Annotated in this window: 98 protein-coding genes and 2 tRNA genes (2 of these 100 running past the window's edge); 29 read left to right on the top strand and 71 right to left on the bottom strand. The window is 39.4% G+C overall.

From position 1 onward, the window contains the following. The 3 genes from N8A89_RS11500 to N8A89_RS11490 form a co-directional block, all read right to left on the bottom strand. Positions 1-62: the 5' end (the start) of a hypothetical protein gene (locus N8A89_RS11500; RefSeq protein ID WP_289644344.1), read on the bottom strand. 307 nt of this gene lie to the left of the window's left edge; 62 of the gene's 369 nt are visible here — the first part of the coding sequence; its start codon is at positions 60-62; the stop codon falls past the left edge of the window. Between the two features lie 102 nt (positions 63-164). Then, a complete protein-coding gene (locus N8A89_RS11495; RefSeq protein ID WP_289644343.1) occupies positions 165-1,268 on the bottom strand; it encodes a helix-turn-helix domain-containing protein in 1,104 nt (367 codons plus the stop codon). Positions 1,269-1,325: 57 nt separating this feature from the next. Beyond that, the gene (locus N8A89_RS11490; protein ID WP_281542405.1) at positions 1,326-2,840 is read right to left on the bottom strand and encodes a GH3 auxin-responsive promoter family protein; all 1,515 of its coding nucleotides are present in this window, start codon (positions 2,838-2,840) and stop codon (positions 1,326-1,328) included. Positions 2,841-2,917: 77 nt separating this feature from the next. Between N8A89_RS11490 and N8A89_RS11485 the strand changes: the two genes are divergently transcribed. Continuing rightward, positions 2,918-3,715, top strand: a complete 798-nt coding sequence (locus N8A89_RS11485; protein WP_281542404.1) for a DUF2797 domain-containing protein — start codon at positions 2,918-2,920, stop codon at positions 3,713-3,715. Here the strand turns inward: N8A89_RS11485 and N8A89_RS11480 are convergent. From N8A89_RS11480 to sppA, 3 genes are read right to left on the bottom strand one after another with little or no spacing between them, the layout of a single operon-like run. Beyond that, positions 3,705-6,449, bottom strand: coding sequence for an AsmA-like C-terminal region-containing protein (locus N8A89_RS11480; RefSeq protein ID WP_281542403.1), 2,745 nt, complete (start codon positions 6,447-6,449; stop codon positions 3,705-3,707). The genes N8A89_RS11485 and N8A89_RS11480 overlap by 11 nt on opposite strands. A 44-nt stretch (positions 6,450-6,493) precedes the next feature. Further along, complete coding sequence (locus N8A89_RS11475; protein ID WP_281542402.1) at positions 6,494-7,204, bottom strand: queuosine precursor transporter; 711 nt, start codon at positions 7,202-7,204, stop codon at positions 6,494-6,496. Beyond that, positions 7,204-8,970 (bottom strand): signal peptide peptidase SppA, encoded by a 1,767-nt coding sequence (gene sppA / locus N8A89_RS11470; protein ID WP_289644340.1) that lies wholly within the window; start codon positions 8,968-8,970, stop codon positions 7,204-7,206. Before sppA ends, N8A89_RS11475 begins: the two co-directional genes overlap by 1 nt. 68 nt (positions 8,971-9,038) lie before the next feature. Here sppA and folK point away from each other — a divergent pair, with 68 nt between their 5' ends. After that, on the top strand, positions 9,039-10,187 hold the full coding sequence (gene folK / locus N8A89_RS11465; RefSeq protein ID WP_289644339.1) for a 2-amino-4-hydroxy-6-hydroxymethyldihydropteridine diphosphokinase: 1,149 nt from the start codon (positions 9,039-9,041) through the stop codon (positions 10,185-10,187). 112 nt (positions 10,188-10,299) lie between these two features. Here the strand turns inward: folK and N8A89_RS11460 are convergent, their stop codons facing one another. Next, entirely contained in the window at positions 10,300-10,830 is a 531-nt protein-coding gene (locus tag N8A89_RS11460) for an RNA methyltransferase (RefSeq protein ID WP_281542401.1), read from the bottom strand. Positions 10,831-10,974: 144 nt separating this feature from the next. Here N8A89_RS11460 and mutS point away from each other — a divergent pair, with 144 nt between their 5' ends. The 3 genes from mutS (at position 10,975) to N8A89_RS11445 (ending at position 13,847) form a co-directional block, all read left to right on the top strand. Then, positions 10,975-13,557 (top strand): DNA mismatch repair protein MutS, encoded by a 2,583-nt coding sequence (gene mutS, locus N8A89_RS11455; protein ID WP_289644338.1) that lies wholly within the window; start codon positions 10,975-10,977, stop codon positions 13,555-13,557. Positions 13,558-13,653: 96 nt separating this feature from the next. After that, positions 13,654-13,726 (top strand) — tRNA-Gly (locus N8A89_RS11450). Between the two features lie 37 nt (positions 13,727-13,763). After that, positions 13,764-13,847, top strand: a tRNA-Leu gene (locus N8A89_RS11445). A gap of 122 nt (positions 13,848-13,969) precedes the next feature. Here N8A89_RS11445 and N8A89_RS11440 read toward each other — a convergent pair. The 3 genes from N8A89_RS11440 to N8A89_RS11430 form a co-directional block, all read right to left on the bottom strand. Next, positions 13,970-15,559: a reverse transcriptase domain-containing protein gene (locus N8A89_RS11440; RefSeq protein WP_289644337.1), complete on the bottom strand. Its 1,590-nt coding sequence runs from the start codon at positions 15,557-15,559 to the stop codon at positions 13,970-13,972. Between the two features lie 502 nt (positions 15,560-16,061). Continuing rightward, on the bottom strand, positions 16,062-16,304 hold the full coding sequence (locus N8A89_RS11435; protein WP_281542399.1) for a hypothetical protein: 243 nt from the start codon (positions 16,302-16,304) through the stop codon (positions 16,062-16,064). 2 nt (positions 16,305-16,306) lie between these two features. Continuing rightward, positions 16,307-17,086 (bottom strand): SOS response-associated peptidase, encoded by a 780-nt coding sequence (locus N8A89_RS11430; RefSeq protein WP_281542398.1) that lies wholly within the window; start codon positions 17,084-17,086, stop codon positions 16,307-16,309. Positions 17,087-17,194: 108 nt separating this feature from the next. Here N8A89_RS11430 and N8A89_RS11425 point away from each other — a divergent pair, with 108 nt between their 5' ends. Next, positions 17,195-17,455, top strand: coding sequence for a hypothetical protein (locus tag N8A89_RS11425; protein WP_281542397.1), 261 nt, complete (start codon positions 17,195-17,197; stop codon positions 17,453-17,455). After that, on the top strand, positions 17,431-17,697 hold the full coding sequence (locus N8A89_RS11420) for a hypothetical protein (protein ID WP_281542396.1): 267 nt from the start codon (positions 17,431-17,433) through the stop codon (positions 17,695-17,697). The genes N8A89_RS11425 and N8A89_RS11420 overlap by 25 nt, the downstream gene beginning before the upstream one ends. A 43-nt stretch (positions 17,698-17,740) precedes the next feature. Here the strand turns inward: N8A89_RS11420 and N8A89_RS11415 are convergent, their stop codons facing one another. The 6 genes from N8A89_RS11415 to N8A89_RS11390 form a co-directional block, all read right to left on the bottom strand. Next, positions 17,741-18,520 carry a hypothetical protein gene (locus N8A89_RS11415; RefSeq protein WP_289644336.1) on the bottom strand — a complete coding sequence of 260 codons (780 nt, stop codon included), beginning with the start codon at positions 18,518-18,520 and terminating at the stop codon, positions 17,741-17,743. A gap of 471 nt (positions 18,521-18,991) precedes the next feature. Continuing rightward, complete coding sequence (locus tag N8A89_RS11410; RefSeq protein WP_289644335.1) at positions 18,992-19,699, bottom strand: hypothetical protein; 708 nt, start codon at positions 19,697-19,699, stop codon at positions 18,992-18,994. A gap of 381 nt (positions 19,700-20,080) precedes the next feature. Continuing rightward, the gene (locus tag N8A89_RS11405; protein WP_281542392.1) at positions 20,081-21,526 is read right to left on the bottom strand and encodes a hypothetical protein; all 1,446 of its coding nucleotides are present in this window, start codon (positions 21,524-21,526) and stop codon (positions 20,081-20,083) included. A 6-nt stretch (positions 21,527-21,532) separates the two neighbouring features. Continuing rightward, positions 21,533-21,817, bottom strand: coding sequence for a helix-turn-helix domain-containing protein (locus N8A89_RS11400; protein ID WP_289644334.1), 285 nt, complete (start codon positions 21,815-21,817; stop codon positions 21,533-21,535). 82 nt (positions 21,818-21,899) lie between these two features. Next, positions 21,900-22,544, bottom strand: coding sequence for a hypothetical protein (locus tag N8A89_RS11395; RefSeq protein ID WP_281542390.1), 645 nt, complete (start codon positions 22,542-22,544; stop codon positions 21,900-21,902). A gap of 6 nt (positions 22,545-22,550) precedes the next feature. Next, a complete protein-coding gene (locus tag N8A89_RS11390) occupies positions 22,551-23,801 on the bottom strand; it encodes a tyrosine-type recombinase/integrase (RefSeq protein ID WP_289644333.1) in 1,251 nt (416 codons plus the stop codon). A 750-nt stretch (positions 23,802-24,551) separates the two neighbouring features. Between N8A89_RS11390 and N8A89_RS11385 the strand changes: the two genes are divergently transcribed. After that, positions 24,552-26,120: an MFS transporter gene (locus N8A89_RS11385; RefSeq protein WP_289644332.1), complete on the top strand. Its 1,569-nt coding sequence runs from the start codon at positions 24,552-24,554 to the stop codon at positions 26,118-26,120. A gap of 41 nt (positions 26,121-26,161) precedes the next feature. Here the strand turns inward: N8A89_RS11385 and N8A89_RS11380 are convergent, their stop codons facing one another. Further along, positions 26,162-26,731, bottom strand: coding sequence for a DUF427 domain-containing protein (locus N8A89_RS11380; RefSeq protein ID WP_289644331.1), 570 nt, complete (start codon positions 26,729-26,731; stop codon positions 26,162-26,164). Positions 26,732-27,161: 430 nt separating this feature from the next. Between N8A89_RS11380 and N8A89_RS11375 the strand changes: the two genes are divergently transcribed. The 8 genes from N8A89_RS11375 (at position 27,162) to hpf (ending at position 31,928) form a co-directional block, all read left to right on the top strand. Beyond that, positions 27,162-27,905 (top strand): SDR family oxidoreductase, encoded by a 744-nt coding sequence (locus tag N8A89_RS11375; RefSeq protein WP_281542384.1) that lies wholly within the window; start codon positions 27,162-27,164, stop codon positions 27,903-27,905. A gap of 18 nt (positions 27,906-27,923) precedes the next feature. Continuing rightward, positions 27,924-28,124, top strand: a complete 201-nt coding sequence (locus N8A89_RS11370; protein ID WP_289644329.1) for a hypothetical protein — start codon at positions 27,924-27,926, stop codon at positions 28,122-28,124. Positions 28,125-28,156: 32 nt separating this feature from the next. Next, on the top strand, positions 28,157-28,396 hold the full coding sequence (locus N8A89_RS11365; RefSeq protein WP_281542382.1) for a DUF7218 family protein: 240 nt from the start codon (positions 28,157-28,159) through the stop codon (positions 28,394-28,396). A gap of 38 nt (positions 28,397-28,434) precedes the next feature. After that, positions 28,435-29,457, top strand: coding sequence for an AI-2E family transporter (locus N8A89_RS11360; RefSeq protein ID WP_281542381.1), 1,023 nt, complete (start codon positions 28,435-28,437; stop codon positions 29,455-29,457). A 388-nt stretch (positions 29,458-29,845) separates the two neighbouring features. Then, positions 29,846-30,460, top strand: coding sequence for a nitroreductase family protein (locus tag N8A89_RS11355; RefSeq protein ID WP_281542380.1), 615 nt, complete (start codon positions 29,846-29,848; stop codon positions 30,458-30,460). A gap of 69 nt (positions 30,461-30,529) precedes the next feature. Continuing rightward, complete coding sequence (locus tag N8A89_RS11350) at positions 30,530-31,171, top strand: NADPH-dependent F420 reductase (RefSeq protein ID WP_281542379.1); 642 nt, start codon at positions 30,530-30,532, stop codon at positions 31,169-31,171. Further along, complete coding sequence (locus N8A89_RS11345) at positions 31,172-31,615, top strand: nucleoside deaminase (protein WP_281542378.1); 444 nt, start codon at positions 31,172-31,174, stop codon at positions 31,613-31,615. 13 nt (positions 31,616-31,628) lie between these two features. Further along, complete coding sequence (gene hpf / locus N8A89_RS11340) at positions 31,629-31,928, top strand: ribosome hibernation-promoting factor, HPF/YfiA family (protein ID WP_281542377.1); 300 nt, start codon at positions 31,629-31,631, stop codon at positions 31,926-31,928. Positions 31,929-32,107: 179 nt separating this feature from the next. On the opposite strand, the gene N8A89_RS11335 is transcribed toward hpf, so the two are convergent. The 4 genes from N8A89_RS11335 to N8A89_RS11320 all read right to left on the bottom strand — a co-directional run bounded on the left by N8A89_RS11335 (position 32,108) and on the right by N8A89_RS11320 (position 35,392). Continuing rightward, positions 32,108-32,560: an arsenate reductase family protein gene (locus N8A89_RS11335; protein ID WP_281542376.1), complete on the bottom strand. Its 453-nt coding sequence runs from the start codon at positions 32,558-32,560 to the stop codon at positions 32,108-32,110. Between the two features lie 122 nt (positions 32,561-32,682). Next, a complete protein-coding gene (locus N8A89_RS11330; protein WP_281542375.1) occupies positions 32,683-32,916 on the bottom strand; it encodes a hypothetical protein in 234 nt (77 codons plus the stop codon). Between the two features lie 247 nt (positions 32,917-33,163). After that, the gene (locus N8A89_RS11325) at positions 33,164-33,673 is read right to left on the bottom strand and encodes a peroxiredoxin-like family protein (RefSeq protein ID WP_281542374.1); all 510 of its coding nucleotides are present in this window, start codon (positions 33,671-33,673) and stop codon (positions 33,164-33,166) included. A gap of 324 nt (positions 33,674-33,997) precedes the next feature. After that, a complete protein-coding gene (locus N8A89_RS11320) occupies positions 33,998-35,392 on the bottom strand; it encodes an NAD-dependent succinate-semialdehyde dehydrogenase (RefSeq protein WP_281542373.1) in 1,395 nt (464 codons plus the stop codon). 277 nt (positions 35,393-35,669) lie between these two features. Here N8A89_RS11320 and N8A89_RS11315 point away from each other — a divergent pair, with 277 nt between their 5' ends. Next, positions 35,670-36,545, top strand: a complete 876-nt coding sequence (locus N8A89_RS11315; RefSeq protein ID WP_281543380.1) for a DUF808 domain-containing protein — start codon at positions 35,670-35,672, stop codon at positions 36,543-36,545. Positions 36,546-36,677: 132 nt separating this feature from the next. On the opposite strand, the gene N8A89_RS17810 is transcribed toward N8A89_RS11315, so the two are convergent. Continuing rightward, on the bottom strand, positions 36,678-37,748 hold the full coding sequence (locus tag N8A89_RS17810) for a methylmalonyl-CoA mutase family protein (protein ID WP_430681987.1): 1,071 nt from the start codon (positions 37,746-37,748) through the stop codon (positions 36,678-36,680). Between the two features lie 40 nt (positions 37,749-37,788). After that, positions 37,789-40,095, bottom strand: a complete 2,307-nt coding sequence (locus tag N8A89_RS11310; RefSeq protein ID WP_430681986.1) for a methylmalonyl-CoA mutase family protein — start codon at positions 40,093-40,095, stop codon at positions 37,789-37,791. A gap of 282 nt (positions 40,096-40,377) precedes the next feature. Between N8A89_RS11310 and N8A89_RS11305 the strand changes: the two genes are divergently transcribed. From N8A89_RS11305 to N8A89_RS11295, 3 genes are all read left to right on the top strand, one after another. After that, the gene (locus tag N8A89_RS11305; RefSeq protein WP_281542371.1) at positions 40,378-41,013 is read left to right on the top strand and encodes a SanA/YdcF family protein; all 636 of its coding nucleotides are present in this window, start codon (positions 40,378-40,380) and stop codon (positions 41,011-41,013) included. A gap of 33 nt (positions 41,014-41,046) precedes the next feature. Further along, the gene (locus N8A89_RS11300; RefSeq protein ID WP_289644328.1) at positions 41,047-42,291 is read left to right on the top strand and encodes an NRAMP family divalent metal transporter; all 1,245 of its coding nucleotides are present in this window, start codon (positions 41,047-41,049) and stop codon (positions 42,289-42,291) included. Between the two features lie 101 nt (positions 42,292-42,392). Then, a complete protein-coding gene (locus N8A89_RS11295; protein WP_281542368.1) occupies positions 42,393-42,584 on the top strand; it encodes a hypothetical protein in 192 nt (63 codons plus the stop codon). A gap of 10 nt (positions 42,585-42,594) precedes the next feature. Here the strand turns inward: N8A89_RS11295 and N8A89_RS11290 are convergent, their stop codons facing one another. The 8 genes from N8A89_RS11290 to N8A89_RS11255 all read right to left on the bottom strand — a co-directional run bounded on the left by N8A89_RS11290 (position 42,595) and on the right by N8A89_RS11255 (position 54,918). Then, entirely contained in the window at positions 42,595-43,956 is a 1,362-nt protein-coding gene (locus N8A89_RS11290; protein WP_289644327.1) for an OmpA family protein, read from the bottom strand. Further along, positions 43,890-44,513 carry a tetratricopeptide repeat protein gene (locus N8A89_RS11285; protein WP_289644326.1) on the bottom strand — a complete coding sequence of 208 codons (624 nt, stop codon included), beginning with the start codon at positions 44,511-44,513 and terminating at the stop codon, positions 43,890-43,892. Before N8A89_RS11285 ends, N8A89_RS11290 begins: the two co-directional genes overlap by 67 nt. A gap of 10 nt (positions 44,514-44,523) precedes the next feature. Then, complete coding sequence (locus N8A89_RS11280; protein ID WP_281542366.1) at positions 44,524-45,513, bottom strand: PorP/SprF family type IX secretion system membrane protein; 990 nt, start codon at positions 45,511-45,513, stop codon at positions 44,524-44,526. 6 nt (positions 45,514-45,519) lie between these two features. Further along, positions 45,520-50,301, bottom strand: a complete 4,782-nt coding sequence (locus N8A89_RS11275) for a Calx-beta domain-containing protein (RefSeq protein ID WP_281542365.1) — start codon at positions 50,299-50,301, stop codon at positions 45,520-45,522. A gap of 155 nt (positions 50,302-50,456) precedes the next feature. Continuing rightward, positions 50,457-51,341, bottom strand: coding sequence for an ACP S-malonyltransferase (gene fabD, locus N8A89_RS11270; RefSeq protein WP_281542364.1), 885 nt, complete (start codon positions 51,339-51,341; stop codon positions 50,457-50,459). 110 nt (positions 51,342-51,451) lie between these two features. Further along, positions 51,452-51,964, bottom strand: a complete 513-nt coding sequence (locus N8A89_RS11265) for a gamma carbonic anhydrase family protein (RefSeq protein ID WP_281542363.1) — start codon at positions 51,962-51,964, stop codon at positions 51,452-51,454. A 15-nt stretch (positions 51,965-51,979) separates the two neighbouring features. Beyond that, a complete protein-coding gene (locus tag N8A89_RS11260) occupies positions 51,980-52,711 on the bottom strand; it encodes a LytR/AlgR family response regulator transcription factor (RefSeq protein WP_281542362.1) in 732 nt (243 codons plus the stop codon). Further along, positions 52,708-54,918 (bottom strand): histidine kinase, encoded by a 2,211-nt coding sequence (locus tag N8A89_RS11255; RefSeq protein ID WP_281542361.1) that lies wholly within the window; start codon positions 54,916-54,918, stop codon positions 52,708-52,710. Before N8A89_RS11255 ends, N8A89_RS11260 begins: the two co-directional genes overlap by 4 nt. 205 nt (positions 54,919-55,123) lie before the next feature. Here N8A89_RS11255 and N8A89_RS11250 point away from each other — a divergent pair, with 205 nt between their 5' ends. After that, positions 55,124-56,299 carry a vWA domain-containing protein gene (locus tag N8A89_RS11250; RefSeq protein WP_281542360.1) on the top strand — a complete coding sequence of 392 codons (1,176 nt, stop codon included), beginning with the start codon at positions 55,124-55,126 and terminating at the stop codon, positions 56,297-56,299. Between the two features lie 52 nt (positions 56,300-56,351). Here N8A89_RS11250 and N8A89_RS11245 read toward each other — a convergent pair whose 3' ends face one another. Then, a complete protein-coding gene (locus N8A89_RS11245) occupies positions 56,352-57,374 on the bottom strand; it encodes a PorP/SprF family type IX secretion system membrane protein (RefSeq protein ID WP_281542359.1) in 1,023 nt (340 codons plus the stop codon). Between the two features lie 124 nt (positions 57,375-57,498). Between N8A89_RS11245 and N8A89_RS11240 the strand changes: the two genes are divergently transcribed. From N8A89_RS11240 to N8A89_RS11215, 6 genes are all read left to right on the top strand, one after another. Then, on the top strand, positions 57,499-58,407 hold the full coding sequence (locus tag N8A89_RS11240; protein WP_281542358.1) for a NifU family protein: 909 nt from the start codon (positions 57,499-57,501) through the stop codon (positions 58,405-58,407). Positions 58,408-58,481: 74 nt separating this feature from the next. Further along, positions 58,482-58,682: a dodecin family protein gene (locus N8A89_RS11235; RefSeq protein WP_281542357.1), complete on the top strand. Its 201-nt coding sequence runs from the start codon at positions 58,482-58,484 to the stop codon at positions 58,680-58,682. Positions 58,683-58,759: 77 nt separating this feature from the next. After that, on the top strand, positions 58,760-60,796 hold the full coding sequence (locus tag N8A89_RS11230) for a thioredoxin domain-containing protein (protein ID WP_289644324.1): 2,037 nt from the start codon (positions 58,760-58,762) through the stop codon (positions 60,794-60,796). A 90-nt stretch (positions 60,797-60,886) separates the two neighbouring features. Beyond that, positions 60,887-61,711 carry a mechanosensitive ion channel family protein gene (locus N8A89_RS11225; protein WP_281542354.1) on the top strand — a complete coding sequence of 275 codons (825 nt, stop codon included), beginning with the start codon at positions 60,887-60,889 and terminating at the stop codon, positions 61,709-61,711. A 112-nt stretch (positions 61,712-61,823) separates the two neighbouring features. Next, positions 61,824-62,516 carry a hypothetical protein gene (locus N8A89_RS11220; RefSeq protein WP_281542353.1) on the top strand — a complete coding sequence of 231 codons (693 nt, stop codon included), beginning with the start codon at positions 61,824-61,826 and terminating at the stop codon, positions 62,514-62,516. 93 nt (positions 62,517-62,609) lie between these two features. After that, positions 62,610-63,335, top strand: a complete 726-nt coding sequence (locus N8A89_RS11215) for a hypothetical protein (protein ID WP_281542352.1) — start codon at positions 62,610-62,612, stop codon at positions 63,333-63,335. Positions 63,336-63,471: 136 nt separating this feature from the next. Here the strand turns inward: N8A89_RS11215 and tsaB are convergent, their stop codons facing one another. The 28 genes from tsaB to ruvB all read right to left on the bottom strand — a co-directional run bounded on the left by tsaB (position 63,472) and on the right by ruvB (position 96,896). Beyond that, complete coding sequence (gene tsaB, locus N8A89_RS11210) at positions 63,472-64,017, bottom strand: tRNA (adenosine(37)-N6)-threonylcarbamoyltransferase complex dimerization subunit type 1 TsaB (RefSeq protein ID WP_347343925.1); 546 nt, start codon at positions 64,015-64,017, stop codon at positions 63,472-63,474. 79 nt (positions 64,018-64,096) lie between these two features. Next, positions 64,097-65,446, bottom strand: coding sequence for a TolC family protein (locus N8A89_RS11205; RefSeq protein WP_281542350.1), 1,350 nt, complete (start codon positions 65,444-65,446; stop codon positions 64,097-64,099). Between the two features lie 35 nt (positions 65,447-65,481). Then, positions 65,482-66,627: an efflux RND transporter periplasmic adaptor subunit gene (locus N8A89_RS11200; RefSeq protein WP_281542349.1), complete on the bottom strand. Its 1,146-nt coding sequence runs from the start codon at positions 66,625-66,627 to the stop codon at positions 65,482-65,484. Positions 66,628-66,666: 39 nt separating this feature from the next. Then, entirely contained in the window at positions 66,667-67,929 is a 1,263-nt protein-coding gene (locus N8A89_RS11195; RefSeq protein WP_289644322.1) for an ABC transporter permease, read from the bottom strand. Between the two features lies 1 nt (position 67,930). Further along, positions 67,931-69,160 (bottom strand): ABC transporter permease, encoded by a 1,230-nt coding sequence (locus N8A89_RS11190; protein WP_281542348.1) that lies wholly within the window; start codon positions 69,158-69,160, stop codon positions 67,931-67,933. Next, positions 69,150-69,854, bottom strand: coding sequence for an ABC transporter ATP-binding protein (locus tag N8A89_RS11185; protein ID WP_281542347.1), 705 nt, complete (start codon positions 69,852-69,854; stop codon positions 69,150-69,152). The genes N8A89_RS11190 and N8A89_RS11185 overlap by 11 nt, the downstream gene beginning before the upstream one ends. Before the next feature lie 103 nt (positions 69,855-69,957). Continuing rightward, positions 69,958-71,073, bottom strand: a complete 1,116-nt coding sequence (locus N8A89_RS11180) for an efflux RND transporter periplasmic adaptor subunit (protein WP_289644321.1) — start codon at positions 71,071-71,073, stop codon at positions 69,958-69,960. Positions 71,074-71,113: 40 nt separating this feature from the next. Next, the gene (locus tag N8A89_RS11175; protein WP_281542346.1) at positions 71,114-72,373 is read right to left on the bottom strand and encodes an ABC transporter permease; all 1,260 of its coding nucleotides are present in this window, start codon (positions 72,371-72,373) and stop codon (positions 71,114-71,116) included. A gap of 34 nt (positions 72,374-72,407) precedes the next feature. Next, complete coding sequence (locus N8A89_RS11170; protein WP_289644320.1) at positions 72,408-73,655, bottom strand: ABC transporter permease; 1,248 nt, start codon at positions 73,653-73,655, stop codon at positions 72,408-72,410. A gap of 114 nt (positions 73,656-73,769) precedes the next feature. Next, on the bottom strand, positions 73,770-73,988 hold the full coding sequence (locus N8A89_RS11165) for a hypothetical protein (protein WP_281542345.1): 219 nt from the start codon (positions 73,986-73,988) through the stop codon (positions 73,770-73,772). Positions 73,989-73,990: 2 nt separating this feature from the next. Then, positions 73,991-74,524, bottom strand: a complete 534-nt coding sequence (locus N8A89_RS11160) for a DUF420 domain-containing protein (RefSeq protein ID WP_281542344.1) — start codon at positions 74,522-74,524, stop codon at positions 73,991-73,993. A 1-nt stretch (position 74,525) separates the two neighbouring features. Then, positions 74,526-75,251, bottom strand: a complete 726-nt coding sequence (locus tag N8A89_RS11155; RefSeq protein ID WP_281542343.1) for an SCO family protein — start codon at positions 75,249-75,251, stop codon at positions 74,526-74,528. Positions 75,252-75,253: 2 nt separating this feature from the next. Beyond that, positions 75,254-75,886: a hypothetical protein gene (locus tag N8A89_RS11150; protein WP_281542342.1), complete on the bottom strand. Its 633-nt coding sequence runs from the start codon at positions 75,884-75,886 to the stop codon at positions 75,254-75,256. Between the two features lie 133 nt (positions 75,887-76,019). Further along, positions 76,020-76,403 carry a cytochrome C oxidase subunit IV family protein gene (locus N8A89_RS11145; RefSeq protein ID WP_281542341.1) on the bottom strand — a complete coding sequence of 128 codons (384 nt, stop codon included), beginning with the start codon at positions 76,401-76,403 and terminating at the stop codon, positions 76,020-76,022. Between the two features lie 48 nt (positions 76,404-76,451). Continuing rightward, positions 76,452-77,426 carry a cytochrome c oxidase subunit 3 gene (locus N8A89_RS11140; protein WP_281542340.1) on the bottom strand — a complete coding sequence of 325 codons (975 nt, stop codon included), beginning with the start codon at positions 77,424-77,426 and terminating at the stop codon, positions 76,452-76,454. 96 nt (positions 77,427-77,522) lie between these two features. Beyond that, positions 77,523-78,104: a cytochrome c oxidase subunit 3 gene (locus N8A89_RS11135; protein ID WP_281542339.1), complete on the bottom strand. Its 582-nt coding sequence runs from the start codon at positions 78,102-78,104 to the stop codon at positions 77,523-77,525. Between the two features lies 1 nt (position 78,105). After that, entirely contained in the window at positions 78,106-79,008 is a 903-nt protein-coding gene (cyoE, locus tag N8A89_RS11130; RefSeq protein WP_281543379.1) for a heme o synthase, read from the bottom strand. A gap of 324 nt (positions 79,009-79,332) precedes the next feature. Continuing rightward, positions 79,333-80,037, bottom strand: coding sequence for an energy transducer TonB (locus N8A89_RS11125; protein ID WP_281542338.1), 705 nt, complete (start codon positions 80,035-80,037; stop codon positions 79,333-79,335). A 62-nt stretch (positions 80,038-80,099) separates the two neighbouring features. Then, positions 80,100-80,492 carry a VanZ family protein gene (locus tag N8A89_RS11120; protein ID WP_281542337.1) on the bottom strand — a complete coding sequence of 131 codons (393 nt, stop codon included), beginning with the start codon at positions 80,490-80,492 and terminating at the stop codon, positions 80,100-80,102. Beyond that, positions 80,485-80,865: a glycine cleavage system protein GcvH gene (gene gcvH, locus N8A89_RS11115; RefSeq protein WP_281542336.1), complete on the bottom strand. Its 381-nt coding sequence runs from the start codon at positions 80,863-80,865 to the stop codon at positions 80,485-80,487. Before gcvH ends, N8A89_RS11120 begins: the two co-directional genes overlap by 8 nt. 108 nt (positions 80,866-80,973) lie before the next feature. After that, the gene (sov, locus tag N8A89_RS11110; protein WP_289644318.1) at positions 80,974-88,128 is read right to left on the bottom strand and encodes a T9SS outer membrane translocon Sov/SprA; all 7,155 of its coding nucleotides are present in this window, start codon (positions 88,126-88,128) and stop codon (positions 80,974-80,976) included. A 5-nt stretch (positions 88,129-88,133) separates the two neighbouring features. After that, complete coding sequence (gene ruvA / locus N8A89_RS11105; RefSeq protein ID WP_281542335.1) at positions 88,134-88,715, bottom strand: Holliday junction branch migration protein RuvA; 582 nt, start codon at positions 88,713-88,715, stop codon at positions 88,134-88,136. A 139-nt stretch (positions 88,716-88,854) separates the two neighbouring features. Next, positions 88,855-91,149 carry an NADP-dependent malic enzyme gene (locus tag N8A89_RS11100; RefSeq protein WP_281542334.1) on the bottom strand — a complete coding sequence of 765 codons (2,295 nt, stop codon included), beginning with the start codon at positions 91,147-91,149 and terminating at the stop codon, positions 88,855-88,857. Between the two features lie 122 nt (positions 91,150-91,271). Beyond that, positions 91,272-92,582 (bottom strand): MFS transporter, encoded by a 1,311-nt coding sequence (locus tag N8A89_RS11095; RefSeq protein WP_281542333.1) that lies wholly within the window; start codon positions 92,580-92,582, stop codon positions 91,272-91,274. A gap of 170 nt (positions 92,583-92,752) precedes the next feature. Next, on the bottom strand, positions 92,753-93,670 hold the full coding sequence (gene queG, locus N8A89_RS11090; RefSeq protein ID WP_281542332.1) for a tRNA epoxyqueuosine(34) reductase QueG: 918 nt from the start codon (positions 93,668-93,670) through the stop codon (positions 92,753-92,755). Between the two features lie 40 nt (positions 93,671-93,710). After that, positions 93,711-94,289, bottom strand: coding sequence for a c-type cytochrome (locus N8A89_RS11085; RefSeq protein ID WP_281542331.1), 579 nt, complete (start codon positions 94,287-94,289; stop codon positions 93,711-93,713). A gap of 255 nt (positions 94,290-94,544) precedes the next feature. Further along, the gene (locus N8A89_RS11080) at positions 94,545-95,873 is read right to left on the bottom strand and encodes a cytochrome P450 (protein WP_289644317.1); all 1,329 of its coding nucleotides are present in this window, start codon (positions 95,871-95,873) and stop codon (positions 94,545-94,547) included. After that, the gene (gene ruvB / locus N8A89_RS11075; protein WP_281542330.1) at positions 95,874-96,896 is read right to left on the bottom strand and encodes a Holliday junction branch migration DNA helicase RuvB; all 1,023 of its coding nucleotides are present in this window, start codon (positions 96,894-96,896) and stop codon (positions 95,874-95,876) included. It lies immediately after the preceding gene. Between the two features lie 179 nt (positions 96,897-97,075). Between ruvB and N8A89_RS11070 the strand changes: the two genes are divergently transcribed. Further along, positions 97,076-99,340 carry an acyl-CoA dehydrogenase family protein gene (locus N8A89_RS11070; RefSeq protein ID WP_281542329.1) on the top strand — a complete coding sequence of 755 codons (2,265 nt, stop codon included), beginning with the start codon at positions 97,076-97,078 and terminating at the stop codon, positions 99,338-99,340. Here the strand turns inward: N8A89_RS11070 and N8A89_RS11065 are convergent. The 9 genes from N8A89_RS11065 to N8A89_RS11025 form a co-directional block, all read right to left on the bottom strand. Beyond that, complete coding sequence (locus N8A89_RS11065) at positions 99,337-100,164, bottom strand: GIN domain-containing protein (protein ID WP_281542328.1); 828 nt, start codon at positions 100,162-100,164, stop codon at positions 99,337-99,339. The genes N8A89_RS11070 and N8A89_RS11065 overlap by 4 nt on opposite strands. A 123-nt stretch (positions 100,165-100,287) precedes the next feature. Beyond that, entirely contained in the window at positions 100,288-102,123 is a 1,836-nt protein-coding gene (locus tag N8A89_RS11060) for a cytochrome c oxidase subunit I (RefSeq protein WP_281542327.1), read from the bottom strand. 64 nt (positions 102,124-102,187) lie between these two features. Further along, complete coding sequence (locus tag N8A89_RS11055; RefSeq protein WP_281542326.1) at positions 102,188-103,291, bottom strand: cytochrome c oxidase subunit II; 1,104 nt, start codon at positions 103,289-103,291, stop codon at positions 102,188-102,190. 36 nt (positions 103,292-103,327) lie between these two features. After that, positions 103,328-104,662, bottom strand: coding sequence for a quinol:cytochrome C oxidoreductase (locus tag N8A89_RS11050; protein ID WP_281542325.1), 1,335 nt, complete (start codon positions 104,660-104,662; stop codon positions 103,328-103,330). 15 nt (positions 104,663-104,677) lie between these two features. Then, complete coding sequence (locus N8A89_RS11045) at positions 104,678-105,238, bottom strand: c-type cytochrome (RefSeq protein WP_281542324.1); 561 nt, start codon at positions 105,236-105,238, stop codon at positions 104,678-104,680. A gap of 2 nt (positions 105,239-105,240) precedes the next feature. Beyond that, positions 105,241-105,771: a DUF3341 domain-containing protein gene (locus tag N8A89_RS11040; protein WP_289644316.1), complete on the bottom strand. Its 531-nt coding sequence runs from the start codon at positions 105,769-105,771 to the stop codon at positions 105,241-105,243. Positions 105,772-105,773: 2 nt separating this feature from the next. Next, the gene (nrfD, locus tag N8A89_RS11035; RefSeq protein WP_281542322.1) at positions 105,774-107,519 is read right to left on the bottom strand and encodes an NrfD/PsrC family molybdoenzyme membrane anchor subunit; all 1,746 of its coding nucleotides are present in this window, start codon (positions 107,517-107,519) and stop codon (positions 105,774-105,776) included. Between the two features lie 31 nt (positions 107,520-107,550). Next, positions 107,551-110,676, bottom strand: a complete 3,126-nt coding sequence (locus tag N8A89_RS11030) for a TAT-variant-translocated molybdopterin oxidoreductase (RefSeq protein ID WP_281542321.1) — start codon at positions 110,674-110,676, stop codon at positions 107,551-107,553. Between the two features lie 31 nt (positions 110,677-110,707). Further along, positions 110,708-112,090: a cytochrome c3 family protein gene (locus N8A89_RS11025; protein WP_281542320.1), complete on the bottom strand. Its 1,383-nt coding sequence runs from the start codon at positions 112,088-112,090 to the stop codon at positions 110,708-110,710. 232 nt (positions 112,091-112,322) lie between these two features. On the opposite strand from N8A89_RS11025, the gene N8A89_RS11020 reads away from it, so the two are divergent. Then, entirely contained in the window at positions 112,323-112,694 is a 372-nt protein-coding gene (locus N8A89_RS11020; RefSeq protein ID WP_281542319.1) for an SPOR domain-containing protein, read from the top strand. Positions 112,695-112,735: 41 nt separating this feature from the next. Here N8A89_RS11020 and infB read toward each other — a convergent pair whose 3' ends face one another. Continuing rightward, on the bottom strand, positions 112,736-113,866 hold the full coding sequence (gene infB / locus N8A89_RS17805) for a translation initiation factor IF-2 (protein WP_430681983.1): 1,131 nt from the start codon (positions 113,864-113,866) through the stop codon (positions 112,736-112,738). Next, a protein-coding gene (locus tag N8A89_RS17800; RefSeq protein ID WP_430681982.1) for a translation initiation factor IF-2 N-terminal domain-containing protein crosses the window boundary here: on the bottom strand, positions 113,820-115,343 show its 3' portion. It continues 93 nt past the right edge of the window; 1,524 of the gene's 1,617 nt are visible here — the last part of the coding sequence; the start codon falls outside the window, past its right edge; its stop codon occupies positions 113,820-113,822. Before N8A89_RS17800 ends, infB begins: the two co-directional genes overlap by 47 nt.

The raw sequence follows: 115,343 nt of genomic DNA, 5'->3' as shown, positions 1-115,343 counted from the left end.
TTATAACTATAACAGCTTTGTAATAGCATTAAACCACTCAGTAATACTAATTTAATTTTCATGTTTTCTTAATTAGAATTATAAAAGCAAAACTAGGTTTTGTAAGGATTCTAAATGTCCAGTATTATTGAAATTATAAGTATTCGGACATTCTTTTAATGCGATTACCCTCGTTGTCTCCTGTATTGTACTGGGGTGATCCCTGTAGTTTTTTTGAAAGCTGAATAAAAAGTAGATTTGGAGTTGAAACCGCACTCCAGGCCCATGGCGGCAATGGTATAAGAAGAATACTCATCAGAAGCTAAAAGCTCCTTCACTTGGGCTACACGAAAAGAATTTATAAAGTCCGAAAAATTACTGTCGGAGTTTGTGTTTATTGCTTTGGACAAGCTACTGGAACTTAGATTTAGTTCTTCCGATAATTTCTCCAAACTAAAATATGGATCTAAATAACGTTGTTCTTTTAAAATGTATTCCTGTGCCTTACTAAAAGTCTCAGCACTTTTGTTATTGGCACCAGTATTGTACGAATTATTATCGCTTTTATGGAATTTATCAGGCCTATCTCGAATTTCTTTTCTTAATACTATTCTATCTTTCAATATAGTATATCTAAAAAAACCTTGATACCCCACCCAATATATCAGTAACGAAGAGCTTAGGCGAAGTGGATAAAAACTATAAGGTTTTTCTACTATTCCGGTGATATTCCAAAATATGGATAATAGCCACAAGGCGAAGACCACCCCACCTAAGGACATAAATCTTTTGATCCATTTCAAATCATCAAAAGCTAAAATTTTTGGATAAAGTTCTTGATACCTATAAATAAGGCGTATAGCTTTGACAAATAGGAACAAGGAATATGAGAATGTGACAAAATCCTCCAGTGAATCGTAAAATGAAGCGTAATTCTGCGGTAAATCACCTTGTCTCAGTAAGTAGTAAACAATGGAGCGTGCAACTAATTCTATTGCAAATATGAACAATGATAGCCTTAAAAAGGGCCACCGCTTACTCTCAATTTCTAAATAGTAAATTAAGAAAGCATAAAACATGGGAACAATAAGAACGTACCACGGTATTGTAAAATGTCCCCAATAGTCATTATTAAATAAAAAGCCTTTGTCTATGAGCCAAGATTGTAAATTGTTTAAGGAAAGGAAAAAAATAAAAAGATTCAGGTAAAGTATAGGCTTCTCCAACATCTTCCGAGAGGAAAACGTTGCAATGTTGAAGACAAAACCTTGTATTGCCCCGGCAATCATTAAAAAATTGAAAATAGCCGTCACCCCGTAGAACGATTTCTACTCAAGATATGGAATTTAAGTATTCATCTTGAGGAGTTCTTCAATGTATTCACGTTTATTTGATAGTCTTGGAATTTTATGTTGTCCTCCCAATTTGTCATTCGCCTTTAACCAGTCGTAAAAAAGATTCTCCCTTGCCGTGTGTACCTTAGGCATTTTCAACGTAATATTATTATAACGTTTGGCCTCATAATCCGAATTCAATGCCTTGAGTGCATTATCCAAGAACTCTGTAAAATATTGAATGTCCTTCGGTGGTTTTCTAAATTCGATAATCCACTCATGGGCACCTTTTTCTTTCCCCTTCATAAATATGGGTCCTGCCGTATAGTCCTTAATTTCGGCGCCAGCTTTTCTACAAACCGCCTTTAGAGCCTCCTCTGCATTTTCAATTATCAGCTCCTCTCCAAAAACATTAATATGATGTTTTGTACGTCCCGTGACCTTAATACGATAGGGTTTTTTAGATGTAAACCTAACGGTGTCCCCAATTTTATAACGCCAGAGACCAGAGTTTGTCGTAATTATTATGGCATAGTTCTTCCCTACCTCAACTTCAGACAAGGGAATAGCTTGTTGTATGTTTGTACCATACTTGTCCATAGGAATAAATTCATAAAATATGCCGTAATCCAACATCAACAGCAAATCGTCCGCTCCGTTTCTATCCTGAATCGCAAAAAACCCCTCGGAGGCATTATATATTTCATAATATTTAAAGCTCTTTCTTGGCAGAATATTCTTGTATTGCTCTATGTAAGGACTAAAATTGACCCCACCATGAAAGTAGACCTCTAAATTTTCCCATACCTCAAATAGGTTTTCCTTTCCGGTTTCCCCCAAAACATTATTTAGCAAAACCAGCATCCACGATGGTACGCCTGCTAAACTTGTTACGTTCTCGTGAACACTTTCGTTAATTATCGCCTTTAGCTTGCTCTCCCATTCGCTCATCAAAGAAACCTTGTTGCTGGGAGTACTACTAAACTCAGCCCAAAGTGGCATATTATCTATAAGTATGGCAGAGAGATCCCCAAAAAAGGAGCCGTTATCCTCGTACAATTTCTTACTACCTCCAAGCCTGAGGCTTTTTCCCGTAAACAACTGTGAATTCTCATTATTATTCAAGTACAGGCAAAGCAAGTCCTTGCCGGATTTGTAATGACAATCTTCCAAAGCTTCAAAACTTACAGGAATGAATTTACTTTTGGAATTGGTAGTACCACTACTTTTTGCGAAGTGTTTAATATTGGTGGGCCAAAAAAGGTTCTGTTCGCCTCTTCTGTTACGCTCTATAATAGCTTCAATGTCCTCATAAGAAACAATGGGCACCCTTTCCCTAAAAGTCTCATAGTTATTGATGGACTCAAAATCATACTGTCTTCCAATTTCTGTATCCTCAGCTATTTCCAAAAGTTGTAGTAACAATTCTTCTTGGACCTCTTCTGGATATTTTAAAAAAAGTTCAATTTGATGATAGCGCTTTTTTAGCAACCAGGAAGCTATTGAATTAAAAAGCGGAATCGGCATTTTTGGGTATCTTTATACGGCTAAAAATAGTTTATATCCACATCAATTTCAAATTGAACAGCTAATTAGATTTCCCTATGCAATATGAAGGCGTTTTAAGAAAAATGCAAACCGAAATTGGCACACCCATCCAATACTACATGGTCTTTGAATCCGATTTCTTGAATATAAATCAGGTCCTGGACAAGGACTTGAAAATTGAATTTATAAAATTCCAATGCCTAAACTGTAAAAATGACCGACCTATATACAGACAAGGCTTTTGCAAAAATTGCTTTTTTGAAATTCCATCCGCAGGTGATTGGATTATGAGACCGGAATTGAGCACGGCCCATTTGGACGAAGAAGACAGGGATTTGGACTATGAGAAAAAAGTACAATTACAACCTCATATCGTGTACTTGGCCAACTCCAGTTCCATAAAAGTAGGCGTTACCAGAAAGTCCCAAGTCCCCACCAGATGGATTGATCAGGGAGCCCATGAAGCTATTGAGATTGTGGAAGTTCCCAACAGGTACCTTGCCGGGATAACCGAGGTAGCCCTTAAAGACCACGTAAGCGATAAGACCAATTGGCGTAAAATGTTGACCAATTCTGTAGAAGATGAGGATTTAGTGGCTTGGCGAAATAAGTTGAAATCCTATATTCCGGATGAGGCCAAGGAGTACTTCTTAGATAGTAATACAGAAACAAATCTTGATTTTCCGGTTTTGCGCTATCCGAAAAAGGTAAAAAGCTTAAGTCTTGATAAAACCCCTGATTATGTGGGCAAGTTAAAAGGAATTAAAGGACAGTATCTCATGTTTGAAGATGATACGGTGTTCAACGTTAGAGGCAGCGAAGGCTATTATATAGGACTCACCGTTAATTCGTAGAATCCTTTTTAACCGTTGTATCCGTTTTTTTCTTTTTACCTAAAAGACCACCTAAAATATCCCTTGCTTTTTCTTTGACCACATCTTCCTCCTTTTTTACAGGCACGGAATCCGTCTTGGTCTGAGTAGAATCCTTGGTTTTGGTGCCTCCCAAAATTCCCCCGATAACGTCCTTCGCATTCTCTTTTACAGAGTTTTCGCTTTTTGAAGAATCACGTTTTTGCTGATTATCTGAAAATATGCCACCAATCAAATCCTTTGCTTTATCCTTTCCTTTATTGACCAGTTTTTGTTTTTCAATTTCCACTAACTGATTGGTCAAATTTTTCACACCTGATGTGAAGTCCGTCGTTACTTGCGGACTGGTATACTTACCGCCAATATTCGCGATAACCGGTATGGTTAGACTATCAAGCGCGGTATCATCAATTCTAGCGATTAAAGCATTCACATCCTTTCCTAAATACTTTGCGGGAACCTCTAAGGTGGCCTTATAATTCATATTACTATCAAAGGTGTGGCTTCCATCTACGTTAATAGCAACATCCTTATAGTTGATGGTAAAAGGTTTAACGGTAACCAGACCATCCTTAAAAGATAGTTTTGTTTTTAATTCTTTTAAACTGAGTTCCTTGAGGTCCAAAAAACCAAGTTTACTATCCAAAGCGGACAGAATTGGAGCCTGATCTGTATCTATTTCCCTGGTAAGAATATCCGCTAAAATATTACCGCTCAAACTCAACAGGTCCGGCGTAAAATCATCCGTTAGATTTCCCGAAAGCTCAATGTCCGAGGACAACTTTCCCTTGAGTATCCTCGCTATTGGCGCCAATACCTTGAAGAGCTCCAAAGCTTGGAAGGTCTCCCCTATTTGAAGTTGCTCCATGGCCAAACGCATGGCAAACGTGGGTGTTTCACTCTTTGTGGAAACCTCTCCATTAAATCCGACCTTACCATCAAAAAGAGATGAGGTCATATTACTCAAAATAGCCTTCTCGTCCCTAATCCTGAGATTACCTTTAACGTCCTTCAGGGTTATGTTATCATAAATAACTGTATTTGCCGAAGCGTTGATATTGGCATCCAAGAAAGACGGTATCTTAATTTTCTCCTCGGATTTTACTGGCGTATCATTTTGTGTTTTTTCTTCGTCCGTTTTTGCTTCCTCCGCTACCATAAAGTCGTTTAAAGCAAAGACATTGGACTTCAAATCAAAGTTTCCTTCCACATTTTCGTTGTTGAACATAAAACCCAGTAAATTATTAATGCTGCCGGTAGCGTTAAAATCAGTCTTACCGGTAACGCCGTTCAATTCATTCAACGTGACCGTTTTTGGATTGAAGGTTAAGGCAACTGCCGATAGCTTTACAGGATTGGGTATCTCAGGTGAATTGTATTCAAAATCCCTAACACTCATTTTTCCAGTTGTATTGGTCTTTTCATACTGCTTTCTCTCTATGGAAGCCATATCAAAAGCGGTAGTTACATCAGCATTCAATTGTCCTTTTAAATTTAAATCTGAAGGCACAGGATAAGCCTTGGAAATATTGGCCAAGTTCATTTTACCATCCACATGGGCGTTGACCTTGGTATTGCCCATCAGCTCCGTTATTTTTGCGTTGAGATTAAATTTATCCTCATCAATCATAAAGGAAGCCCTATTGATATTTACGTAGGTGTCCTCCGTAAGTCCGGTTTCATTGTTTACGACTACATCAATAAAGATATTTCGGACCGATTTTGGCAAATCAGGATATTTGAAGGATGCATTTTCCGAGTTAATGAAGATATTAAATTTTGGTATGTGCTCCTCATCCACAATACCATTAAAATTACCTTCTACTACAAAATCCCCTGTTGTCTTTACGTCGGAGATATTTTTGGAATACGTCTCCGGAATGACCGCTAGGAAATTTCTGAAATCAGATGATGGCGTTTTAAAGCTAATATTTACTTCCTGATTATCTTCATTCAGTTTTACGAAACCATCAAAGACCAACGGAAGCTGGTTTACGATTGCCTCATTCTTGAGAAAGGAATATTTGTCTTCTTGTAAGTCGATACCAATCAAGGCATTCAACTTCACTTTATTCCTGTTCAGGTAATTGGTACTATCCATCTCAAAACTCACCAACGCTTCTGTATATGTTTCCAATTCCGAGGTAGTCAAAGACAAATCTCCGGTTCCGTTGTGCTGTATTTCCTCGACCTTGAGCGCTATACCAGAAGACATGTCATTATAATGAACCGTAGAATTTAATATTTCATAGGACTCTAGATTAAACACGAAACCATCCGTCGCATCATTTGTTGATATTTGACTTTCTGATTCCTCGGTAATGTCATAATTAGCCTCTTCGGCTTCATTGATCTTAATGTTCAAATTGGCTCCGTCCAATAGGAGCCTTCGTATTCCAATCGCTTCACCCTGTCCTTTGAACAGTTCCCCAATACCCATTACTAATTCCAGATTATCGGCAGCAAATAAGGTATCCCCTTCAAAAGGAGCTTTATTAACTAGCGTAACCCCGGACAATTGAACTTCCGCGTTGGGAAAGCTTTTGATAAGACTCAAATCAGCATCATTGAAATCCAGGGTAGCGTTTACCGTATTGTTTACATTGTTTTTAATCAACTCCCCAATCTTGGCCTCCAAGATAAAAGGAGCAGCGACTAGCACCCCTATAATTAATAAAACAACAATACCAACTATTCGTAAAATTCTCTTCTTCATAGGTTAATTCGATTTTTCTTAACAACCATAAATTGACGATTATATTATGCGTCCAAGTCTATTTCTTGGCCCAAAGCCAATTTAAATCGTTTTCTAAGTATATATACGAACAAATAAAGGAAAGGGGTGTCCAAAAATGCTATAATTATCTTAAATATAAATCCGCTGATTACGAGCCCTACAAACTTGTCCCACGGTATTTCCCCAAATGAACACAACAATAGCACAACCGTAAACGTATCTATGAGCTGTGAGGAAAAAGTGGAGAAGTTATTCCGGAGCCATAAATATTTACCCTTGGTTAAATTTTTCCAGAAATGATACAATTGAATATCTACAAATTGGGCCAGCAAATAAGCCATCATGGAGGCGAAAACGGCCACTATCGTATTCCCGAATACCGATGTAAACAAATCGTCCTGTACCGGCGACCATACCGTTGCCGGTACGGCATTTGCCGTGTATACAATGGTAAGTGAAAAAACGGAGGCAAAAATTCCTGCTACAACAATTTGGTTGGCTTTCTTCTTTCCAAAGATTTCAGAAATCAAATCGGTAATCAAAAAAGTAACCGGGTACGGCAAAATCCCTACCGAAATCTCAAATAATGGCGCCCCGAACAATGTCACGTCCCCAAAAGGATGCCAATAAAAGAACTTTTGAAAAATTAAATTTGAAACAACAAGGGATGTGATGAAAAGGGCGCCCAGATACAAATAAATCTTCCGTGCCAGTAATTTATCCATGTGGGTCATTACTTAATGTTTAAAACAAACGGTAATCTCGCCTGCACACCCTTTTGTTCCATGGCCGACTTAAATTCTTGGATTATGGAGTAGGCTTCATTTCCCAAGTCCTCTCTAAGAACTTTTTCTTTGGTTTTGGCACTTACACCACTTAAGTCCTCCATGAATCGTTCAAATCCGGTCTTGTACTTCGGATATTTCCTAATTCCATATTCACCCAATTCGGCCATTTCCGCTGCTGCGGCTATTGCATCCTCTAAAGTGCCCAATTCATCTATAAGGCCCAAACGTTTGGCATCTACCCCACTCCAAACCCTACCTTGGGCTAAACTGTCGGCCTGCGCCATTGAAATATTCCTACCCGCCGATACGCGCTCCAGAAAGGTTTCGTAAGTATCCTCGATACTTTCCTGTACCCTGTTCCTAAAATCATCCTTCATTGGCTCGAAGAGGGAATAATCAACAGAATTTCTATTCGTGCCCACCTGTTCTGCATTGATACCAATATTTTTTGCCAATTCGTTAATGTTGGGAATAGTCCCGAAAACGCCGATCGACCCGGTAACCGTTGTAGGTTCCGCGTAAATTTTATCCGCACCTGCAGCAATGTAATAACCTCCCGATGCCGCTACATTTCCCATGGATACCACCACTGGTTTCACCTTCTTGGTCAGTTCCACTTCCCTCCAGATAATATCCGAGGTCAAGGCACTTCCTCCAGGTGAGTTTACCCGCAGGACAATAGCCTTTACATTTTTATCCTCCCTAGCTTTTATTAGCGCTTCATTAATGATTCCCTGTCCAATAATATTCGGGCCTCCTTCTCCATAAAAAATTTCCCCTTGGGCAAAAACCACGGCAATTTTATCCTTCCCCGACCGTAATATTTTTTTATTGGAATACTTGGTATAATCATCAACCGTTATATAGTTAATGCTGACCTCTTCCTTATCACCATCATACAAAGCATTACGCAGAACATCTTCGTACTGGTCGTAAAAAACTATATCATCTATCAAACCAGAAGTCTTGGCAAATTTGGGCGACCTTCCCCCTAAGGTATCGGCTATTGTATTCAAATTTTCTTCGGAGATACTTCTTTCTACCGCGATTTCCGAGACCATGGAATTCCATAGGGAGTGTATCAACTCCGATATTTGCGCCCTGTTAGCATCGCTCATCTCATTTTCTAAAAACGGCTCTACCGCACTTTTATATTTCCCATGTCTTATGACCTCCATTTTAACACCGGTTTTCTGCTGTAAGTCTTTATAAAACAATACTTCCGAGGACAGCCCTTTAAAGTCCAGTACGCCTACTGGGTTCATATAAACAGAATCGGCTACACTGGCTAAATAGTAGTCCTTTTGGGTATAAAAATCCCCGTACGCATAGATAAATTTCCCGGAATCCTTAAACTCGGAAAGTGCTTTTCTTAGGGTCTGCGTTTGCGCGAGGCCCGCGATGATAAAATTGTTGTTAATACTAATTCCCTGTATTCTGTCATCATCCTTTGCCACCGTTATCGCGTGCAATATTTCATCCAGGCCTTGTGATGATTCAAAAATTCCGGAGAATGGATCCAAATCCCTACTACCCGTATAATCTGCAATAGGTCTTTGCAACTGTAGTTCAAGTATGGAGTTATCCTTAACCGTAACGGAATCTTCATCATTCCCAATAAGACTAATGAAAATTAGGAACATGACGAAGACGATACCAAACGCCAAAATACATCCAATAATGGATGCTAATAAATTTCTCAAAAAGTTCATGCAATAGCAATTTTTAATATCCGGCAAAGATAACCAAAGTGGATTAGTTTTGTTTATTTTGCTTACAGATGACAACTGCCACAGAAAGCGTATATATTTCCATTGGAAGCAACCTTGGAGAAAGAGAATTAAACCTACAAAAAGCCATTTTTCATATTCAAAAAAGAGTGGGTGCGGTTGTACGTATATCATCTGTGTACAATACTCCCGCATGGGGATTTGAATCGGAAGATTTTTTGAATGCCTGTTTGCAATTAGAAACGAACCTGTCCCCAAAAGAACTTTTGGAAGAGCTCCTGAATATCGAGAAAACCTTAGGTCGAGAACGAAGCTTTAAGGATGAATACCAGAGCAGGAACATAGATATTGATATTATTTACTATGGCAACGCTATTGTTCAATTTGAAAAATTAAGCATTCCGCATCCCAGGATGCAGGACCGTAGGTTTGTACTGCGACCTCTTTCGGATATCGCCCCACAGTTTTACCATCCCCAGCTGAATAAAGATACCCGAAACCTGTTACAGCAATGTAGGGACAAAAGCAATTTACAGAAGACGACCATTAAGCTTTATCCCAACCGAGAAGGGTTGTTCACAAGCATACAGTTTATGGCCATAGAGGGCAACATTGGCGCAGGGAAAACCAGTTTGGCCACAAAAATGTCCAATGACTTCAATGCCAAATTAATCCTGGAACGGTTTGCGGAAAATCCGTTTTTGCCCAATTTCTATGAGGACCAAGCTCGTTATGCCTTTCCCTTGGAAATGTCTTTTTTAGCGGATAGGTACCAACAATTTTCGGACGATACGAGTCAGTTTGACCTCTTTAAAAACTTTATGATCAGTGATTATGATATCTTCAAATCCCTCATCTTCGCCAAGGTAACCTTACAGAAACAAGAATTTGAACTCTATCGTAAGATTTTCAAGTTTATGTACAAGGAAATTAAAAAACCGAGCATTTACGTTTATCTGTACCAAACTACCGATAGACTGTTGGAGCAAATAAAGAAGAGAGGAAGGGTGTATGAACAAAGTATTGATAGCGATTATTTGGAGAAAATCAACCGTGGTTACTTGGATTTCTTAAGGACCTATCCCAAAGAAAATCAATTGGTTATTGATGTTTCAGAATTGGATTTTGTAAACAATCAAAGGGATTATGAAACGGTCCTGGACACTATTACAGACTTTGCCATAAGACAATCGGGTTAACACAATTTTGGCAATTTTCTTGCACAGAACAAATGTATTTACGTTCTTGTGTGCCCAATTAGGAACTAACTAACTCAAACTATACTAAAAGCTCAACTTCGGTTGGGCTTTTTTATTGGTTCATTTTTGACCATAAATCCCACACGACCACTCCCACACTTACCGCAATATTCAAGGAATGTTTGGTGCCAAATTGCGGGATTTCCAAAACCTCATGACATTGGGACACTACTTTTTGGTCCACTCCTTTAACTTCATTGCCAAATATCACCACATAGGTCTTATCCACTTGTGGCCTAAAGTCGTTCAACATGGTGGCACCTTCGGCCTGCTCAATGGCCATTATGATATTTCCTTCGGATTTTAACCGGTCTATTAAGTCGTACGTTTCCGCCATATATTCCCAATCCACACTCTCCGTGGCACCCAATGCGGTTTTATGAATATCCTTGTGCGGAGGTTTGGCGGTAATTCCACAGAGGTATATTTTTTTGATTAGGAAAGCATCGGCCGTCCTAAAAACGGATCCGATATTATTCAAGCTTCGAATATTATCCAAGACGATGATCAGGGGTGTTTTTTCGGTGTTCTTAAATTCCGAAACCTCCAATCTTTCCAATTCCTCGTTTTTCAGCTTTCTCATTTAAATACTTTTCAACTATCGACCTTAAATATCAACAAAAATTTCGGGGCCATGTGCAAAGCCATATATTCGTTATCATTGACAAAAATAAGCAGATAAAAAGTAGTGGCGGACAAGGGAAAAATAAAAAAGGTGACCCCTTTAATGAAACAATACAATACCATCAAGACCAAATATCCTGATGCTTTATTGCTGTTTCGCGTGGGGGATTTTTACGAGACCTTTGGAGAAGATGCGGTAAAAGCCTCAAAAATCCTAGGTATCATCCTTACCCACCGCAATAATGGTGGCGACCGTACAGAATTGGCCGGATTCCCCCATCATTCTTTAAACACCTATCTTCCCAAACTGGTAAAGGCAGGGCAACGTGTTGCTATCTGCGATCAACTAGAAGACCCCAAACAAACCAAAACCATCGTAAAACGCGGGGTAACGGAGCTGGTTACACCAGGTGTGGCCATGAACGATGATATACTCCATGCCAAGAGCAATAACTTTTTATGTGCCGTTCACTTTGGAAGGAAAAACCTAGGTATAGCTTTTGTGGATATTTCTACGGGTGAGTTCTTGACCTCTGAAGGCAGCGATGAACAGATTGATAAACTACTGCAGAATTTTGCCCCCAACGAAATATTGATATCCAAAGCGCATAGAAAAGAATTTGAAGAAATCTTTGGTTCTCAATTTCACACCTTTTATATGGAGGATTGGGTATTTCAAGAAGATTACGCCCTGGAAAATCTCACCGGTCATTTTAAGACCAAAACCCTCAAGGGTTTTGGAGTAGACCATCTCAAGGAAGGTATTATTGCCTCTGGAGTAGTACTCCATTACCTGTCCGAAACACAACATCGGCAATTACAACATATCAGCAGCTTACAACGTATTGCTGAGGATGAATATATCTGGATGGACAGGTTTACGATAAGAAATCTGGAACTGTACCATTCTACTAACACTAATGCAGTTACACTGCTGGACGTTATTGATAAGACCATTTCCCCAATGGGCGGGCGAATGGTTAAGCGATGGTTGGCCTTGCCGTTGAAGAATATCCAAAAAATACGGAATAGGCATCAGGTTATCGGTCATCTTATTGAGAATGAATCACTCCTAGACAAGTTCCAACGGAATATAAAGCAAATGGGAGATTTGGAGCGCCTTATTTCCAAGGTGTCTACAGGAAAAGTGAACCCTAAAGAGGTCGTACAGCTCAAGAATTCCATGGAGGCCATCGTTCCCATTAAACAATTGGCTTCCCATTCTAAAAACGAGGCCTTGGCATTAATAGGAGACCAACTTCAATCTTGTGATGTGCTACGAAACAAGATCAAGGAAATGCTAAGCGAAGACGCGCCGGTAAACGTGCTCAAAGGGAACACCATCGCCGAGGGTTTTTCTACGGAGTTGGATGAGCTTAGGGGTCTTGCTGTTTCCGGTAAGGACTATCTGGACCAAATGTTGGCCCGGGAGACCGAAGCTACCGGAATTACTTCCTTAAAAATAGCCTCCAATAATGTATTTGGATACTATATCGAGGTTAGGAACACCCACAGGGACAAAGTGCCGGAAACTTGGATACGAAAACAGACCTTGGTCAATGCGGAGCGTTATATTACTGAAGAACTAAAGGAATACGAAGCAAAGATTTTAGGCGCAGAAGAACGAATTGCTACGTTGGAGCAACAACTTTTTTCACAGTTGGTGGTCTGGATGCAGGAATATATTGCTCCCGTACAACAAAATGCCCAACTTATAGCGCAATTGGATTGTCTTTGTGGTTTTACCCAGCTCGCCAAGGAAAATAACTACGTGGCACCCGAACTCAATGATTCTACGGATATCGATATCAAAAACGGTAGGCATCCGGTAATTGAGAAACAATTGCCCTTGGGTGAGCACTATATTGCAAATGATGTTTTCCTGGACAGGAGCGAGCAGCAGGTTATTATGATTACGGGACCAAATATGAGTGGTAAATCGGCCATTTTAAGGCAGACGGCGCTCATAATACTCCTGGCACAAATGGGAAGCTTTGTACCCGCAGAGTCGGCGAAAATCGGTTATGTAGACAAGATATTTACCCGTGTGGGGGCCAGTGATAATATCTCCATGGGAGAATCTACCTTTATGGTAGAAATGAACGAAACCGCCTCTATATTGAACAACCTTTCCGAACGTAGTTTGGTCCTGCTTGATGAAATTGGAAGAGGAACCAGTACCTATGACGGTATTTCTATTGCATGGGCCATTTCGGAATACTTGCATGAACATCCCGCCAGGGCCAAAACCTTGTTTGCAACACACTACCACGAACTCAACGAGATGTCGTCTACTTTTGAGCGTATTAAAAATTACAATGTTTCCATCAAGGAAATAAAGGACAATGTGCTGTTCCTTAGAAAACTAAAACCCGGTGGCAGCGAACATAGTTTCGGGATACACGTAGCCAAAATGGCCGGAATGCCGCAGCAGGTTATACAAAAAGCGAATAAAATTCTCAAAAAACTGGAAAAATCGCACTCCAATGAGGAACTGACGGACAAATTACAGTCCGTCCAAAATGAAATGCAATTAAGTTTTTTTAATTTGGATGATCCCTTACTAGTAGAAATAAAACAGGAAATCCTTCATTTAGACATAGATACACTTACCCCTGTGGAAGCCTTGATGAAACTAAATGAAATAAAGCGATTGTTAACCAAGAATAAGAAAGCCACCTCCTGAGCAATTTTATTTCTTTTGCCTAAATTTACTTTGGTTTTTACAGAATTGTATTAAATTTGCGTCCGCATCTTTTAATAGGTGTTCGTTCATAAAAACGCGAAAATAGCTCAGTTGGTAGAGCGCCACCTTGCCAAGGTGGAGGTCGCGGGTTCGAATCCCGTTTTTCGCTCAAAAATGCTGAAAGCCGGCGTTTTATTTAAAGTCCTGCTCGAGTGGTGGAATTGGTAGACACGCCGGACTTAAAATCCTGTGACCATCTGGTCGTGCGGGTTCAAGTCCCGCCTCGAGTACAAAGAGAAAGACTTAATTAGCTGAAATACTGCTTTTTAAGTCTTTTTTGTTTTTATTATTGTACGATAGCTGTACGACTATGTCTGTATGAGTAGAATTCCTTTATGATGCAATAGAAAAATCAGTTTTTATTACTGTAACCTCTAAATTTTAAAAGGTTCTTGCCTATTTTTAAATATGATTTTTTCATTTCTAAATGAAAATTATTCCAAAACTTGGAATATTGCTTTTTAATTGAATCATCACCATTTATTGGGCGCATTATGCGATTTGCTTTTTCGAGGTAACTAATATAATTTCCCCAATACTGCTCTTTTGATTTATAGAATTCTCCCGATTTCAAGTCACGCTTGAATATTAATCTTCGTTTAGCTCCCTTATATGTAAAACGCCTATATAATCTTTCTTCAAATAGTTTGTTGGTTTTGTTATATGGCATAGATGCAAAATGAACTCCTCTTGCTAAAGATCTCTTCATACTTCTATAGAATTTCGAGAACCCAACAGTTTTAACTCTCACCTTTTTTCCATCATATTCGAAACCTAAGTATTCTAGTTGCTTTCTGTCTGATATACTATTATCCTCTTCAAGAATGCCACCATTAAAATTCTTACCAATTGTTTCGTATCTATAAATATTGGTTTTATTTGGATGTATCTCAAGTTTGGCAGTTTTCTCAACTGATTTCCTAATCAAGTTAAAAAAGTACTGTTCATTTTCTTGGTCGCAGACAATTATTAAATCATCACTATATCTTTGATAGTAAGAATTTCTCTTTTGACATTCATTGAAAACAGTTTTATCAAAATCCAACATGTATATGTTTGCTAAGGTTGCACTCATTGGTGTACCTTGAGGAATTCCTTTAGGAGTACAATTGTTTCTACATTTTTTATGTTGATGACTACATGCTTTCTCAGCCCGTATTAAATGAGTTGCTTCATTGAAAAAATCTTTTTTTGTACAATAAGCTACAACCCTTTCCTTCTTTAAGTACCAATTATGTTTGACATTTATATTTCGTAAACGAATTTTAGTACTGTCATTAACAACTCCCCTTTCAGCTATTAACTTGTGCTTAAATTTATTGAAAAGCTCATTCTCGTTAACGAATCTTTTGGTTATTAAACTCTTATAAATGTTATAATGATCATCCGGCAAACTATCGACATTCAAAACACGCTTCCATTGTTTATGAAGTATTCTATGATCGAGATTATCAAAAAAAGATGTTACATCTGCTACTATAACAGATAGCTTTCTATGTTTATTATTTTCTATAAATATAAATGTATCGTAAGCGAACTCAATATTACACTTATTACTGTTTGAACTTGGTCCAACCGGAATTTTCCTGTAAGCTACAGGGCTTAAATTAAAACTTTCGTCTCTTATGTAGTCCTCATATGCCGAAGTGAGCTTATAACAATAATAGCTGTAAAGAATTGAATCCAAATGTGATGCATAGAAGATAGGACGCTCTTTTCGTTTTTGCACAGAACGCACCCTCTTACCATTTTTTTTTGGAGCATTTTTATCAGGTCGGTACTTCCGTTGATAGATTTTTTTATGCAGTAAAGGGGTGAATTTATGCTTAGCTATTAACTGTGGATTTGTCACATATCTAATTATCCAACCCGAATCCCTTTTCTTCGTTAGTGGTTCACCTATGTGGGGATATTTTTTGAATTTCAGCCAATCTGGAGTCATCTTTAGAATTAAAAAAGGGCTGGTCGTGGCATGCCTTATAACGTTACAATCCTTATGCTACTTCTAGCTATTAGCCTAGGTAGCGCCACTCATTCATAGAATTAAATTCGTATCTTTAACAACCATAACTATTATGTTACAACTGAATTGGACAGAACCTAAGATCTCCATATATTTCTTTACAGGTATATGCTTACTTAAGAAAGTTTGCACATTTGTTTGGAAATATGGAATCAATCTTCACGCGTCAGCCAAAATTTCTGCACGTGGAACACCTAAGTGCACTAATAATAAAACGTAAACCGTTGGCTTTGTCCCAGCCCCTAATCAATACCAAATATACAACCATATCATGATTCTTATTCAATATTTGTAATAATTCTCTTTCATTTTAATTAAAACCTACCGTTCCTATAATTATCTCTAATCTTCTGATTTATCCAATTTCCTACAATCCAAACTACAATGAAAATTGGAATGTACCACCAGTGAAATTCGTCCATTAAATAGAGTTTATATCGATGCTGCCAGCGTATTTATCTAAGGAATGACCGCTCACAAATTCACCTTTCCCTAGTATTCTATCCGTTGTGACACAAAGCTCCACTTCCACGAAGAACGCATGTAGAGCGTACAAGGAAAATTTACAGTCGATGGATTTGTAGTGGGTTATAAATTCCCCTTTGTCCCATAGCTCGTCCCATTGCTGCTCCCTAGAAAGCATCATGTATTCGTACAAACCCATTCTTAAAAAAGCTCTTGTTGGGATAGTTCAGGGTACTCTACTTCTTCATCTATCTCTGGCACGTTTCCCTTATATTCCTTCCCTCTTAATCGGTCAACAGTATGATAATCCATTAGCTCCTCAGGAAAAGGTTTTATAAGCTCTGTAACAGCTTGCTCAGCTAGTTCTTCCTCGTAGTCCTCAAGCCATTTCTCCTCCAGCTCATCCAAAAGTATAAGTGGCATACGTGGTTCATCCGATGCTGCTGGGTTATTGTGAATCTTTTCCATCATAGGGTTAGCGGTTGTAGTAACAATGGAAAAAGTATTAAGAATTTCCCCACTTACCTTATCCGTCCATTCTCGCCACAATCCGCCCAAGTTCATTGGTTCACCATCTTTTCTGTAAATATAGTGTGGGTAAGTTTTCCCCTTATAATGTCTATGCTCATAAAAACCATCAACAGGAATTATACATCTTCTATTTATAGCAGAAGATTTAAAAGATTTCAAATCAAATATAGTTTCTCCTCTTGCATTTAGTGTTTTGTTCCATGCTGAATATAATTGCTTTTTATCCTTAACCCAATAAGGCGCTAGACCCCATTGAGATACAACTGGTTTTTTGGGACTTTCATTCGTATAAATTAAAAGTTTTGGATGTTTGAAACCTGTAGTATGGTAATAGGGATGCCCCGTCAACCTTTCAAGTTTGGTTTTTATTTCTTCAATTACATGTATGTCGGAATCTCGCATCGCTCGTCTTAGTTGTGTTTCCAAGTTTGCCTGTATATCGTAGCACATAGTTTCGAGTTTGTCCTAAATTAATCAAAAACTGTTAAAGTGATTAAACGTATCCAACAAAATCCTATATTTGGAATATATCCATATTTTAGGATTATATCCAATTTTATGAAGGACATCGTATTTAGGAATTATGATAGTTACGCCATTAAGCATTTGCTTGTTGAGATAGGTGCACATGCATTAAGATTGGAGTGTGAGGCTAAGAAATTAAACTTTCCAAGGAGACTTGGTCAATTCTTTTTGGAGCAAAATGACTTCTGCACTTTTTTAAGGTACAACTACCCACAAATAGGTATAGCGAGTATTATGAAAGTTGATAGATGGGAGTTACCTGAAAAAGGATGGGAAAGAATAAAAACACAATGATGAAAATGTACAGACAACAAAAGCTCTTAGAAAAGTTATTAAAATTTAGATTCAAAAAACACGGATTTAGTCAAATTAAGGTAGAAGTTTATGATAGATTCGATGGAGACTCTTATAAATGTAGATTAGAGATTTTTAAAGGAGGTAAGCAAATTGAGAATAGGATTCTGAAGCATGAAGGTGTACTTGATGGTAATTTTGTAATCGAGGTGGAATATAAATTAGAAAAAATTTTAAGTTGAGTAATATTCTAAAATTGTTTTACGTTTTATTTGGACAAATAAATTACGAAAGTTGTTCTCTTCTGTATCGTGCGATCTCACCTAACAAAACATCGAGATCATTTTTAAAATTCACTTGAGTCTTATTAGGCAGCGTTTCTATTTTTCTTATATGAGTATGCAAATAAGCGTCTGAAATCTTCCTACTGGAGTCATCTAAAATTTTCATGCTTGCCTTAAATGACCTACCTCCATGTTGTCCAATTACACCCTTAAAACTTTTTTGTCCGAAAATTGGTGGTATCTGATCAATAATTGCCCTTATGTGAGGAGTTAGACTTAAAAACATTTGATTTTGATAAGCTAAATTTAGCTCTTCTAGATGTCTTAACAAACGTGTATAATCAAATTGAGGGTCATTTAAATCGATAATTTCTTGTATTCTTATGGAATCAACATAATCTTCTTTTATTTGAGACCTGCTCGTCGAAGAGTTTGACAAGTAACCGAATGGACCTTCTATAAATTCATCAGTCACCAATCTCCCGAATTTTCGCAAGTCTTCATCCCGTAGGTAGAATTCACCCCCCAAATTTTTTCTACCCCAGCCTTTTATTTTAGCTGAAGCTATTAATACTTCTGAATCTTTTATATGTGGATTTTGATGAAGATAAATCTGTATTTCTAAAATGTCCAATAGTGGATAATCTCTGCCTCTTAAAAAGACTTTCTCCTCTCCTAATTCATATGCCTTCAAAACGGTTTTGAATTCTTTTTCATTTAGAACTAAAAAGTTAAAAGTATCGAATACATCTCTTAATAAAATATTGTATTTGTTTCCCATTGTTTGTTTTTACATAGATAGAAACAAAGTTAACCTATTAAGAATATCATAAAAATTAAGTTACTCCGACGGTTTTCTTTATGTAAAGCAATATGTTGCGCTCTCCGATTTAGATTCTGATTACTCAGATTTGTGACCTTGTTATATTTTTTGTTAGCTTTTTTAATTTGACATGAGTTTTTAGGCTCATACCATCATACCACAAGTTAATGTTCTCAATGCTTCAGAAAGATTACTAACAAAATATAACAAATGCGAAACAACGAGAATTAAGGGGGTAGCAGATGACAGAACTACCCCCTTTTCAACTAGCACTAATTTTTGAATTTTTTATAGAGCATTACTGTTATGCCACTACTGACAGCGATCATGTTCCCTTTGATTTTCCAACCTTCATTCAGGTGTTCATTAATCGTGGCCTCAAACTTCGGAGTTGAACTACTTTCTAATAATTTTATTTCTCTTTTCATCTTATCTAATAGTTAGTATTTTATTATAATCAAAATCGATTCTATCTAAATCTTCTGATATTCCTACGTTGTTTACTGAGCCCCAGCCGCCTTTTCTAACGTCTAAATAACTACTTAGAGGCTCTACGATACTCTCTGCTGCTAGATTTAACTTCTTCGCCACTCCTACGTACTCTTTTACTAGTTCCATCGTCTCAAGCTGTTTTTTGTTAGTTGCATAGAGGGTAAATAGTTCTTTCGGAACATCTAAAGTGAAGTCGTTTCCCTTTATAGTCATGAAATCGAACAGTTTGAAGACTTTTTTCTTTGGAGGATTATCGGCATATTCTTTTAATCCCGCTATTTGGCGCCAGAACGTTTCGCAATAATTGTAAAAGCTATGATTGATAGCGTAAAAAGAATGTTCCTTGTTGAGATAGCTTTTATATGAAGATTCAAGCTTGCTTAGTTCTTCCGTATTGTAACCGTAAAGTTCTAAGTATTTTCCGTAGATTATATTCTTCGTTATCTGACTTTTACTCTGCTCATTTTTGTGGTACTTTTCAAAGTAGGCTTGAAAATTACCATCCCTGATGTCTTCACAAGTTATCTTAGGTATTCCTTGCTCGTTCAATTCATTTTTTGCTTTCCAAAGAACATCGAAAGCACCTTCTAGTTTTTTGATGAAATCGTTTCGTTCCTTTTCTTGGTAATACATTTTTTTTCTCATTTTTGAAAAATTTAAAAATTAATACTTATTTAAAATTGTTAGGTGTAGAAGAAGTAGATGTAATTGGATATATTCTTATTTATATAGAATTATTTCTTATGCGTTTAAAATAGAATTACTTCTACTTCTTCTACAAATAGCTTTTGCTGCTACTGTTCTTGGCACTTTACGCCTGTGGATGTAATCATCGGCTCTTCTACAAATTGTAGAAGTAAATTATCTCAGTGGTAAGGTGGCATGTTTTCTAGTGAATTAATTGTTGTATTGTGGCATGTAAACCTTAAAAGTTGAAGCTTCAGCCACTAAAATCAACTTTCGCCTGTAGAAGTAAATTTTTACATCTACAATAATTGTAGAAGAGATTTACCCATTTTCAGTGGCTCAAGAATCGTTTACGAAAGCGATTTTAACTATTCCTCCGCTTTCTCTTTTATCGATTTTATACCCTTTAAAAGCTGCATAAGCTTCCATCCATTTACTTACAATTTTGCTTCTAGAGCGAACTTCCTTTGTCCCTACTTGCATCATTTCAGCTATTTTTTTCAGTCTCCAATAAGTATTAAGTTCATCATAATCGGATTCCATTAGCTCTACGAACTCTTTGGAAGTGATGTTGATTAGCTTCTGAAGTTTTAAATCCGAATTGTCATATTTGACTAGACCCTTTTTTAAGAACATCTGAACGCATTTTATCATGAAAGCATCGAATCTTGCCCATTCGATTACGTTCCATTCGAAAAGAAGCTTCTTAAAGTGCTTTTCAGGCTTGTTCTGAGCATTGAAAAAGTTATTAAGAGTCAGTAAGTGTTTTCTATCCTTGAAACTGTCGGTATCTTGAGGAATGGTATAATTTGTTGTCAGGGCTACTTTAGGACTTTGGAAAAATGGGATACTGATTTTATTTCTATGCTTTCTCTCTATGCTCATGTTATCCGTCAGCGTAGAGAAAAGACTTTCAAAAAGAAACCCTTTAGTAACGTCCTGTAACACTATCAGAGCGGTAGCAATATCGACGTTCTGAAAAACGAACTTATCATTTGTCAAATCCGTTACTTTGCCGTTGTACTCTACAACCATTATCATGTACGAAAGAGCTTTGATTAACAATCCTTTTCCAGATCGTCCAAATGCTTCATTTCTAACCTGACTTAAGATATCAGTAATGATGACCGCATTTGCAATACTAGGATTCTTGTAACTTGAAATCAGGTAGCCGAGAGTACAAACAACGCTCAATAAATGTTCTTTATCGTTCGTAGCAAAGGATAGGAATCTTTCAAAATCAGCGATTTTATTGTCCGCCTTTATATAGTTCCTCTGAATTATTTTCTTTGAAAGTATATACTTACTGCCCTTATTGAATTTTGAATAAGATTGTACTTTTATCTTATTTCGTTTAATAATTACAATCTTATCTATATAGAACAAGCGAACTGTATTCTTTTGATCTCGATATTGCTGTAGTTCTATCTCAGGAAGACTTCCTAGAATTGCCTGTTTACTTATTAAAAAAGCTTCGCCTTCTTTTATGAAACAATTGCGAAGCTCATCACTTTCTTGCTGCTTGACAAGGGCTAGACAGTCGTTAAAAACCTCTTGTTTAGTTTTTAGATAAGCGATATTGTTTATTAAATGAACTGTTTGAATCTCCCCAAAACTAGTGAGCCTACGATATTTATTTTCAACAAGATAATCTTGCAATAGTGCAGGTTCGATTTTGAAAGCAGATTGACCGTTAGTCTTTCTGTAGCTTGCCCAAAATTTAATTTTCTTATCTTTATTTCGACCTTTAGTATTTAAGCCGTGAGAAACTTGACCTTTCTTCATGGCTTTTTACTTTTTAAGCTCTTGTAAGGCTTGCATGATCTCAGAGCGTTTGTAATATCGCCTTGAGCCCGAAATTCCGTAGGCTTTGATTTTGCCTTTGTTAGTCCAAGTCCATAAAGTTGAAAGATTTATGTGAAGAAGCTCAGCTGTCTGCTCCCTGGTAAGCAAATCATCATTTGCGTTTTCGTGAAGGAGTTCTTTTTTAAGAATCTGGATTTCAGAACGAACCCCATCGCTAATAAGCTCGGCGAGTTGTTCTGGTGTAGTTTGAATAAATTGAAGAGTTCCCATTTTAGATGTATTAGAGTTACACCGTAAATTTCATGGGAATTAGAAGAAGTGCTAAACACAGTTACGTGCTTTTATTGTGCTTTTATTGATTTGTCTTCAAAATGGCTTCTAATCTACTTTTATTAAGTTCATATATAGATTTCTTCGAATTTGAGCCAGATTGCCTTGAGTCTATTTTATCTATTACTATATCGTATTCTCCTAAAACATTTACAAATTCTACCCCTTTGCAATTGATAAAATCATCCTTTTTCATAGAATAATAGAGAAAACTATAATTAGCTAGATTATTACCTTCCAATTTATATTGTTCATGCATTTTATAAAATAAAGTATAAGCAAAATCCGAAGCGAAAATATTGGGGTGTGCGTTGACTAATTTTAAATTTTTCGCTTTAAAATCATATAACTTGTTCAATTCATATTCAAAAAATTCAAATAAGTCATTTAAATCCTCTTCTTGCTGTTCAGCAATATCACTAACCTTATAATTATTCTTCATATTAAAATTAGCTTCGGAAATTCTTCTCATCTGCTTCTCTAGAAATTCAATTTTCCTTTCTGAATCTTGAAGATTTTTGAAACTAAATTCAAATTTGCCTTTTAGTTTGTCATATAGATTAACATATTCATTTTCAAATTTATCATTCTCACTGACAATCATATCAGCAAACTCTTTTGCCACTTTTTTGGCAATCTTAACATTGTTTTTCTCCTGATTATTCATTTCAATCTAAAAATAATTAGTTATCTCAAGAGCTAAATCCTTATTGCTCTTTCCTATATAGTTCAGAAACATTCTTTCTGTACTATGACCCGTAATATATATTAGATAAGAAGTAGGTATCTGTCCATAGAAATTAGTTGCAAATGATCTTCTTCCAATGTGTGAAGATACTAGCTCCCATTTCTCGTATTCATCTATTTTTTTCCTAAATTTCTTACTTCCTTCAAACGTCTCGACTTTTTTACCTCCCCGTACTTTTTCATTCAATCCAGCTTCTTGACAAACTGTCTTAATATAGTTATTATAGTTTTGACTAGTTATAGCTCGTGGAAATTCCCCTTCTCTTTTATCAAGAATATCTAGGACTTTAGGATGCAATGGAACGGTCATTATTTTACCTGTTTTCTTTTGAGTAAATTCTATTAACTTTTTTCCGTTTTCAACCCTAATTTTAGTTTTATCCATCTTCATCAAATCAGAGACTCTTTGACCAACATAGCACGATATGACAAGCCAATCTCTTGCATTAACTAGATAGTCTAATTCTAATTCACAGGCTTCAATTTTAGCAATTTCTTCAAAACTTAGATAAATGTTCTCAACCTTTTCTTCTCTTACTTTGACTCTCTCTAGCTGATGACTAGTTTCTAAGCCGTTGAATTTTGCATGGGTGCAAATAGCTTTGATAGAATAGACTAATCTACCGATATAGTTTGTCGAATACCCCTCGGACATACAGAAATTTTGAAAGTCGTTCTTAAAAGCTAAATCTATGTCTTTCACATGCAGCTGCCTTCTTCTACTCGCCTCATATTTAATCAACAGGCTCTTTATTACTCCGTAATTTTTAATTGTCTGTTTTGCGATACTGTTCTTTTTATCCTCTATGAAATAATCGTAATACTTGAGTATAGCTGTTGGATATTCATTTTCATTACTTTTCGGATTATAGTAGATATCCAATTGATTTGTCAACCAAGATTTATCTACACCTAACGCAGAAGTATTTTCAAAAGCACTAAGGATATGATTTTCGATGTTGTTGAGTTCATTTCCAATTTCAATCTGCTTGTTCTTTATAGAAATATCTCGAGTATTCTTTTTGAGATGTAGGTTTAACCAATAATCTTTAGAAACAACAAGTTTTGTTTTAGCACCATAGACTTTGTCTACACCATCTTTAGTTCTGAACAATAGACGAACATTTAAAGGTGCATTATTCTTTATAGAGCGATACAGAAAATTTACACTAGCCATCTGAAATAGTTTACCGTACAAATATATATTAATTTGTACGGTGTAGGGCAATCTAATTCAATTTAATCAAATCATATAAAATATTCATGTATGGTCTTAAATACTATCTTTGTTGGGTTCTTGAAGTTAGTGTTATGATTTACGGTAGTTATAGGATTTGTTGATATTGGATAATCGTACTACCGCCTCGAGTACTTAAACCCTTGTTAATCATTTGATTTTCAAGGGTTTTATTTTTATTTGCATCGATTTCGGCATTAAACTAAAGTCCGATACTACTCTAAATCAAAAAGGATTTGTCCACTGTTTTCCCATTGGCCCTAAAGCATCAATATAACCAAATAGGTAGTCCATTTTATATTAAATTTTTTCAAAATCTCAATTGAGAGATAAATTGGAAGATGTTTCATCCATCCCAATATTGGCAAGAAATTCTTCGATACCGTCAAACAAAAATCGAGATAATGTCTATCTTTCCAAAAAGATTGTTAAAAGGTATGGAATGACTCCTTAAGATTTCAAATTCTTGAGTGGCAAGCCTGCAAAAATCCTAGGAAGCGGTACCCATACCTAATAATATTGTAAAAGTCCTTCGTGAAAACGAGGGACTTTTGTTATTTTCTTGACATATTTGTCCTTTAGAGCATCTCAAGTAATAGTATAGCTCTAACCTTTTTAAACAGATGTACAGCTCTCAGTATTCTCTATTCATACAATTATGATAAAATCAAAATATCCCTATTCGTAAGTATGAGCAAAGAAACCTCAAGTCCTTACAAGAATACTTTTTTTCTATTGTTCGTAATAGCCACCTTTATCTCTAATACTGGTACCTGGCTTTTTACGGTAGGTTCTGGTTGGTTAATGACTGAATTGGATTCGTCTGCTTTTATGGTTTCGCTGGTCCAAACCGCTACATTGATTCCCTTGTTTATTTTGGCACTTCCAACGGGTGCAATAGGGGATCTTTACAATCAAAAAAAGATTATTATCATTTCCCAGAGTCTACTGGTACTTAACACACTTATTTTTGCGTACATCGTTTATCTGGAAAAGGCAACCGTTTTTCTTTTATTATTTTTTACTTTATTAAACGGAATTGGTGCGGCATTCTCCCGTCCAGTTCTGGCGGCACTCACCCCCCAACTCGTACCGAAATCCCAACTTAGAACCGCTGTGAACCTTACGGGTATTGCCTATAATTTAAGTAGGGCATTAGGGCCAATCTTAGGAGGGACCTTAGTAACCATGTATGCTCTGGACCTACCTTTTTGGATAGACGCCTTATCATTTGGAGCCGTAGTTTTGGTAATATCGTTTTGGAAGCGTAGAACAAAAAATGAGAAACTTCCAGATCAAAAATTGATGCATTCAATGGGAGATTCCATACGATTTTTAAGGTATACACCTGCACTATACCATAGTATCATACGTGCGCTACTTTTTTTCTTCCCGGCCGCTGCCCTTTGGGCATTCATGCCACTAATTGCTAAACAGCAGTTTAGTGGAGGGGCCGACCTTTATGGCTATCTACTCGGTGCTTCTGGAATCGGCGCCGTTTCAAGTGTTTCATTTTCTAATTTTATAACCCGCAAATTAGGAGCCGGAAGGTTAACCATGGTCGTATCCATTCTACTTGGCGTGTCCCTATTCTTTCTAGGCCTTACCACCTCAAAATATTATGCGATAGGCATTTGTTTTTTAGCTGGCGTATGCTGGCAGCTATCCTTTACCAGTATAATGACATCTGCACAATACGCTTTACCCAAATGGTACGGCGCACGTGGTATAGCATACTTTCTTATGGCAATGTCCGGTAGTATGGGCATAGGAAGTGCATTGTGGGGATTGTTTGCTGACCAGACAAGTTTACAAAACGGTCTGTACGCAGCTGGAATTGCTAGCGCAATAATCGCTTTAATTGGACAAAGATTTCCCCTCGACCTCGCAAAAGATTTTAACTTTAAAAAGGCATCCGAGGTTTCAGTACCCTCGGTTTCTGAAAAGAAGGATAATGGTGGATGGGTAATGGTGCATATCAATTACACTATAAACCATGAAATTAAAACAGAAGCTATAGAAAGAATCAGTGCCCTTAAAAATAAGCGATATCGAGGTGGCGCAAGAAACTGGAGACTGTTTTCACCTGAGGAGAATAAAAACCAACTCATTGAAACTTATTACGAACCTTCCTTAAACCAATTGATTAGACATCAAAAACAAGTGACGGTATACGATAAGGAATCCGAAGAGGAATTGAGTAAATGGATTACTAATAAAGGAGGTCACATTGAGCGTTTATTTTTTCATGAGGTTTAATTCTACTATTTCAACTAGTCAAGCCCCTGAAATTTTCTAGTTTACCAATGTTCCGTTCCCCTTTCCCCCTTAAAAGGCCCGGTCAAGTCTGGAGTAATCCAACCGGCATAAAATTCACCGGGTTGTGCCACTACTTGTTTACCATCTACAAAACATTCAAGAAAATGAGGATAGAAGGCTATGTGATCCTTTAATTCTTCAAATTCCGGAAATGGCTTTGGATATGACCAAGCTACGGGACGGTCAACCATGGCACTCAAGGCCCAGTATACTGCACTGCCCTTCCATTCACACATCGAAGTCTTTCCGGATATTTTTATAAGTGTATTCATGTCAATGTCACACTGAGGTATGTAATAGGTAGGTGGACTAGCGGTCTCCAGGACTGCTAGCCCCCTAAGGGAATTTGCGATCTCTTGGCCTTGATATTTAACCACAATGGGTTTATTTACTTTTTCTATAATCGGAGGACGTGGGAAATCCCAAACGGAGCGCTGCCCTTTCTTCGGTTTTATCGTAAATGGCGGTCTTTCTTCACCCGTATGACTCCAGCTTTCACGAGCCTTTTGCAACCAGTTTGGCGCTATTTTTCTTTTCTCATCTGATTTCATGAATTAATCCTTAATTGTTAGAGTATGAATTGCTGTAAGATTTGGAATATTAAGACATAATACTTCAATATTTTTAATTTACAGTCATTTAATTATTGAACAACGAACATGAACAATAAGTTTTTACAATATTGAATCCCAAGAAATTCGAATAGGAACGGGGTTTGAACCCTAACAAAATTCATGTTTGAACATTTTGAATTCTATAGGCTATCTCTGGGCCACAATCGCAGAACCTTAGTCGTTGCACACTTGCTCATAGCTACCGTTTTAAGCTAGAATTCATTATCCACCAAGTAAATTTTCAATTGAGGAAGTCAAAACCTTTTTGAAGTCAAGATTTTTTTTGATGTCGTTAAGATGATTCCTTCTAATTTAAAATATTTGAAAGAAATGAATCATGGGAAAATTTCCCTTAAAAAAGAATAATATGGATATACATAACAAAATAGTCATCATAACCGGAGCTTCTAGCGGAATAGGCGCAGCGACCGCAAAAAAATTAGCGAAGGAAGGTGCAAAAGTGGTTTTAACCGCCCGAAGGAAAGAAAGGTTAATGGAGCTAAAGGAAGCTATCGAAAAGAACGGAGGTGAGGCCCTAGTAGTCACTGGAGATGTCACAAATAAATCAGATTACGAAAATCTAGTGGCGCAAACCTTGGCGAAATTTGGGCGTATTGATGTTTTAATTAATAATGCCGGACTAATGCCGCTTTCCTATATCAAGAAATTAAATACCGATGAATGGGAAAAAATGGTAGACGTCAACATCAAAGGAGTGTTGAACGGTGTCGCCGCCGTTTTGCCCGCAATGATAGCCAACAAGAGCGGACACATTATTAATATTTCATCCAGTGCGGCCCACAATTATTTCCCAGGCGGAGCGGTCTACTGTGCCACAAAAGCGGCCGTAAAAATGTTCTCAGAAGGTTTGCGACAAGAACTGGCCCCAAAATATGGAATAAACGTAACATCAATAGAACCTGGTGCGGTTTCAACCGAATTAACGGATACCATTACCGACGAAGATATTAAAGAACAGTTTAAAGAGATGCAGAAAATGACGTTCTTAGAAGCGGAGGATATTGCAGAAGCTATTCATTATGCTTTAGCGCAACCCGCCCGGGCCAATATCAATGACGTATTCATTATGCCCACGGAACAACAACGCTAATTTCAAAAAAACGATATTATGGAAAAATTGGGAAAAGATGATAGCTGGAAAGCAACCGATAGTTCTCCGGTAGACACAAAGCAAAAGGACGGTGTCGGAGTTCGCAATCAGACCACGAAAGCATCAGAAGGTAAGTTTCCTTTAGCCACTATCATAATAATTGTTCTACTGCTGATTATTGTCGGTTTTTTTCTTTTTCTTGGAGTTGGTTCTAATTGAATATCCATTTATAAAAATCTAAATTGATTATTATGAGCATACCGAGTGTTAAGAATGAAGAACAATATGAAGCCTTACGCGATAAAGGGTATAGTAAGGAAAAATCCGCTAGAATTGCGAATACTCCGAAAGCCGGTGAAAAAGGCGGTAAGGCAAAACCTTATGACGAGTGGACCAAGAAAGAACTCTACGAACAGGCAAAAAATGTAGGAATAGAAGGTCGTTCCAAAATGGATAAGGAAGAATTGATAAAAGCCTTACGAAATAACTGAAAAGTAATTTTTTCAGACTATATTTTTCAACATTAGCTATGAGCACCATAGACCCTAAAGTAGTTCGTCAAATATTCGTCCTCCTATTAATAGTATTAATGGGAGCATTAATCTTTACAGAAATGGCTCCCTATCTATCAGGAATACTTGGGGCTATTACCATGTATGTGCTTTTGAAAAAAAGCATGGGCAAACTAGTAAAGAAAGGATGGCATCCCAATCTGGCGGCAGGATTATTAATGTTGGTCTCATTCATAGCCATCTTACTTCCTATTTCCGGTGCCGCTTTCATGTTGGGCAATAAAATCCAGAAAGCGGTAAAGAATTCAGAAAAGGTAGTACAAGCGTTTAAATCCCAGTTGGGCAATTGGGAGGACCGTTTAGGCTATGACTTCAGCTCACAAATTGATACCGCTGCTGTTTCCAGTTGGTTGTCAAACAATTTACAAGGTTTTGCTGGAAGTACGTTTACTACGGTAATTTCTATTTCCATCATGTACTTCGTGCTTTTTTATATGTTGACCAATCGTAAACAACTTCGCGAGTCTTTGTTTGAGTACATTCCTGTAAGTGAAGAAAATCTTAAGATAATAGGTAGTGAAACCCGTGAAATGGTACGCGCCAATGCCTTGGGAATTCCGTTAGTAGCACTAGCCCAGGGTGTTGTTTCTTTGATAGGCTTCTTTATTTTTGGTATTGAGAGTCCGTTTTTCTGGGCGGTAATCGTAACCATTGGTTCTATGATTCCGTTCGTAGGAAACTTATTGGGAACCATACCGGTCTTCATATTAACGCTTTCCAACGGGAGCTCTTTTCAAGCTTGGGGAATTCTGTTATATGGTATTATCGTGGTTGGTACAACGGATAACCTTATACGCCTATACCTTCTTCAGAAACTGGATAATGTACATCCACTAATAACGCTCATTGGCGTGATTGTCGGAATTCCATTATTTGGATTTATTGGTCTCATTTTTGGTCCTCTTTTAATCAGTTTATTCCTTATCATTGTCCGTATCTACAGAAAGGAGTACGGGAAAGACGGCCAAGCTAAATTATAATACCCTCTTTGCATTGTTGGAACCTTTGCATATATGTCTTTTATCTAATGGCGATAAAGATTAAATCGTAGCGCCCAACCGACTTTGAGTTTTATTGCATTAAGATTTATTGGATTCACGTCAACCCTTGTACCTGTAATTAAATAATTTCATGGTTGTTTAAATCTAATATTAGAAGTCTTCCTAAAGTATAAGGAATAACCTAAAAAACTCCTATTTGGATACGAAGGAGGTGCAATTACAACTTGCTAAAAGAAAAATACTCTCGGTGAAATGGCAAGAAGTTTCTGAGAATAATTCCTTTGTGCGATATGCCAGATTTAGTTTATAGTCAACAAGGAGATGGTGCAGATAAAAATTAAAAAAAATGTAAAATTTAATTATAAAAATGATGAATGAAGCGGAACAAGTACAACTAGATAACATAGCGAACAACGACTATGAAATTTACGCCTTATTGAAGCAAAGGTATAGCCCAAGAACCTTCAAGGACGAAAAAATAAGTGAGAAACATATTAAACAACTGTTTGAGGCCGTAAGATGGTCGGCGAGTTCGAACAACTTGCAGCCTTGGCGATTTATTTATGGGGTAAAAGGTACAGAAGCCTATAAGACCATTTTCAATTGTCTAAGCGATTTCAACCAGTCATGGGCAGATACTGCACCACTATTAATATTAACTGCTTATAAAGAGAAGAAGGACGATGGAGGTGAAAATTTTCATGCTTTGCATGATTTGGGACTATGCTTGGGCAATATGACCGTGCAAGCACAATATCTAGGAATAGGTATGCACCACATGGCCGGAGTAGATTGGCAAAAAGCTCAGGATGTTTTTGATGTACCCGATGGCTTTCATATCTCAACGGCCATAGCTTTAGGTTATTATGGCGGCGATCTTGGTGAACTGTCCGAAGAATTACAGGAGCAGGAAACTGAAAAGCGCGAACGTATTCCGCTTCAGCAATTTGCCTTTGACGGCAAATGGAGTGACAAACAGTAGAATAGAATATATTGAAAGGGATTTCACAAGAGTATATGATTCATGGGACTTCTCTAAATTGAAGTTATTATGAAAATAGGAATTATTGGAAGCGGTAATATTGGTGGAAACCTAGGTAAGCACTGGGCCAAAGCTGGTCATGAAGTATTGTTCAGCTCTAGGCACCCGAAAGAATTGGGTAGTTTGGTAAAAGAAGCAGGTGACAATGCCAAAGCACTAAGCGTTAAAGAAGCCTTTGAGGCAAATGCGGATGTTTATCTTTTGGCAATCCCCTTCAAGGCTATAGACAAAATATCGGAACTTTATGCGGGCGAATATTTCAAGAAGGTCATCATAGATGCTACCAATCCCTATCCAGAAAGGGACGGCGAAATGGCGCAAGAAGTACGTGATGCCAATTACAACGCTTCGGAATATACCGCAATGAAATTCAGCACCGCCCTAACGGCAAAAGCATTCAATACAATTAAAGCGCATCACCTTAGGGACCGTGCCTTTAGAAATACGGATAGGTTAGCCGTACCCTTCGCCGCCCAAGACCAAAGGAGCCAAGACATTACGAAGCAACTAATTGAGGATGTTGGTTTTGACGCTGTTTATGTGGGTACGTTGGATGCCACAAAGATCATGGATCCGGAGCAAGAAATTTATGGTAAATCCACGTCTGCTGCCGAAATGAGAGAATTACTAAACGAAATAGGGATAGTGTAAATGGACAATGATCATCAATATTTTATGCAGCGTGCCATAGTTCTTGCAAAACAAGGTAAAAATTCAGGGAATGGAGCATTTGGCGCAGTTGTTGTCATGGATGGCGAAATTATTGCAGAAAGTCATAATACGGTAAACGAAAGTACAGACTGTACGCAACATGCCGAACTTGCCGCCATACAGAAAGCCTGTAGCACCCTTCAAAATAAAGATTTGGGGCAGTGTATACTTTACACTAGTTGTGAACCCTGTATGATGTGTTTAGGCGCTTGCTATTGGGCAAATTTCAAAACTATCTATTACGGGGCATCATCAAAAGATGCCAAGGATTTTGGGTATATTTATTCAGAAATGTACTATGCATCCGAAGAAAACAAGAGAAGAGAAGAATTTAAACTAAAACAATTGCTACGCGATGAAGCGGTAGCGGTCTGGAAAGATTAAAAAAACGATTACTATGCAGATAATATATGAGTACCATGACGTATCAGGAAGTCCACGTTTAGAAGAACTGTCGAAGGAAAAACTGGAGTACCTACATAAAAAGTATGATTTCGTACATCGGGCAGATGTGTTCTTCAAGCAACAGAACAGAAGTGACGATAAGGAGATGATAGTTGATATACGGTTAAGTATGCCAGGCCCGCGCATCTTTGCCTCAACCAACGCGGAAACTTTTGAGTCAGCCCTGTCGGAAACCATACGTGACTTGGAAGATCAATTACGTAAAGTCAAGGAAAAATCTAAGGAATATTAGTATCCAAAAAAAGGTGTTATAAATATTGCCTATCCCTATATATTTAGAGATGTTATTTGAACACTTACCTTGGAATTAAGGGGAAGTGTAAATGTTAAGCATTAACCCGTTTAAATTTGAAAATAGGAAAAAGCCACTAATATGTATTAGTGGCTTTTTTTATGTTTTTTGAGATTCGTTTATATAAAATCCTCATCCTCAGTGGCAGACGAAGTCTTTGGCGGTTTATGTCCCATGGTCTTTTCAAGACCTGCCGAGTCTACGCCGAAGAATTGAAGAATTTCAGAGCGATTGGATATCAACATAGCCTTATCCCCATTAACGGCTATTGGCCTTCGCAACAATCCTGGGTTATTATTAATGATTTTCAACCAATCATCAGTATCAAAATTCTTCGTGTCTTCACCTTCAAGTCCATTGCCATTTCCTTTTTCAAAAATTTCTCCCAAAGGCATCCCCAAATTTTCAGCTAGTTCTATCCAGATAGAATCAGCGATTTTTTCATTGGCAATATCTATTGTTTCAACCTTTGTACGAGCTCCTTGGACGTAACCCAATACCTGTTTGCCCAAATGGGAAAGTGAACTATAAATATAAGTTAGTTGTCTTTTATTACGAGATAATATCGCCATTGTTTTTGATAATTTAATTTACTTTGATACCCGAACTGATAATGACCTTGGCATTAAAAAGCCGATATCCCCATGTTTTTAATTGCCGTACAGCGTCAAATTCGAATTTACTATTAAAATCACTAAAATTCAATATAGCTCAATTCTAAAACTTTATCAAAAACATATCCTCGAAAATAGATTTGAGAATATTTATTTTGGATTTTTGGCGTCGCTACAATATATAATTTATCTGCACTATAGTTTATGTCTGTCAGAAGGTTTTCAGAAACTTTCTTTTTACCCGTCCCTTGTAATTGACGAGCAACAAAAATCATAAATACATATAAAGTCAATAATAATAGGCTTGTTCTCATGACATTTTATTTAAATTCACGCCGAGTAGGATTCTAAATTAGGGGACTCTCAAACTTATGAATGACTTATTTAAATATAGTTTTGCCTTTTATACCCCAAAACATTTCTTTTCAAAAAAGCCTGCAGATCTTTAAAAGAACCTTAAATTGAAAGAAATAAAAGTATTGATGTTGGTAGGCCTACTTTTGAATTAAAAAAGAAAAAGCCTCCAATTTGGAGGCTCACAGTTCCTAATATATTGGAGAATTATTCCCCTCCCCTAGCTGGATATTCATTCTTTGTAATATAATCGATAGCATTTAGAATATCTTCCCATTGAGGTCTGGCAAAGGGCATTGTCTGAATAGCACTCGCATAGAGTGTATTGTCCGGGCGTACTAGAAACAAACCAGGTTCGCAAAATTGATCCGGTTCATTTTCCGATATTCCTTCTGAAACGTAGAGACCCAAATTCCGTGCAGTTTCTATGGATAATTCATATCCAACAGGAAGTTCGGATATATTCCACTCCTCGCCGGCCTTTTTTGCGCGTTCTTCCGAATCGCAGCTTATAGCGATTAAATGAACCCCGCGCTCACTGAAATCATCTAATTTTTTTGATAGTTCTTGCAAATATTTCTTACACACTGGGCAATGCAAACCACGGTAAAAAACAATCATAGTAAATGTTTCGCTCTCTTGGGCGTACAAACTCCATTGGGTATCATTTATGAGTTGTACTTGTAAATCGGGTATTTCTGTTTTTGGCTTAATCATCTTCAATTTTTTTATGATTTTTAAAAATAAGGATTGCGCCTATGAATGTTTATTTTAAAAGCGTTGATAATTGACGCAAATCAGAGGAACAGGGTATTCTCGGAATTAAATCGTTTTTAGGCACAAATTTTAAGTAATCACATCCATTGTATTATCATTAATAAACTATCGTTGAATAATCAATGTTTTCAGACTTCTACTGGGTTCCCTTATAATTTCATTTTAAAAAGTCGGCTTTGTGCCGACTTTTCTATTCGATTAATGTTTAAACACTTTTGCTCAAATCGAAATTATCTTAGAGCCGTTCCAAAGGGATTAATTTTACTACGATTGCAATTTCATAATTGCCTTTGCATTCGTAAATTCCCTAATCCCAAAGCCTCCATGTTCCCGTCCATGACCTGAATTCTTTACACCACCAAAGGGCATATTGGGTTGTGCCAACCCAAAGGAGTTGATAAATACCATTCCAGTATCAAAATTTTCCTTTGCCAATTTCATGGCCTTATCCTCATCTTTAGAGAAAATACCCCCACCTAATCCAAACCTACTATCATTGGCAATCCGCATGGCGTCATCGTCGTCTTTAGCACGTATTAGGGAAGCTACCGGGCCAAAAAGCTCATCGTCGTAAGCTGGTTGACCTGGGAGGACATTGTCCAACACGGTAGATGGGTAATAGTAACCTTTGCCATCCGGGACCTCTCCACCAGTTAAAATTCGAGCACCTTTATCAACGCTCTCTTTAACTTGGTCAATAAGTTTTTCACGCAAGTCTTCCCGGGCCATAGGTCCCAAATCCGTAGCCTCTTCCGTAGGATTACCTAATTTTACCGCCTTCATGCGCTTTACAAAGGCATCCTTAAATTCTTCGTAAACCGAATCTACCACAATAAAACGCTTTGCGGCGACGCAGGTTTCCCCGTTATTGTAAATTCTTCCCTCGGCACAAGTTTTTGCGGCCATCTGTATATCCGCATCTCCCAAAACAATATAGGCATCATTACTACCCAATTCCAGTACTGTCTTCTTTAAAGCGGCACCGGCTTTTTTTGCGATTATCTTTCCAGCTTCCTCGCTACCCGTTAGGGTAACACCTCTCACCAATTCGTTCTCAATAACTTTATCAGATTGGTCATGGTCAATAATCAAAACGCTGAACAAATTTTTAGGCAAACCTGCTTCTTCATAAATTTCCTGAAGTAACAAGGCAGAGCCCGTTACGTTCTCCGCATGCTTTAATAATACTCCGTTACCAGCCATTAAATTAGAAATAGAATAGCGCACGGCCTGGTAAGCCGGAAAATTCCAAGGCTGTATGCCGTAAATCACACCTATTGGAGCATGCGTTATCGTGCCCTTCCCGCCTTCCGGTAATTCACGCTTCTCATCCGCTAAATGCTTTGGACCATGAGCCGCCGTATATTTACATATTGCAGAACAGAGGTCAATCTCCTGTTCACCTTGTTTTAATAGTTTTCCCATCTCCTGGGTCATGAGTTCGGAGAATTCCCTTTTTCTTTCCTGTAAGACCTTCCCTATTTTCTCGATGATAGTACCTCTTTCATCAATGGGTCTACTTCGCCATTCCAAAAACGCCTTATGGCAATTTTCTACAGTCTGGTCTGCTTCTTCTTGGGTCATTAATTCATAATGTTTTATCTCATTCCCATTCGCAGGATTTATCGTAGTAAATCCAATTTCATTCTTTGTTTCCATAGTATTTTTTTTCAAATTATAGCTTTTAAGAAATTACTTAAAGCCATTTCACCTTTCAGTAGTTCTTTCCTTTAAAGAAAAAGTATTTACAATTGCTAATACCTCTTTATCACTAAAAAGATTACTCCGAAAAATTGAAGACCCAAATATTTGGAACACTTACCATACATCAAGACAATTTTGAACGAATTTCGTACGAGGCTCAACATTCAATCGATTGTGCCAATTTTATTTGAAAAAAATTGACATATTTGAAAATCTAAATCGATACGACCAAATGGCTTCTGGATTTTTTGCCCTACTTGATGATATTGCGACCCTAATGGATGATGTGGCTACGATGAGCAAAGTTGCCGCCAAGAAAACAGCAGGAATATTAGGCGATGATTTGGCCGTAAACGCCGAAAAATCATCTGGTTTTGTGTCCTCCCGTGAAATTCCCGTACTATGGGCTATAACGAAAGGCTCATTCCTAAATAAAGTAATAATCCTTCCCGTGGCCTTTTTGCTTAGTGCTTTTCTTCCGGTGGCGGTCACGGTTATTTTACTGCTTGGAGGTATATACCTAGCATACGAAGGTGCCGAGAAAATTTACGAATACTTCTTTCCGCACGAGCACAAGAACGAAGTTGTTACGGCGGAAAATTTATCGAAGGAAGAAATATTGGCTCTGGAAAAAGAAAAAATAAAATCAGCTATCGTAACCGATTTTATCCTTTCCGTAGAAATTGTAATTATTGCCTTGGGAACTGTGGTCGAGGAGACGATATGGATACAAATTATGGTAACCACTGTTATCGCAATTATTGCGACCGTTGGTGTATACGGTATTGTGGCCTTAATCATACGAATGGACGAATTTGGGGCCAAATTGATAGCCTTAAACGATAGGGACGATAGTTTTTCCGATACCGTGGGATTGATTCTGGTACAGGCACTGCCCTATGTTATTAAGGGTTTGGCCATAATCGGAACTATTGCCCTACTTCTGGTGGCCGGTGGTATTTTTGTACATAACATTCATTTCTTACATGAATTTGCACCTATGCTACCTTCTCTTGTAAAAGATTTTTTGATTGGTTTAATAGTTGGTTCCATAGCCCTACTGCTCGTAAATGCAACTAAAAAGATTTACAAAAACATTAAAAAATAATCAAAACGAAGAAGCGCTAAAAGTTCGTTTTAAATTTTACGAGGATTTGGTAATTGTACTGCTGGATACAAATAGGATTTAGGTCATCTTACTGCTTGGAACTAATCCAAAACCTTCAAGTTTAAACTAATATTACATGTTCCTCCGGTACTGGCCACCTACATCAAATAATGCATTGGTCATCTGACCTAGAGAACATTTTTTACTAACTTCCATGAGGCTTTCAAAGATATTCTTGTTAGCAATTGTGTCATTCTGCAATTCTTTTAACAATCCTGAAGTATCAGAGAATTCGTGTAGTTGCTTAAGGGTCTTCATTTGATTTTGCTTTTCGGTCTCGGTCGCACGGATAACCTCATTGGGTAAGATTGTTGGCGAGCCTTTGGAGCTCAAAAAAGTATTTACCCCAATGATTGGAAATGCCCCGTTGTGTTTTAAGGTTTCATAGTACAAACTCTCCTCTTGAATCTTATTGCGCTGATACATCGTTTCCATGGCGCCATGAACACCTCCCCTTTCGTTAATTCTGTCAAACTCTAGCAATACGGCTTCTTCAACTAAATCGGTTAGTTCCTCTATAATGAACGAACCTTGTAACGGATTTTCATTTTTGGTAAGTCCCAATTCCTTGTTTATGATCAATTGAATGGCCATGGCCCGCCTAACGGAATCCTCCGTAGGTGTAGTTATGGCTTCATCGTAAGCATTGGTGTGTAGCGAATTACAGTTATCGTATATCGCATACAAAGCTTGAAGCGTAGTACGGATATCATTAAAGTCAATCTCTTGAGCGTGCAGACTCCTTCCAGAAGTCTGTATATGGTATTTGAGCATCTGCGCCCTTTCTCCCGCTCCATATTTAAACTTCATGGCCTTGGCCCATATTTTACGGGCTACACGACCAATAACCGCATATTCCGGGTCTATTCCGTTAGAGAAAAAGAAAGACAAATTAGGTCCGAAGGCATCAATGTCCATACCTCGGGATAAATAGTATTCCACATAGGTAAATCCATTGGAAAGGGTTAACGCCAATTGCGTTATGGGATTGGCACCGGCCTCGGCAATATGATATCCGGATATGGATACCGAGTAAAAATTGCGAACCGAATTGTCGATAAAATAAGCTTGTACATCGCCCATTAAACGCAACGCAAACTCAGTTGAAAAAATACAAGTGTTCTGGGCTTGGTCTTCCTTCAAAATATCAGCTTGTACCGTTCCCCTAATTTCGGATAACGTCCTATTTTTTTATTTCTTGGTACGTTTTTTCCGGTAATACCTCATCACCAGTCATTCCCAATAACATAAGACCTAAGCCATCATTTCCGTCTGGTAATTCCCCGTAGTATCTAGGCCTTTGTTTACCGCTATACTTTTTATCTATTTTAGCTTCTACTTCTTCCTTAAGATTTTGCTCCTTAATGTAAAGCTCACATTGCTGGTCAATGGCCGCGTTCATAAAAAATGCCAAGAGCATAGGAGCCGGACCGTTAATGGTCATACTTACAGAGGTCATGGGGTCCGCCAGATTAAAACCTGAGTAGAGTTTTTTTGCATCGTCCAGACAACAAATACTCACACCGGCATTTCCGATTTTGCCATAAATATCAGGTCTAAAATCTGGATCATTTCCATATAAGGTTACGCTGTCAAATGCCGTGGAAAGTCTTTTTGCCGGAAGACCCATACTTACATAATGGAATCTCCTGTTTGTGCGTTCGGGGCCGCCTTCGCCCGCAAACATACGCGTGGGATCCTCTCCAACTCGTTTAAACGGATAAAGGCCGGCCGTAAAAGGAAACGCTCCTGGAACATTTTCTTGAAGGATCCATTCTAACAGGTCTCCCCAGGCTTTGTACTTGGGTAATGCAATCTTTGGTATATCCAGATGTGAAAGCGATTTTGTGTGCGTTTCAATGCTCAGCTCCTTATCCCTAACCTTAAATTTGTAAATAGGATTTTTATATCGGGCAATTTGGGCCTCCCATTCCGTAATTATTTTCCAGTTATGGGGGTCAAGGTCTAGGTACACTTTATCAAATTCTCGCTCTAACAGCGCCACAAAATTTTTATCTTCTTCAGAAATTCCTTCTCTTAATTTAATTTCCAGTCCATTGGTTCCTAATACTGGAGCCATACCCAATAGAGACTCCATCGTTTTGAAAATACCGTACAGCTTTTGAGCTACCGAAACCTGGGAATTGATCTTTGCATCATACGCCCTATTATTCTCGGATATTTCGGAAAGATATCGGGTTCTAGCGGGAGGTATCACATAAACCTTTTCGCTCATTTCGTCGGAAAGTTCAAAACTGGAATTAAGTTCGGCCTTTGTTTTATCAACTATGGTGTCCATAACCGCTTTGTAAAGCCGGTTCATTCCTGGGTCATTAAATTGTGAGGCAATGGTGCCGAAAACCGGCAAATCATCTTGTGGCGTATCCCATAGCCCATGATTGCGCATATATTGTTTCTTGACGTCCCTAACCGCATCAAGCGCTCCTCTTTTGTCAAATTTGTTGATGGCAACCAAATCTGCAAAGTCCAGCATGTCTATCTTTTCCAATTGGGTAGCGGCCCCGAACTCCGGAGTCATCACATACAGTGATACATCACTATGTTCCAATATCTCGGTATCGGATTGTCCAATGCCCGAAGTTTCCAGAATTATCAAATCCAAGTGAGCCGCTTTTAAAATCTCCACAGCCTTGTTCACGTGTTTCGACAAGGCCAAATTAGATTGTCGGGTCGCTAAGCTCCTCATATATACCCTGGGGTCGTTAATGGCGTTCATGCGTATTCTGTCTCCCAATAATGCACCGCCTGTCTTTCGTTTGGAGGGGTCAACAGAAACTATCCCTAGCGTCTTTTCAGGAAAATCCCTTAAAAACCGTCGCACCAATTCGTCAACTAAGGAAGATTTACCAGAACCTCCCGTACCCGTAATTCCTAAAACGGGAGTTTTAGATTTTACTGCAAGTGCATGTGCTTTATCCAATTGCTTCGTGGCCGAATCCGGATAATTCTCTGCTGCTGAAATGAGCCGCGCAATAGATTTAGTATTCTTTATGGATACGTTGTCAATCGTATCAAAAAGTACATCTCCAATCGGAAAATCAGATAGTTTTACCAAATCATTGATCATTCCCTGGAGACCCATTTCCCTGCCGTCGTCCGGTGAATACAGACGGGTAATCCCGTAATCCATCAACTCCTTGATTTCTTCTGGTAGAATTACCCCGCCTCCACCACCAAAAATCTTTATGTGCGCCATTCCTCTTTCTTTCAGAAGGTCGTACATATACTTAAAATATTCATTGTGCCCTCCTTGGTAGGATGTGATACAGATGGCGTTTACATCTTCTTGAATGGCCGTGTTCACAACCTCCTCCACACTACGGTCATGGCCCAGATGAATTACCTCAACCCCAGTTGCCTGTATGATGCGCCTCATGATGTTAATGGAGGCATCGTGACCATCAAAAAGCGAGGCGGCGGTAACCATCCTAACTTTGTGTTTGGGCTTATATACGGGTATTTTCTTCATATTTCCTATTTTAAGATAGACGGCTCTTTCAAATTTAAGGCATTTATAAAAAGTAAATAACTGATTTCGTTGATGATACGTAAGATTAATTTTTCAAAGGCTGCACTTATCTAAGTGTTTCGGCCCAAAAGCCATTATAAGTTGAAAGAATTGAAAAAATTCTTGAAACAAACATAATTTTTTAAGTGGTAGGACCCTGAAGGGATATGATTGGAAGGTTTCCCGTAAAGAACAGATAAAATTACTTGATTTGCCTACCTTTAGAGTACAATAAGGCTTTATATGAGCAGAAAAATAGCTAGACTGATTCTTCTAATTTTAAGTATCCCCTGCCTGGTACTCCTCATTTCAAACTATACTATTAATTCCTATGCGGAAGGAAAGACATTTAGTTCATTGGATGACATCCCAAAAAACAAAGTAGGCATTGTTTTGGGCACTTCCAAAAGATTAAAGGACGGACACCCCAACGCTTATTACGGAAACAGGATAATTGCAACGGTAAATCTTTTCAAGGCAAATAAAATTGATTATGTACTGGTAAGTGGAGACAATGGCACCATCTACTACAATGAGCCTACGACTATGAAAAAAGATTTGGTAACCGCTGGTATTCCAGAAAATCGAATTTTTCTGGATTATGCAGGCTTCCGTACTTTGGATTCTATGGTCCGGGCAAAGGAGGTATTTGGTTTAGATAGTGCCACTATTATATCCCAGAAATTTCATAACGAACGTGCCATATATTTAGCGGAGAAAAAGGGTTTAGAGGCTATTGGTTTTAATGCTACCGATTTAGCCTTGGAATCTGGCTTCAAGGTACAGTTTCGGGAATATTTTGCCCGCGTCAAAGTTTTTCTGGACTTGGCATTACAAACACAACCAAAATTTTATGGTGATAAAATTGTCATAGAATGATTATTTTTCAACTAACCTTATCAAATTAACCGAATGTCGGCCTTAAAAGCACTGTTCAGAAATCTAGGTCCCGGATTATTATTTGCCAGCATGGCTATTGGAACATCACATTTGGTGCTTTCAACCAAAGCTGGGGCACAATATGGATGGATAATGGTCATACCAATAATATTGGCTAACGTATTTAAATATCCATTTTTTGAGTTTGGGGTACGTTACACGAACGTAACGGATAAAACCTTAATTGAAGGCTACTTAAATCGTGGTAGAGGTTATTTATGGTTCTATGCCGTAATAACGTTGATAACAACATTTACTATTCTGGCCGCTTTGTACACCGTAACCGCCGGTCTTTTCATAAACCTTTTCAAAATAGGGGATATTTCCATTGCGATGACGGCACTTGGTTTATTCGCATTTATAAGTTTGTTGCTCATTATTGGGCGGTACAAATTTTTAGAGAACTCCCTGAAAATTGTTATTTCAATTCTGTTTATTGCACTTATTATAACGACGGTTTTGGTCATCAATAAGGGACAGGTAGCAATGGTTGCCAACTTTAGCCCTCCCCCTATTTTCAATGATGCCGGAATACTTTTTTTAATAAGTTTAATGGGTTGGATGCCTACCACTGTCGAGGCGTCTAGCTGGGTAAGCCTCTGGAGTATTGAGAAATGGAAGGGCGAAAAACAGAAACCCTCTTTAAAAGAATCGCTTCAGGAATTTAACGTAGGGTACATTATGACGGGTGTTTTGGCCGTATTCTTCTTAATTATAGGATGGTTTACGCTTTACGGCACTAATACCGAGCTCAGTGGAAACGCCGTGACTTTTGCCGACCAAGTGGTACAACTGTTTACCACACATATTGGTCCATGGGCCTATTTGTTCATAGCGGTCTCGGCATTTGCTACGATGTTCAGTACGTGTATGACCGCACATGATGCGGTAACAAGGGTAAGTTTGGACGTTATAGAACTGCTCTCTCCAAAGACAAAAATAAAAGGCAAAAGACAGTACTTTGCACTTGGCGTCCTTCTTCTTGCCATAATAAACTTCATCGTGGTGTCCGCTTTCTCCGCCAACATGGGACAATTAGTCGCATTGGCAACTTTTGTTTCTTTCGTAGTTGCCCCCATTATTGGGTATATGAATCTGAAAAATGTTATGAGCGATGATATCCCAGAAGTATTCCGACCTAAAAAAGGATTACAATTGCTTACCTATGCAGGGATTATCTTCCTATCTTTTTTTCCATCTATTATTTCTGGATTGTAATTTTTTAAGATTAAAATCCTGTTCTTTAGCATAGGCTTAACAGAAATAACTTGTTGTTGGCCCTTTACTTATGAACCTTTGTATTTAATAAGATTGATTTTATGAGATTGATACAAGTAAAAAGAAAGACGGTTCAAGAAAAACGGTATGCCAAAAAAATGGGCATTCTATATACCAATGTCACGTATATTAAAAAACTCATTTTTGGTTTTCCCATAAAAACCCTTCACAAATACAGAGAAACGTACTATGGTAAAGTAAAGGATTGTGAGAGCTGTGTTCTTTCTAAATAGACCTTAATTACTAAAGGTCGTTTGTTACAACGAAATAAGTTCTTTCGTTTTGTTTATGAAGAAAATCTAGACAATAAACTCCGTTGGTACAGTTATTTCTAATCATATCCTCGCCATAACCTACAGCCTCGACAATATTAGATGTAGACAACCCGTTTTCCAGCAAGTATGTCTTAATGGCATCCGATCGACTTTGGGATAGTTGCTTATTGTAAGATGTACTACCTCTACTATCGGTATGGGTTTCAATTTTTAGTTGCAACTCGGGAAACCTTGAGACCGCATCGATTACTTTATCTAGCTCAGCCGACACTTCAGCATTTACAGTACTTTTCCCTTTATCAAAATAGAAATTACGCACTTTAATCACAGTTTTCCCTTCCTTTTCCTCAATCAAATCATCCAACATGGCCAATTCCATATTAAACGGACTGTTCTGAACTTCTTCCATTCCTTCCTCCGCATAGGCTGCGGAAAAAATGGAGTAGCGGTCTTTGATTGCTTGTATCGTAACCTGTTCCTGCCATGGAATTTCAACGGTAAAATCCCCATTAGCATTAGTATATACTTCTTTTAAAATATCGCCCTCTTGATTCAACAATCGTATTAGTGCTTTCTCAATGCCCACGTTAGAAGCAAGGTTCACTACTTCTCCCTTAAGAGCAAATGTTTTTAGACCCGGGATTTGTTCCATTTTGAAATGATAAATGTCATCACTTCCTACACCTTCAATTCTATTGGATGCAAAATATCCCGTAAACTTTCCATCCGCATCTTCCCGTATGATAAAACCGAAATCATCTGCGGTTGAATTTATTCCCTGACCAATATTTACCGGTATACTGTACGTACCGTCCGCCTGTATATTGGTTTTGTAGACATCCATTCCTCCTAGGCCATAAAACACATCAGAGGAAAAGTAAAGACTCCCGTTAAAGATATATGGAGAAATTTCATTTCCCGGAGAATTTATCCGAGGCCCTAGGTTAATGGGTGCTGACATGATTTGACCATTGTTCGTAAACACATAATACAAATCAGTACCCCCATAACTATCTTCAAAGTTGGCCGCGAAGTATAGCCGATCTGTTTTGGCATCGAAATAAGGGTAATAGAAAGACGTACTGAGGTCTTTCAATAAAAACCGGAACTGACCACCCTCATAGACCATTCCAATGGCAAGCGCATTTTTTCCATTTTCATCGAAAGCCATTTCGTCCTCTTCCGTATTTGAAAGAATGTAGAAAAATCTGTCTAACTCATCAGAAAAATAAGGTGTAGATTCATGAAATTTTGATTCAGGAATCATACTGAACGGACGTACATCCGAGACATTCCCGCTCGGCTCAATATTTCCAATATATATATCCAAGTATGATTCCCCCGTGGGCTCGTAAATCTTTTTGATTTTTGAGAACGGCTACTACTGAAAAGTAGGTTCTTGTTATAAAATGATGGGGAAATATCCGCCTGTGCGCTATTGGTTTTTAGGTTAGTAATCTCTAGGCCCATTATTTCTTTAGAATCCTTTAACAGCTCATAATTGAATTCCGCATTTTCTAGAAGCTCCGTAGAAAACATAGTAGCTCTGCTACGCAAGAATGTCTTAACCCTTTCCTTTTCCGAACTTTTAGAAAGACTCTGCAACATTTTATTGAAACGATGTACGGACATTATCGTATCATTCTTATTGACCGACATGTATAATTCGGAAGCACTGTCATATTTCCCAACTCTGAAATAAGCGTCCGCCAAATTCAAGACCTGTTCGTTTGTCAAAGGTTTTTTCGTCCTTTCTTTATTGTATTCGGCGATTGCTTCCTCATATTGATATCCATAAAAGTAAATATCTCCCTTAGACTTCTTTTCTTGGGCTACCAAGCCAAAGGGTAACGCCATGACAATTAACAATAGTGCCTTAAATTTCATAATCGTTGCTTTAGAAGAATCTTGGACTATCAATTTGTTTTGGTTTGTTCTTCAATTCCTTATCCTTCACTTTTTTGGACCTATTTTCCCCACTAGTTCCTAAATAGAACTTAACAATTACTTCGTGGGAACCGTTATTAAAGTCACCTAATAAATTAGTATTATAATCGTAGGAATACCCTATAAACGTACTTGGGGCAACCTGAAATCCTGCCAATCCACTAAAAGCGTTGTTGACCCTATAGGATATTCCGGCAGTAAATTTATCAGAAATTAAAAAATTCGTAGAAACGTTTATGTTTACGGGGTTTCCACTTATTGCATTGATTAAAAAAGCGGGCTTGAACTTTAAATTTTCCGAAAGTCCAAAAACATAGCCCCCAATAAAATTAAATTGCAACCTATCATCTACCACCGTGGCCACTTCGTCATTATAGATGCCTTCAGTTAAGAAGTTAGGTGCCGAAGCACCCAAGTACCAATCGTCACTATACATAAATAAACCGGCCCCTATGGTCGGATAAAAATTACTGATCATTTGGTTGTTCAAAGGTTCTCCTGGGTTTTCAAAAGTTCCTTTGGAAAAATCCACATTCAGGGCCGACCCACCAACATCCAGGCCAAAAGAAAGATAAGTCTCAGCCGATAGATTTACTTGAAAAGAGTAGGACAAATCAAAATAGGTCTGTGTAACAGGACCCAGTTGATCGTTTACTACGTTTAATCCAAAACCGTGTTTTCCATTGCTCATAGGTAGGTTTGCACCAATTCTTATTGTTCTGGGTGCGCCAGGAATATCGATCCACTGCGCCCTATACAAGGCCGCAATCTCTGGGCTTGCCACAGAACCGACATAAGCTGGGTTGAAGCTCCCTATATTGTACATATACTGTGTGTACTGGGGTTCTTTTTGTGCTACAACCGCACTACAGCAAAACACAAATAGGCAAACAAATGCGGTTTGTAGGATATATTTTGACCTTACAATTTTTAGCTCCATAAAAATTTATCTGATAAGTTGAATCCAGCCTTTGTCAATGGTAGGACCTGCACCTATGTCGTAGTTTAAAATATAAAAATAGGTTCCTTTTGGAACATCCTTACCGTTATAGGTTCCGTCCCAAACATCGGTGACCCTTTGTGAGTTTTCCGGAACAGAATCTTCTCCTTCAAATACTAAGTTTCCATATCTATCGTGAACTACAATCTTATAATTTATTCCCGCATCCAATCCAGTATTGGCGTCCCTAAGATTTATCCGTAGCACATCATTGGAGTTATCTCCATTAGGTGAAAATTGGTTGAAGAGGAAACCAGGATTAGCAGCGGTGGGAATACTAACGGTTACATCAACAAAACTCTCATTATTTCCAGGATTACCATCAATTGGAGATGACCTTATTAAGGTGGCTGTATTTACAAAAATTCCTTCTCTTGGTACCGATACCGTAATTTGTAAGGTTGCGATGTTCTGCTCGCCTACCGCTAAAGATTCTATGGCCCATATCCCTGTCGTTGGGTTATATAATCCAACGCTAGCAAGATCACTTACATAAACGAAGCGGGCCTCAGGACCAGTAGGTATAAGGTCTTCAACTTCTATATTACTAATAACCGCACCATCTTCAGATTGATTCTCAACACTTATGATAAAAGTAATTTGTTCCCCTACCAAAGGCGCTCTATTATCAACTGTCTTCCGAATGACCAGATCAATCCCTTCAGGTAAATCTGGGACCACCTGTACCGTAGCTATGTTATTAGCTTCATTATCATCTAAAGGTAAAGAGGATAACAGTTCTGCTGTGTTCGAATAACTCGATCCTTCTACTACAAGTGCCGTTATTTGCAATGTTTCACTACTCAAAGAAGCAATCTCAAAGTTGTTCCATTCCCCCGTAATTTCTGAATAACTTCCTGCAGATGGGTTACTGGAAACAAACTCAAAGCCTGTCTCCAACAGGTCACCAACGATGATGTTCGAAGCTGTCCTATCTTCCGGATTACTTATTGTAATCGTAAATACGACTGTGTCTCCAATGGCCGCATTTTCATTATCCACTTCTTTTGCAATTGCCAAGTCAATAGGAATACACGTAGGACTATCGGCATTGGGATCGCAAGGATCGTCCGGATTACTTCCATTGGCTATTTCGTCCGCATCTGTTATGGTGTCCCCGTCAAAATCACAGACTCCGTTCGCCCTACTGGGAATACATGAATTACCGTTCGCCGGGTCTTGTTGGTCATTTACACCATCGTTATCGGAATCCAAAACATTGGAATCTAGGGCATCAATAATACCATCATTATCCTCATCCAAAGGATTATCTACGTCCGGACCAACCTCTTCCCCGTCCTCTATTCCATCCCCGTCCGTATCAGGGTTATTTGGGTCAGTTCCCAAAGTTGCCTCGTCACCACCAAACAAACCGTCACCATCTTCGTCCGTATCACAATCACTCACTGAAATCGTGACTTCCGATGAAACATTTTCACAAGGAGCTGTTGATCCTGTGGTCGTAAAAGTAAAGACATAATTCCCCGTAGGCAGGTTTCTAAAATCGATGATATTGGAAGGCCCGATTGTCAAACTTCCCGATGAATCAGTCGTGATTGCCCATGTACCAGCACCTTCACCTGCTAATCTGTCATCCAAGTCCAAAATAGTAGGACCATTTTCGGGAATACTGCAGATAGAGGCATTACTGGGTGTACCCGCGGATGCTTGAAAACCTACAGTTGCGACAACCTCAACTCTTCCTGTAATACAATTATTCTCTTCGGCCTCTACATAAAATGAGGTCGTAGCGCTAATGGAAGGTGTCGTGAAACTATTACCGTTACCGATAGGCGAATCCGAGTCTGGGGAACTGTACCAATTTAAAGATGCTCCGGCGCTAGATGTAGTTGCTGTTAAGAGCACCGTCCCTGGTCCGCATCTTTCATTTCCCGTGCCAACTGGTTCCTCGGGTGTAGTGTTTAAAGTTAACTCTACTTCAATCGTTCCACTGGCACAATCATCGTCAAAATTATTTGGCGTACCATTATCATCCAAAAAGAAACCGAAATAAGATCCGTCGTTAGGAGGATTTGCAACCTGTGCAGCGGATAAATAAGCATTTTCGTTTAGGGGGTCGGAGAGTGTGCTCCATGTTAAGACCGTTCCGGCAGGAGGTGATGTGCTAGTATAATCATTAAGACTTCTATCAATAACATCGCAAAAAACTGTAGATATACTTGTATCTAGGATTGGTGCAGGAGCGCAGTTGTCGTCGTCGTTAATAGTTCCCGTAGCTGTACCGCTACCACTAAGATTAACACCGTTACTGGGCAAGCCCAGCTGAACGGTGAAGTTCTCGGTTTCCTCCAATATTTGATCATTATTAATGGCAACCGTAATCGTTTCTATTTCTCCGGCTGTTCCATCAAAAGTCAAGAAACCAGGGTTGGCCGTAAAGTCTGTTCCTCCCCCAATGGCCGTACCGTTTGCAAAAGAATATCCAACCGTTGTACCACCTGCAACCGCAATATCAAGGACAACGTTGAATACCAAATTACCGGAGGACACGTCCTCATTGACCGCTACGTCCGATATGGTAATACTAGCAACATCATCATCAATATTGGTGACCGCAACATCAGAAACATCGCCACCATTTAGTGTATTGTAATTGGCATCACCCGAAGTTACGTTGCCCGTTACTATAGTATAAGCTACGTCCCCATCAACTATGGTGTCGTCAACACCGGTTACGGTGATAACGGTATTACTATCCCAGTTCGCTGGCGTTTTTACGACCGAAGCAGGAACTGTACCTTCACCAGTATCACTACTTGAAAGTGCAATCGTCACATCATTGGACGGTTGACTGTCTAGGGTTACCGAAAATGTGGCTATCCCGCCCGCTTCGGTCGTATTCCCGCTTATAGCCGATACGTTCACACCAACCGTATCATTATCCGTATTGATGACAGCGACATTCCCAACATCGCCACCGTTAAGGGCATTATAGTTCGCATCACCCGAAGTTACGTTGCCCGTTACTATTGTATATGCTACATCACCATCCACCACCGTATCGTCAACGCCGGTTACAGTCACTGGTGTAGCCAAATTCCAGTTGGCTGGCGTTTTTACGACCGAAGCAGGAACTGTACCTTCACTAGTATCACTACTTGACAAGGCAATGGTGACATTATTGGTTGGTTGACTGTCTAAGGTTACCGTAAAAGTTGCACTACCTCCTCCTTCCGTTGTATTTCCACTAATGGGCGATATGTTTACTCCGATAGCATCATTATCCGTATTAATGACAGCGACATTCCCAACATCGCCACCGTTAAGGGCGTTATAGTTCGCATCACCCGAAGTTACGTTGCCCGTTATTATTGTATAGGCTACATCACCGTCAACCTCCGCATCGTCAACGCCGGTTACAGTCACTGCTGTAGCCAAATTCCAGTTGGCAGGTGTCTTTACCACCGAGGCTGCAACAGTTCCCTCACTCGTATCACTACTTGACAGGGCAATGGTCACATTATTTGTTGGTTGACTTTCGAGGGTTACCGTAAAAGTGGCCGTCCCGCCCGCCTCGGTAGTATTTCCACTTATAGCAGATACGTTTACGCCCGCAACGTCATCATCTTGATTAGTAACTACTATGTCCGGAACATCGCCATTATTCAATGAATCGTAATCTGAATCTTCAGAATTGTCTATACGCACTCTAATATCATCATCAATATCTCCATCAATAATATCGTCATCTAAACCAATAATAGTTAAAGGCACTCCAGTATTCCAATCGGATGGAGTAATAGTTATTGTTGATGGTCCGCTAGTTTCCGTGTTATCGTATTGATCTACCTCTAATACCACATTATCCGTAGGTTGGCTTGTTAAGGTATAAATAAAGGTAGCGGTGCCACCAGCCTCGGTAGTTGTTCCCGTTGTGGCATTAACATTTACACCAGCTACATCATTATCATTATTAGTGACAGCAACATTGGCAACATCGCCACCGTTAAGTGCATTATAGTTTGTATCTGTGGAGGTAACATTACCAGTTATTATTGAATAATTAATATCTCCATCAATGAAAAAATCATCGACACCGGTTACAGTTACGATTGTTCCAGTATTCCAAGAAGCTACGGGAATGATTACTGAAGCTGGCACAGTTCCCTCGGCCGTATTATTACTACTCAAAGCTATTGCCACAGGATTAGTGGGCTGACTCTCCAAGGTTACTGTAAAAGTAGCTGTGGTCCCATCCTCTCCTGTATCTCCACTAATTGTTGACACATTAACACCAGCAACATCATCGTCAGTAATGTTTACGGTCGCCGAACCTGTTCCTACCAATAAAGCAGGGTTACTTCCTACAATATTCAAAATAACATTTTCAGTAGCTTCGACTACATTATCATCTACTACATTTAGGTTAATAAATGCGCTACCACTACCCACAAGATTAGTAAGAATATTAACTGTGGTTGGCAAAGAAGTATAATCATCAACTACAACCGCAGTACTCGCGGCGTCCACTGCCAAATTAATTGTATAGGGAGTTCCAGGTGTTCCATCTGTAACGTTAACGATATATTGTCCATTAACTGGGCCATCTTCATCTGCATTAGGTTGTGAAGCACTGATAGATACTGATTGCGCTTGAATGCTTCCTAACGCACCAAAAACGAATATTAGAACAAAAAGATAAAATGATTTTTGAAAACTACCTTTTTCTAAAGTATTTCGAAGGAAATTATAATCTTTCATTTTCATAGCACTAGTCTAAATTGCTAAAGACAATTTGTTATCCGTACACTGTTCGGCAAAAGTTGGGAGTCAATATTACTAAAAAAAATAGCTAATCCTTTAATTAACAGTTTAAAAAAGGGTTTTTCGGTTGAAATACAGATTAGAAAGGAAAACCAATTTTAGTCAAAGGTCGGGGCGGTTGTCTCAACCGTAGAATCAATTTTAATGACCAATCCTTGAAGTACTTTTCCTGGTCCTATCTCCGTAAACACTTTTGCCCCGTCTTTTATCATCTGCTGCACACTCTGGGTCCACTTTACCGGAGCGGTCAATTGTGCAATCAAATTCTTTTTAATTTCGTCTGGACTTGTTATTGCAGTTATGGAGACATTCTGATAAATAGGACAATTTGGTATTGCAAATTCTGTTTTTTCTATGGCTGCCGCCAATTCTTCTTTGGCCGGAGCCATCAAAGGCGAATGAAAAGCGCCTCCCACAGGTAAAACCATGGCCCTACGTGCACCGGCATCCTTAAGTTTTTCACAAGCCACAGCGATTGCCTCGACCTCCCCAGAAATTACCAACTGTCCTGGACAGTTATAATTTGCAGGAACTACAATACCTTCGGTTTCTTCACAAATTTTTTCCACTACCTCATCGTCCAATCGTAATACAGCGGCCATTGTGCCGGATACCATTTCACAGGCTTTTTGCATGGCCAATGCTCTTTGGGAGACCAATTTTAGACCATCTTCAAAGCTCAATGCTCCGTTAGCGACCAAAGCGGAAAACTCCCCTAAAGAATGTCCCGCAACCATATCGGGTTTAAAGGAATCCCCCATGACTTTTGACAATACTACCGAATGAAGAAAAATGGCAGGTTGCGTAACCTTAGTTTCCTGTAAACCATCCGCAGTACCGTGAAACATGATATCGGTAATAGAAAATCCTAATATGGAATTGGCTTGCTCAAACAATTCCTTTGCTACGGGGAATTTCTCGTATAGGTCCAGTCCCATACCCACGAATTGGGCACCTTGTCCGGGGAATATGTATGCGTTCATTTGAAGTACTTTTTATAAATCAAAAATAAGGTATTATAAATCAAGTGCAAACGGGAAAGCATGAAACCCCAGTACATTCTAAGTTCCAAGATTTTTTCCTTAGGTAGACATCAATTTTTCTTGAACCAGCCTGAATATATTATATAGGCCTCTGCTATGCGATTAATCTCGCCTGAGCTTAGTTCTGGACTAATATCCTTTATTTTTTTTGCCGGCATTCCTGCAAATATACTCCCGGACGGCACATGGGTGCCTCTGGTCAAGACTGCCCCAGCGGCAATAATGCTGTTACTCTCCACAACACAATCATCCATAATAATGCTTCCCATGCCTACCAGAACATCATCATGAATGGTACAACCATGTACAATGGCGTTATGACCAATGGAAACGTTATTGCCGATTGTGGTAGACGCTTTCTTATAGGTACAATGAACAACGGCACCATCTTGTATGTTTACCTTGTTCCCTATTTTTATAAAGTTTACGTCTCCCCTCAAAACGGTGTTGAACCAAATGCTGCACTGATTTCCAATGACGACATCGCCAACTATAGTGGCATTTTCTGCGATGTAGCAATCTTGCCCAATTTTAGGTGTTTTACCTCTTACTTCCATTATCATTTTAATCGGATTATTTTAGTCATAGAACGAAAGAAAGTCCTTCTTTTTGGAAGCAGAAACCATGAGTTCCTTTCCATTGGAAATGATTACGCTTCCCCCTTTCCCTTTTCTGTATTTAACGACCTCGTTTACATTTACCAAATAAGATTTATGTATCCTCGCAAACGGAAATTCTGAAAGGGCATCTTCAAAATACTTCAAGGTTTTGCTTACCAACAGTTTTTTATTTTCCAAGTAGATTTCAGTATAATTATCATCGGCCTTACAATATAGTATTTCCGAAACATTTAAGACTTGAAAACCATCCTGTTGCGGAAGGGTAAGTTTACCTTCTATACACCGCGTATTCGAATTTAAAACTTTTTCCTGTAAGGTGTTTTCCCTTTCTTTCACCTCCAACACATAATTTACGGACTTTATAAGCTCATCAATATTTATAGGTTTCATTAAATAGTAAGCGGCATGACTGTTAAGGGCATCCTTTGCATAATGGTCGTAAGCGGTTACGAAGACAGTTTCGAACGTACGATCAGGAACTTTCTCCAATAAGTCAAAGGCATTTCCAAAAGGCATCTCAATATCTAGAAAAACAAGATCTAATTCCTGCATTCTTATGATTTCCAGAGCTTCTTTTATAGAAGACGCCTCTCCTACCAGTTCAACTTTAGGACAATATTTCTTCAAGTAGTTTCTAAGGATTTCCCTACTATTGGCTTCATCCTCTACTAATATGGCTTTTAAGATCATTTGTCTTTTTTTAAAGTGAAAATTACCTTTGTACCGGTACTGTCATTTTTCAAATCCGCAATCGTAACCGCTACTTTATCCCCGTACATGTCATTCAGGATAGCCACCCGTTGTTGAATATTGCCCATTCCTTTTGATTTCTGTTTTTTCTGATTTTGTGTTTTTAGGCTAGCGGACTTTTTTCTACCAATACCATCATCCGTAATTCGGACCTCAACACTCTTAACATCCTTCGATTCCACTTTTATCTTCAAAACGCCTTTCTCCTCCTTATACCGTAAACCATGCCAAATGGCATTTTCTATATAAGGTTGAAGCAACATTGGGGGAATCTGATAGGAGGCAACATCCAAGTTGTCATCTATCTCAATTACATAATCAAACTTATCTGGAAAACGGGAATGCTCCAATTTCACGTAAAGCTCCAATAATTCCAGTTCTTTATCCAACGGAATAAAGTCTTCTTCCGAATTTTCTAAAACACATCGCATTAATGTGGAGAACTCACTCAAATACCTGTTAGCGCTTCTTTCATCACTTTTGGCAATGAAATTATTAACAGAATTTAAAGCATTAAAGATAAAATGCGGGTTCATTTGCGAGCGTAGCGATTTTAAGGCTAAAAGATTATTGGTCAGTTTTTGTTGCTGGTTGCTCCTATAGAAAAAGAAGGCCGCCAAACCTGTTAGAACTATACCGAAAATCAGGGAATAGATAATCCAACGCTGCCTTTTATAACTTTCTTCAGCTAGTTCCTGCTCGGTCAATGCCAAATCGTATTTGCTTTGGGAAAGTTCCCGCTCCTGCTCCAATCCGGTAATCCTACTTTGTGTAGAAGCTATTTCTCTATTGAACCGCGCTGCCCTTGAAATTTCCTGCTCTTTGCGCACATATAATGTATCAACGAGTGCAACATAGGATTGGTAGGTTTCCAACGCCCTGTTAAAATCTCCTTTATACTCATATACTTCGGACAGTTTTCTAGTAGCGTCTTTCTGGACTATTAAATCATCTTCCGAGTCGGCCTCTACGATACTTCTTTCTAGATAGGGAATTGCCTCGTTGTACTTATCCTGGGCAATATAGGCATTGGCAATTTTATAATTTATGCGTTGTGTGGTGATGGTATCGCCCAAATCTGTTCGGGTGTCATCTTTTTTTGGCGATTTTAACCTATTCAATTCCTCTAGACTGTTCTTGCGAATGGCTATTTCCTCATTATATTGGCTCTTCTTGTTGTAGAAGTCGGCAACCTTTTCTTTTTCCTGCAAGGCTCTTTTAGGTGCAAGTTTGCTGGCCAATTGTAGGGAGTTACCATAATACGCTTCGGCTTCCATTAGTTGGTTGTCCTGAGCATAGGCATCGGCAATCTTTGAATTCAGGTCCGTCATTTTGGGGGTTATCTGATTCTTTTTGGCCACTTTTAGTCCCTCATTATAAAAATCCAAGGCCACCCTAACCTTGTTCTCACCTATATTAGCATCCCCCAACGTTTCAAAGAGGGAGACACTTTGAAAAGGCACCATATTTTTCATTTCCAAAAGGGGTTGCAAAATTTCTACAGCTTTTTTGAAGTCCTTGTTCGTGACATAGGTCTTTCCCAACAGTAAGGCAGTGGCGATAGTCTTGTTGGCTTCCAGGGCGTCCTCAAAATTATCTATGGCCAAGTCATATTGCTGATGATACAGATAGACCTCCCCTAAAGCGGTGAGCGACCTTGCCAATTCCTTTTTATTGCCCCTGTCACCTAACTGTTCTATTGATTTTGCTATAAAATCAATACTCTTTGCTATGTTTTCTTTCTTATAGTAAACGGCTGAATCTAAGAACGCCTGATGCAAAGAAGCCGCCCTATTTGATATACTACTGGTTTCTCTTTTTTGAACGGATGGGCCACCGTAACCTTCTACCCGAATTTGGATGTCATCATCATTCTTTATGCGATACCTAACGGTTTCTATTCGGGCATCCTCAAAAATTAGCGTTTCACCCAAACTTACTTTTATTCTAAACTCACCCAAAGCATTGGTAGATGTGAACGTACCTTTATTGGTTGAAACGGATACACCGGATATTGGAGCTAATGTTTCCTTGCCTTTTACATTGCCTTTAACGACAAAGTTTATACCATCTCCCTCAGTTTGGCAAAAGCAAGCGAATCCCCCTAAAAGGAACAAGGTGAAGAGTATGAGTAACTGTTTTTTCATGAGATAATATCACTGTAAACTTAGCTGATTCCCATGACACTAGAAAACGGAGAATAGCTAACTATGGTCTTTCCTAATAGCTTTTTATGGCTTACAAAAACTACCTAGTACACTTAACTCATTCAAAAGGGCACTTCCCTCAAAACAGCTATTTTGAAAAAAAGTTTACGGGTAGATTTAGACCAATATTTAAATAAATCAAAAAATGAAAAAGTTTAAAAAAACAGCCCTAGTATGTATTGCAACATTGTCGATCAGCTTTGGATACGGTTGCGAGCTCAAAATGAAATCAAAAGAGCAATCTATTATTGCACATGCGATGCCAGTATCCGACGACACTGAAAACAATGTGGTTAAAATTGCCCTTTTGTTGGATACCAGTAATAGTATGGACGGCCTGATCAATCAAGCTAAATCCCAACTCTGGGATATTGTAAACGAGTTTACTCATGCCAAATGTGGTAATGAGCTTAGACCTAAGCTTCAAATTGCACTTTATCAGTACGGTAATGACGGTCTTTCCTCAACGGAGGGCTATATACAACAAGTCTTAAACTTTAGTGATGATCTTGACGAGATTTCAGAAAAGCTCTTTTCACTTACTACAAACGGCGGGGAGGAATTCTGCGGAACAGTTATACAGAAATCGCTTAAGCAACTGGATTGGGGCAATAATCCAGATAATTTAAAAATGATATTTATAGCGGGTAACGAGCCTTTTGATCAAGGCAGACTGAACTATAAGGATGCAGCGATAAATGCCAAAGAGAAAGATGTTGTGGTGAATACCATTTTCTGTGGTAACTACGAGCAGGGAATAAATACTTTTTGGAAGAACGGCGCGTCGATGACCGGTGGAGAGTATATGGCCATAGACCATAACAGGGAAGTGGTCCACATGACTACGCCCTATGACGATATCATCATAAAGTTGAACTCCAAATTGAACAAAACCTATATTTCCTACGGTACACTTGGCGCCTCTAAAATGGAAATGCAAATGGACCAGGACGAAAATGCGATGGCTCTTCAAGAGGTAGTAGCCGTTAAAAGAGCGGTTAGCAAGAGTTCAAGACTGTACAACAATAAGAAATGGGATTTGGTTGACGCTTACGATGACAAGGAATTTGATATTAGCCGAATAAGTAAAGAAGAGTTGCCCTCGGAATTAAAGCGTAAATCCATTGCCGAAATTGAAGCGTATGTCGCACAGAAAAAATCCGAGAGGGAAAAAATTCAAAAAGAAATTCACGAGCTAAACGCTAAAAGAGAGGCCCATATAGCTAAGAACCAGAATGAAGATAGCAAGGGCGAATTAGAAAGTGTAATGCTTAGGGCCATAAAAAAACAGGCATCTTCAAAGAATTATACTTGGGAATAAGGTTAATGGTTGTGTGTTTTAGGGGTCGGTTTCTAGAAAGAACCGGCCCTTTTTATTGTGCGGCGGGACAATAACAATCGTACTTACGCTCGGTCTGTCCAAAATCGTATCCTAGGGTAATTTGGTGGAATCCCCCATTATCAAATCGGATGTCGCCCATTTGATAAGAATAATTATAGGACACCATAAAATTCTTGATGTTCGCGCCAATAATAGGAGTTATCAACTGTAAACGTTGCTCGCCAAAACTGTTCGCCGTTTGAAATTGCGCTCCATCAAAACTCCTCCTATAGGATACCCCGCCCCATATACGACCAAAATCTACATCTCGGTACACCTTGGCGTTTACATCTATCGTCTTTTCCTGCGTAAACTCGGTCAGCTGAAACAAAGCGGAAGGTTCTACCTGCCATTCATTTCTACCGAAAATATAACCGGCCGATAGGAGATACCTTCTGATATTGTCAATGACCAACTGGTCAGGATTGTCCTGACGGTCCCTGTAATAAACGTTACGCTGACTACCTGTTAATGCGTTGGTAACGGCAAAATGCGCATAAAATTCTTGATAGTTATACGAAATTCCTAAATCCACATTGGCATAGGTAGCGCTTAATTTTTGTCCTGAAATTGCAGGATCCGGAGTCACCGACCTAAACTCCGTTTCATCTAGACTACTTTGTAATATGGTTCCACTTAATCCAAAGGAAAGTTGATTCAACACCCTTACATCCTGACTCCCCATTCTTAAATGATGGGCATAAGTCAATTTTAGACCAGTTTGAGAATGATAACCATTGGCGTCGTTAAAAATGATAGCTCCCACTCCACTTGGACTATCACCCAATCTAAAATGGGCGTTTATGGTCTGTAAACTAGGTGCATCCTCCACATCAAACCACTGCTTTCTCGCCGTCGCCCTAATTTTTCCCCCTTGACTTATACCAGCCATGGAAGGGTAGACCAAATAATAGTTGTCCGCCAAATAATCAAAATAAACGGGGATTCCTTCCTGAGCATGTGACTTAACGCCAAAAACTAAAAAAGAAAATAACAATATGAGCTTAAATTTCATCTGTGGGAAATAGGGCTATAGGTTCAAATCCTGCTAAATATAAAGTATAACGGCTTATCTGTAACATTATTATATAGGCTTTAACTTAGATTTCCTTCGTATTTTTGTTCAAAATAAAATTACGATGAAAGAGTATTCCATTACCATTGTCAAGACGAACAATCCCAACATACTAAAATTCGAAACGAACCATCTTTTAGTAAACAGAAAAAATTACGAGTACAAGAATATAGACGAAGCCCAGAATTCACCTATGGCGCAACAACTGTTTCATTTACCGTTTATTAAAACTGTGTATATATCAGGGAACTTTATTGGTTTGGAACGCTATGATATTGTGGAGTGGGAAGACGTTAAGGATGAAGTGGCCCAACAGTTGGTGGAATACCTTAACGCAGGAGAACTTGTTGTTATGGAAGAGGATACGGATAAACCTATTGCGGTTACGGTTTATGCAGAAGTGACCCCTAATCCTTCAACTATGAAATTTGTAGCGAGTAAAAAGATTGTGGGCGACACCTATGAATTTAAAAATATTGATGAAGCTAAAAATGCCCCTTTGGCCATGGCATTGTTTCAATTTCCTTTCGTTAAACAGGTGTTCATGGATGAAAACTATGTTTCGGTTTCCAAGTATGAAGTAGCAGAATGGGAAGATATTACCTTGGAACTAAGAGAATTGATTCGAAACTTTATTGCCGATGGTAAAGAATTAGTTTCCCATACGGCCAAATCAATAGCTAGAGTTGCTCATCCGGAAGCTATCGATGAAAACCTAACTGAAAACTTGGACGACACTTCCAAGGAGATCATAGCAATCCTAGATGAATATGTCAAACCTGCCGTTGCCAGTGATGGTGGTAATATTCTTTTTAAATCGTACGAAGCGGATAGCGGAACCGTAAATGTGATTCTTCAAGGCGCATGCAGCGGTTGCCCTTCCTCTACTTTCACATTAAAAAACGGAATTGAAACCATGTTGAAGAATATGATGGGTGAGAAAGTCAATGAGGTCGTTGCACTAAACGGATAAAAAATAATAGGAAATGGGCTAGCCTTTCTGTGGAACAATCGCTATTTTTAAAGGAACACTAAAAACAATAAATTATGGCAGTTTTAAAAGTAATAGAAGTATTAGCAAATTCAGACACAAGTTGGGAAGATGCGGCTAAGAACGCGGTTGCCCATGCGTCAAAATCGGTTAAGAATATTCGCTCTGTATACATAAATGAGCAGAGTGCCACCGTTGAAGGCGGAAAAATGGTTAATTATAGGGTTAATGTAAAAATTACCTTTGAGGTAAATTAAAATATCCTAAACATCTAAAAAAAAGCGCCTTATTCGGCGCTTTTTTTATTAATATGTATTTCCAAAATTAGAGTAACATGAGCGACCAAAAATATACAAATGCACTAATCTCCGAAACAAGTCCTTATCTCCTGCAACACGCCCATAACCCAGTTAATTGGAAAGCCTGGAAACCGGAGGTTTTACAGAAGGCTCAGGATGAAAATAGGTTATTGCTTATAAGTATCGGTTATGCATCCTGTCATTGGTGCCATGTAATGGAAGAAGAGTGTTTTGAAGACGAGGCCGTGGCAGATGTGATGAACAAAAACTTTGTAAATATCAAAATAGATAGAGAGGAAAGGCCGGATATTGACCAAATCTATATGGATGCTTTGCAGTTAATGACCGGTAGCGGAGGTTGGCCCTTGAATATCGTTGCGCTACCGGACGGCAGACCATTTTGGGGAGCTACTTACGTTAAAAAGAAAGATTGGATCCAAGTTTTAAGTCAACTTAAGGACTTATATCAAACCGAACCAGAAAAGGTACTGGGTTATGCGGAAAACCTTTCGCAGGGCATAAGGGAAATCAACAAAATTAGTAACACAGATAACTCGAATCTTCTTTCCGCTGACCAATTGCAGGATATGGTTAAAGATTGGTCGGCCTATTTTGACACCTTTTTAGGGGGCTATAAAAGAGCACCTAAATTTATGATGCCTGTAAACATGAATTTCCTGTTGCACTATGGTAGCGTGCAAAACGATAAGGATGTATTGGATTATGTTCATACGACGCTCACGAGAATGGCCTGGGGAGGGATTTTCGATCATGTTGGGGGCGGCTTTTCACGTTACGCGGTAGATACCAAATGGCATGTTCCACATTTCGAAAAAATGCTATATGACAATGGTCTACTATTAAGTCTATACGCTAAGGCCTACGCACAATCAAAAAACCAGCTATACGCAAGAACAGTTCGTCAGATCATCGAATTTCTAGAGGAAGAACTATTACATGAAGAAGGCGGATACTACTCTTCACTAGATGCGGACAGTTTAGATGAGGATGGAAATCTAGAGGAAGGCGCCTATTACGTCTGGAAAGAGAAAGAATTAATAAGTTTATTGGGAGAGGACTATCCTATTTTCAAGGATTATTACAATATAAATTCTTACGGATTTTGGGAGCATGATAACTACGTTCTGATAAGGGATGCTGCCGATTCCGTAATCGCAGAAAAGCACAACCTTACGGTGTCGGAGCTTGCGCAGCATATAAATTCTTGTAGACAAATATTAAAACAAGAGAGAGCGAAAAGAAAAAAACCAAGATTGGACGATAAGATTCTAACCTCATGGAACGGACTAATCCTAAAGGGGTTAACGGATGCTTACCGCTATCTTGGAAATAATCATTTTTTGGATCTCGCTTTAAAAAACGCACAATTCATAACCTCCCTCTTGATGGCGTCCAACGGTGGTTTATTCCATAACTTCAAGTATGGCAGGAGTACTATCCATGCATTTCTGGAAGATTATGCAGCAGTTATCGATGGGTTCATTGGTCTTTACGAAGTTAGCTTTGATGAAAGGTGGATAGAAAAGTCAAGAAAACTATTGGATTATGCCTTGGAAAATTTTGCGGACGAGAGTACAGGTCTGTTTTTCTTCACTTCTAAAAATGACGCAATCGTAATCAGAAGAACGCTTGAAGTAGCCGATAACGTAATTCCATCATCCAATTCAATGATGGCATTAAACCTACTGAAACTCTCAAAATTTTATCCTGATGAAAATTACGGGAATCGCTTAGAAAAAATAGTTCTAAGTATGCAAAAGAACATTGCCGAACAGCCACAAAGCCATGCCAATTGGTTGCACCTAACACTACTCCTCCAAAAGCCGTTTTATGAGGTCGCGATTGTAGGCGAGGATTTTGAAGATAAAGCTTCTGAAATTTTAAAAGAGTATCTTCCAAATACTATTGTTGCCGCAACCAGTAAAGAAGGTCAAATTGCCTTATTGAAGAACCGATTTATTCCGGATAAGACCAACGTTTATATTTGTGAGAAAGGGGCTTGCAAATTACCTTTAACACAAATAGAAGAGGTACTAAAGCAATTACGGTAGCGTCGCGATGATTAACAATAGTTTAATGAGATTTTCTTGCGTTAACGCTTTCTATTTTTAAGTTTTGCAAAATTAAATACTAAAACAACCATGAATCAAATTACAGATTATAAAGAACATGCGGACAAGGCCATAGATTGGATTTGGAACGCCTTGCCGAATCTTTTATTAGCCCTATTTATACTTATCGTAGGGCTATACGTTATACGTTTTATCAATAAGCTAGTACGCAAATTCTTTTTGAAAAAAGATTACGACTTAGCGTTAGAATCCTTTTTACAAAGCTTTATAAGCATTGCTTTAAAAATAGTTTTGTTCGTATTGGTGATTACGCAATTAGGAGTACAAACGACTTCACTGGCGGCTATATTAGGTGCGGCAGGATTGGCCATTGGCCTTGCGCTGCAAGGATCACTTTCCAATTTTGCAGGTGGCGTACTTATCCTTTTGTTCAAACCGTTCAAGGTAGGTGATTTTATCTCAGCTCAAGGAGTTGATGGCACGGTTAAAGAAATTACGATTTTCACCACGAAACTCACGACTTTTGGAAATCAACTGGCCATAGTGCCCAACGGTAAATTGTCCAACGACAATATCATTAACTACAATGCCCAAGATACACGAAGAGATAAGATAGATGTGGGCATAGGTTACGGTTCAAACATTAAAAAAGCAAAAGATATACTATTGAAGATATGTGACGATTGCGAGAATATACTAAAAGAACCTGTCCCCGAGGTATATGTTGGTGAATTGGCCGATAGCTCGGTAAATCTAACCTTGCGTTTCTGGGCCAACAACGGAGTTTTTTGGGCAGCTCATTTTTTTGTCATGGAAGAAATCAAACATAGGTTTGATGCGGAAGGAATTGAAATTCCGTTCCCACAAAGGGTATTGCATCAACTAAAGTCCTAAATTTAAAAAGGTGAAAAGGGAGCCCATCAAATAATTATTTGATGGGCTTTTGCTTTTTATCAAGTTGCATATCAACGTTTTATTTATTAAATTGAATGAAAATAATGTTATTATGAAAAAAACGATTTTTGTCCTTTTACTCTTATCCAATTGGGTAGTATCCCAGACTATTGGCAATGGTGATGGTATCACTACAGATGCTCAAGCAGGGATTGTCATTAGAGAAGTCCCAATTGATGGTTCGCCCTACGTCAACGAGATATTTAAAAAGGGCACTACCCTAATCAATAACGTTAGTACTACAGATGCGCTAATGCGATATAATGCCTACAATGACGCCGTAGAAATACTTGATGAAAACGGTACTACTAGAAAGCTATTAAGAAGAAGTAACATTAAAGCCATTTTTGACGGAAAAACCTACGAGGTTATTGAGTACAACTTAGCGGGGAACATTAAAAAAGGCTATTTTAATCCTTTGAACGAGGGAAATACCATCTTGTACTATAGACCAAAGAAAATTTTTCTACAGGCTGAAAAGCCGGACAATGGCTATGATACCTACGACCCACCGCACTATAAGGATGTTTCTTCCTTTTTCATTAAAAAAGAAAACAAGCCTGCGGAAGAGGTTAAATTATCCAAGCGGAATGTTCTAAAGACTTTAGGGGATAAGACCGAACTCTTAAAGAAGTTCATAGACAAGTATGACCTTAACCTAAAAGATGAAAACGATGTAGTTCGATTATTGGATTACTATGACACTTTATTAGTAGAACCCGAAAAAATAGAGCAAAAAAGCTGATACCCACTCCCTAAGAACATTTGAATATCAAATTATTGGAATGATTTTTGTAGCGCATAAGGTAGAAAATGGTATTAATAAAATCTTCTTCCTATGACACGAATAGTTGTATTTCTTTTACTGAGCTCTAGTTTAGCATTCTGCCAGATGGCTTCGCCATCTTCCATTGACATTCTACCTTCTTCCTTCGCTTTGAATATTAGCGGTACTTTTGATGGAAGCGGTCCTTATGATGTTGTAATTTTAGATTCTCCGTTCTTGGAGGATGAATATTTCGATGGAAAAACAACAATTCATGGTGAACTGGGATTTGTGGCTAAAATGCGATACAATGCAGCTGAGCATGTTATTGAGTTTAAAAATGAAGACGGTATCGTAAAAGAGCTTTTAAGAAGACCATATGTATCCGCTGAGTTTAATGGAAAAAGATTTGTAGTTGAGGAGTATTTAAATGAAATAACGAATAACAAAAAACTTGGCTATTTTAATCCATTAAATGAGGGAAATGTTCAATTATTATTGAGGCCAAATAAAAAACTAAAACTTAGCGATTATACTTTTCAGCAAAGAAAGGACGGCTACTACTATGATGTGTCCTCATACTACATCAAAACTGAAGGTCAGCCAGCATCGCGAATAGTGCTTAACAAGTCAGCCGTTTTAAAAAATCTTGATTCGAAATACGAGAATATACTTACTTATTTTATTTCCAAAAATAATTTGAATTTGAAGAAAGAAGAAGATGTCATTCGTATATTGGACTATTACAATGCTCTAAAAAGAAACGAAAATTCACCGCAGCAGATAATTCAAAGTTAAAACTCAAATAGTTTTTTTCTTTTGGAGTATAAAATCCTTTAAATAATAGGGTTCAAAATAAGCCACATCCTCAAACTCTTTTTGCGCGAACTTGATTTGAGATAGCAACGCCATTTCCTTTGCCGAAGGAATAACATCAGTTTTGAATAAAAAATTGGGTCGGTCCAAGGCCTGCTTGATCTTTTTCCGCTCCGCTTCCCACGATATAAGTTCGTTTATTTTGGGAATAAGCTTCAAATGACTCCTCGTCAATTATTTGGGCTTCTGTACCCCTTACCTCATTTAAGTTGGAATCAAAAACTGCAGCATATACTTCCATACGTCTTGCATCCAGGACAGGGATTATATGTTCACCCGCGGAAGCATCTATTTGGGAGGCCATACTTTTGAGCGTTGCGATAGCAATTAGTGGAATGCCTAACGAAAAACAGAGTCCCTTCGCAGCAGATACCCCTATACGCAGACCGGTATAAGAACCAGGGCCTTTACTAACGGCTATGGCATTCAATTCATTTAAACTACAATCTGCTTCGTCTAGGCATTTCTCTATAAAAACATGTAATTGTTCGGAATGGGAATAATTAGGTGTATTCTGTTCTTTCAAAGCCAAAATTACTCCATCTCTAGCTAAACTCACGGAGCAGTTGGTCGTAGCCGTTTCTAAATTTAAAATCAATCCCATAGTTCAAAGTTATCGAATCGTCTTAAAATGAGAAAGCCCACTAGTTTTACCTGTGGGCTTTCAAAATAATTGAGTTAGCTTAATTTAAAACTATAGGAAGTCCAAAGTAGAACTCTAATACTTTCAAATTGAAGATATAATCATATTTAGTACGCACAACAGTTGCTTCAGCGTTATCTACCTGTGCCTGTACTTGATTGAAATCAAAAGCGTTCAATAGGCCAACTTCATACCTCTCCCTTGAATACTCATAGGCTAAACGCCTTGCTTCCAATGTTTTTTGTGCGGCCTCATAAGCCTTAGCCAAATTGATGACATTGACATAGGCCTGATTGATATCCGTTTCAAGTGATAACTTATTTTGTTCAAGCTGTAGTTGTGCTTGTTGTATATTAATTTCGGAACGTCTGATATTGTTTCTGTTCGCAAAACGATTGAATATGGGTACGTTCAGTTGCACTCCGTATGAAATTCCATCGTTCAACCACAATTGGTCAACAAAACTTTCTCTTTCCAACATTCCAGTAATATTGTTGAATCTTTCCTGATCCGAATACCTAGTATTGTAATTAAAGAAAGCTCCAAGTGTAGGCAGAAGCGCTCCTTTTGAAATTTTCAAATCCTGTTCAGCAAGCTCTACATTACTTTCTGCTAATTTGATATCGTTTCGAAAAGCAAGGGCAGCGGCAAAAATTTCCTTTGGAGACCTATTCATAACCTCCGAAGGAGGCACTTCCAAATCAACGTCAGCTACATCAAAATTCTCGTAATCGGTGATTTGAAGTAATTGCGCTAAATTGATTCGAGAAATCAAAACCAAATTTTCCGTATTTACGATTTGTTGTTCTTGCCCAGCTGCTGTTGCCTCAATATCCAACAAATCACCCTGGGGTAAAACCCCCGCTTCGACCAACTCAGCAGTTCTCTTCAAGTCTTGCTCTGTTGCTGCATATTGAGCTTTTTGAGTAACCAGTGTCTCTTTGTTAGAGATAATACTCAAATAGGCATTGGCAACGTTCAAACGAATATCATCCTTCAAGTCATCCAATCGGTATTGGTTGGCAAGTGCATTCATTTTCGCTCGCCTAAGACGATTGATATTTCGCATCCCATTGAATAAATTTACCGTTGAGGTTAGGTTACCATTACCTGTAAGAATAGTTGTCGTAACGGGTTCTTGGGTAGTCGGGTCAAATGAAAGACCTGTACTGGCCGATGTACTAATTTGGGCGTTAGCATCCGGTAAAAAATTTCCAAAAGCATCGGATTCATCTAGTTTTGCATTTTCTAAGTCCAACTCAAACTGTGCTATAGAGATATTGTTCTCTTCTGCGTAGGCGATACATTCTTCCAAGGTCCATTTTTTATTTTGCGCCAAGGTCGATGCGACCACAAACAGCAGCAATATAATGGTTAGTTTAAATTTCATTTGATGATTTTTTGATTATTATTTGATTGATGATTTTACTCTTCAGTTTCGCCTTCCTCTTCCTCATCCCCTTGTTTTATGGGCTCCGTTTTATTCCATTGTTTTACCAAGTCGTCCTCAGTAAGGCCTGAAATGATCTCAACATTAACTCCGTCGGATATTCCAATTTCTACATCTCTACGCTCAAATTTCTGTTCCTCAGGTGAACCTAAGGCAATCTCAACATAAGGCTTGTCCGTTTTTTTATCGAACTGCAGCAAGGCCTCTGATATCACAAGTACACTATCCTTTTTTTCCAAAATCATAGAAGCATTTGCACTATAGCCAGCCCTGATGAAAATACTATCGTTGATTTCCACATCCCCTTCAATCTTAAACTGAACTGCACCCGTTTCTTCTATGCCCTTAGGCGCAATGAAACGTAACCTGGCATCCAACTCTTTATCTTCAACGGCTCCTAGGCTTATTTTTAAGGGTGTACCTACGGTTAGTTTACCCACTTCTCCTTCATCCACTTTACCTTCAAAAATCATTTTCCCAAGGTCAGCAATAGTAGCAATGGTCGTACCATCGTTAAAGTTGTTGCTTTGAATGACCTGGTCTCCTTCCTCTACGGGTATTTCCAAAATAGTACCATCGACCGTAGCGCGAATGTTCGTGTTCGCCGAGGACGAGCCACCCGCGGAACCGACCCTGATAATTTGATAATCTGCCTGTGCGTTCTTCAACTCCTGTACGGCCTGATCGTACTGCAACTGCAGGTTGTTGAAATCCTGACTTGAAATGACCCCTTTGTCAAAAAGTGCTTTGTTTCTGTTGTATTCTATCTTAATATTATTCAAAGCAATCCGAGCATTACTAACCCTACCTTGAGCTTGATTCAAGGATTGATCATTGGGAACCACTTTTATCACGGCGATGAGATCACCGGCTTTAACCTTAGATCCTTCTTCCATGTATATTTTTTCTATGATACCAGAAATCTGAGGTTTTATCTCAACCTCATCTTCGGGAACCACTTTACCGGTAGCAACAGTCTTCTTTTCAATATTTGAAATGAATGGCTTATGAGTTTCATACGTAATGGATGATTTACTGTTGGATTTTATAAAAAATACAGCGGCCCACAATGCTCCTAGTACTAAAAGCCCTATTAATATGTATTTTACGATTTTGTTCATTTCTAGTGTATTTGTATTAGTTATGTATTGGTTTGTTTGTTATTCTTCTCGTAAAGCGTCTATAGGCCTTATACTCACGGCACGTTGCGCAGGTATCAGCCCGATAAGGGTTCCCAAAATCACCATTATGGCCAAGGCTCCTAAGACATAGGGAATCGGTACTGTAGGATTCGTATAGGGAAAGTCAATATCCTTTGTCAAATTGTTGATAAGCGATAGAACGCCCGCCCCCAAAATTATACCCATAATACCTGCCAAGATGGTTAGGAAAACAGATTCTAAAATAATTTGGTTGCGAACTTCACTTGGGGTTGCTCCTAAAGCCCTTCTTACACCCAGTTCTTTAGTTCTTTCTTTGACCGATATCAACAGAATATTACCAATACCAATGACACCAGCCAAAATTGTAGCGATACCTACAATGAGCGATAAAAAAGTTAGTCCTTTGGCGAAGCCGGACACTTTGGTAAACATCTCACCCAAGTTGAACGATCCAAAAGCCCTTTCGTCTTCAGGATCCACCCTATGAATATTTTTAAGCAACGCCTTAACGTCCTTTTCAACCTGAACAACATCCACATCGTCATAAGCTGCAATACACAAATAGCCTACATCGTCACCGGTATTGTATAACTTTCTAAAAGTAGAAAAGGGGATAAAAATCGCAGTATCGTTATCAAAGCTTACCCCTTGCGCTAACTTATGGACACCAATTACCTGAAAATATACATTGCCTATTCGAATGTATTGTCCGATAGGATTTTCATCCTTTTCAAAGAGCTCCTGTAGATTTCGCTCACCTATAACACATACTTTTCTAGCTTGCTCTATATCCTCATCGTTGATGAACCTGCCCCCATCAAAGATTTTTTTTGTGGCAATCTTCGTATATACGGGAAAGTCTCCGTTTACCGGATATGTTCCAGATTTTTGACCTCTCACGGTATAAACTGGATCTGTACCAAAACCTCCCATATCTATACGTGGAGCTATATATTGTATTTCAGGAATTCTATTCTGCAACTTGGTGACATCACCTAACTTTAACTGCATTTCTCTTCCTGTTTTATAACCGTCGTAGGGTTTGCTGGTACTTTGCCCCCATACGAACATACTGTTCATGGAAACGGTTTTAAAAACCTTGTCAAAACCATTATCCATTCCTTGTGCGGCCCCTGAGAGTCCTATATAAACAAAAATACCCCACAAAACCCCTATCATTGTTATGATGGTCCGCGTCTTGTTCTTGCTTATAGAACCAAAAATCTCCTGCCATGTATTTCTATCAAAAATAAACTTCATATCATTCGTCTCTTAGTGCAACAATAGGTTTTATTCTGGCAGCTCTCCTGGCCGGTATGTATCCAGCTATGGCACCAAAAACTATAAGTATGACCGTAGCGAAAACTGCCAGACCAAGATTTATGTAAGGATCCGTAATGAAAAAATCTTCCAATTTTTTTCCTAGGGAGCCAATAATGGCAATACCTACAATCATTCCAAAAATTCCTGAGATTGTAGTTATAAAAACCGATTCTAAGAGTATTGAACCAATAACGGATTTTGGAGTTGCACCCAAAGCTTTCCGTATTCCCAATTCTTTAGTTCGTTCCTTGACCACGAATACCATGATATTACTAATACCGATGATTCCTGCCAAGATAGTCCCGAACGCAATGAATCCACCAATATAGGCCAGCACCCCGGCAAATTGCTGATTCTGTTTTAACTGATCGGCAACATTTCTTATGTAAATCCCGTTCTGATCATCTGGGCTAATAAATTTTTTCTCCCTCAAAAAACGGTCCAAACTTTTGTCAAAAGCCATCGCTCCCGCATACCCAATTTCAGGATTAAACCCTACCACAATCTGATTTACCTTATCCGTATTCTTTTCTATAAGCTGTCTTGTCGTATACGGTATGTATATGCGTCTTTCTTCGTCATCCCCAGCCTCATCCTGAAAAACGCCTATGACCTTAAAAACACTACCTGTAATATCTATATAGGCTCCGATGGCATCCTCTTGACCGAACAGATCGCGTTCCACGAGCCTGCCTATTACCGCGTATTTGGTTTTATTTTTAATGTCTTCTTTGTTGAGATAACGACCTTTCATCATAATCGTTTTCTCCGCAAATTGGTAAGACTCGCTTACGGCCCTAGTAGTATAATTGTTGGACTCATTCTTATACTTGACCAAACCGCTCCTATCTATTCTCGGTGAGACGTAATCAGTCAATAGGGTAAAGTTTTTCTCAATATCCTCCAAATCGCTATTGTCGAATTCTATTTGACGGCCGGACTTATACCCCTTGTACGGAATTGAGGTTCTACCCGGAAACAGGAAGAATGTATTGCTACTATCATCACTAAAAAATTTATTGAAAGTGTTCTGAAGACCATTGGTAAGACCTACGAGAGATACGAATATGAGAATACCCAAAGCAACGGTAAATCCCGATAAGAACGTACGCAATTTGTTCTTTTGAATAGTCTCGAAAATCTCTTTCCAATTATCTCTACTGAACATATTTCTCCGCCCTTACCTGTTTAATTGTTTTGTCCTCCAAAATAATACCATCCTTAAGATGCACAATACGTTTGCACATATTCGCAATGTCCTCCTCGTGGGTTACGATCAAAATCGTATTGCCTTGGTCGTTAATTTTTTGTATGAGGTCCATTACTTCATAGGAAGTCGTACTATCCAATGCTCCAGTAGGTTCATCCGCTAGTAGTACTTTTGGTTCAGCAGCCATGGCCCTTGCAATGGCAACTCTTTGTTTTTGTCCACCTGAAAGCTCACTGGGTAAGTGGCCTGCCCATTCCCTTAAGCCTACCTGCTCCAGATATTTAAGTGATTTTTCTTCCCTTTGTTTTCTAGGCATACGTTGATAGTACAACGGTAGCGCCACATTTTCCATCGCTGTCTTATAGTTGATTAAGTTGAAGGACTGGAATACGAACCCTAAAAACTTATTTCGGTAATTGGCCGCCTTAGTCTCGTTAAGATTCTTGATAGGAACACCATCCAGCGTGTAAGAGCCTTCGTCCAATTCATCCAACATTCCCAAGATATTCAACAGTGTTGATTTTCCAGAACCTGAGGATCCCATTATGGCCACTAGTTCGCCTTCCTCAACAGTAAAATTTATTCCTTTTAAGACGTGCAGTGAATTACTGCCCATTTTATATGATTTATGAAGATCTTTAATTTCTATCATGTTGGTTTTTTATTGTGTCGTAAGCTCTGCAACATACTTTCCGCTGATAGGACAGTCAAATGACTAAAATGTTACAAGGTTTTACTAATTTTTTTATGATTTACTAGTTCTGTGCAAACTCGTCTGGCTTCACTGCATTCCAGACCTTTATTTTGTCCCCTTCGGAAATACCGGATTTTACTTCAACGTTGATACCATCGCTTATTCCTAGTTCAATATCCCGACGTTCAAATTGTTGGTCCCCGTTTTCCACCTCAACAAAAGGTTTTTTAGTCTTTCCATCAAACTGAACCAAGGCCTCCTTAAGTGCTAGAACACTATCCGCTCGCCCTAAGATGATTGAAGCATTCGCACTTAATCCCGCACGAATAAAAACTGAATCCTGCTTTTTAAGCGTACCTTTTATTTCAAATTGTATTGAACCATTTTCAGCGTTTCCTTTTGGTGCAATGTAATCCAGCACCGCATCAAAAACGGCATTCTCAATAGCACCAACAGTAATTTCTAAGGGAAGGTTTTCTTTGATTTTTCCTACTTCCGACTCATCAACCTTTCCTTCAAATATCATTTTTTCCACATCTGCGATGGTGGCAATAGTGGTGCCTTCATTAAAGGTATTGCTCTCAATAACTTGATTACCTACTTCTACGGGAACCTCTAGTACCATTCCGCTTACCGTGGCCCGGATTTGTGTGTTTGCCTCATTTCCATAACCTTTGGTCGTCCCGGTTTTCACAATGTCATATCTTTTATTAGAGGCGCCATAGGCTTGTTTTGCCTGATCATAAGCAACCTGGGCCCGTTCTAAATCCACTTTAGAAACTACACCTTTAGAAAAGAGGTTTTTCTGGCGTTCCAAATTACGCAACTGGTCATCCAATCCAATCTTTGCTTCGTCAATTGCATTTCTAGCATCATTTAACGCATTCAAATTGGGTACAACCTTTATGCGACAAATCAAATCACCAGACTTTACATAATCCCCTCCTTCAACATAAATCTCTTCTATGACCCCTGATATATTGGGTTTTATCAAAACCTCTTCCAATGGTAAGATACTACCCGTTGCTACCGTCTTCTTTACGATGGTCTCGGTCGTGGGAGTTTCGGTCTCATATACAACAGGGTCTTCTGCGTTTTTTTGGTACAAATAGTACATTGCCCCACCGAAGGATACTACGATGAATAGCAAAATAAAAATGGTTACTTTTTTCTTCATTTTCTAGTGTGATTGATTGATATTTTTTAAATCTGTTTTTTTATTCTGTTCTCAACGCCTCTATGGGCCTTACTTTTATTGCACTATTGGCCGGTATAAATCCTGCAAACAATCCTGAAACTATCAAAATTATCAAGGCGATTGTCACCACTCCAAGATTTACACTCGGGTTAACGAACATCATTACCGGGCCACTGACATCCAATAAGTAATTGATACCATAGATGACCAATGCTCCGAATGCAATTCCGCTCATGCCCGAAATGATGGTCAAGAATATGGACTCCATTAAAATCTGTTTTTTGATAGACCAAGGCCCTTCGCCCAAGGCACGCCTGATACCAATTTCCTTTGTACGCTCCTTTACGACAATCAGCATAATATTACTAACCCCGATGATACCAGAAAGTAGCACACATATCCCGACGAAATAAGCTATCAATTTCAAGGCTCCAAAAAGACTAACCACTCTTTGAAATTGCTCATTTAAGTCAAAATGACCTATGGCCCTTGTATCATCAGGATGTATCCTATGATTTTCTCTTACGATATTAAAAATCTGGTCCTTTATATTAGTAATTGGCACCTCATCCACCGCAGTAATCGCCATCCATCCAACATTGTCACCACGATTAAAGGCCTGAGAAAAAGAGGTAAAAGGAATATATATTTCCTTTTGAGCATTTTCACTATCCCCGTCAACATTGGTTTTCTTGTAGGTGCCGACCACCATAAAATTCACATCATTGATTTTGATGTAGGTACCAAGGCATTGCTCTTCTTGATCGTACAAACTGGACTTGACGTCAATACCTATGACGGCCACCTTACGTTTTTCGTTGATATCCCCGTAGTTTAAGAAACGTCCGGAGGTAATGTCCATAGGTTCTTGCTTAATTATCTCTGGGTAATCCCCATACACACTAAAAGCTCCCGTATTCAAGCCTCGTACCACATTGTTGGTCCCTCTGAAATTTCCCAGTTGATTTCTAGGTGAAACGTAGCGAAGTCCATCAACGTTTTCTAGAATATCAACGACATCACCTGTTTTATACGTGAATTCCCGATCTTTAGGCAATCCTTTGTATGCCTTTGAGGCAGTTCTCGTCCACATGAACATGGTATTGGTGGCAATATCCCCAAAATCCGCTCTAATACCATTTTCAAGTCCTTTGCCCGCCGCCAAAAGAATAATCAAAATAAAAATTCCCCAAAAAACCCCAAATGCCGTGAGCAAGGTCCTGAACCAATTTGTGGTCAGCACTTGCAATATTTCGTTCCAGCGATCCTTATTGAACATTTAATTTTAGACTAAACTGTTAGTATTCTTAAAATCATTCTTCTTTTAGTGCCTCAATAGGTTTTATTCTTGCGGCACGCCACGCAGGAAAAAAACCGGCCAACGTGCCTGCAAAAATTAACAGCAATACTGTTGTGAGCGCAACATTAAAATCAATGGAAGGATTAACCACGTAATCCACCTCCACATTCGGACCAATTATTTCCAGTAGACCCATACTAAATATCAGCCCACCAAAACCCGATACAGCGGTTACAAAAATTGCCTCATGCAAAATCATACCTATTATTGACCAAGGTTTGGCACCCAGGGCCTTTCTAATACCGATTTCTCTGGTTCTTTCTTTGACAATGATGAGCATAATGTTACTTACCCCTACAATACCGGCAATAATTGTACAGACACCAACAAACCAAAAGAAAAACTTGATACCTCCTATAAGGTTCATGAACCGTTGTACATTTTCCAGTGTGTTGAAGGTATTAATGGCGCTCATATCGTCTGGCGCCACGGTATGTGCTTGTTTTAAATACGTTTTTATCTCGTCCGTAAATTTAATGGACTCCTCAAGGGTTTGTTCAAAAGTTGGAGCTGGTTTTAGGGTGAAAAACATCATGTTTAGGCTATCACCACCATTAAAAACTCGTTGTCCCGTACTTAAGGGAATGTAAACGCGGTCTTCCTCCCGCTCACCTCCTTTATCACCGTAGACACCAATAATTTTAAAGCTTAAATCTGCTATTTTCAGTTCGCGACCAACAGGATCTTCTTCACCCTGAAGTAACTCCCTATGGATTTTATTGCTGATTACGGCAACCTTGGATACGGATTGATGATCCTTGTAGTTTAGGAACCGTCCTTTTGTGATGAATTCATTTTCTATTTGTTGGTATTCTGGCGAAATGCCCTGAACAGAATACGCACCTGATTCTTTCTTGTAATTAATGCTTGCATTAAAAACCCTGAAATTCGGGGATTTATACTCAAGTTCATCCGCGTATTTATCTTCAATGTATGTATAGTTCCCATTTCGCAAACGAATAGGCCGACCAGGGTTCAGACCTTTGTACTCCTTAGTAGTGACCTGGGTCCATACACCAATACGGTTGCTGGCATCTTCTTCAAATTCTTGAGCAATACCATTTTGCATCCCTTGTCCAAAACCCAATAAAATTACGAGGATGAAAATACCGGAAGCTACCGAAATGCCAGTAAGAACCGTCCGAAGTCTGTTCTTACGGATAGTATCGAAAATCTCCTGCCATCTTTCGATGTCGAACATGTGATTGATTTTGATTGATGAATGCAAAACAGCTATTGCACGGTAATAAGACTAAACAGTCCTAACAATGTTACATATTTAGAATAAAAAAAGTGTTAAAGTTTTAAAATTGTGTTAAGACCGCATTTTTCGGTACACGAAATAAAATACACCTGCTACCAATACATAGGGAATGGCCATAAGATAGACGATGCCATTATTTATACCCTCTGCTGCTCTACCGGACTCTTCACTTTCCAGTACGGCCCTACACATGGCACATTGGGCCTCTGCAGTTTCTGGAAACACGACCAGTGCAATTAGCATTAAGAAAAACACTAGTTTTCTAATCATCTTTAATAAACGTAATAGGGTGATATCATAATGTAAACAATAACCCCAGTGACTGCCACATACAACCATACCGGAAAAGTGTACCGAGCTAGCTTCCTATGACCTATAAAATCATTTAAATATGCCTTCGCATACGTACGTAAAACCAAAGGGATAAGTGCGATGGACAATACGATATGCGTTATCAATATGAAAAAATAGATATACCTTAACCACCCTTCCCCACCGTACGAGGTAGAATCCGATGTCATATGATAGGCGATGTACATTAGTAAAAAGAGTAATGATAAGGCAATATTCGTCGTCATCAAATTTTGATGCAAAGTCTGCTTCCCGTTCTTGATCGCCCATACGGCAACCAGCAAAAGCAAAGCCGTAATACCATTTATGGTCGCGTAAATTGGAGGTAAGAAGGAAAGCGGCGCCACATCCGGAATTTTCACTCCAAAAAGAAGGGCTACCACGATAGGAATTACCACGGATACTATTCCTATAATTTTATTGAATCTTTTCTCTTTTGAAACGGTGGTTTCCATGCTACTCCTCTAACAATTTTTTAATGTCCTCCCTTAAAATACTTATTTCCTGTTCCTCTCCTTGACTATTTTCGCCCATCTCCTCCGATATCGCTCCGCGATAATAAACTATGGGATTACCAAAATTGTCCAATCTAGATCGTAAATACCCCTTTTTGTCAACCAGGGCAAACAGTCCAGAATGTTCAAACCCTCCAGGGGCGTCCGGCGTTTCCGCTGCAAAGATATTAAAGCCGCTATTGGCAAGGTCATATATGGTGTCTCTATCCCCAGTCATTAAGTGCCAATCTGTATTGTTAATTCCATATTTCTCCGCGTACGCCTTAAGTACTTTTGGCGTGTCGTATTGTGGAGTGATGGAAAAAGAGGCTATCCCAAAATCATCCTCATCTTGAAAATGATTCTGTAAGCTTACTAAGTTCTTTGTCATAACAGGGCAGATGCTAGGGCAGGACGTGAAAAAGAATTCCACCACATAAACCTTTCCTAGATAATCTTTGTCATTAATTAATAAGCTATCCTGATTTAAGAGTTCAAAAGTGGGTACTTTTCTCTTTTTACCGTTTAAAGTGATGTAGCTTAATTCCTTGGTAGTAGTGGCAACATTCATTCTATCATTCTCCACCACAGTACCGGATTTCATGCGATCCACTATTCGTGGTATAACGATTATCCCGAAAATAAGAATAATCAAGGAAACCCAAATGTAGGTGTATTTTTTGTTCATTATTATTTATTTCGGTTAGCGTTATTTTTCTTCAAAGCTAATCGGTATTCTGCCAAGATTATTTTTACGTCATCTACCATCTTATTGTTCAAATCGGCTACTGAATTGGTATTAAAGCCAAACTTAGTACCCTCATCTTCATCCTCCGTGCGCCCGCGTAAGTTTCTTTCCTTATCTATTATAAAAACATAAGGCGTGCCTAGATTCTCATCCAACCGGATATCGGTCTTTAAGCTATTAAACAATTTTTGAATCAGTTCAGGTTCCTCAAAAACAAATTTCCATTTTTCAATATCCACTAGATTGGAAAGTTCCCGCTTTAAATTTTCCACCTCGTCCTCGGTTCCGATTGGCATTACCATTATAAACTGGAAGTCATTAAACTCGTAGAACCGTTTGTATATTTTTTGATTCAAGTTAAAGGCATTACCTTTTTTTAACTCTACTTCATTTCCTAAAAACCCAAGAACGGTAATCTTGTCCGCAAACCTGATATTCTCACCATTAAAGCGTGCCTCTGAAATATTTTCTGTGAGTATGGGAAGTTTACCGAAATTATTGACCCCAGAAGCAAAGAAAAGATAGACAACAATGGGGAGGACGAACAATACTACGAGAACAAAAGTCTTCTTCATGTACAACTAATAAAATGGTTCACTTTTTCAAAAAGAATTAATACTTATTCTTCCATTTAAAAAGCTTGAACCTTTACCTGCAAAAATAAAAAAGACGGTCTTTAAACCGTCTTTCTATTCTGTTAATTATATCTTAGAAATTCCAACTTACAAAGCCATCCTTATAGATATTATAAATGTAATCTGCCTCTACCAACAGTATAAATACCAAATAAATTACTAAGAATATCGGCGTCCAAACTATTGCTCTTCTTAACGAACTTTTCTCGTCCCTTAGGTGCATAAAATCCCAAGCAATGTAATAGGCTTTAACCAGCGTCAGGATAATAAATATCCAGTTCAGTAATTTCATGCCTAAGAAGGATGTTCCAATTAAAGAATCGGGCTTCAATATACCCAAAACTACCTCTACCGCCGTTACCAAAGTAAGGAAAGCAAGAACACCCCAAATTTTTTGGGTGTTGGACTTAAATTTCCACAGCCCTCTAAAAATCTCTAATTTATGCTCGTGTGCCATATGTTTGTAAATAGCTTCCAGTCATAACCGGAATTAATTTTTTAAAAATTATACCAAATAGAAAAATGTAAATACAAAGACCCATACCAAATCTACAAAGTGCCAATAGAGCCCAACTTTTTCTACCATCTCATAGTGTCCTCTCCTTTCGTATGTACCTATTACGACGTTGAAGAAAATTATGAGGTTAATAACGACTCCAGAGAAAACGTGGAATCCGTGGAAACCTGTAATAAAGAAAAAGAAATCGGCAAAGAGGCGACTACCGTACTCATTCTGAATGAGGTTAGCACCTTCAACCACCTGGGTAGCATCATTTAATTTAGCTAGGGATTCTTCTCTGGTAAGCAAGGTTTTTTCACCCTCCTCATTAATCGTTTCTGTACGAATAAGGATATTGGAGTTGGCCTTGAAGCCCGTTATAACTTCATTAAGGGAATAGGTTGGCAAAGACTTTTCTTCATAATACCAAACCCCGTTCCTTTTCTCATGTTCTACTCTCTCATCTGGAATGGTTCTTGCAAAATCAGCCAAAGCAGCACGCTCACCGGTGTCCGCATTCACAAATTGTAATATCCTACCTCCTCGTGTTTCTACCGCACCATAGTCACCTTTAATGAAGGTTGCCCATTCCCAAGCTTGAGATCCAACGAAGATAGCACCCCCGATGACAGTAGCGAACATGTACCATATGACGGCATTCTTTTTCATTCTATGTCCCGCGTCTACCGCTAATACCATAGTTACAGAGGACATAATCAAAATGAAAGTCATGAATGCCACATAAATCATGGGATAGTTCCCGTGGAAAAAAGGAACGTGCGTAAAAACCTCATCCGCAATTGGCCAAGTCTCAATAAATTTAAATCTGGAGAAACCATAGGAAGCTAAAAAACCGGAGAAGGTCAAGGCATCCGAAACCAGGAAAAACCACATCATTAACTTACCGTAGCTTGCCCCTAAGGGTTTATTTCCGCCACCCCAAACGTTCTCTTCTGTTCCAGCTGATACCGTAGAATCCATATTTTAATTTATCACTTTAATAAAACTTTAGCAAATTTACATTTTTTTCAACTATATAAAAGCTGATTTAGCTGTAAAACAAATTTTTTGAAAATATTATTTTACGAACGTCATAAATAAGATTAAGTACACCCATAAAAAGTCCAAAAAATGCCAAAAAGTTTCTCCCAAGGACAATCCAAGATATTCCTTTTCTGAATATCGACCTTTATACTGATTATACAGCACTACGAGAAGCGAAATTATTCCTGCAACTACATGCACTATATGCACCATAGCAATCAAAAATACATAGGACATTTTTATACTGCTCGTTGGTCCCGTAAAATAATAACCTTGAGCCACCATCTCCGAAAATCCAATAAACTGGAAGTAGATGAATATTATTCCTAAACCAAGGGTAACCAGAAGCCATGTAGTTCCGGAACTATTGTTTCCTTTTACAACAGCTCTTTTGGCCATTATATAGGAGAAACTACTCAATATTATGATTATAGTGCTGATGAAAAATGCCTGAGGAAGCTCTAAATCGCTTGCCCAATCCTCCCTAGAACTACTGACGATGTACGCGCTGGTCCACCCAGCAAAACCCATCAAAAGACTGATGATACCAAACCATAGCATCATTTTTTTAGCCCTATCATTCTTCTCCTTAGCCGTCCCTCGTGTTAAATCCATCCTATCTTAAAAATTTATCTATAACGTAAATAATTTGAATGAGTGTTATATAGCTCACGCTGGTAAGCATTAATTTCCTTGCGGTTGCATTATCCCTTTTAGAGTAAAGCCTAAGCGCAAAAAACAGCATGACAGCACCCATCATAAAAATTAATACGGCCGATACTATGGATAATTGTAACCGACCCGTAATTCCGAATACCGGAATAATAGAAATGACCATCATCCAAATGGTATACATGATTATTTGAAGCGCTGTACCCGAATCTTTTTTGCCTGTGGGTAACATTTTAAATCCTCCCTTTTTATAATCATCGTCCAACATCCAACCCAACGCCCAAAAGTGTGGAAATTGCCAAAAAAATTGAATCATGAACAACGTGCCTGGTTCAATTCCAAAATCATTGGTCGCAGCAACCCAGCCTAACATAAAAGGGATGGCCCCAGGAAAAGCACCAACGAATACAGCAAGAGGGGTCTTTGTTTTTAAAGGAGTATAAACGCTCGTATAAAGAAAGATAGAGATGGCCCCGAACATGGCCGTTTTGGGGTTTAGCAAGTATAATGAAACGACCCCTAAAACCGTTAAAACCACTGCAATTGCCATAGCTTTGCTTACAGACATTCTTCCGGCAGGAATGGGTCTGTTACGGGTACGTTGCATTAATGCGTCCAAATCTTTTTCTATAATCTGATTGTAGGCGTTACTGGCCCCAACCATGCAGTAACCACCAAAAGCTAATAGCAATACGGGGGCCAGTTCTAGTTCGTAAGCGCCAAGAAGGTAACCCGCAATTGAGGAGAAAACTACACTAATAGCCAGTCTAGCCTTTGTAATTTCCTTAAAATCGGCAAAAACCAATCCAAGTGAACCGTTTTTTGCCTCCCCTACAGCAGTCTTCATCATTATCTCAAAATAGTCCACAAAGATAACCTCCAAGCGATATTTCTGCAACCAAATACAGCTATTTCTGCTTTATTTGAAAAGAAGTCTTCTAATTCTACGAACCCTCAGATTACGATGGTAAAATCTAAATGATGCTTTTTTTCGTCATTGTATATTTCATATCGTTTTTGTCCCTGTATGCTTAGGAAAATAATGCCATAAATTAGGTCCCAAAAAAAGAGCCACTTTTTAAGAGAGTTTGCAATAGTTTAGACCTAGCGCCCTAAAACAAAAAATCCCGGATAATTTATCCGGGATTTTTTACATGTATAAATATGTATTTTATTGAAGCTTGAAGGTAATAGGAATACTAAAAGGTACTCGTACTGCTCGTCCTCTTTGCTTACCTGGTGTCATTCTAGGAAGCTTGCCGATAATTCTTGCGGCTTCTGCCTCAAGATTCTTATCCGGTCCTCTCATTCTAACATTACCGATACTACCGTCCTTTTGAATTACGAACATCACATTTACCCTACCTTGAACGCCCATCTCTTGGGCAATTTCAGGATAGCGGAAGTTTTTACCAATATGCTTCTGCATCATTGAGTTAAAACATGCCCTTTTATCACTTTCGTTCTCACAACCAGGGAAAACAGGGACGTTTTCAATAACTGCAAAAGGAACATCAACGTCCTCTTCCATTTCATCAACAACTACGTCGTCTACCTCAACGATTTCTTCTTCTTGACTGGTCTCCGTTGACTCGATAACCGTTTCCTCAACTTCTTCCTCATCCTCAACAACCTCTATAATTTCCGGAGCTGCTGGAGGTGGTGGAGGTGGTGGAGTCTTAATTTGCTCCGTCATTGGAACTTCCTCATCCAACAAATCGTCAACATTCATAGAAATGTCATAGTCGTTGGTTTTATCATACGTTTTCCACTCAAATGCCACATAGGTAAAAAGCATAACGGCGAACAAACCAATAACAAAGTATAAACTACTGTTTCTGGTCAAGTCTGCTTTTGGATTCTTTTTCGGTTCCATATCTAATCAATTTAGTAATTGCTAATTTAACTAATAAAATACTAAAAAAGCAATTAATATTTTCATTTTAACGACCATTTTCGAGAAAACAAAATTCTAGCGACCCACATTCCCAGCAAAGCCCCAACGGTATTTGCGAGGGCATCTAAAATATCACCCTGTCGATTAATGGTCCAAGTATACTGTAATACTTCAATAATTATGCCATATATAACGGCAAAGAGAAGCACGCAAACCATCACTTTTGAAAACTTTATCGATGTTTTTAAGTACTCCCTTACAGCTAGAACACCTAAGATTACCATGATAAAATAGAAGATAAAATGAACGAACTTATCAAAATGTGGAATCTTAGTTAGTGAAGAACCACTTGTTTCAAAAGTAGACAAGCTGGCAAATGTTACGAACACCAGCCAGCCTGCAAAAAGAATTCGGTATAATACTTTGCTAAGCACCTACTAATTCTTTGTAATCTGCATCACTTAATAAATCACTTATCTCATCTTTATTGCTAAACTTAATTTTTACCATCCACCCTTCGCCATAGGGGTCAGAATTAACCTTTTCCGGTTCATCTTCCAAGGCTTCATTAAACTCTACTAGTTCACCTGAAAGTGGAAGAAACAAATCAGAAACGGTCTTTACCGCTTCTACTGTTCCAAAGACAGCTTCTCTATCCAGCGTCTCATCCAAAGTATCCACTTCAACATAAACAATATCACCCAATTCCCCCTGGGCAAAGTCCGTAATCCCCACTGTGGCGATATCACCTTCTATCCGAACCCACTCATGGTCCTTTGTGTATTTTAAATCCGATGGTATGTTCATTGTAAAATTTTTGTTATCGAACAAAAGTAAAGGATTCCGAGAAGGTATTCAAAAATATATTCAAGGCTATTTTACGCCTTAATTTTACGAGAAAAACGATGTTATAGGCTAGTTACCAAAATTATATCGCAAGGTAAATCCTGCGTTGACCGTGGTCTGTGGAAACGCGGTGGAGACCGCAAACTGCGAGAAGGAGTGATCATAGAAAAACAAAGCATTAAGTTGCTTGCTGAGCGCATAATCCGCCGTAAATTTTATGGACAATAGATTTTGACCTGATGTGATTTGATTGTTATCAATATCCAAATTCCTGATAATGGTGATGTTGTCCCTAAGCGTGGCATCTGCTTTTAGGTTCAAATCTCCCTTAAGGCGTGTTTTGTTTCCCCCTATATTGGTCACCATTTTAACGTCCTTAATTCGATATCCTAAGCCAACCGTATATTCCTTACCGTTAATTTCGGTCATTAAATTATTGTCAAAACTCAAGGAGAGGGCCCTATCCGTTCGTACTTCCGCCAAGACACTGATGGAGTTTTGCATTTCAAAGTCTACCCGCATCAACGGATTAAACTGGTCTGTAAGCACCACATTGTTCAGGATTAAATCTGGTAGCAAATCGCCAGTTTCTAAATCGATGCTTCCATTTTCCTTTTCCAGGTTCGTTTGGAAAGAATTAATACTGTAGGCCGCCCTGTATCCATGGCTTAATGAAAATCGCTTGAATTTTTTCTTGAACCACTTGTTTTTCATCAGTCCCGTGTACTTTATGTTCCAGTTGGGAATAGGGATTTGCCTGAATATGTCCAAGTTCACGCGGTCAACATCCTGTCCGGTGTAGGCCGCAAAAAATGCGGGAAGCAGCACTTCCTGTTGCGTTTTTCCGTATCGCTGCGGGAATCCGTCTTCATCCAAGGTCCCAGTGGCTTCACCTCTATCGGATACCAGTCTATTGGCAATGGTAATTCGGTTATCCTTGAATTCCTGAAAAGTATCGGAATCGAACTCATCGCTCTTGCCAAATGCCGTACCTATCATCATGGTTGAAATGCTAAAGCTTCCAAAATTATTTCCTAGCTGTGCGTCATAAAAAGGTTCATCCCCAGAAACATCGACATTAAAATTTTCTTGATAGCTATTGGAATACTGTCTGTCCGTTACCAAATCTATCGTTATATCTTTTGTAGGTTGTGCCGTTGCCGTTAGGTTCAACTGTTTGTTCGTGCGTTTAATAAACTGTTCGTTGAAATCCTGAAACCCGGTCAACCACCCGTTCCTGGCCGCCTCAAAGCGAACATCTGCCTGACTACCAAAAACAAAACCTATTGACGGTCTTGCCGTACCTATAAATCCTACCGACTGCGTATAGCCTGGTAGTACCGTACCATTACTTTCATTATAATTGATGTTCAAGCGCTTTACCATCGTTACAATATCCACAACCGTATTAAAAAGGCCGCTGGTCTTCTTTTCAATTTTTTCCTGCTCGCCAGCCGCAACACCCGCTTTGTCCCTTCTAATAGGCCCTGCTGGAGCTTTTGATACGGACTCTCGTTTCTTTAATCCAATTCGATCATAGAACTTTTGAAGGGTTAAGGACGAGGTTAAAGTGTGGGTATTGGCATTTTGGATGGTATTGATATCGCTACCGACTACTTCTCTCAAGGCATCACCGCCTCGTTGCCAATCAAAATTACTAGTATAGGAATATTGTGCATTGATGAAATCAAGGGCCGGTATTTTGGCAAAAGGAACATCATAATTCAACTGCATTTGCTGTGAATGTCTGTTCGGCTCCCCAATATCAAAGAAACCATCCCAAAGGCCCAATCTCTGGTCTATGGGTGAATTAGGGTCTTCATTATCCTCAAAATAATTACGGACAATGTTGTTATTGGAAGCCGTCAAATTTAATCGAAGTGATTTAGTCAAATTGTAGTTAACCGCATATTGCCAATTGAATAGGTAATTACGCTGCTGCAGTTCCGGCAGTTCCAGACGCTCCACACCTTCTTCCCGAACATCCCTAAAACGTTGCGCATTGAATTGTCTATTGATGTTAGAGTTAACCGATACACTCGTCGGCAACAAATTTAAATTCAATTCTTTGAGCCACTGCCAATATTTACCGGTGAAAAGGGAATCGCTCTTTTTAAAAGGCGCCACTTCTACTGGGTCGAAACTATGATTGTACACAAACCCTGTGTTTACATTTTGATCACGCAACTCGGCGATCTCGAAATCCCGATGATCTGTTTCGTTATAGGAATAATTGAACGTAAAGTTTTCGATGTCATAGAAATTTTCATCAGCTTCATCTCCCCTGTTTTTACGCACTCCTATGAGATTGATGCTAGTTCGCTTCGTATAATCTTCCGCCTGTTCCAGTATCTCTTCCGCAGCCTCTTGATTAGGTGCTGCATCAATGAGGTCATCCAATTTCAAATCATCGTAAACCGGGTCAAACTCCGGGGTAATGATCTGTTCGGATATCCCATAATTAAAAGGAAGTTGAATTCCCCATTTTGGAGGTAATAACTGCCCCACATTCACATTGGTTACCACATCGTAGGAGGTAGCATCTTCCCGTGCTCTTTCATTAGGCATCTGGTCTATGGAGCCAAAGCCTGAAGTACTGGTACTTCCCGTGGCCGTTACATTGGCGAAATCGGCGATATTGGCATCGATTGCTGCTACCGCTGCCCAGCCCCCATTATTATCCAGTCCGGCCAATCGTAACTCATTGAACCAAACCTCGCCTCGTGCCGGTAAGTTATCTTGGTTCTTGATACCGACCATAATACTTCGTATACTCCCCAATGATGGGTTACCCTTAATTCCTATCCTTAGTCTGCCTGGTGTCCTTGGTGCAAATTCATCCACCGGGAAAACTTCGCCGTTCTCCACCTCAAAGAAACGCACTTCGCTCAAATCGCCACCTTGAATCCATAACGATTTCACTTTGTTCAAATCACTTAAGGCCAAATCAATTTCATTTACCTCCGGCCATATTTCGATTTCGGAAACAGCATTGAAAGGGGTGAACTGCAATGGAAGCTCCACTTGATAGTAGTTCTGTGAGAAATCCGTTCCCATACGCAAGAAACCAACTAGGGGCGTAGAACTATCGGCATAATCGCTATCTACGATTTTCTCGGCATGCATGAACATTTTTATTTTTTCATATTGACGTATATCAATATTCAAGTTCTTAAAAACCCCACGCGAATCCTGTGCCTCAAGACCTTCTACCAGTAACGAGAGTGACTGCTCATTTTGGCGTATTATCGTATTGTTATTGTTCAATTGTTCCCGTACAACACCTGGTGGCAGAACATAGGGAATTGGAAACCTACCGTTGTTTTCTTCAATATTTACGGTATTCACATCTAAAGTGGTACCATCATCGGAAGGGTCATTATCAATATCCGGATCTTGAAGTGTTTTGGTATACGTTCTCCAATCCCCGCGCACCAAATCCAAGGTTGCAAAACGAAGTACCGTAGGGCTTGAAAATCCTGTCATATACATCCGCATGAAACTGATGGACCTGAAATCGGTGATTCCTCCAACAGCATCGCTAAAATCGCTCAATGGAATTTTATACTGTATCCACCTACGGTTCAATTGATCGCCATTTGGAAGTGTTGGGGTAATACCCTCCTTGATATCGGTGACATATTGGTCATTGATGGTCGTGTTCGGCTTAATCTGAATACGATACTCGTAATAACTGTTCACCGTATTCATGGTTAAATCTCTATCAATATCCTCAACATCCGGGAGTGTCGTGGACCCCCTGTTTGTATTGGTTACTTGTACCGGTGAGTTACCATCCGGATTATTAAAATCCAAATAACGCTCTAAAATCCCACCTTCTCTGTTCAGATAATATTGATAGTTGTCCAAGGCCGGATCCGGTCCAGGGTTGCTGTCATAAATTGCTTGTTCCGCGGCATCGTTCAATCCATCAAAACCAATATCCTGCAAAGCCCTATTGGCCTCGCTGGCATCAAAGGCATATACCAAAGATTGCGTGGCCGGAACCTCTCCCCATGAGGTAGGTGCAACAAAGTCATTACTATCCACTCCAGGCAGTCCATTTTCATATTGCTTTTTGCCGTCCTTCAAGACATCCTCGGAAATATTTCCCAAGTTCAAAACGAGTTCTCCAACACTGGTGGCTTCACCATCCACATAGGGATCCATTACCCAAAACTGTACGAACTCCACATTCGCCTGTTCAAAATTGGTACTGCTCAACGACCTCATTATCCCAGCCCATTTCTCGGTCGGAGGCGCACTAACAAAATCCGGGTTGTTGTTGTATGGACCTTTCTGAGTCGGGTAATAAGCGACGTCCAATGTTCCCTGGACCGTTGTTTGGCCTTGGGCAATATCCACTTGTGGAAAGACCTCATCAATAAAGACCCTTCGTGTAGGGTTTGTAGAAATATCGTTGTCACTTATACCCCCTGGTCTTTGATTGGTATAAAAGATAGGGTCAATAGTATACCAGGCCATTTTTGCCCTTCCAAAACCGTTTTCTAGATTGGCCGGATCCTCGGGCGAACTTCCCGACAATTGTCCGCCAGGTGCAAACTCCAAGGGTGTACTGGCCAAAGTCCATCCTAAAGAGGCCCTAATGTCTATCAGCGCCTGTGCCCCTTCAAAATCATCAAGATAGGTCGTAGTCTCTCCCTGAAAGTCGGCATTTTTGGGCGAATTAGGTTGTAACCAGGCTACTTCAGCACGGACCGAAATATTGGAAGGTACATCGGTATCTATATTCGGTAGTTTGTTGACCATCCTGGTGAGCCACGGAACTTCTGTTGAAAAATTTCCATTAAGGCCAAAAATAGTATTGTTCACAGGCTCCACCCCAAAATTAGATTTTTGGGTCAATGGTCTTTCGTTCAAATTGAGTAACGTACCTCCAAGTACAAAATTCTTGTTGAATTGATGTTCCACATTTACGCCTGTAAATCGTCTGGTCTGTTGACCAAAAACTGCGTTGTTCTCTACGGAAATATTAATGGGCGTATTGGAAGCCTCCAGACTTGGATCCAAAATCTGGACCGTTCCCGCCTGATAGTTCACTGTATAATCAATACCTTCCTGCAATTGTCTTCCTCCTGCGGTTACCCTAACCGAACCTCTGGGCACATTAAAAGCACCTATTGGAATACCATTACTCCCTTCGGCTTTATACCTACCTTTCAAAAGAAATTTATTTTTCTCGGGATCTTGTAATGCAGCTGCTTTGGTAAGCTCGTACATATCCCTAAAAACATATTGTTCCTGATTTTCATTATAGGCAGATTCGTTACTATAGTCGCCCCCACCAAGTTGGTTAAACAGGTACTCCCCAAAAGGTTCTACCGTTGTAAAAACGATTCTCCCACCTTGGGTATCCACAGTTATTCCTGGCAGAAAATCAAAAAAACCGTCCCCGCCCGGCTGCAAATCGTTATACACGTTTAGTCTATCCAAATTAAAAACATCCAATAAAATACGTTCCTGCAGAGGTTTATTGCCGTTTACGGGCTGCGGAAAATCAACAATTGGGGTAATGTAGTTACGTGGCGTAGGGTCGGAATAAAGGATGTTCAGTTTAAAATCGTCCTCGCTCAGACGGAAGGCCCCGGTCGCATAGATGTTCTTCATCATCAAATTCCAAATAGGATCTCCTATATTGGTGATGTTACTTTTTAAAAGCTTCAACACCAAAGTATTGTTTTCAATAATTGGATTGGCACCTGCAGACACCGTAGTGGCATCTAGACCACCATTGGCAAACTCCCCAACCTGAAAGACTTCACCTTGAAATGTGTATTGAAATGCCACACCCAGAACCTCATCGTTGCTCAGGCGCTGGTTCAAGGATAAGTAGCCCAATTGGGAGTTAAAATCATAATCGCGTCCCTGCTCCAATTTTCTTGCGTTCTCCAGGATAGCATAATCAAAACCTTGATTAGGGGTGTAATTGTTTATAAACCTAGCAGGGTTAAAACCATTCTCAACTGTAGCAATATCCCTTATATTATCCGTAAGAGCGCCTCCATTTCCGATAAGAGCTGGATCAAAGTCATTGGCGTTATTTCGTGGCCTTGAGTCTGTTGGATTATTAAAGAAACCAGCGGCGTGACCATTATTTTGCCCAATCCTAGTTTGGTCTTCATTCGGCTCTCCTAAATCCTGAAGCGCCACTACATTTCTAACGTTTAAGGTCTGTTGGCTCCTATTGGTTACCCATACTTCCAATCGTGTTATCTGAATCTGGCTTTGAATGTAAGGGTAGGTAGATAATGCCCTGTCATAGTTGTCCCTAAAATATTGGGCCAAGAAGAAATGCTTGTCCTCATCATAATCTAGGGCGGTAATTGAAAACTCGTTCAGGGTACCTCCACCTTGGGCAACCACCGTATTATTTTGGGAACGTTGCTCTGAAAAAACTGCAGTAACGGTAGTCTTTCCGAATTGTAATTGCGTCTTTACCCCAAATAAACTTTGCGCTCCTTGAATTAAGGAACTGTTCAATGGCATGTTTACATTTCCAATTTCAATCTTCCGAATAATGTCGTCCTCCGTTGGCGTATAATCCAGTTTTACTATATTCTGAAAATCAAAAGTTGCTTCGGTATCGTAGTTAGCGGTTACTTGAAGCCGCTCCCCTATTTTACCCAGCATACTTAGACTGATGCGTTGGTCAAAATCGAATGATAAATTTGTTCTGTTCCTAGGAGATAAGGAGGGGTTATCGTTTTTCTGCCAGATTATCCCCAAATCCATCGCCACAGAACCTTGTGGAATTACTTCTATGGTATTGCCTCCAAAAACGGATTGAAAGAAATTATTATTGACATAAAAGTTGGGCAACAAATTCTTACGGGCCTCCTCGCTTCCTTCTTTCTTTCCTGAGTAGGCATCGGATTTTTCCTTGAAATAGGATTTGATTCCTTCTTTCCGAATAAGATCAAAATACTGGTCGGGGGTTAGGATAATCGGATATCCAATATCAAAATCCCCTATTTGCTCATTGTAGATATAGCGGTCCAGCTTGGGGTCATAAATATACTTGGAAACAATGCTATCCGGATTTTCTAGGACTATACGCCCAAGGTCAAATCCTGTTTTAACGGAGTCTATCTCCTGCGTATCCGTTTCTTGGGCTATGGAAGTCTCCGTAACTGCAAAAAATAATACGAATAGGAAAAGGTACTTAAAAGCTATTTTAAGAAATTTAGTTGCCCCTTGTTTCAAACTTATTACAAATTTTTGAGCGCAAGTTTTATGATGTTCTCTACGCTTAGGGAGGAATCTTGGGAAATGACTTTATCCACTACCTTCTCGGCCTGTCTTCTAGCAAATCCTAGAACCTCTAATGCAGATAACGCTTCATCCTTATTTGTATTGTTCGGAGTTGGGGAAACTTCGTCTATGTCGTAGACTTTTAAAACCTTGTCCTTAAGATCCAAAATTACCCGCTGAGCCGTTTTGGCCCCAATACCTTTTATGGACTGTATGGAGGGCACATCTCCATTGGCAATGGCGTCCCTAATTTGGGCGGGAGACATAGATGACAACATGGTTCTTGCCGTGCTGGAACCTATTCCTGAAACGGATAATAACAAACGGAAAATTTCTCTTTCCGATTTTTCGGCGAATCCAAAAAGGGTATGGGAATCTTCCTTTATTTGTAGATGGGTAAATAGACTTATTGATTCTCCATCCGAAATCTTAGAAAAAGTGTGTAATGAGATATTCACGAAATAGCCTACACCTCCACATTCAATAATGACATGGGTAGGGTTTTTTTCTACTAATTTTCCTTTAAGATGGTGGATCATGGATTAAAATTTCAAATTCAAGTGTCAAGCTCAATCTCAAACAAGGTTCAAGTTGACGGATTATTATTGTTTAGCGATTAAAACTAAAAAACTGCCAACTGCAGACTGCCACTATCTACTACCAACCGTCCACAGTAAACTATTTACCAGACTTCGCCTTCTTACGCTTCTCCCGTTCTTGGGCATCGATAACCGCAACTGCCGTCATATTTACAATTTCATCCACACTCGCACCTAATTGCATGATATGGACAGATTTACGCAGCCCAACCATAATAGGTCCAATAGAATCCGACTTGTTTAATTCCTTCAAAAGTTTATACGTGATATTGGCAGATTCCAAATTGGGAAAAATGAGTGTATTCACTTTCCTTCCTGCCAATTTTGAAAATGGAAATTTACTTTCGTGTAACGCCTTGTTTAGCGCAAAATCCGTCTGTATTTCTCCATCTACGACTAATTCGGGATTATTTTCATGTAAAATACTAACTGCTTTCCTAACCTTAATAGCATGAGGATGATTAGAAGACCCAAAGTTTGCGTAGCTTAAAAGTGCCATCACAGGGTCGAAGCCAAAAGTACTTGCCACGTTAGCTGTCATTTTTGCAATCTCCGCAATTTCTTCGGCATTAGGGTCTATATTAATCGAAGTATCGGCTAGAAACAAAGGACCTCTATCCGTAATCATGATGTTCACAGTGGCCACTTTTTTTACACCAGTTGCTCTTCCAATAACTTCAAAAATAGGTTTTACCACCGTAGGATAAGCCCTCGAATACCCTGATATCATTCCATCCGCATCTCCTTCCAATACCATCATGGCACCGAAATAGTTGCGTTCCTTCATTTTTATTTTAGCACTGTATAAAGTGGCACCACTTCGTTTTCTGCTTTCCCAGAATTTAGTGGCATATCTAATGTGACGCTCTTCAAATTCATCGGAAAGTGGATCAACTATCGGGACTTCGGCATCGAATTCAAGCTCCTTTTTAAGCTCCAATATAACTTCCTTGCGTCCCAAAAGAATAGGTTCCGCTATACCTTCTTCATGTACGATTTGAGCAGCTTTTAAAACATCCAGTTGATCGGCCTCTGCAAAGACAATTCTTTTGGTATTGGATTTTGCCCTGTTGTGCAGTAATCGCACTACTTTGTTGTCGTTGCCCGAACGCTGCAACAACTCCTCTTCGTATCTACCCCAATCCTCTATGGGGGCCTTTGCAACCCCGCTATCCATGGCAGCTTTTGCAACTGCAGGAGGAATACGTGAAATTAATCGCTGGTCAAAAGGTTTCGGAATAATATAATCCCTTCCGAAGGTAAATCTAGTTTCACCGTAAACAATATTCACCTGTTCCGGCACCGTTTCTTTGGTTAATTCTGCCAAGGCCTTAACAGCGGCCATTTTCATTGGTTCGTTAATGGCTGTAGCCCTTACGTCCAAGGCACCCCTAAAAATAAAGGGAAAGCCCAGTACATTATTGACCTGATTAGGATGGTCTGATCGGCCAGTGGCCATAATAATATCTTTTCGGGTGGCAACTGCCACATCATAATTTATTTCTGGATTTGGATTGGCCATGGCAAAGACGATAGGATTGCTAGCCATGGAATTCAGCATTTCCGGGGTAACGATGTCCGCTATGGAAAGACCCACGAATACATCAGCATCTACCATAGCCTCCTCTAGGGTGTCAATTTTTCTATCCGTGGCAAATTCCAATTTGGATGCGGAAAGGTTTTCCGCATCTTTTCGGATGACACCTTTACTGTCTAACATAACAATGTTTTCGGCTCTAGCTCCAAAAGCCTTATAAAGTTTAGTACAAGAAACTGCGGCAGCTCCGGCTCCGCTAATCACAATCCTTACTTTATCAATTTTCTTTTTGGCAAGTTCTAATGCGTTAAGCAGTGCAGCAGCAGAAATGATAGCGGTCCCGTGTTGATCATCATGCATAACGGGAATATCCAATTCCTCTTTTAATCTTCTTTCAATTTCAAAAGCTTCGGGTGCCTTAATATCTTCAAGATTGATGCCTCCAAAAGTTGGGGCTATCATCTTTACCGTTTCAATAAACTTATCTACATCTTCCGTATCCACTTCAATATCCATTCCGTCTATATCCGCGAAAATCTTAAATAGCAAACTCTTGCCTTCCATGACAGGCTTAGAAGCTTCCGGACCAATATTACCCAATCCTAAAACCGCCGTACCATTAGAAATGACGGCGACCAAATTACCCTTAGAGGTATACTTGTAAACATTTTCTTTGTTCTTGGCTATTTCGAGACAAGGTTCTGCCACACCTGGGGAATAGGCCAAAGCCAAGTCTCGCTGGGTAGAGTATGGTTTTGTCGGGACAATTTTTATCTTTCCAGGCTGAGGCTTTGCATGGTAGATTAATGCCTCTCGTCGTTGCTTCTTTTTACTCATGGAGTCGGGTTTTAGAAAACAAATTTAGGGGTATTCTTTTTAAGTACGAAGGCCGAATTTCATATAAACCAACTAATAATTGCGTTTAACTATTCTTACTAAAGGGCATTGGAAAACTCATACTATAAATCCCTTGCTTTGGAAACGTTGAGACGCATGGCAAGTATAGCGGAAATAATAAAAAATCCGCCTGCAAAAAGTATTGCATTTACCGCATTCCCACCTAATAAGTATTTATAAATTGGGCCAAAAGTCAAGGTTTCTATCCCCATAGGAATTACAATCATCATATTTAAAATTCCCATATAAACACCCCTTCTCTCCTGAGGCACTACTTTTGAAACCATAGTGTAAGGGATACCCATCATTGCGGCCCAACCAACCCCGAATAACACCATGGGTGCAAGTACCAACAAAGAATCATTGATAAAAGGAATCGCAAACAGCGCCAAACCCGTTCCCACAAGACTAAATGCGTAGACTTTTTTACCGCCATATTTCAGCGTAAGCGGTACTAGGGCCAATGCGACGACCATAGTGACTATATTATATGTGAGGCTCATTTGTGCCGATTGTGAGGCAGCTTCAGAAATCCCATATCCCATCGTTTTCATAAACAATGGGGTAATGTATTGCCAATAAACAAAAAGGGCGTACCACTGAAAAAGATATACAGCACTTAGTTTCCACATAAACGTGGGCATATCCTTTATGGCATTTGCTATCTCCTTAAATGGTTTAGCCATACGCTCACCAATAGGTTGACTCTTATTGTGATTAATTTCTTCCAATTCCTCTGGAGAAGGTGGAATTTCAGGAGTTTTCAAAACCGACCATAAAACCGTAGTGATAGAGAGTACACCGCCCACATAAAAGGAATAGTACATCCATGTTGGCACAACTCCAATTCCTTCTACTGTTTCTGCACCAAATAATTTTTGAAAGAGCACTATAGAACCCATAGCCAATAGAATCCCTGCTCCAACGAACAAACTTTGCATTTGATAACCGAGACTCAACTGCTTTTCGGGCAACTTATCCCCAACGAAGGCGCGATAAGGTTCCATAGCCATGTTATTACCCACGTCCAAAATCCATAGGAGACCTACTGCGAACCAAAGCGCGGGACTTGTCGGGAAAATAAATAAACATAAGCTCCCGATTAAAGCACCAATCAAGAAATAGGGCTTACGCCTGCCCCATTTGGGCGACCAAGTTTTATCCGACATTGCTCCAATAATAGGCTGAACGACCAGCCCAGTGACAGGACCAGCGATATTCAAAATTGGCAACATTTCCTCCGTAGCTCCTAAATAAAGAAATAGTGGATTTATAGCAGTTTGTTGCAATCCAAAACTGTATTGGATTCCCAGAAATCCAACATTCATATTAAATATCTGCCAAAAGCTTAACTGTGGTTTGCCAATTTTCATATGTATCCTGGTTTGGTTAAATCGATTTTGGAATCCTTTAAATTTTAGTTCTAAACTGCGTATTTCCTAAAATTATGGACGAACCAATATAATATTTTTAATACTATCTGAACGATACTTGGTTCAAAAAGAATTGCCTTGCACCTACGAAAACGATTGAGTAGAGTAATTTACTTTAAAAAATTGATGTTGCGTTGTAGACCGGAGAACTTGGTACGCTTTACGGCCGACTTTTGAAATACCTTTTTAAAAACGGTCTCGGTAATTTCTTCCCAATCTTTCTTGGTCATGGAAAGCAAATCCGGATGCGGGTTGAAAAGCGGCTCTCGGTGCGGTTTTGAAAATTTGTTCCACGGACATACGTCCTGGCAAATATCACATCCGAAAGCCCAATCATTGAATTGCCCCTCAAATTCACTTGGAATTTCATTTTTAAGTTCTATGGTAAAATATGAAATACACTTACTTCCATCTACGACATAAGGCTCAACGATTGCCTCCGTTGGACAAGCGTCAATACACGCCGTACATGTACCACAATGGTCGGTGACCGGCATATCATGTTCCAGTTCCAAGTCCACAATGAGTTCAGCGATAAAGTAAAAGGAACCCACTTGTTGCGTCAATAAATTACTGTGCTTTCCAATCCATCCCAGACCACTCTTAGCTGCCCACGCCTTATCCAATACCGGAGCGGAATCAACAAAAGCCCTTCCATTAACTTCCCCTATTTCCTCAGAAATGAATTCCTGTAATTTTTTCAGTTTCGCTTTGATGACATGGTGATAATCCTGACCGTAGGCATATTTGGAAATCTTGTAGGTATCATCAATTTGGGTTTTCTCAGGGTAATAATTTAGTGTTAGCGATATTACCGATTTTGCTCCGTCGACCAACAGTCTCGGGTCCAAACGTTTGTCGAAATAGTTTTCCATATATACCATTTCGCCATTCATATTCTGGTTCAGCCATTTTTCCAATCGTGGGGCCTCTTCCTCCAAAAACTCTGCTTTGGAAATACCACATGACAAAAAACCGAGGCGTTTGGCTTCGGTTTTTATAAGTTGGGTTATTTCGCTTCGGTTCATACACCGAAGTTACGTCGAAAATTACATTCGCAAAAGTGTCCTATGACGAAGGAGGCTCGTATCCCGGTACTATATTTTCAATAGGCTTAATTGATTTTAAGTACACAAAGATTGCTTCAATGTCCGCATCGGTAAGGTAGGCATAATGCCGAGGCATTGGAGGCATTATTGGCCTTGTACCATCCAGCCCCTTAAATTTGGCCTCTCGCAAGGCTTTTTGAAACTGTTCTAAAGACCATGTACCTATTCCAGTTTCATGTGGCGTGAGGTTGCCTGCATATGATGTTCCCCACGGACCCACAGCTGCCGTCAGGTCTCCTTTAAAAAGCACCCAGGGACCAATGGGCACGTTTTCCGGAACAGGTGGTAATGTTGTTGAGGCGTCAAAACCCATCATGTACTTCTCCATATCATGTATAGGACCCTCTTGGGTCATTTTTTTAGGCGTATGGCAATCGGTACACCCTAGGACATTAACCATATATTCACCGTGTTCTATTAAGTTCGTCTCTATGTTCGTACTTTGAGCAACTTCTAAATTTTCATTTTTCTTTTCTTTGCATCCTACCCAAAGGGCACTTGAGAAGAGAAATATGATCATGATTAGTTTTACTTTCATAATTCCGCGTTATACTTATTTATTATAAGTTAATTAATAAGTAAAATCGATAAGGAAATAATGTATAAATGGGCTAATATCTTTTATAACCGGAAGTGTCACTGCTCGAAATCTGAAATGAATTCAATGATAAATTACAACGTTCGTAGCCTTCCATAAAAACAATCGATATTCAGAAATTGCTGTAAATAATGAATAAAATAAGATTCTTGTTTTCTTGATTCCGGCCAACGTTAAAAGTAAAATATGGTGTAATTAGCTTCTACTTATAAATTGTAGAAGAACATCTTTTGGCCGTAATGAAATTAATGGATTTAGCTCAATATCTTTTGATGTAGCTTCAATCTTATATCTTTTTAAAATCTCGCCCACAGTAAGCACCATCTCATAGATTGCAAAATTGTTGCCTACACACATTCGTGGCCCTGCTCCAAAAGGGAAATAATAATCGGAAAGTTCCTTTTTGTCTGTTGCACCAAAACGCTCCGGAATAAAGGCCTCCGGGGATTCCCAAAAGCGAGAGTCGCGATGTAATTCATAAATGGCCAATAAAAACATAGTGTTTTTCGGGACTGTATATTCGCCTAATTTATCTTCTTCCACGGACATCCGGTCTATGTAATATGCAGGAGGATATAAGCGCATGGCTTCCTCTACACATTGTTTTATGTAAGCGAGTGACGATATGCTCTCAAGTATATCACTCTTTTCTAAATCAACCTTACTAATTTCATCGAAAGCTTTTTGTTGCTTTTCGGGTTTTTTGGCCAATAGGAACAAGGTGAAGCTCAAGGCATTGGCTGTAGTCTCATGACCTGCGGTAAAAAGTATGAGGACTTCATCTATTAATTGGTCACGGGACATGGTACTGCCATCTTCATAGGTAGCTTTCAAAAGCATGTCCAACAAATCATCATTTTCCACGCCCGATGTAATTCTTTCTTCAATTATTGCGTTGAGTATTACTCTTGCTTCTTTAGAGCGTTTAAGATGATGACCGATTTTACCACTTAATTTAAACCACCAGTTCATGTAAGATTGGCGCATCTCTTGAATCAGCATTCGTTGATTCGTTTCTGTAATCTCCTTAAGTTGAGCCATCTCACTTTCAATATCATTCCTGCTGAAAAGAGACTTGGCGACTACCTGAAAAGCCAAATCACCCATTAGTGGATATACATCTTGAACTTCATTTGGACGAATGCGCAAAAGTTCGTCTTCAATAGCTTTTTTCATAGTGCTCAACAAGCCTTCCAGTTTTTTTTTGTGAAAGGCCGGTTGTACCATTCTACGATGTGCGCGCCAGTGTTCCCCATTTGATGTTAATAGTCCCTTGCCAATATATTTGGCCAGGTCCTTTGTTTGTAATGAAGATTTGTGGTATTTCCTATGCTGTTTTTGGAGGATATGTTTGATAAATCCAGGGTCCCTAGTAAAGACGATGGTTTTTGCTGGCCCAACGCTTACTTTGAAGGTATCACCCAATCTTTTGAAGTTGGTGTGATGAAAAGGCAAAGGATTTTTAAGTATGCTTTTTCTATTTTTAAAGACTTGATATCCTGTAACTCTGGGAAGGTTTTTCATTTAAAATAATCCTCCTTGAACATTTCCTTTTATTCTTCCTAAATGCTTATACGCCAATTCCGTCACCTCTCTTCCGCGTGGAGTGCGCATAATAAATCCTTGCTGAATTAAAAAAGGTTCGTATACTTCTTCTATGGTTTCGGCACTTTCAGAGACCGCCGTCGCTAAAGTAGTTATTCCCACAGGACCACCTTTGAATTTGTCGATTATCGTAGTCAATATTTTATTGTCCATTTCATCCAGCCCATGCGCATCTACGTTCAAGGCTTTTAAACTAAACTTGGATATATCCATATCAATTTTTCCATTGCCCTTAATTTGGGCAAAATCCCGTACCCTCCTTAAAAGGGCATTGCATATTCTAGGTGTTCCCCTACTCCTACCTGCTATTTCAATTGCGGCATCCAGAGATATCGGCACTTTCAAAATTTCAGCACTACGTTCTACAATAGTGGATAACAATTCGGTGGAATAATATTGAAGGCGGCTTTGAATACCAAAACGGGCACGCATGGGAGCCGTTAGTAATCCCGAACGTGTTGTTGCCCCTATTAAAGTAAACGGGCTTAAATTGATTTGCACCGATCGTGCGTTGGGACCTGTTTCAATCATGATATCAATTCGGTAATCCTCCATAGCCGAATACAAGTATTCCTCAACTATGGGGCTTAACCGATGTATCTCATCTATAAAAAGCACATCGCGCTCATCCAAATTGGTTAAAAGTCCCGCTAAATCTCCTGGCTTATCCAGCACCGGACCCGAAGTTATTTTAATTCCAACACCTAGCTCGTTAGCTAGAATATGTGCCAATGTAGTTTTCCCTAGACCTGGAGGGCCATGAAACAAGGTATGATCTAACGCCTCTCCTCTTTGATTGGCTGCCTCCACAAATACCTTTAGGTTTTCCAGTACCTGTTCCTGACCCGTAAAATCATCGAAGGTTACCGGCCGTAAAGCCTTTTCTATATCCAGTTCCTCGCTAGAGAAACCATCCCCAGTAGGGTCCAAAAATTCGTTCATAACATTACCGATAGTATCATAGATTCCACATTCAGTGGAATTAAATTGACATGAATTTTGGAACGATCCAAAAACGTGCCTTCTTCACAAAGATAGCGGAAAAAGAAAAAGGATTTCTAGGCTTACAAAAGCAAGATTAGAGATTATTTTATGGCCAATTAATTTTGTAATTTCAAATTATGAAAAAGAATATTTATCCCCCGGGAATACTTCAATATGTCCCAATATTTTACGTCATCTGGTCAGACGACCTGTTATCCACCTCAGAAATAAATGTAGTAGAGAAGGCCATTAAGGAAGATTCTAGTTTGGATAGTGATCACAGAAAAATTCTAAATTCTTGGTTAAAGGTTGAGAACCCTCCATCAAGTACTGAGTTTAAACAATGGAGCCAGCTTATTTCAGCTTCTAAAGTAAGGCTCATAGAGAGCGAAATTTATCCCTTGGCCACATTTAGCCAAAAAGTTGTTTGCACCTATCACGAGGTTTGCCCCTTTAACGAGTATTTAAAAGAAATAGAGATAAATCTAGGTATACAGCCCAATCACTACAACCATTTATTTGATGTAGAGGTTGTGCATGTATCCTCATCCAAATTTTATAACCCTCAAGAAATTGACACCCTATTAAAAGGTAAACATGCCAATGTTGTGGATGGTTTTAGGTCTGTTCTAAAAAATCCAATTTTTGATTGGGATGTACATCGAAATAAGGAGGAGTTTAGGGAAATAGTTTTAAACCAAGTTAAATTTTTGGCTCAAAAAGGCTACGGAGCCATGGCCTATCCTGAGGCCTATGGGGGCATGGAGGATATGGAGAGTTATGCGACGATATTTGAAAACATGATGTACGTGGATGGAAGTCTGACTATAAAGTTCGGGGTGCAATTTGGACTATTCGGTGGAAGCATCCAAAAACTGGGCACCAAAAAACATCACAATGCTTTTTTGAGCAAAACGGGTACAGCCGAATTGTTGGGATGCTTTGCAATGACGGAAACAGGTCACGGGTCCAATGTTAGGGGAATCAATACTACTGCCACCTATGACAAGACAACCGAGCAAATAATAGTCCACACACCGGGCAAAAATGACAACAAGGAATATATAGGCAATGCCCTGCATGCAACAATGGCTTCGGTATTTGCACAGCTTATTGTTGATGGTAAAAATGAGGGTGTCCATGCAATTCTAGTTCCATTACGCGACGAAAATCATCAATTACTTCAAGGAGTTACTGTTGAGGATAATGGTTATAAGTTGGGACTCAACGGGGTTGATAACGGCAAAATATGGTTTAATCAAGTAGCAGTACCCAGGGAAAACCTTTTGAATAAATATGGAGATATAACGCCAGAAGGCAAGTATCAGTCCGATATCAAAAATCCGAACAAGCGCTTTTTTACCATGTTGGGGACCCTGGTCGGCGGCAGAATATGCGTAGCAAGAGCAGGTTTAGGAGGGGCGAAGATGGCACTTGCCGTGGCCATAAAACATGCCTTGAAAAGAAGACAGTTCAATGATAGCGTTAAAATACAAGAGGATTTGTTGATGGATTACCCGACCCATCAATTACGCTTGACGCCTTTAGTGGCTAGTGCCTATGTTTATCATGTTGCGCTGGATAAAATGATGGAAGTCTATTGCGACGACACCCAACCCGATAAGCGACAGGTTGAAACGCAGGTAGCGGGATTAAAGTCTATCATCACCTGGTATGCCAATTCAACAATTCAAGAATGTAGGGAAGCTTGCGGTGGCAAAGGCTATCTCTTAGAGAACCGCATCGCAGACCTAAAGGGTGACGTGGATATTTTCACCACCTTTGAAGGTGATAACAATGTGCTTTTACAATTGGCGGCAAAGGGAGTGCTGTCGGATTTTAAGGCAGAGTTCAATAGCGCAGGATTTTCTTCGGTATTAAAAGTTTTGGCAAAACAGTTGAGCGATAAACTTGGGAATATAAATCCCATGTATTCGAATAAGGTGGAGGCTGCCCATCTTTACAATCCAAAATTTCATAAACATGCTTTCGATTATAGGACGCGAAGACTCACTTACACCCTCGCAATGCGGATTAGGGGATATATAAAGAAAGGAATACCATCCTATCAGGCATTTTTAAAAGTTCAAACGCATTTACTAGAGCTAGGGAAGGCATATAGTACCGAGCTGGCCTATAACACCTACACGTCGTATACCGAGAATATTCCCGATGCCAAAAATAGAGTGCTTTTTGAGAAGTTGGGTACTCTTTATGCTCTCCATGAGATTCGTAAAGATGCGTCTTGGTATTTGGAACAAGGCTATTTAGGAAGTACAAAATCCAAAGCGATCCGACAAAGGGTAGAACGGCTTTGTACAGAACTTAGACCACATATGAATTCTTTGGTGGATGGTTTTGGAATACCTGAACATTTGATGACGGCCCCAATAGCTAATTAATCCACTTCCTTGTTCAGTTGAGAAGTATCCAAAAAGTCTAGAATGGTAATTTTTGGATTACCAAATAAACTGATTCTTGAAGATCCGCGAGAGGATAATTGAAAATCTTCTAGTACGTTTACCTGGGCTTTAGGTGAATCCTCAGAAATCAATACGGTTTTTGTTGTCTCTAACTTTTCTGCTTTTAGACTACTATCTCCATATAATTTAGCCATTAAAAAATCTGCGGAACCTTCCATTTTAGCAGATGCATTCTTATACATATAAAGGGTATTCGTCGCGCCGGTCGCGTAAATTTTCACATCTATACGGTCCTTTAAAGTCAAATTGAGAGAATCACTGGCGAGGTTGAAGTCTCCTGAACTTATTTCTTCCATATTAATATTGATGATATCTGCAGTAGCGTTCAATTCCAATCTAGAGGTTCCATAAGTATTAACATCCAATTTATCCGTGGAGATAACATCCTTCATACTAATTTCACCATTCCGCATTGTTAAGGCATCCAATTCCGTATAATAAACCGTGATATTCAGCTTTTTCTTTGCAGTAATGTTGTAAAAGGAGGAAATGATAAGCATACTATCGGTTACCTTGAATTTTAAAACGTCTATCAAGTTATCGTCCGCTTCTAAGGCATAACCCTCATTGGAAGATTTTTGTAGCACGATTTCGAGATCATCATGTAATTGGATGGCATTAAAAGCGGGCAAATTCTCCCTGACCTCCACCACGTTTTTATTTCCCTTTATTTTAGGTTTGCGTTGAGCGAATGTTTGGAGCCCCAAAAACATTAGCACCGTTAGAACAACTACTCTTTTCATATAAATTCCAATTATTGCATCAAAAGTATAACAAAAGTAATGAATGTACTTATCTAAATCATATGCAAAAAAAATACCCAACTTTAAAAGTTGGGCATTTTAAATTAAAATATAGTTTCAAATCTAGTGATTTAACTCTTCCTCATCTTCCTGCAAAGGAATGTGTTGTGGAACATAATCCTGACCTGGTATTATATATTCACCATCGGCATCCACTTTGCTATAATCATATGCCCAACGATGTACCTCAGGTATAGGACCATCCCAGTTTCCATGAATATGCTTGGTTTCAGTGGTCCACTCCAATGTATTGGAACTCCAGGGATTTTTGCCACCCTGTTTACCGTAGAAAATGCTATGAATAAAATTATATACAAATACCAATTGGGCCGCACCTGCAATTAGGGCAAAAACAGTCATTAGCACTTGAACATCGGTCAGCTCATCGAACATAGGGAATGCGGTATTCTGATAATATCTTCTAGGTACACCGGCCATGCCCACAAAATGCATTGGGAAAAATATCCCATAAGCACATATAGCAGTTACCCAAAAATGAACGTAACCCAGATTCTTATTCAACATCTTACCTTCAAACATTTTAGGGAACCAGTGGTAGACTCCCGCAAACAAACCATATAGGGCAGATATCCCCATTACCAAGTGAAAGTGAGCCACTACGAAATAGGTGTCGTGCACGTTAATATCCAAGGTACTATCTCCCAAGATGATTCCAGTCAAACCTCCGGTAATGAAAGTAGATACCAATCCTATGGAAAACAGCATAGCGGGATTCAATTGTAAATTACCCTTCCACAAGGTTGTAATGTAATTAAATGCCTTTACTCCAGATGGTATGGCAATTAATAAAGTCGTAAAAGTAAATACTGATCCTAAAAATGGGTTCATTCCAGAAATGAACATATGATGCCCCCATACGATTGTAGAAAGGAATGCAATCGCCAAAATTGAAGCGACCATGGCACGATAACCAAATATAGGCTTACGCGCATTCGTAGACATTACTTCCGAAGTAATACCCAATGCAGGTAATAAAACGATGTAGACCTCTGGATGTCCTAAGAACCAAAATAAGTGTTCGTATAAGACCGGTGAACCTCCTTGGTAATGCAATACTTCACCTTGAATAAAAATATCCGATAGAAAGAATGACGTACCAAAACTTCTATCCATAATCAATAGCAAAGCAGCAGAGAGCAAAACTGGAAAAGAAATAACCCCAATAATAGCCGTTACGAAAAATGCCCAAATCGTTAATGGCAATCTAGTCATGGACATGCCTTTTGTTCTTAGGTTAATGACCGTAACGATATAGTTCAAAGAACCTAAAAGCGATGAGGCTATAAAAATGGCCATAGAGACCAACCATAAGGTCATACCCATTCCTGATCCAGGTTGCGCCATAGGAAGTGCACTTAATGGAGGATATATGGTCCATCCAGCAGCTGCAGGTCCTGCTTCAACAAAAAGGGAAGAAATCATAACCATGGTGGCCAAAAAGAATAACCAGAAGGATATCATGTTCAGAAATCCTGATGCCATATCACGAGCACCTATTTGTAGCGGAATCAATAAATTACTGAAGGTTCCACTTAATCCTGCCGTAAGCACAAAGAAGACCATGATGGTTCCGTGCATGGTTACCAATGCCAAATAAATATCGGCATCCATTATACCATCAGGTGCCCATTTTCCCAGAAATGTATCAAAGACCAAAAATGACTCTCCAGGCCAGGCCAATTGCATTCTCATTAATAATGACATTGCAATACCTATGAAACCCATTACAAAAACACCTAAAATAAGGTATTGTTTGGCAATCATTTTATGATCTTGACTAAATATGTATTTGGTTACAAAGGTTTCTTTGTGATGATGATGTTCATGATCATCATGTGCATGTTCATCTACATGTGTATGTGCTGATACTACTGACATAATCCAATTCTTTTTTTTATTTAACTTCTTTTTCTAGCCTAATTTTCAAATTTTACGTACAAACCTATAGCCCTGTCGAAGCTCCTTCCACAGTATTGAACGCTGGATTGGAATCATCCTTGAGCACTGTTTCGGCAAATGTCGCCTGATTTGACATCCACTCATTGTACTCTTCTTCCGTTTCCACAATAATCTTCATCTGCATATTGTAATGTGATTTTCCACATATTTTATTACAAAGTAAAATATAGTCAAACTCCCAAGGATCGAGAACTTCTTCGCCAGAAGCCGATTTTTCTGCTCTAATGATATTAGTTCTTTTAACCTTATCCATTACATCCGGGTTTTGACGCATCTCCTCTGTAGTATAAATAGGGGTAAATGAAAATTCAGTAATCATACCGGGAACACAATTCATTTGCGCCCTAAAATGTGGCATATATGCCGAATGCAGAACGTCTTGTGATCGCATTTTAAAGTTTACCTTTCTACCCACTGGAAGATGTAATTCTCTTACAATAATATCATCAGCAGCATATGTATCCGCTTCATCTAGACCCATAATATTTGCCTTGTCTATATCTATCATTCTTACGTTGGCTCCGCCCAAAACATTATCAGCCCCACCATATCTTGCCGTCCAGACGAACTGTTGTGCGTACAATTCCACTATTAAGGGGTCATCTTCATCGTTTACGTCCATGATGTTCGTCCAGGTATACAGTCCCCAAAGAATTAATCCTGATAATACGATTACCGGAATAATGGTCCATATAAACTCTAAACGATCGTTATCTGCGTAAAACAAAGCTTTTTTACCTTTCTGTCCTCTGTACTTATAGCCAAAATAGTACAACAATGCTTGAGTAATTGTCTGTGTAATAAAGATTATCACAAAGGAAACTAACATCAAATAGTCGTATTCCGCACCATGGTCAGAAGCCGCCTCTGGCAATAAAAACTTGCCATATTTCCAAAAACTAAATATAGTAATCGCATAAATAAATATGAGAAAGGCGAACATCAAATAACCATTGTACTTGTTATCCTTATCCGAAGCTACCTCAGAATTATTTGTTTTGAGTTGTGATAATTCAAACATCTTGGTCATTTGCCAAATAGCAATTGCCACTAGAACTAAAACAACTAAAGTTAATAATGTAGTCATTGTATGATTTAATATTATACTTTAAAACTCAGTAATCTAATAATGAAAGTGTCTACTTTCCTCAATAAACGGATTCCTCTTTGGTTGTAAAGGTGCCGTTGTCAGTGCCCTGAATACCCAAAAGATAAAGAAACCGGTAAAAAACAAAAATGCACCAATTTCCGGAATACCAATATACCACTGGTCTCCCACAGTAGATGGCATAATCGCATTAAAAATATCCATGTAATGCCCTGCCAAAATTACCAGACCGGCCATTACCACAAACCAGTTCACCCGCTTGTAATCGCTATTCATTAATAAAAGAACAGGAAACAAAAAGTTCATTGCCACCATTCCGAAAAAAGGTAATTTATAATCCTCTATTCTTGTAACATAATAGGTTACCTCCTCTGGAATATTGGAATACCATATCAACATAAATTGTGAGAACCATAAGTACGTCCAGAAGATACTAATACCGAACATGAATTTTGCCAAATCATGGATGTGACTATCGTTCACTTCAGGTAAATATCCTTTGGATTTTAGATAAATAGTAACCATGGCAATGACCGTAATACCAGAAACGAACATGCTTGCAAAAATGTACCAACCGAATAGTGTGCTGAACCAATGCGGATCAACGCTCATTATCCAGTCCCATGACATGATAGATTCTGAAATTAAATAGAATACTAAAAACGCCGCTGAAATTCTAAAGTTCAGTTTGAAGTTAGAGTTGTTATCAGATTCATCTTGCTTCAAAGATAATTTTCTGGAATACTCGCGATAAGCAATCCACCCACCAAGGAAAACAACTGCTCTTATGAGAAAGAATGTTGGATTCAGATATCCAGATTTACCAATCAATAATTCGTCATGGGCAACCACTTCCGGGTCCATCCAAACAAAGAGATGGTTCATATGTAAAACGGATAATACCAAAATCACAAATACAATAATACCGCCAGGCACCAAATACGCAGTAATACCTTCCATTACCCTAAACAACAAGGGTGACCAACCGGCCTGGGCGGCTCTCTGAATAGCATAGAATGCCAAAACACCAAGGGCTATCATCATAAAAAAGAATGCGGCAACATATAAAGCGGCCCAAGGTTTATTCTGCAACTGATGTAATAAATGCTCATCATGCGAAGTGCCGTGTTCCTCACCATGCTCCGAAGCAACGCCATGCCCTTGGTCACCCATATGAGCGGCATCTTCTTCATGTGCATCCCCATGCCCATCATCATGACTTACGGCTACCATTGCTTTTGCCTCTTCTACAGTACTGGGAGCAGCAAGAAAACCCCATCCAATACCCAATACACCAACTACCATTAAGATAATGGAGCCCATTTTAAGTCTATTCGAGAATGTATACATACCTTTCGCTTCCTATTATTTCGTTAAATCTTCTTTCAGCTTCATCACATATTCAGATACCTGCCACATTTCCTTAGTATCCATTTGAGACGCGTAGGAACCCATGGAGTTTAAACCATACTGCAAGGTATGATAGGTAGTTCCTACAGTAATATTCCTAGCCGCATCATCATAACTTGGAACACCTAATATTTTTTCTTGCTTAACCAACCAACCTTGACCATTTCCCTTGTCACCATGACAAATGGCGCAGTAGATGGTATACAACTGTCCTCCAACCGCAAGATTCTCCTCAACCATCATTGAATCCAATGGACTTTCATTAAGTCTGGCAAGTTCCTTTCCCTCCGGTGTATTTTCATAACCGTAAGGCAACCAACCTCTATTTATCGTATTCGCTGGCGGAATCATTGCTTCAGAATTAGATGGTAAAAAATCCACCTCACCGTAAGTCTCGTAACCCACAGGTTCATACATATTTGGCATGTATTGATAGTTTGGTTTACGGTCATCTTGGCAGGCCACGAAAGCCCACATCAAGCAAATAACAATTCCTATTTTCTTAAAACTGTTCATATTCAATGACTGTTTTTTTCTGATATATTAATTTCCACCGCTCCGGTATCTGCCAATAAATCCTTTAATTCTTGTTCGTTGCCATGAATTTCTATCTCCATAAGAAAATGATCATCGGTGGTACGTACATCTGGATTTTCAGCTTTTTTGAACGGCCACAACCTACTACGTAAATAAAAAGTAATTACCATTAAGTGCGCCGCAAAAAATACGGTAAGCTCAAACATAATAGGCACGAATGCCGGCATATTTTCTATATAACTGAAGCTTGGCTTACCACCAATATCTTGTGGCCAATCCTCAATCATAATATAGTTCATCATCACAATGGCAACGGTCAGCCCCACACATCCGTACATAAAGGATGTTATGGCAATACGTGTTGGAGCCAATCCCATAGCTTTGTCCAATCCATGTACCGGAAATGGGCAATACACTTCTTCAATATGATGCTTGGCCGCCTTTACTTTCTTTACGGCATGCATTAACACGTCATCATCGTTGTAAAAAGCCTGAATAACCTTTGATGCCATATCTAGTATTTCTTGTTATTTAATAATCTTGCTTGTCCCGCCCAGTCATCACGTTGCGCTCTTCCTGGAAAAGTTCCGGTAATGGAGTCCAATAAATTGTATTCCCTTTCCGTCATTCTACCTACTTGGGCAAAAGTGAAAATTCCAATATCGTTCAGGGTGGCCTCCATCTGAGGACCGATACCCTTAACTTTTTTCAAGTCGTCCGGTGTCTCCGTTGTAGAATCAAATTTTCCGATTGAACTTAATAACTCATTGACGCCTACCTTGTCGCCCGCAGTAGGAACAACTTCTCCCATCAAAACATCATCCGTGATAGGCTCAGCCACTTCGACCCTATTTGTGGAGATATTATAAAGCGGTTTCCCTGCATCCCTTAAATTTTTATAGCGCTCGCCAGAAGATTTTAAAATCGATTTTACTTCTGCCTGAGCAATAACCGGGAACGTTCTTGCATACAATAAGAATAGTACAAAAAAGAAACCTATGGTACCTATGAAAATTCCAATGTCTACAAAAGTCGGAGAGAACATCGTCCATGAAGATGGAAGATAATCCCTGTGTAACGAGGTTACGATAATAACGAAGCGCTCAAACCACATTCCTATGTTTACTACAATAGAGATAAAGAAAGAGAACATGATACTGGTACGTAACTTTTTAAACCACATAAACTGCGGGGAAAATACATTACAAGTCATCATTGCCCAATAGGCCCACCAATAAGGTCCCGTTGCCCTGTTCAAGAAAGCATATTGTTCATATTCAACACCAGAGTACCAAGCCATAAAAAGCTCCGTAATGTAGGCACAACCTACTATGGAACCCGTAATCATGATTACGATGTTCATTAATTCGATATGCTGCACAGTAATGTATGCTTCTAGGCTACACACCTTTCTCATAATTATAAGCAAGGTATTTACCATTGCAAAACCGGAAAAGATAGCACCGGCCACAAAATAGGGCGGGAATATCGTAGTATGCCATCCTGGTATTACAGAGGTAGCAAAGTCAAAGGATACAATGGTGTGTACAGAAAGAACCAGTGGCGTGGCCAAACCAGCCAATACCAAAGAAACTTCTTCAAACCGTTGCCAATCCTTGGCACGACCACTCCATCCAAAACTTAAAAGACTATATATTTTCTTCTGAAACGGTAAAACCGCTCGATCCCGAATCATTGCAAAATCTGGTAGCAAACCTGTCCACCAAAAAACCAAGGAAACGGATAGATACGTAGAAATAGCGAAAACGTCCCAAAGCAAAGGCGAGTTAAAGTTTACCCATAAAGAACCGAATTGGTTCGGAATCGGTAATACCCAATAAGCCAACCATGGTCTACCCATGTGAATGATCGGGAAAAGTCCTGCTTGGATTACAGAGAAAATTGTCATGGCCTCCGCAGAGCGGTTAATTGCCATTCTCCATTTCTGACGGAATAATAAGAGTACGGCAGAAATCAAAGTTCCGGCATGGCCGATACCTACCCACCAAACAAAGTTGGTAATATCCCAGGCCCAATTAACTGTTTTATTCAATCCCCATGTACCGATACCGGTGGAAATCGTATAGATGATACAACCTACTCCCCATAAAAATGCCACTAAGGCAATGGAGAAAACTATCCACCAATGCTTGTTGGCCCTTCCTTCTACAGGAGCGGCGATATCCACTGTGACATCATGGTAGCCTTTGTCTCCAACTACTAGGGGTTTTCGTATAGGTGCTTCGTAATGCGACGCCATAGACTTCTGTTATAATTACTTTCTCGTATTGTTATGCTTCGTTGGTATTCCTCACTTTAACATGATAGAATACGTTCGGTTTGGTTCCTACATGTTCCAACAGATGGTACATTCTATCACTTTCCTTTAGTTCGGCAATTTTGCTGTTCTCATCATTGATGTCACCGAAAACAATGGCTCCGTTGCTACATGCGGATGAACAAGCCGTTTGGAACTCACCATCCTTAATTAATCTACCATCCCTTTTGGCATCTAAAATGGTCTTTTGTGTTTTTTGAATACACATAGAACATTTTTCAATAACCCCTCTAGATCGCACATTAACGTCTGGATTCAAAACCATTTTACCCAAATCATTGTTCATATGAAAATCGAACTCGTCATTGTTATTATACAAGAACCAGTTGAACCTTCGCACTTTGTATGGGCAGTTATTGGCGCAATATCTTGTACCTACACACCTGTTGTATGCCATTTGATTTTGTCCTTGTCTACCATGTGATGTTGCCGCAACCGGACAAACCGTCTCACAGGGAGCATGGTTACAGTGTTGGCACATTACTGGCTGAAATACAACCTGTGGTTGATCCGCAGGATCTTCCAATTCACCGAACCCTCCAAGGGAACCAGTATCTCCAGAAAGACCGTCAAAAGCCTGCTTTTTATTGTTATCTAGTTGGAATGTTTCTTCGGAAGAGTAATACCTATCTATACGCAACCAGTGCATATCCCTAGACTTTCTTACTTCTTGCTTTCCAACCACGGGAACATTATTCTCCGCGTGACAAGCGATAACGCAAGTACCACAACCGGTACACGCATTCAAATCAATTGACATGTTGAAGTGATGACCTATAGAGCGGTCGAAACCAGCCCAAAGATCAACAGTAGTTGCAGGAACTTCTTGATGATTTAACGATACCTGCGGTACATGGTTCCATTCCGCATGGTCCTTTGTATTGAAAATCTCCAATGACGTTTCTTTGATGATATCTCCCCTACCCATCAAAGTTTTATGCAGTTGAATACATGCGAACTCATGCATTCCAGAGGCCTTTTCAATCGTTACCGGTTGGTTTGCGGTAAAACCTTCATAAATCCTAAAGGCATTAACACCCGTCTGCATTTCCTCTTTCATACCGGTAGTTTTACCATAACCGAAAGCAAGACCAGCAGAACCTTTTGCCTGACCTGGTTGCACAACCACTGGAACATTTTCCAAGGTAACTCCGTTCACCGTAAGGTTTACATAACTACCATTCATTCCACCATTAGCAACATTTATATTTTCAACGCCCATTGCTTCCGCATCGGACTTGGAGATAGTAACATAATTATCCCACGATACCCTAGTGATAGGGTCCGGAAACTCCTGCAACCAGGGGTTATTAGCTTGTTGACCATCACCCATTCCTACTTTGGAATAAAGTGTAAGTTCCATTCCATCACTTGTGGAATTAGCCAAGCTACGAATGGCCGAGGCAATAGGTAAAGCCTGTGCAACATCAGAAACTTCATTTTCCTCAGAAACGGCTTCCTCCTCAGCAACCCCTTCCATGCCCACCATCATCATATCCGCACTGAAGACACCATCTTGTAGCGTCTGATTCCAATCGGCACCGTTCAGGATGTTTGCAGTCCAAGTTTCCTTGATATACTCGTAATATGATTTATCACTACCCATCCACCCCAAAACTGCATTCTGAAACTGCTTAGTGTCAAACAATTCCTTAATGGTGGGTTGCATTAAACTGTAGTGTCCTTTTTTAATTTCCAAATCACCCCAAGATTCCAAGTAGTGGTTGGCAGCGGCCACATATTGTACGGCCTCTGTTGTTTCGTTCCAGTTCGTTGAGAAGGCAACCGTTAAGTCTACCTTTTCCAGACCTTCCTTAAAATCATCGGTATTGGGTAATGAATACATCGGGTTAACACCGTCCATGATCAAAGCACCGACTCTACCCGCTTTCATATCCGCTATTAAAGCGTTAACCGCCTTTACACTACCCTGTCTTGCATATCTAGGCGCAGCAGCATCAAAAGCCTTACTCCTCAACATTTCGTTAATAGCCAAAACTACCGCCTGAGCATTTAAATCGTCCAAACCAGTAACAACTACCGCCTCAGAATTTGCCTTTCTAATTTCCATGGCAATCTGGTCCACAACGGCATCGTATTCCGAGGTGTTACCACCTACAGAAGTACCGTTCAATTTCCCATAAAGTTTTGCAAGGACAATTTTTTGGGCAGATGGCCTCAAAGCAATACGCTTATCGGCGTTAGCTCCGGTTAGTGACATATTAGCTTCTAACTGAATATGCCTGGACATTTTACCGTTCTTTGGAACACGCCCTTTGGAGTAGCCTCCGTCGTAACCTCCACCTTGCCAATCTGCCAAGAAGTCGGCACCAAAGGAGACGATTAAACCCGCCTTCTCAAAATCGTAATCCGCAAAAGCACGTTCACCATATTTATTTTCAAATGCCGTTAAAGCAGCATCCTCAGAAATGGAATCGTACGTTAAATGAACAACATTGTCATTCGTCGCCTTCAACTCACCCATCAACCTATTCGTAGAGGGACTTGCATAGGTTTGAGTCAGTAACGCGATTTTCTTTGACGAGCCTTTGAGACTTCCCATTTTCGCCCTAACAGCAGCGTTCAAGACATCCCACTCCACAGGCTCACCATTGGCCAAAGGCCCTTGCAACCTTGTACTATCGTAAAGCGAAAGTACCGAAGCTTGAATTCTTGCATTCGCCCCACCCCCGACTTTAGCCAAGGTATTGTTCTCAATTTTAATGGGCCTACCCTCACGGGTCTTTATCAAAATACTGGCAAAATCGAAACCATTGGCAATCGAAGTCGCATAAAAGTTAGCTACACCTGGTACGATATTTTCTGGCTGAACTACATAGGGAATCGATTTAATAACCGGACCCTCACATGCCGCCAAAGTAGCAGCCGCCGTACTAAAACCAACATATTTTAGAAAATCCCTACGATTAGTACTTGTTGATGATAAGGTTTCCTTATCTCCCAAGAAATCGTCAACCGGAATCGGTTCTACAAATTCATTTTGTTTTAGCGCCTCAACAATGGAATCGTTAGGATTTAACTCCGCTTCGTTCTTCCAATATTTTTTGTTTGATGCCATACGTATTATCTGTAATTAGCTTCTTTATTAATTAATAGTGACACTTTCCACATTCCAAACCACCCATCTGGGCAGCCGTTAAATTCTCTACACCATACTTTTTGGAAAGCTCAGCGTGTATCTTTTCGTAGTAGGCATTACCTTCCACCTTAACATTAGTTTCCCGGTGGCAATTGATACACCACCCCATTGTTAATGAAGAATATTGATACATTATCTCCATCTCCTCTACGGGGCCATGACAAGTCTGACACTCGATACCCGCAACGGATACATGTTGGGAGTGGTTGAAATAAGCGAAGTCCGGTAGATTATGGATACGTACCCATTCCACTGGCTGACTTTCGCCCGTATATTTCTGATTCTCTTCGTCCCAACCCACTGCCTTGTACAATTTCTTAATTTCCTTGGTGTAGAATTCATTGGTATATCCATTGGCCAAATCCTCTTGTGACGGTCCTTCTGCGGTACCGGAATACTCGTAAATAGATTTGTGGCAGTTCATACAAACATTCAGCGACGGAATCCCTGAATGCTTGGAAACACGTGCCGAGGAATGACAATATTTACATTCGATTTTATTAACCCCCGCATGAATTTTATGCGAATAATGAATTGGCTGAATTGGAGCGTAACCTTGATCAACACCCACCTGCATCATCCATCCATAGGCAAAATAAGCACTTCCCAACAAGAGAAAAATAGCAGTCACCAAAACTAAAAATTGATTTTGAGCGAAAGCCTTCCATATCGGCGTTCTTTTCTCCGCCTTTTCTTTCTCGACGACAATTCCGTTGGCCTCAGCTATACGCTTTAACGTGTTGTTCACCAAGAACAACATCACCACTAACAGGCCAAATACTAAAACAAGCGCCCCTAGTATGATTTCGTTAGAGATTCCGCCAGTATTGACTGCTCCGACACCTACAGTCGCAGCTGCACCAGCTGGTGGTGTTGCAGGAGATGTAGGTGGTGCGGCGGTATAAGCCAAAATATTATCTATATCCTCATTGGAAAGCGTAGGGAATGCGGTCATGGCCGCTTGGTTATACTCTGCGTATATTTTATTCGCGTAAGCGTCACCGGATTTAATCATTCCAGGGCTGTTTTTAATCCAGCTGTACAACCACTCTTTGCCCAACCCTTCTTCTTCAGCCAAGCGACTTTCAACATTGGCTAATGCCGGACCCGTCATTTTACGGTTCAGCGCATGACACGCAGCACAATTTTGGTTGAAAAGTGCTTTACCCGCGACAGCATCACCACCAGCAGCAGCTTCTGCGGATTCAGCAGGAGCTGTCGTTTCTTCGGCGACAACCTCTTGAGCAAAAGTAAAAGTTGAAAAAAGCAGGAAAACTAACAGGCTAAGCCCTAAAACTTTAGAAAACTGATTTCGGTATGGAACCTTTTTCATATATCGAATATTTCAATCGGAATCTTGGCATGATTTTGGTCTTCACAGCTACAGAAAAGAACGACTATATGCCTAAATCGAAGGCAAAAATACGACATAGACTTTATTTTGAAAAATGTTAATCTATTTATAATTTCTAATTTATAAGTGTTCTAAATAAGCTAAAATTCTTTTGTTTAATCTTTAAAAAATTACTTTTGTGTAGCTATTCCGTGTCTATATAAAAAGATTTATGAAAACCATAGTTTATACCGTGATTCTTGTTTGTTTTTCCGCTATTAGCCATGCTCAGAACGCGGATATCAACATTGAACAAGACGAGAAAATTGATCGATTATTGAATATTTACAAATCTGCACTTAGCAGTTCTGAATATTATCGAATTCAGGTTGGATTTGGCAATTCAGATAAGGCACAGGCCATAAAATCTGATGTTGAAATAGACTTTCCAGAATTGCCCTCACGGATTGATTTTGACTCTCCAACTTATAGGGTAAGAGTAGGCCGATTTAAGACGAAACTTGAGGCTGAACGAAAATTTAACGAAGTCCGGGCAAAGTATCCAGATGCGATGTTATTAAAACCAAAAAAATCGACCAAATAGGTCGATTTTTTATTTAAATTTTTAATCTTTCTACTACGAGATTACTTTGATTTTAATTTCTTCTTGACTGCAACCTCTTGGAATGCTTCAACAATATCTCCTTCGTTGATATCATTATAATTCTTTATCTGAAGACCACAATCATATCCTTTGGAAACTTCTTTAACGTCATCTTTAAACCTTTTAAGCGATGAAAGCGTGCCCGTGTAAACTACTACGCCATCCCGTATTAGACGGATGTCCGAGTTCCTGAAAATCTTTCCACTGGTCACCATACAACCGGCGATAGTTCCAATTTTGGAGATTTTGAAAGTTTCCCTTATCTCGGCAGTACCGGTAATTTCCTCTTTCATCTCTGGAGAAAGCATTCCCTCCATAGCATCCTTCAAATCGTTTATCGCATCATATATGATGGAATACATTCGAATATCTATTTCTTCTTTTTCGGCTATGGCCTTGGCATTACCCATTGGCCTAACGTTAAATCCGATAATAACGGCATCCGAAGCGGAGGCCAATAGCACGTCGGACTCCGTAATGGGTCCAACCGCCTTGTAAATGATATTTACCTGGATTTCGTCTGTGGACAACTTTTGGAACGAGTCCGTAAGAGCTTCAACCGAACCGTCCACATCACCCTTGAGAATAATGTTCAATTCTTTGAATTCACCTAGAGCAATTCTTCTTCCAATTTCATCGAGAGTTATATGACGTTGCGTCCTAACGGATTGCTCACGTTGCAATTGGGATCTTCGAGATGCGATCTGCTTAGCTTCACGCTCATCTTCCAATACATAAAACTTATCCCCTGCCTGGGGCGCACTATCCAAACCAAGAATCGAAATAGGCCTAGATGGACCGACTTCATCTACATTATTTCCACGTTCGTCCTGCATCGCCTTTATCTTTCCACTAGTAGTACCCGCAAGCACATAATCACCAATTTTTAGCGTTCCTGCTTGAACTAGAATGGTAGACACATAACCTTTTCCCTTATCCAAAAAGGCCTCTACCACTGTACCACTGGCCAGTTTATTCGGATTTGCTTTCAATTCCAATAGTTCAGCTTCCAGAAGTACCTTTTCCAAAAGCTCCTTTACACCTGCGCCAGTTTTGGCAGAAATATCATGGGACTGTATTTTTCCGCCCCAGTCTTCCACTAAAAGGTTCATCTGCGCTAGACCTTCTTTTATCTTTTTCAGGATTGGCCGTTGGCTTATCAATTTTATTAATTGCGAAAACCAAAGGCACACCTGCCGCTTGGGCATGGCTTATTGCCTCCTTGGTTTGTGGCATAATGTCGTCATCCGCCGCTACAACTATGATGGCTATATCGGTTACTTGCGCTCCCCTGGCCCTCATCGCGGTAAACGCCTCGTGACCGGGTGTATCCAAAAATGATATCCTGGATCCGTTTTCTAAGGTCACCCCATAGGCACCTATATGTTGCGTAATACCACCACTTTCGCCGGCAATCACATTTTCTTCACGTATGTAATCCAATAACGAGGTCTTACCGTGATCCACGTGACCCATTACCGTTACAATTGGAGCTCTTGGTTCTAAATCTTCCGGTGCATCTTCTTCCTCAACGATACTTTCCTCTATATCCGCCGTTACAAAGTCCACCTCATAACCAAATTCTTCTGCCACTATGGAAAGTGTTTCTGCATCCAAACGTTGATTCATAGTTACCATCATACCTAAGGACATACAGGCCGAGATAATTTCTGTAGTAGAAACATCCATCATTGTGGCTACTTCACTTGCAGTCACGAATTCCGTTACCTTAAGCACTTTGCTTTCCAGTTCCTGTTGCTCAAGATCTTTTTCCGTCTGTTCACGGTGTTGATCTCTTTTGCTCCTTCTGTATTTGGCTCCTTTTCCTTTTTTAGATTTTCCTTGAAGCTTTTCTAGAGTCTCCCGTACTTGTTTTTGTACATCTTCCTCAGTAGGCTCTACCTTGTTTACGGTCGCGAAACGTCTGCTTCCTCCCTTTCTATCTCCCGCAGCTCCTCTTGAGGCTTGTCCTGGTCCAGAAGTGTTCTTTGTAACAATTCTTCTTCTTCGCTTTTTACGATCAGTACTATCATTGGATTTAGAATCCTCCTTCTTCTTTTTAGGTTTCTGAAACTTGGAAAGGTCTATTTTATCCCCGGTAATCTTTGGTCCGGATAATTTTTTATACTTGGTCTCTAAAGTTTCATTTTCTTCTGCACTCTCAGTTTTAGGTGCAACATCATCCTTTTTCTCGATTGCAACCTCGCTTTTGGACTCTTCCATAACAGGCTTTTCGGCCTTGGGTTCAGCCACAGCATCTTTGACCTCCTCCACTTCCTTTGTGGGCTTAGGGGCACTGGCTTTTTTCTTAGGACTCAAGTCTATTTTACCCACGGTTTTTGGTCCCGCTAAGTCTACTTTACCTACCAGTCTTTTCTCCTCTGCCGCGGCATTCCTTTTTTCACGGGCCAGTCTTCGCTCTTCCTGCTCCTGTTCCAATTGTATCCTGATGGCCTCTTTTTCCTTGCGTTTTTCCTCCCCGACTTCCTTGGACGCAACTTTTTTGCTCATATCCGTCTGGAACCCATCAACCAAGACCTGATAAACCTCATTGGAAATTTTTGTGGTCGGCCTTGCGTCCACATCATG

Source organism: Maribacter aestuarii (assembly GCF_027474845.2).
GTDB classification, from domain to species: Bacteria; Bacteroidota; Bacteroidia; order Flavobacteriales; family Flavobacteriaceae; genus Maribacter; species Maribacter aestuarii.
Note: the sequence above shows the minus strand (reverse complement) of the source record. Positions and strands in the feature narration are given on the sequence as shown.

Bases quoted from the DNA above. Each gene is read 5' to 3' on its own strand.
- N8A89_RS11305 (WP_281542371.1), top strand. From the start codon at position 40,378: ATGAGCAGAAAAATAGCTAGACTGATTCTTCTAATTTTAAGTATCCCC.
- N8A89_RS11220 (WP_281542353.1), top strand. From the start codon at position 61,824: ATGAAAAAAACGATTTTTGTCCTTTTACTCTTATCCAATTGGGTAGTA.
- N8A89_RS11460 (WP_281542401.1), bottom strand. From the start codon at position 10,830: ATGAGAAAGCTGAAAAACGAGGAATTGGAAAGATTGGAGGTTTCGGAA.
- mutS (WP_289644338.1), top strand. From the start codon at position 10,975: ATGAAACAATACAATACCATCAAGACCAAATATCCTGATGCTTTATTG.
- sppA (WP_289644340.1), bottom strand. From the start codon at position 8,970: ATGAACTTTTTGAGAAATTTATTAGCATCCATTATTGGATGTATTTTG.
- N8A89_RS11055 (WP_281542326.1), bottom strand. From the start codon at position 103,291: ATGACTACATTATTAACTTTAGTTGTTTTAGTTCTAGTGGCAATTGCT.
- ruvA (WP_281542335.1), bottom strand. From the start codon at position 88,715: ATGATCCACCATCTTAAAGGAAAATTAGTAGAAAAAAACCCTACCCAT.
- N8A89_RS11310 (WP_430681986.1), bottom strand. From the start codon at position 40,095: ATGAAGAAAATACCCGTATATAAGCCCAAACACAAAGTTAGGATGGTT.
- N8A89_RS11355 (WP_281542380.1), top strand. From the start codon at position 29,846: ATGATGAATGAAGCGGAACAAGTACAACTAGATAACATAGCGAACAAC.
- N8A89_RS11480 (WP_281542403.1), bottom strand. From the start codon at position 6,449: ATGAAGAAGAGAATTTTACGAATAGTTGGTATTGTTGTTTTATTAATT.
- N8A89_RS11415 (WP_289644336.1), bottom strand. From the start codon at position 18,520: ATGGGAAACAAATACAATATTTTATTAAGAGATGTATTCGATACTTTT.
- N8A89_RS11295 (WP_281542368.1), top strand. From the start codon at position 42,393: ATGAGATTGATACAAGTAAAAAGAAAGACGGTTCAAGAAAAACGGTAT.
- N8A89_RS11375 (WP_281542384.1), top strand. From the start codon at position 27,162: ATGGATATACATAACAAAATAGTCATCATAACCGGAGCTTCTAGCGGA.
- gcvH (WP_281542336.1), bottom strand. From the start codon at position 80,865: ATGAACATACCATCGGATTTAAAATACACAAAGGACCATGAGTGGGTT.
- N8A89_RS11490 (WP_281542405.1), bottom strand. From the start codon at position 2,840: ATGCCGATTCCGCTTTTTAATTCAATAGCTTCCTGGTTGCTAAAAAAG.
- N8A89_RS11485 (WP_281542404.1), top strand. From the start codon at position 2,918: ATGCAATATGAAGGCGTTTTAAGAAAAATGCAAACCGAAATTGGCACA.
- N8A89_RS11185 (WP_281542347.1), bottom strand. From the start codon at position 69,854: ATGATAGAAATTAAAGATCTTCATAAATCATATAAAATGGGCAGTAAT.
- N8A89_RS11170 (WP_289644320.1), bottom strand. From the start codon at position 73,655: ATGTTCGACATCGAAAGATGGCAGGAGATTTTCGATACTATCCGTAAG.
- N8A89_RS11405 (WP_281542392.1), bottom strand. From the start codon at position 21,526: ATGAAGAAAGGTCAAGTTTCTCACGGCTTAAATACTAAAGGTCGAAAT.
- hpf (WP_281542377.1), top strand. From the start codon at position 31,629: ATGCAGATAATATATGAGTACCATGACGTATCAGGAAGTCCACGTTTA.
- cyoE (WP_281543379.1), bottom strand. From the start codon at position 79,008: ATGAAGACTGCTGTAGGGGAGGCAAAAAACGGTTCACTTGGATTGGTT.
- N8A89_RS11060 (WP_281542327.1), bottom strand. From the start codon at position 102,123: ATGTCAGTAGTATCAGCACATACACATGTAGATGAACATGCACATGAT.
- N8A89_RS11045 (WP_281542324.1), bottom strand. From the start codon at position 105,238: ATGAACAGTTTTAAGAAAATAGGAATTGTTATTTGCTTGATGTGGGCT.
- N8A89_RS11425 (WP_281542397.1), top strand. From the start codon at position 17,195: ATGAAGGACATCGTATTTAGGAATTATGATAGTTACGCCATTAAGCAT.
- N8A89_RS11165 (WP_281542345.1), bottom strand. From the start codon at position 73,988: ATGATTAGAAAACTAGTGTTTTTCTTAATGCTAATTGCACTGGTCGTG.
- N8A89_RS11070 (WP_281542329.1), top strand. From the start codon at position 97,076: ATGAAAAAGAATATTTATCCCCCGGGAATACTTCAATATGTCCCAATA.
- N8A89_RS11155 (WP_281542343.1), bottom strand. From the start codon at position 75,251: ATGAACAAAAAATACACCTACATTTGGGTTTCCTTGATTATTCTTATT.
- N8A89_RS11235 (WP_281542357.1), top strand. From the start codon at position 58,482: ATGGCAGTTTTAAAAGTAATAGAAGTATTAGCAAATTCAGACACAAGT.
- N8A89_RS11380 (WP_289644331.1), bottom strand. From the start codon at position 26,731: ATGAAATCAGATGAGAAAAGAAAAATAGCGCCAAACTGGTTGCAAAAG.
- N8A89_RS11365 (WP_281542382.1), top strand. From the start codon at position 28,157: ATGAGCATACCGAGTGTTAAGAATGAAGAACAATATGAAGCCTTACGC.
- infB (WP_430681983.1), bottom strand. From the start codon at position 113,866: ATGAACCTTTTAGTGGAAGACTGGGGCGGAAAAATACAGTCCCATGAT.
- N8A89_RS11420 (WP_281542396.1), top strand. From the start codon at position 17,431: ATGGGAAAGAATAAAAACACAATGATGAAAATGTACAGACAACAAAAG.
- N8A89_RS11020 (WP_281542319.1), top strand. From the start codon at position 112,323: ATGAAAACCATAGTTTATACCGTGATTCTTGTTTGTTTTTCCGCTATT.
- N8A89_RS11285 (WP_289644326.1), bottom strand. From the start codon at position 44,513: ATGAAATTTAAGGCACTATTGTTAATTGTCATGGCGTTACCCTTTGGC.
- N8A89_RS11350 (WP_281542379.1), top strand. From the start codon at position 30,530: ATGAAAATAGGAATTATTGGAAGCGGTAATATTGGTGGAAACCTAGGT.
- N8A89_RS11265 (WP_281542363.1), bottom strand. From the start codon at position 51,964: ATGATAATGGAAGTAAGAGGTAAAACACCTAAAATTGGGCAAGATTGC.
- N8A89_RS11215 (WP_281542352.1), top strand. From the start codon at position 62,610: ATGACACGAATAGTTGTATTTCTTTTACTGAGCTCTAGTTTAGCATTC.
- N8A89_RS11435 (WP_281542399.1), bottom strand. From the start codon at position 16,304: ATGGGTTTGTACGAATACATGATGCTTTCTAGGGAGCAGCAATGGGAC.
- folK (WP_289644339.1), top strand. From the start codon at position 9,039: ATGACAACTGCCACAGAAAGCGTATATATTTCCATTGGAAGCAACCTT.
- N8A89_RS11205 (WP_281542350.1), bottom strand. From the start codon at position 65,446: ATGAAATTTAAACTAACCATTATATTGCTGCTGTTTGTGGTCGCATCG.
- N8A89_RS11395 (WP_281542390.1), bottom strand. From the start codon at position 22,544: ATGAATAATCAGGAGAAAAACAATGTTAAGATTGCCAAAAAAGTGGCA.
- N8A89_RS11385 (WP_289644332.1), top strand. From the start codon at position 24,552: ATGAGCAAAGAAACCTCAAGTCCTTACAAGAATACTTTTTTTCTATTG.
- fabD (WP_281542364.1), bottom strand. From the start codon at position 51,341: ATGAACGCATACATATTCCCCGGACAAGGTGCCCAATTCGTGGGTATG.
- N8A89_RS11280 (WP_281542366.1), bottom strand. From the start codon at position 45,513: ATGGAGCTAAAAATTGTAAGGTCAAAATATATCCTACAAACCGCATTT.
- N8A89_RS11080 (WP_289644317.1), bottom strand. From the start codon at position 95,873: ATGAAAAACCTTCCCAGAGTTACAGGATATCAAGTCTTTAAAAATAGA.
- N8A89_RS11065 (WP_281542328.1), bottom strand. From the start codon at position 100,164: ATGAAAAGAGTAGTTGTTCTAACGGTGCTAATGTTTTTGGGGCTCCAA.
- N8A89_RS11255 (WP_281542361.1), bottom strand. From the start codon at position 54,918: ATGAAAAAACAGTTACTCATACTCTTCACCTTGTTCCTTTTAGGGGGA.
- queG (WP_281542332.1), bottom strand. From the start codon at position 93,670: ATGAACCGAAGCGAAATAACCCAACTTATAAAAACCGAAGCCAAACGC.
- N8A89_RS11180 (WP_289644321.1), bottom strand. From the start codon at position 71,073: ATGAAGAAAAAAGTAACCATTTTTATTTTGCTATTCATCGTAGTATCC.
- N8A89_RS11135 (WP_281542339.1), bottom strand. From the start codon at position 78,104: ATGGATTTAACACGAGGGACGGCTAAGGAGAAGAATGATAGGGCTAAA.
- N8A89_RS11345 (WP_281542378.1), top strand. From the start codon at position 31,172: ATGGACAATGATCATCAATATTTTATGCAGCGTGCCATAGTTCTTGCA.
- N8A89_RS11025 (WP_281542320.1), bottom strand. From the start codon at position 112,090: ATGAAAAAGGTTCCATACCGAAATCAGTTTTCTAAAGTTTTAGGGCTT.
- N8A89_RS11140 (WP_281542340.1), bottom strand. From the start codon at position 77,426: ATGGATTCTACGGTATCAGCTGGAACAGAAGAGAACGTTTGGGGTGGC.
- N8A89_RS11370 (WP_289644329.1), top strand. From the start codon at position 27,924: ATGGAAAAATTGGGAAAAGATGATAGCTGGAAAGCAACCGATAGTTCT.
- N8A89_RS11160 (WP_281542344.1), bottom strand. From the start codon at position 74,524: ATGGAAACCACCGTTTCAAAAGAGAAAAGATTCAATAAAATTATAGGA.
- N8A89_RS11245 (WP_281542359.1), bottom strand. From the start codon at position 57,374: ATGAAATTTAAGCTCATATTGTTATTTTCTTTTTTAGTTTTTGGCGTT.
- N8A89_RS11250 (WP_281542360.1), top strand. From the start codon at position 55,124: ATGAAAAAGTTTAAAAAAACAGCCCTAGTATGTATTGCAACATTGTCG.
- N8A89_RS11325 (WP_281542374.1), bottom strand. From the start codon at position 33,673: ATGATTAAGCCAAAAACAGAAATACCCGATTTACAAGTACAACTCATA.
- N8A89_RS11100 (WP_281542334.1), bottom strand. From the start codon at position 91,149: ATGAGTAAAAAGAAGCAACGACGAGAGGCATTAATCTACCATGCAAAG.
- N8A89_RS11200 (WP_281542349.1), bottom strand. From the start codon at position 66,627: ATGAACAAAATCGTAAAATACATATTAATAGGGCTTTTAGTACTAGGA.
- N8A89_RS11260 (WP_281542362.1), bottom strand. From the start codon at position 52,711: ATGATCTTAAAAGCCATATTAGTAGAGGATGAAGCCAATAGTAGGGAA.
- N8A89_RS11095 (WP_281542333.1), bottom strand. From the start codon at position 92,582: ATGAAAATTGGCAAACCACAGTTAAGCTTTTGGCAGATATTTAATATG.
- N8A89_RS11430 (WP_281542398.1), bottom strand. From the start codon at position 17,086: ATGTGCTACGATATACAGGCAAACTTGGAAACACAACTAAGACGAGCG.
- N8A89_RS11195 (WP_289644322.1), bottom strand. From the start codon at position 67,929: ATGAAGTTTATTTTTGATAGAAATACATGGCAGGAGATTTTTGGTTCT.
- N8A89_RS11230 (WP_289644324.1), top strand. From the start codon at position 58,760: ATGAGCGACCAAAAATATACAAATGCACTAATCTCCGAAACAAGTCCT.
- N8A89_RS11320 (WP_281542373.1), bottom strand. From the start codon at position 35,392: ATGGAAACAAAGAATGAAATTGGATTTACTACGATAAATCCTGCGAAT.
- N8A89_RS11475 (WP_281542402.1), bottom strand. From the start codon at position 7,204: ATGACCCACATGGATAAATTACTGGCACGGAAGATTTATTTGTATCTG.
- N8A89_RS11190 (WP_281542348.1), bottom strand. From the start codon at position 69,160: ATGTTCAGTAGAGATAATTGGAAAGAGATTTTCGAGACTATTCAAAAG.
- N8A89_RS11300 (WP_289644328.1), top strand. From the start codon at position 41,047: ATGTCGGCCTTAAAAGCACTGTTCAGAAATCTAGGTCCCGGATTATTA.
- N8A89_RS11390 (WP_289644333.1), bottom strand. From the start codon at position 23,801: ATGGCTAGTGTAAATTTTCTGTATCGCTCTATAAAGAATAATGCACCT.
- N8A89_RS11040 (WP_289644316.1), bottom strand. From the start codon at position 105,771: ATGGCATCAAAGGTTATTCAGGCTTTTTACAACGATGATGACGTGTTA.
- N8A89_RS11150 (WP_281542342.1), bottom strand. From the start codon at position 75,886: ATGAAGAAGACTTTTGTTCTCGTAGTATTGTTCGTCCTCCCCATTGTT.
- N8A89_RS11440 (WP_289644337.1), bottom strand. From the start codon at position 15,559: ATGACTCCAGATTGGCTGAAATTCAAAAAATATCCCCACATAGGTGAA.
- N8A89_RS11240 (WP_281542358.1), top strand. From the start codon at position 57,499: ATGAAAGAGTATTCCATTACCATTGTCAAGACGAACAATCCCAACATA.
- N8A89_RS11145 (WP_281542341.1), bottom strand. From the start codon at position 76,403: ATGGCACACGAGCATAAATTAGAGATTTTTAGAGGGCTGTGGAAATTT.
- N8A89_RS11050 (WP_281542325.1), bottom strand. From the start codon at position 104,662: ATGTATACATTCTCGAATAGACTTAAAATGGGCTCCATTATCTTAATG.
- ruvB (WP_281542330.1), bottom strand. From the start codon at position 96,896: ATGAACGAATTTTTGGACCCTACTGGGGATGGTTTCTCTAGCGAGGAA.
- N8A89_RS11275 (WP_281542365.1), bottom strand. From the start codon at position 50,301: ATGAAAATGAAAGATTATAATTTCCTTCGAAATACTTTAGAAAAAGGT.
- N8A89_RS11030 (WP_281542321.1), bottom strand. From the start codon at position 110,676: ATGGCATCAAACAAAAAATATTGGAAGAACGAAGCGGAGTTAAATCCT.
- N8A89_RS11400 (WP_289644334.1), bottom strand. From the start codon at position 21,817: ATGGGAACTCTTCAATTTATTCAAACTACACCAGAACAACTCGCCGAG.
- N8A89_RS11410 (WP_289644335.1), bottom strand. From the start codon at position 19,699: ATGAGAAAAAAAATGTATTACCAAGAAAAGGAACGAAACGATTTCATC.
- N8A89_RS11495 (WP_289644343.1), bottom strand. From the start codon at position 1,268: ATGATTGCCGGGGCAATACAAGGTTTTGTCTTCAACATTGCAACGTTT.
- N8A89_RS11335 (WP_281542376.1), bottom strand. From the start codon at position 32,560: ATGGCGATATTATCTCGTAATAAAAGACAACTAACTTATATTTATAGT.
- tsaB (WP_347343925.1), bottom strand. From the start codon at position 64,017: ATGGGATTGATTTTAAATTTAGAAACGGCTACGACCAACTGCTCCGTG.
- N8A89_RS11125 (WP_281542338.1), bottom strand. From the start codon at position 80,037: ATGGAACCGAAAAAGAATCCAAAAGCAGACTTGACCAGAAACAGTAGT.
- N8A89_RS11315 (WP_281543380.1), top strand. From the start codon at position 35,670: ATGGCTTCTGGATTTTTTGCCCTACTTGATGATATTGCGACCCTAATG.
- nrfD (WP_281542322.1), bottom strand. From the start codon at position 107,519: ATGGCGTCGCATTACGAAGCACCTATACGAAAACCCCTAGTAGTTGGA.
- N8A89_RS11330 (WP_281542375.1), bottom strand. From the start codon at position 32,916: ATGAGAACAAGCCTATTATTATTGACTTTATATGTATTTATGATTTTT.
- N8A89_RS11225 (WP_281542354.1), top strand. From the start codon at position 60,887: ATGAATCAAATTACAGATTATAAAGAACATGCGGACAAGGCCATAGAT.
- N8A89_RS11175 (WP_281542346.1), bottom strand. From the start codon at position 72,373: ATGTTCAATAAGGATCGCTGGAACGAAATATTGCAAGTGCTGACCACA.
- N8A89_RS11085 (WP_281542331.1), bottom strand. From the start codon at position 94,289: ATGAAAGTAAAACTAATCATGATCATATTTCTCTTCTCAAGTGCCCTT.
- N8A89_RS11360 (WP_281542381.1), top strand. From the start codon at position 28,435: ATGAGCACCATAGACCCTAAAGTAGTTCGTCAAATATTCGTCCTCCTA.